This is a genomic window from Priestia aryabhattai (assembly GCF_023715685.1).
In the GTDB taxonomy this organism is placed as follows: domain Bacteria; phylum Bacillota; class Bacilli; order Bacillales; family Bacillaceae_H; genus Priestia; species Priestia aryabhattai_B.
Map to the genome: position 1 here is coordinate 749,727 of NZ_JAMBOQ010000003.1, position 115,343 is coordinate 865,069.

113 protein-coding genes and 7 pseudogenes (2 of these 120 cut by a window edge) are annotated in these 115,343 nt (G+C 37.2%); 91 read left to right on the forward strand and 29 right to left on the reverse strand.

What is annotated here, in order from left to right; genetic code table 11:
• The 8 genes from M3225_RS16905 to M3225_RS16940 all read left to right on the forward strand — a co-directional run.
• On the forward strand, positions 1 to 504 hold the end of the coding sequence (locus M3225_RS16905) for a GntP family permease (RefSeq protein ID WP_116073220.1). It extends 822 nt beyond the left edge of the window; only the last 504 of its 1,326 coding nucleotides appear in the window; the start codon falls outside the window, past its left edge; its stop codon occupies positions 502 to 504.
• A gap of 84 nt (positions 505 to 588) precedes the next feature.
• Entirely contained in the window at positions 589 to 1,401 is an 813-nt protein-coding gene (locus tag M3225_RS16910) for a BtpA/SgcQ family protein (RefSeq protein ID WP_013056219.1), read from the forward strand.
• Between the two features lie 18 nt (positions 1,402 to 1,419).
• On the forward strand, positions 1,420 to 1,647 hold the full coding sequence (locus M3225_RS16915; RefSeq protein WP_251395555.1) for an HAD family phosphatase: 228 nt from the start codon (positions 1,420 to 1,422) through the stop codon (positions 1,645 to 1,647).
• Between the two features lie 299 nt (positions 1,648 to 1,946).
• Positions 1,947 to 2,879: a DUF3231 family protein gene (locus M3225_RS16920; RefSeq protein ID WP_251395557.1), complete on the forward strand. Its 933-nt coding sequence runs from the start codon at positions 1,947 to 1,949 to the stop codon at positions 2,877 to 2,879.
• 140 nt (positions 2,880 to 3,019) lie between these two features.
• Positions 3,020 to 4,276, forward strand: coding sequence for an alkaline phosphatase (locus M3225_RS16925; RefSeq protein WP_251395559.1), 1,257 nt, complete (start codon positions 3,020 to 3,022; stop codon positions 4,274 to 4,276).
• A 142-nt stretch (positions 4,277 to 4,418) separates the two neighbouring features.
• Positions 4,419 to 5,159, forward strand: a complete 741-nt coding sequence (locus M3225_RS16930) for a DsbA family oxidoreductase (RefSeq protein ID WP_251395561.1) — start codon at positions 4,419 to 4,421, stop codon at positions 5,157 to 5,159.
• A 199-nt stretch (positions 5,160 to 5,358) separates the two neighbouring features.
• Positions 5,359 to 6,318: a S8 family peptidase gene (locus M3225_RS16935; protein ID WP_251395564.1), complete on the forward strand. Its 960-nt coding sequence runs from the start codon at positions 5,359 to 5,361 to the stop codon at positions 6,316 to 6,318.
• Positions 6,315 to 7,118: an endonuclease I family protein gene (locus M3225_RS16940; RefSeq protein ID WP_251395566.1), complete on the forward strand. Its 804-nt coding sequence runs from the start codon at positions 6,315 to 6,317 to the stop codon at positions 7,116 to 7,118. Before M3225_RS16935 ends, M3225_RS16940 begins: the two co-directional genes overlap by 4 nt.
• A gap of 49 nt (positions 7,119 to 7,167) precedes the next feature.
• Here the strand turns inward: M3225_RS16940 and M3225_RS16945 are convergent, their stop codons facing one another.
• A complete protein-coding gene (locus M3225_RS16945) occupies positions 7,168 to 7,629 on the reverse strand; it encodes a MarR family winged helix-turn-helix transcriptional regulator (RefSeq protein ID WP_251395568.1) in 462 nt (153 codons plus the stop codon).
• 280 nt (positions 7,630 to 7,909) lie between these two features.
• On the opposite strand from M3225_RS16945, the gene M3225_RS16950 reads away from it, so the two are divergent.
• The 4 genes from M3225_RS16950 (at position 7,910) to M3225_RS16965 (ending at position 10,941) form a co-directional block, all read left to right on the forward strand.
• Complete coding sequence (locus tag M3225_RS16950) at positions 7,910 to 8,548, forward strand: HlyD family efflux transporter periplasmic adaptor subunit (protein ID WP_251395570.1); 639 nt, start codon at positions 7,910 to 7,912, stop codon at positions 8,546 to 8,548.
• A 33-nt stretch (positions 8,549 to 8,581) separates the two neighbouring features.
• Positions 8,582 to 10,207 carry a DHA2 family efflux MFS transporter permease subunit gene (locus M3225_RS16955; protein WP_251395572.1) on the forward strand — a complete coding sequence of 542 codons (1,626 nt, stop codon included), beginning with the start codon at positions 8,582 to 8,584 and terminating at the stop codon, positions 10,205 to 10,207.
• 62 nt (positions 10,208 to 10,269) lie between these two features.
• Positions 10,270 to 10,698, forward strand: coding sequence for a MarR family winged helix-turn-helix transcriptional regulator (locus tag M3225_RS16960; RefSeq protein ID WP_251395574.1), 429 nt, complete (start codon positions 10,270 to 10,272; stop codon positions 10,696 to 10,698).
• A gap of 45 nt (positions 10,699 to 10,743) precedes the next feature.
• Complete coding sequence (locus tag M3225_RS16965) at positions 10,744 to 10,941, forward strand: helix-turn-helix domain-containing protein (protein ID WP_251395576.1); 198 nt, start codon at positions 10,744 to 10,746, stop codon at positions 10,939 to 10,941.
• A 31-nt stretch (positions 10,942 to 10,972) separates the two neighbouring features.
• Here the strand turns inward: M3225_RS16965 and ytzI are convergent, their stop codons facing one another.
• Positions 10,973 to 11,107, reverse strand: coding sequence for a YtzI protein (ytzI, locus tag M3225_RS16970; protein ID WP_251395578.1), 135 nt, complete (start codon positions 11,105 to 11,107; stop codon positions 10,973 to 10,975).
• A gap of 128 nt (positions 11,108 to 11,235) precedes the next feature.
• Here ytzI and M3225_RS16975 point away from each other — a divergent pair, with 128 nt between their 5' ends.
• Complete coding sequence (locus M3225_RS16975; RefSeq protein WP_251395580.1) at positions 11,236 to 11,397, forward strand: YfhD family protein; 162 nt, start codon at positions 11,236 to 11,238, stop codon at positions 11,395 to 11,397.
• 38 nt (positions 11,398 to 11,435) lie between these two features.
• Here the strand turns inward: M3225_RS16975 and M3225_RS16980 are convergent, their stop codons facing one another.
• The 4 genes from M3225_RS16980 to M3225_RS16995 form a co-directional block, all read right to left on the reverse strand.
• Positions 11,436 to 12,443 carry a FecCD family ABC transporter permease gene (locus M3225_RS16980; protein ID WP_251395582.1) on the reverse strand — a complete coding sequence of 336 codons (1,008 nt, stop codon included), beginning with the start codon at positions 12,441 to 12,443 and terminating at the stop codon, positions 11,436 to 11,438.
• Entirely contained in the window at positions 12,440 to 13,450 is a 1,011-nt protein-coding gene (locus M3225_RS16985) for a FecCD family ABC transporter permease (RefSeq protein ID WP_251395584.1), read from the reverse strand. The genes M3225_RS16980 and M3225_RS16985 overlap by 4 nt, the downstream gene beginning before the upstream one ends.
• Before the next feature lie 81 nt (positions 13,451 to 13,531).
• Positions 13,532 to 14,455: an iron-hydroxamate ABC transporter substrate-binding protein gene (locus M3225_RS16990; RefSeq protein ID WP_251395586.1), complete on the reverse strand. Its 924-nt coding sequence runs from the start codon at positions 14,453 to 14,455 to the stop codon at positions 13,532 to 13,534.
• Positions 14,456 to 15,250: an ABC transporter ATP-binding protein gene (locus tag M3225_RS16995; RefSeq protein WP_251395588.1), complete on the reverse strand. Its 795-nt coding sequence runs from the start codon at positions 15,248 to 15,250 to the stop codon at positions 14,456 to 14,458.
• Positions 15,251 to 15,439: 189 nt separating this feature from the next.
• Between M3225_RS16995 and M3225_RS17000 the strand changes: the two genes are divergently transcribed.
• The 6 genes and pseudogenes from M3225_RS17000 to M3225_RS17025 all read left to right on the forward strand — a co-directional run bounded on the left by M3225_RS17000 (position 15,440) and on the right by M3225_RS17025 (position 21,167).
• Positions 15,440 to 16,489: an NAD(P)/FAD-dependent oxidoreductase gene (locus M3225_RS17000; protein ID WP_251395590.1), complete on the forward strand. Its 1,050-nt coding sequence runs from the start codon at positions 15,440 to 15,442 to the stop codon at positions 16,487 to 16,489.
• 150 nt (positions 16,490 to 16,639) lie between these two features.
• Positions 16,640 to 17,827, forward strand: a complete 1,188-nt coding sequence (gene megL, locus M3225_RS17005) for a methionine gamma-lyase (RefSeq protein ID WP_251395592.1) — start codon at positions 16,640 to 16,642, stop codon at positions 17,825 to 17,827.
• A gap of 210 nt (positions 17,828 to 18,037) precedes the next feature.
• Positions 18,038 to 19,282: a Bcr/CflA family efflux MFS transporter gene (locus M3225_RS17010; protein ID WP_251395594.1), complete on the forward strand. Its 1,245-nt coding sequence runs from the start codon at positions 18,038 to 18,040 to the stop codon at positions 19,280 to 19,282.
• Between the two features lie 117 nt (positions 19,283 to 19,399).
• Positions 19,400 to 20,242, forward strand: a pseudogene (locus M3225_RS17015) (aldo/keto reductase).
• Between the two features lie 139 nt (positions 20,243 to 20,381).
• A complete protein-coding gene (locus M3225_RS17020; RefSeq protein WP_116073181.1) occupies positions 20,382 to 20,867 on the forward strand; it encodes a PaaI family thioesterase in 486 nt (161 codons plus the stop codon).
• A 51-nt stretch (positions 20,868 to 20,918) separates the two neighbouring features.
• On the forward strand, positions 20,919 to 21,167 hold the full coding sequence (locus tag M3225_RS17025; RefSeq protein ID WP_251395596.1) for a group-specific protein: 249 nt from the start codon (positions 20,919 to 20,921) through the stop codon (positions 21,165 to 21,167).
• Between the two features lie 119 nt (positions 21,168 to 21,286).
• Here M3225_RS17025 and zwf read toward each other — a convergent pair whose 3' ends face one another.
• Positions 21,287 to 22,801, reverse strand: coding sequence for a glucose-6-phosphate dehydrogenase (zwf, locus tag M3225_RS17030; protein ID WP_251395598.1), 1,515 nt, complete (start codon positions 22,799 to 22,801; stop codon positions 21,287 to 21,289).
• Between the two features lie 164 nt (positions 22,802 to 22,965).
• Between zwf and M3225_RS17035 the strand changes: the two genes are divergently transcribed.
• The 10 genes from M3225_RS17035 (at position 22,966) to M3225_RS17080 (ending at position 36,727) form a co-directional block, all read left to right on the forward strand.
• Entirely contained in the window at positions 22,966 to 23,331 is a 366-nt protein-coding gene (locus M3225_RS17035) for a winged helix-turn-helix transcriptional regulator (protein ID WP_251395600.1), read from the forward strand.
• Positions 23,332 to 23,534: 203 nt separating this feature from the next.
• The gene (hxlA, locus tag M3225_RS17040) at positions 23,535 to 24,176 is read left to right on the forward strand and encodes a 3-hexulose-6-phosphate synthase (protein ID WP_116073173.1); all 642 of its coding nucleotides are present in this window, start codon (positions 23,535 to 23,537) and stop codon (positions 24,174 to 24,176) included.
• Between the two features lie 363 nt (positions 24,177 to 24,539).
• A complete protein-coding gene (locus M3225_RS17045; protein WP_251396125.1) occupies positions 24,540 to 26,963 on the forward strand; it encodes a GcvT family protein in 2,424 nt (807 codons plus the stop codon).
• 30 nt (positions 26,964 to 26,993) lie between these two features.
• Positions 26,994 to 28,154: an N-methyl-L-tryptophan oxidase gene (gene solA, locus M3225_RS17050; protein ID WP_251395602.1), complete on the forward strand. Its 1,161-nt coding sequence runs from the start codon at positions 26,994 to 26,996 to the stop codon at positions 28,152 to 28,154.
• 57 nt (positions 28,155 to 28,211) lie between these two features.
• Positions 28,212 to 29,360, forward strand: a complete 1,149-nt coding sequence (locus M3225_RS17055) for an aromatic ring-hydroxylating oxygenase subunit alpha (RefSeq protein WP_251395604.1) — start codon at positions 28,212 to 28,214, stop codon at positions 29,358 to 29,360.
• An 80-nt stretch (positions 29,361 to 29,440) separates the two neighbouring features.
• On the forward strand, positions 29,441 to 30,694 hold the full coding sequence (locus M3225_RS17060) for a quaternary amine ABC transporter ATP-binding protein (RefSeq protein ID WP_251395606.1): 1,254 nt from the start codon (positions 29,441 to 29,443) through the stop codon (positions 30,692 to 30,694).
• A gap of 2 nt (positions 30,695 to 30,696) precedes the next feature.
• Entirely contained in the window at positions 30,697 to 31,560 is an 864-nt protein-coding gene (locus M3225_RS17065; protein ID WP_251395608.1) for an ABC transporter permease, read from the forward strand.
• Between the two features lie 21 nt (positions 31,561 to 31,581).
• Positions 31,582 to 32,463, forward strand: a complete 882-nt coding sequence (locus tag M3225_RS17070; protein WP_251395610.1) for a glycine betaine ABC transporter substrate-binding protein — start codon at positions 31,582 to 31,584, stop codon at positions 32,461 to 32,463.
• A 625-nt stretch (positions 32,464 to 33,088) separates the two neighbouring features.
• Complete coding sequence (locus M3225_RS17075) at positions 33,089 to 35,854, forward strand: CHASE3 domain-containing protein (RefSeq protein WP_251395612.1); 2,766 nt, start codon at positions 33,089 to 33,091, stop codon at positions 35,852 to 35,854.
• Between the two features lie 18 nt (positions 35,855 to 35,872).
• Entirely contained in the window at positions 35,873 to 36,727 is an 855-nt protein-coding gene (locus tag M3225_RS17080) for a CheR family methyltransferase (RefSeq protein WP_251395614.1), read from the forward strand.
• 27 nt (positions 36,728 to 36,754) lie between these two features.
• Here the strand turns inward: M3225_RS17080 and M3225_RS17085 are convergent, their stop codons facing one another.
• Positions 36,755 to 37,897 carry a SpoIIE family protein phosphatase gene (locus M3225_RS17085; protein WP_251395616.1) on the reverse strand — a complete coding sequence of 381 codons (1,143 nt, stop codon included), beginning with the start codon at positions 37,895 to 37,897 and terminating at the stop codon, positions 36,755 to 36,757.
• Positions 37,898 to 38,082: 185 nt separating this feature from the next.
• A pseudogene (locus M3225_RS17090) lies at positions 38,083 to 38,697 on the reverse strand (LysE family translocator).
• Positions 38,698 to 39,002: 305 nt separating this feature from the next.
• Between M3225_RS17090 and M3225_RS17095 the strand changes: the two are divergent.
• From M3225_RS17095 to M3225_RS17150, 12 genes are all read left to right on the forward strand, one after another.
• On the forward strand, positions 39,003 to 40,376 hold the full coding sequence (locus tag M3225_RS17095; protein ID WP_251395618.1) for an amino acid permease: 1,374 nt from the start codon (positions 39,003 to 39,005) through the stop codon (positions 40,374 to 40,376).
• A gap of 172 nt (positions 40,377 to 40,548) precedes the next feature.
• Positions 40,549 to 41,241 carry a Crp/Fnr family transcriptional regulator gene (locus M3225_RS17100; RefSeq protein ID WP_116073149.1) on the forward strand — a complete coding sequence of 231 codons (693 nt, stop codon included), beginning with the start codon at positions 40,549 to 40,551 and terminating at the stop codon, positions 41,239 to 41,241.
• Positions 41,242 to 41,276: 35 nt separating this feature from the next.
• Positions 41,277 to 41,993 (forward strand): YjjG family noncanonical pyrimidine nucleotidase, encoded by a 717-nt coding sequence (locus M3225_RS17105; RefSeq protein ID WP_251395620.1) that lies wholly within the window; start codon positions 41,277 to 41,279, stop codon positions 41,991 to 41,993.
• A gap of 232 nt (positions 41,994 to 42,225) precedes the next feature.
• Complete coding sequence (gene ggt, locus M3225_RS17110) at positions 42,226 to 43,914, forward strand: gamma-glutamyltransferase (protein ID WP_251395622.1); 1,689 nt, start codon at positions 42,226 to 42,228, stop codon at positions 43,912 to 43,914.
• Positions 43,915 to 44,501: 587 nt separating this feature from the next.
• Positions 44,502 to 45,956, forward strand: a complete 1,455-nt coding sequence (locus M3225_RS17115) for a glycoside hydrolase family 68 protein (protein WP_251395624.1) — start codon at positions 44,502 to 44,504, stop codon at positions 45,954 to 45,956.
• Between the two features lie 97 nt (positions 45,957 to 46,053).
• Positions 46,054 to 47,619 (forward strand): glycoside hydrolase family 32 protein, encoded by a 1,566-nt coding sequence (locus tag M3225_RS17120; RefSeq protein WP_251395626.1) that lies wholly within the window; start codon positions 46,054 to 46,056, stop codon positions 47,617 to 47,619.
• A 107-nt stretch (positions 47,620 to 47,726) separates the two neighbouring features.
• Positions 47,727 to 48,161, forward strand: a complete 435-nt coding sequence (locus tag M3225_RS17125; RefSeq protein ID WP_013056263.1) for a ferritin-like domain-containing protein — start codon at positions 47,727 to 47,729, stop codon at positions 48,159 to 48,161.
• Between the two features lie 302 nt (positions 48,162 to 48,463).
• The gene (locus tag M3225_RS17130; RefSeq protein ID WP_116073139.1) at positions 48,464 to 49,924 is read left to right on the forward strand and encodes an MDR family MFS transporter; all 1,461 of its coding nucleotides are present in this window, start codon (positions 48,464 to 48,466) and stop codon (positions 49,922 to 49,924) included.
• 628 nt (positions 49,925 to 50,552) lie between these two features.
• Entirely contained in the window at positions 50,553 to 51,743 is a 1,191-nt protein-coding gene (locus tag M3225_RS17135) for a glycine C-acetyltransferase (RefSeq protein WP_116073137.1), read from the forward strand.
• A 37-nt stretch (positions 51,744 to 51,780) separates the two neighbouring features.
• The gene (locus tag M3225_RS17140; RefSeq protein WP_251395628.1) at positions 51,781 to 52,740 is read left to right on the forward strand and encodes an L-threonine 3-dehydrogenase; all 960 of its coding nucleotides are present in this window, start codon (positions 51,781 to 51,783) and stop codon (positions 52,738 to 52,740) included.
• Between the two features lie 204 nt (positions 52,741 to 52,944).
• The gene (gene hutP, locus M3225_RS17145) at positions 52,945 to 53,409 is read left to right on the forward strand and encodes a hut operon transcriptional regulator HutP (RefSeq protein WP_116073133.1); all 465 of its coding nucleotides are present in this window, start codon (positions 52,945 to 52,947) and stop codon (positions 53,407 to 53,409) included.
• Positions 53,410 to 53,767: 358 nt separating this feature from the next.
• Entirely contained in the window at positions 53,768 to 54,988 is a 1,221-nt protein-coding gene (locus M3225_RS17150; RefSeq protein WP_251395630.1) for an MFS transporter, read from the forward strand.
• An 88-nt stretch (positions 54,989 to 55,076) separates the two neighbouring features.
• On the opposite strand, the gene M3225_RS17155 is transcribed toward M3225_RS17150, so the two are convergent.
• Together M3225_RS17155 and M3225_RS17160 are read right to left on the reverse strand one after the other, a co-directional pair.
• Complete coding sequence (locus M3225_RS17155; RefSeq protein ID WP_251395632.1) at positions 55,077 to 56,306, reverse strand: MFS transporter; 1,230 nt, start codon at positions 56,304 to 56,306, stop codon at positions 55,077 to 55,079.
• Between the two features lie 11 nt (positions 56,307 to 56,317).
• Positions 56,318 to 56,899: a TetR/AcrR family transcriptional regulator gene (locus M3225_RS17160; RefSeq protein ID WP_161553940.1), complete on the reverse strand. Its 582-nt coding sequence runs from the start codon at positions 56,897 to 56,899 to the stop codon at positions 56,318 to 56,320.
• 223 nt (positions 56,900 to 57,122) lie between these two features.
• On the opposite strand from M3225_RS17160, the gene M3225_RS17165 reads away from it, so the two are divergent.
• From M3225_RS17165 to M3225_RS17175, 3 genes are all read left to right on the forward strand, one after another.
• On the forward strand, positions 57,123 to 57,413 hold the full coding sequence (locus M3225_RS17165; RefSeq protein WP_116073127.1) for a putative quinol monooxygenase: 291 nt from the start codon (positions 57,123 to 57,125) through the stop codon (positions 57,411 to 57,413).
• Positions 57,414 to 57,637: 224 nt separating this feature from the next.
• Positions 57,638 to 59,077, forward strand: a complete 1,440-nt coding sequence (locus M3225_RS17170) for an aldehyde dehydrogenase family protein (protein WP_251395634.1) — start codon at positions 57,638 to 57,640, stop codon at positions 59,075 to 59,077.
• A gap of 153 nt (positions 59,078 to 59,230) precedes the next feature.
• Positions 59,231 to 60,079: an MBL fold metallo-hydrolase gene (locus M3225_RS17175; RefSeq protein ID WP_251395636.1), complete on the forward strand. Its 849-nt coding sequence runs from the start codon at positions 59,231 to 59,233 to the stop codon at positions 60,077 to 60,079.
• Between the two features lie 150 nt (positions 60,080 to 60,229).
• Here M3225_RS17175 and M3225_RS17180 read toward each other — a convergent pair whose 3' ends face one another.
• Complete coding sequence (locus tag M3225_RS17180; protein WP_116073117.1) at positions 60,230 to 60,466, reverse strand: hypothetical protein; 237 nt, start codon at positions 60,464 to 60,466, stop codon at positions 60,230 to 60,232.
• Positions 60,467 to 60,637: 171 nt separating this feature from the next.
• Between M3225_RS17180 and M3225_RS17185 the strand changes: the two genes are divergently transcribed.
• The 3 genes from M3225_RS17185 (at position 60,638) to M3225_RS17195 (ending at position 62,955) form a co-directional block, all read left to right on the forward strand.
• Positions 60,638 to 61,264, forward strand: coding sequence for a LysE family transporter (locus M3225_RS17185; protein WP_057239602.1), 627 nt, complete (start codon positions 60,638 to 60,640; stop codon positions 61,262 to 61,264).
• Positions 61,265 to 61,400: 136 nt separating this feature from the next.
• Positions 61,401 to 62,744: an amino acid permease gene (locus M3225_RS17190; protein WP_192997547.1), complete on the forward strand. Its 1,344-nt coding sequence runs from the start codon at positions 61,401 to 61,403 to the stop codon at positions 62,742 to 62,744.
• A 70-nt stretch (positions 62,745 to 62,814) separates the two neighbouring features.
• Positions 62,815 to 62,955: a hypothetical protein gene (locus tag M3225_RS17195; protein WP_164797559.1), complete on the forward strand. Its 141-nt coding sequence runs from the start codon at positions 62,815 to 62,817 to the stop codon at positions 62,953 to 62,955.
• A gap of 43 nt (positions 62,956 to 62,998) precedes the next feature.
• Here the strand turns inward: M3225_RS17195 and M3225_RS17200 are convergent, their stop codons facing one another.
• Both M3225_RS17200 and M3225_RS17205 read right to left on the reverse strand, forming a co-directional pair.
• Positions 62,999 to 63,151, reverse strand: coding sequence for a YpzG family protein (locus M3225_RS17200; RefSeq protein WP_013056278.1), 153 nt, complete (start codon positions 63,149 to 63,151; stop codon positions 62,999 to 63,001).
• 225 nt (positions 63,152 to 63,376) lie between these two features.
• Positions 63,377 to 65,050, reverse strand: coding sequence for a ribonuclease J (locus M3225_RS17205; protein WP_116073113.1), 1,674 nt, complete (start codon positions 65,048 to 65,050; stop codon positions 63,377 to 63,379).
• A gap of 217 nt (positions 65,051 to 65,267) precedes the next feature.
• Here M3225_RS17205 and M3225_RS17210 point away from each other — a divergent pair, with 217 nt between their 5' ends.
• From M3225_RS17210 to M3225_RS17220, 3 genes are all read left to right on the forward strand, one after another.
• The gene (locus tag M3225_RS17210; protein WP_251395638.1) at positions 65,268 to 65,411 is read left to right on the forward strand and encodes a hypothetical protein; all 144 of its coding nucleotides are present in this window, start codon (positions 65,268 to 65,270) and stop codon (positions 65,409 to 65,411) included.
• Between the two features lie 68 nt (positions 65,412 to 65,479).
• Positions 65,480 to 65,626 (forward strand): hypothetical protein, encoded by a 147-nt coding sequence (locus tag M3225_RS17215; RefSeq protein ID WP_251395640.1) that lies wholly within the window; start codon positions 65,480 to 65,482, stop codon positions 65,624 to 65,626.
• A gap of 233 nt (positions 65,627 to 65,859) precedes the next feature.
• A complete protein-coding gene (locus M3225_RS17220) occupies positions 65,860 to 66,276 on the forward strand; it encodes a hypothetical protein (RefSeq protein WP_251395642.1) in 417 nt (138 codons plus the stop codon).
• Between the two features lie 75 nt (positions 66,277 to 66,351).
• Here the strand turns inward: M3225_RS17220 and M3225_RS17225 are convergent, their stop codons facing one another.
• Positions 66,352 to 66,561 carry a general stress protein gene (locus tag M3225_RS17225; RefSeq protein ID WP_308215749.1) on the reverse strand — a complete coding sequence of 70 codons (210 nt, stop codon included), beginning with the start codon at positions 66,559 to 66,561 and terminating at the stop codon, positions 66,352 to 66,354.
• 220 nt (positions 66,562 to 66,781) lie between these two features.
• On the opposite strand from M3225_RS17225, the gene M3225_RS17230 reads away from it, so the two are divergent.
• On the forward strand, positions 66,782 to 67,006 hold the full coding sequence (locus M3225_RS17230) for a transcriptional regulator (protein WP_251395644.1): 225 nt from the start codon (positions 66,782 to 66,784) through the stop codon (positions 67,004 to 67,006).
• Between the two features lie 96 nt (positions 67,007 to 67,102).
• Here M3225_RS17230 and M3225_RS17235 read toward each other — a convergent pair whose 3' ends face one another.
• Positions 67,103 to 67,834: a ZIP family metal transporter gene (locus M3225_RS17235; RefSeq protein ID WP_251395646.1), complete on the reverse strand. Its 732-nt coding sequence runs from the start codon at positions 67,832 to 67,834 to the stop codon at positions 67,103 to 67,105.
• A gap of 466 nt (positions 67,835 to 68,300) precedes the next feature.
• Between M3225_RS17235 and M3225_RS17240 the strand changes: the two genes are divergently transcribed.
• From M3225_RS17240 to M3225_RS17250, 3 genes are all read left to right on the forward strand, one after another.
• Positions 68,301 to 69,686, forward strand: a complete 1,386-nt coding sequence (locus tag M3225_RS17240) for an amino acid permease (RefSeq protein WP_251395648.1) — start codon at positions 68,301 to 68,303, stop codon at positions 69,684 to 69,686.
• Between the two features lie 154 nt (positions 69,687 to 69,840).
• A complete protein-coding gene (locus tag M3225_RS17245; protein ID WP_214985820.1) occupies positions 69,841 to 70,062 on the forward strand; it encodes a hypothetical protein in 222 nt (73 codons plus the stop codon).
• A 157-nt stretch (positions 70,063 to 70,219) separates the two neighbouring features.
• The gene (locus tag M3225_RS17250) at positions 70,220 to 70,420 is read left to right on the forward strand and encodes a hypothetical protein (RefSeq protein ID WP_214985822.1); all 201 of its coding nucleotides are present in this window, start codon (positions 70,220 to 70,222) and stop codon (positions 70,418 to 70,420) included.
• Between the two features lie 89 nt (positions 70,421 to 70,509).
• On the opposite strand, the gene M3225_RS17255 is transcribed toward M3225_RS17250, so the two are convergent.
• Entirely contained in the window at positions 70,510 to 70,719 is a 210-nt protein-coding gene (locus M3225_RS17255) for an alpha/beta-type small acid-soluble spore protein (protein WP_013058452.1), read from the reverse strand.
• 90 nt (positions 70,720 to 70,809) lie between these two features.
• Positions 70,810 to 71,793, reverse strand: coding sequence for a LacI family DNA-binding transcriptional regulator (locus tag M3225_RS17260; protein ID WP_251395650.1), 984 nt, complete (start codon positions 71,791 to 71,793; stop codon positions 70,810 to 70,812).
• Between the two features lie 308 nt (positions 71,794 to 72,101).
• On the opposite strand from M3225_RS17260, the pseudogene M3225_RS17265 reads away from it, so the two are divergent.
• From M3225_RS17265 to M3225_RS17315, 10 genes and pseudogenes are all read left to right on the forward strand, one after another.
• Positions 72,102 to 72,389, forward strand: a pseudogene (locus tag M3225_RS17265) (MFS transporter); the annotation flags it as partial.
• A gap of 11 nt (positions 72,390 to 72,400) precedes the next feature.
• Positions 72,401 to 72,820: pseudogene (locus M3225_RS17270) on the forward strand (GH32 C-terminal domain-containing protein); the annotation flags it as partial.
• Between the two features lie 275 nt (positions 72,821 to 73,095).
• The gene (locus M3225_RS17275) at positions 73,096 to 74,556 is read left to right on the forward strand and encodes a protein adenylyltransferase SelO (RefSeq protein ID WP_251395652.1); all 1,461 of its coding nucleotides are present in this window, start codon (positions 73,096 to 73,098) and stop codon (positions 74,554 to 74,556) included.
• A 589-nt stretch (positions 74,557 to 75,145) separates the two neighbouring features.
• On the forward strand, positions 75,146 to 76,597 hold the full coding sequence (locus M3225_RS17280; RefSeq protein ID WP_251395654.1) for a glycoside hydrolase family 68 protein: 1,452 nt from the start codon (positions 75,146 to 75,148) through the stop codon (positions 76,595 to 76,597).
• Positions 76,598 to 76,953: 356 nt separating this feature from the next.
• Entirely contained in the window at positions 76,954 to 79,740 is a 2,787-nt protein-coding gene (locus M3225_RS17285) for a sigma 54-interacting transcriptional regulator (protein ID WP_251395657.1), read from the forward strand.
• 254 nt (positions 79,741 to 79,994) lie between these two features.
• The gene (locus M3225_RS17290) at positions 79,995 to 80,435 is read left to right on the forward strand and encodes a mannose/fructose/sorbose PTS transporter subunit IIA (protein WP_114894737.1); all 441 of its coding nucleotides are present in this window, start codon (positions 79,995 to 79,997) and stop codon (positions 80,433 to 80,435) included.
• Positions 80,432 to 80,926 carry a PTS system mannose/fructose/N-acetylgalactosamine-transporter subunit IIB gene (locus tag M3225_RS17295; RefSeq protein ID WP_116073092.1) on the forward strand — a complete coding sequence of 165 codons (495 nt, stop codon included), beginning with the start codon at positions 80,432 to 80,434 and terminating at the stop codon, positions 80,924 to 80,926. The genes M3225_RS17290 and M3225_RS17295 overlap by 4 nt, the downstream gene beginning before the upstream one ends.
• 12 nt (positions 80,927 to 80,938) lie before the next feature.
• The gene (locus M3225_RS17300) at positions 80,939 to 81,742 is read left to right on the forward strand and encodes a PTS mannose/fructose/sorbose transporter subunit IIC (RefSeq protein WP_251395659.1); all 804 of its coding nucleotides are present in this window, start codon (positions 80,939 to 80,941) and stop codon (positions 81,740 to 81,742) included.
• A gap of 26 nt (positions 81,743 to 81,768) precedes the next feature.
• Positions 81,769 to 82,596, forward strand: a complete 828-nt coding sequence (locus M3225_RS17305) for a mannose/fructose/sorbose PTS transporter subunit IID (protein ID WP_116073090.1) — start codon at positions 81,769 to 81,771, stop codon at positions 82,594 to 82,596.
• A gap of 84 nt (positions 82,597 to 82,680) precedes the next feature.
• Complete coding sequence (locus M3225_RS17315; RefSeq protein ID WP_285885700.1) at positions 82,681 to 86,259, forward strand: GH32 C-terminal domain-containing protein; 3,579 nt, start codon at positions 82,681 to 82,683, stop codon at positions 86,257 to 86,259.
• 69 nt (positions 86,260 to 86,328) lie between these two features.
• Here M3225_RS17315 and M3225_RS17320 read toward each other — a convergent pair whose 3' ends face one another.
• The 3 genes from M3225_RS17320 to M3225_RS17330 are packed head-to-tail and all read right to left on the reverse strand — an operon-like array spanning position 86,329 to position 88,666.
• Entirely contained in the window at positions 86,329 to 87,054 is a 726-nt protein-coding gene (locus tag M3225_RS17320; RefSeq protein ID WP_116073086.1) for an amino acid ABC transporter permease, read from the reverse strand.
• 27 nt (positions 87,055 to 87,081) lie between these two features.
• Positions 87,082 to 87,783, reverse strand: coding sequence for an amino acid ABC transporter permease (locus tag M3225_RS17325; protein ID WP_251395661.1), 702 nt, complete (start codon positions 87,781 to 87,783; stop codon positions 87,082 to 87,084).
• Positions 87,784 to 87,820: 37 nt separating this feature from the next.
• On the reverse strand, positions 87,821 to 88,666 hold the full coding sequence (locus tag M3225_RS17330; protein ID WP_116073082.1) for a transporter substrate-binding domain-containing protein: 846 nt from the start codon (positions 88,664 to 88,666) through the stop codon (positions 87,821 to 87,823).
• Between the two features lie 573 nt (positions 88,667 to 89,239).
• Here M3225_RS17330 and M3225_RS17335 point away from each other — a divergent pair.
• The 8 genes from M3225_RS17335 to M3225_RS17370 all read left to right on the forward strand — a co-directional run bounded on the left by M3225_RS17335 (position 89,240) and on the right by M3225_RS17370 (position 96,320).
• Positions 89,240 to 90,070 carry a MetQ/NlpA family ABC transporter substrate-binding protein gene (locus M3225_RS17335; protein ID WP_251395663.1) on the forward strand — a complete coding sequence of 277 codons (831 nt, stop codon included), beginning with the start codon at positions 89,240 to 89,242 and terminating at the stop codon, positions 90,068 to 90,070.
• Between the two features lie 61 nt (positions 90,071 to 90,131).
• Positions 90,132 to 91,214, forward strand: a complete 1,083-nt coding sequence (locus M3225_RS17340; protein WP_251395665.1) for a methionine ABC transporter ATP-binding protein — start codon at positions 90,132 to 90,134, stop codon at positions 91,212 to 91,214.
• On the forward strand, positions 91,153 to 91,806 hold the full coding sequence (locus M3225_RS17345; RefSeq protein WP_116073076.1) for a methionine ABC transporter permease: 654 nt from the start codon (positions 91,153 to 91,155) through the stop codon (positions 91,804 to 91,806). Before M3225_RS17340 ends, M3225_RS17345 begins: the two co-directional genes overlap by 62 nt.
• A 39-nt stretch (positions 91,807 to 91,845) precedes the next feature.
• Positions 91,846 to 92,697, forward strand: a complete 852-nt coding sequence (locus tag M3225_RS17350) for a MetQ/NlpA family ABC transporter substrate-binding protein (RefSeq protein ID WP_251395667.1) — start codon at positions 91,846 to 91,848, stop codon at positions 92,695 to 92,697.
• A 22-nt stretch (positions 92,698 to 92,719) separates the two neighbouring features.
• Positions 92,720 to 94,069, forward strand: coding sequence for an LLM class flavin-dependent oxidoreductase (locus M3225_RS17355; protein ID WP_251395669.1), 1,350 nt, complete (start codon positions 92,720 to 92,722; stop codon positions 94,067 to 94,069).
• A gap of 199 nt (positions 94,070 to 94,268) precedes the next feature.
• Complete coding sequence (gene map, locus M3225_RS17360; protein WP_251395670.1) at positions 94,269 to 95,015, forward strand: type I methionyl aminopeptidase; 747 nt, start codon at positions 94,269 to 94,271, stop codon at positions 95,013 to 95,015.
• 220 nt (positions 95,016 to 95,235) lie between these two features.
• Positions 95,236 to 95,544 (forward strand): DUF5634 family protein, encoded by a 309-nt coding sequence (locus M3225_RS17365; protein WP_251395671.1) that lies wholly within the window; start codon positions 95,236 to 95,238, stop codon positions 95,542 to 95,544.
• A 626-nt stretch (positions 95,545 to 96,170) separates the two neighbouring features.
• Positions 96,171 to 96,320 (forward strand): hypothetical protein, encoded by a 150-nt coding sequence (locus M3225_RS17370; protein ID WP_251395672.1) that lies wholly within the window; start codon positions 96,171 to 96,173, stop codon positions 96,318 to 96,320.
• Between the two features lie 82 nt (positions 96,321 to 96,402).
• Here the strand turns inward: M3225_RS17370 and M3225_RS17375 are convergent, their stop codons facing one another.
• On the reverse strand, positions 96,403 to 96,876 hold the full coding sequence (locus M3225_RS17375; protein WP_251395673.1) for a YbaK/EbsC family protein: 474 nt from the start codon (positions 96,874 to 96,876) through the stop codon (positions 96,403 to 96,405).
• 317 nt (positions 96,877 to 97,193) lie between these two features.
• Here M3225_RS17375 and M3225_RS17380 point away from each other — a divergent pair, with 317 nt between their 5' ends.
• From M3225_RS17380 to M3225_RS17400, 5 genes and pseudogenes are all read left to right on the forward strand, one after another.
• Positions 97,194 to 97,385: a hypothetical protein gene (locus M3225_RS17380; RefSeq protein ID WP_251395674.1), complete on the forward strand. Its 192-nt coding sequence runs from the start codon at positions 97,194 to 97,196 to the stop codon at positions 97,383 to 97,385.
• A 36-nt stretch (positions 97,386 to 97,421) separates the two neighbouring features.
• Positions 97,422 to 98,246: an aldo/keto reductase gene (locus M3225_RS17385; RefSeq protein WP_251395676.1), complete on the forward strand. Its 825-nt coding sequence runs from the start codon at positions 97,422 to 97,424 to the stop codon at positions 98,244 to 98,246.
• 360 nt (positions 98,247 to 98,606) lie between these two features.
• Positions 98,607 to 100,118: a histidine ammonia-lyase gene (gene hutH / locus M3225_RS17390; RefSeq protein WP_251395678.1), complete on the forward strand. Its 1,512-nt coding sequence runs from the start codon at positions 98,607 to 98,609 to the stop codon at positions 100,116 to 100,118.
• Positions 100,119 to 100,167: 49 nt separating this feature from the next.
• Positions 100,168 to 100,320, forward strand: a pseudogene (locus tag M3225_RS17395) (hypothetical protein); the annotation flags it as partial.
• Positions 100,321 to 100,330: 10 nt separating this feature from the next.
• Entirely contained in the window at positions 100,331 to 100,474 is a 144-nt protein-coding gene (locus M3225_RS17400; RefSeq protein ID WP_251395680.1) for a hypothetical protein, read from the forward strand.
• A 292-nt stretch (positions 100,475 to 100,766) separates the two neighbouring features.
• On the opposite strand, the gene M3225_RS17405 is transcribed toward M3225_RS17400, so the two are convergent.
• Positions 100,767 to 101,723, reverse strand: a complete 957-nt coding sequence (locus tag M3225_RS17405; RefSeq protein ID WP_251395682.1) for a nucleoside hydrolase — start codon at positions 101,721 to 101,723, stop codon at positions 100,767 to 100,769.
• Positions 101,724 to 102,346: 623 nt separating this feature from the next.
• Between M3225_RS17405 and M3225_RS17410 the strand changes: the two genes are divergently transcribed.
• A complete protein-coding gene (locus tag M3225_RS17410) occupies positions 102,347 to 103,615 on the forward strand; it encodes an MFS transporter (RefSeq protein WP_251395684.1) in 1,269 nt (422 codons plus the stop codon).
• Between the two features lie 269 nt (positions 103,616 to 103,884).
• Positions 103,885 to 104,100 (forward strand): annotated as a pseudogene (locus tag M3225_RS17415) (SAM-dependent methyltransferase); the annotation flags it as partial.
• 95 nt (positions 104,101 to 104,195) lie between these two features.
• Here the strand turns inward: M3225_RS17415 and M3225_RS17420 are convergent.
• Positions 104,196 to 104,843: a YczE/YyaS/YitT family protein gene (locus M3225_RS17420; RefSeq protein WP_251395686.1), complete on the reverse strand. Its 648-nt coding sequence runs from the start codon at positions 104,841 to 104,843 to the stop codon at positions 104,196 to 104,198.
• 112 nt (positions 104,844 to 104,955) lie between these two features.
• Between M3225_RS17420 and M3225_RS17425 the strand changes: the two genes are divergently transcribed.
• Positions 104,956 to 105,408, forward strand: a complete 453-nt coding sequence (locus tag M3225_RS17425) for a MarR family winged helix-turn-helix transcriptional regulator (protein ID WP_251395688.1) — start codon at positions 104,956 to 104,958, stop codon at positions 105,406 to 105,408.
• Between the two features lie 25 nt (positions 105,409 to 105,433).
• Positions 105,434 to 105,952: a GNAT family N-acetyltransferase gene (locus M3225_RS17430; protein ID WP_251396129.1), complete on the forward strand. Its 519-nt coding sequence runs from the start codon at positions 105,434 to 105,436 to the stop codon at positions 105,950 to 105,952.
• A gap of 81 nt (positions 105,953 to 106,033) precedes the next feature.
• Here M3225_RS17430 and M3225_RS17435 read toward each other — a convergent pair whose 3' ends face one another.
• The 3 genes from M3225_RS17435 to M3225_RS17445 all read right to left on the reverse strand — a co-directional run bounded on the left by M3225_RS17435 (position 106,034) and on the right by M3225_RS17445 (position 107,933).
• The gene (locus tag M3225_RS17435; RefSeq protein ID WP_251395690.1) at positions 106,034 to 107,056 is read right to left on the reverse strand and encodes an MFS transporter; all 1,023 of its coding nucleotides are present in this window, start codon (positions 107,054 to 107,056) and stop codon (positions 106,034 to 106,036) included.
• 3 nt (positions 107,057 to 107,059) lie between these two features.
• Positions 107,060 to 107,260 carry a hypothetical protein gene (locus M3225_RS17440; protein WP_251395692.1) on the reverse strand — a complete coding sequence of 67 codons (201 nt, stop codon included), beginning with the start codon at positions 107,258 to 107,260 and terminating at the stop codon, positions 107,060 to 107,062.
• 91 nt (positions 107,261 to 107,351) lie between these two features.
• A complete protein-coding gene (locus M3225_RS17445; RefSeq protein WP_251395694.1) occupies positions 107,352 to 107,933 on the reverse strand; it encodes a DUF2087 domain-containing protein in 582 nt (193 codons plus the stop codon).
• 297 nt (positions 107,934 to 108,230) lie between these two features.
• Between M3225_RS17445 and M3225_RS17450 the strand changes: the two genes are divergently transcribed.
• Positions 108,231 to 108,899 (forward strand): type 1 glutamine amidotransferase domain-containing protein, encoded by a 669-nt coding sequence (locus M3225_RS17450; protein WP_251395696.1) that lies wholly within the window; start codon positions 108,231 to 108,233, stop codon positions 108,897 to 108,899.
• 122 nt (positions 108,900 to 109,021) lie between these two features.
• Here the strand turns inward: M3225_RS17450 and M3225_RS17455 are convergent, their stop codons facing one another.
• A complete protein-coding gene (locus M3225_RS17455; RefSeq protein ID WP_251395698.1) occupies positions 109,022 to 109,216 on the reverse strand; it encodes a hypothetical protein in 195 nt (64 codons plus the stop codon).
• Positions 109,217 to 109,451: 235 nt separating this feature from the next.
• Between M3225_RS17455 and M3225_RS17460 the strand changes: the two genes are divergently transcribed.
• From M3225_RS17460 to M3225_RS17500, 9 genes and pseudogenes are all read left to right on the forward strand, one after another.
• A complete protein-coding gene (locus tag M3225_RS17460) occupies positions 109,452 to 109,916 on the forward strand; it encodes a hypothetical protein (RefSeq protein WP_251395700.1) in 465 nt (154 codons plus the stop codon).
• A gap of 186 nt (positions 109,917 to 110,102) precedes the next feature.
• On the forward strand, positions 110,103 to 110,297 hold the full coding sequence (locus tag M3225_RS17465) for a DUF6980 family protein (protein ID WP_251395702.1): 195 nt from the start codon (positions 110,103 to 110,105) through the stop codon (positions 110,295 to 110,297).
• Between the two features lie 391 nt (positions 110,298 to 110,688).
• Positions 110,689 to 110,880 (forward strand): hypothetical protein, encoded by a 192-nt coding sequence (locus M3225_RS17470; protein WP_251395704.1) that lies wholly within the window; start codon positions 110,689 to 110,691, stop codon positions 110,878 to 110,880.
• 113 nt (positions 110,881 to 110,993) lie between these two features.
• Positions 110,994 to 111,293 (forward strand): hypothetical protein, encoded by a 300-nt coding sequence (locus M3225_RS17475; RefSeq protein ID WP_251395706.1) that lies wholly within the window; start codon positions 110,994 to 110,996, stop codon positions 111,291 to 111,293.
• Positions 111,294 to 111,376: 83 nt separating this feature from the next.
• Positions 111,377 to 111,658: pseudogene (locus tag M3225_RS17480) on the forward strand (DUF5412 family protein); the annotation flags it as partial.
• A gap of 258 nt (positions 111,659 to 111,916) precedes the next feature.
• Positions 111,917 to 112,513 carry a class I SAM-dependent methyltransferase gene (locus tag M3225_RS17485; protein ID WP_251395708.1) on the forward strand — a complete coding sequence of 199 codons (597 nt, stop codon included), beginning with the start codon at positions 111,917 to 111,919 and terminating at the stop codon, positions 112,511 to 112,513.
• Between the two features lie 319 nt (positions 112,514 to 112,832).
• Complete coding sequence (locus tag M3225_RS17490; protein WP_251395710.1) at positions 112,833 to 113,048, forward strand: DUF6366 family protein; 216 nt, start codon at positions 112,833 to 112,835, stop codon at positions 113,046 to 113,048.
• A 386-nt stretch (positions 113,049 to 113,434) separates the two neighbouring features.
• Positions 113,435 to 114,106 carry an HAD family hydrolase gene (locus M3225_RS17495; protein WP_251395712.1) on the forward strand — a complete coding sequence of 224 codons (672 nt, stop codon included), beginning with the start codon at positions 113,435 to 113,437 and terminating at the stop codon, positions 114,104 to 114,106.
• An 84-nt stretch (positions 114,107 to 114,190) separates the two neighbouring features.
• Entirely contained in the window at positions 114,191 to 114,694 is a 504-nt protein-coding gene (locus M3225_RS17500; RefSeq protein WP_251395714.1) for a GNAT family N-acetyltransferase, read from the forward strand.
• Between the two features lie 94 nt (positions 114,695 to 114,788).
• On the opposite strand, the gene M3225_RS17505 is transcribed toward M3225_RS17500, so the two are convergent.
• A protein-coding gene (locus tag M3225_RS17505) for a DJ-1/PfpI family protein (RefSeq protein ID WP_251395716.1) crosses the window boundary here: on the reverse strand, positions 114,789 to 115,343 show its 3' portion. 24 nt of this gene lie beyond the right edge of the window; the window shows 555 of its 579 coding nt (coding positions 25-579); its start codon lies off the right edge, out of view — the gene reads right to left on this strand; it ends in the stop codon at positions 114,789 to 114,791.

The following is a 115,343-nucleotide window of genomic DNA, read 5'->3' on the forward strand; positions in this document are numbered from 1 at the left end:
GCATTTTATCTTTTGGGCATGCGTCAGGGAATGAAGAAAAATGTGATTAAAAAATTAGTGGAAGAGTCTTTACTTCCGGTCGGATCTATTATTTTAATTATTGGAGCTGGAGGGGGATTTAAACAAATTTTAATTGATAGCGGTGTAGGTACATCAATTGCTCAAATGTCTGAGCAATTATCGCTTTCTCCTATTGTCTTAGCATTTATGGTAGCAGGATTAATTCGTATTGCTACAGGATCAGCAACCGTTGCATTAACAACAGCTGCCGGCATTGTTTCACCAATCATTGTGCATATGTCTGGAGTTAATCTGGAACTGCTGGTTATTGCGACAGGAGCAGGATCACTAATGTTCTCTCATGTAAATGATGCAGGTTTTTGGCTAGTAAAAGAATATCTTGGTTTAACAGTAAAAGAGACGTTTAAAACGTGGACGGTACTAGAAACACTGCTCTCGTTTATTGCTTTTGGAGGCGTTTTATTATTTGATATTTTTATTTAAAAATTGCCTCCTTCTAATTATTTTGGAAGGAGGTTTACTAGTTGACTTGAAATATAGTATTTGTAGAATAAGGGGGCAATGTATATGACGTGGTTAAAAGAAATACTTGGAACAGAAAAAGCTATTATTGCTATGTGTCACTTGTTACCGTTGCCGGGAGATCCATATTTTAATAATGAAAAAGGCATGGACTATGTAGTAGAAATGGCAAGAAAGGATTTGCATGCTCTTCAAGAAGGCGGAGTGGATGCCATTATGTTTTCAAATGAGTTTAGCATGCCCTATTTAACGGATGTTAAAACGGAAACTGTAGCTGCGATGGCCCGAATTATAGGTGAATTGATGTCGGAAATTAAAGTGCCCTTCGGGGTAAATGTATTGTGGGATGCTAAGAAATCTTTGGATTTAGCGGCTGCTACAGGGGCTAAATTTGTTAGAGAAATTTTTACAGGCGTATATGCAAGTGATTTTGGTACTTGGAATACCAACGTTGGAGAAACAATTAGACATCAGCATCGAATTGGGGCACAAAACGTTAAATTATTATATAATGTTGTTCCTGAATCTGCTGCGTATTTGGCTGAGCGGGAAATTGAAAGTATTGCTGCATCTACGGTATTTAACAATAGACCAGATGCACTATGTGTATCTGGCTTAACAGCAGGGGCCAAGACGGACGTGCAGTTATTAATGCGCGTAAAGGAGGCTGTTCCCAATACAATTCTACTTGTTAATACAGGAGTTAATTTCACTAATTTCAAAGAACAGTTATCTATTGCTGATGGGGCAGTTGTAGGTACAACATTTAAATACGACGGTAAATTTGAAAACCATGTGGATGTTGACCGTGTGAAAAAATTTATGGACAAAGTAAAAGTTTTTCGTGACAATCTTTAAACGAAAAAAGGGGTAAAGGTGAATCAGTTAGCTTTTAGTTTTGATACGGATGCTGTAATTGTCCACAGTGTACCTGTATACCTCATCTGTAATAAAGACATATTTAAAGAGCTGGCGATAGAAGTAGATGAGGATATACAGCTTAATTTCATTGGAGTAACAGCTAAAAGAAAATGGACAATATTAAAAGAGAAATTTTCACTGTCCCCACCCAATTTGGAGAATACAAATTCTCTGTTCAATTAATTTTTATTGTAGCGACGATCTACTGAAAAATGAGCCTTTTCGTATTAATTAGGATCTTAACTATATAAATTAAACGTAAGAAACAGTTCTGTAATCAGAGCTGTTTTTTGTGGCCCCAAAAGCCGTTTGATAAAGAGTTAAATAAAAAAAAGAATGTTGGATAGCATAATTATAAGTAAACGTACAATGAGTATGTTCTCTTTTGAGCGATAAAAGCACTCAACAAAGCTGAAGAAGCGGAGGGAAGTAACAGTGCCTGAAAAACCTAGTATTACCTCAAGTGAAATTGGAAGCTGTGGATGACATACCAGCAGAAAACGTTAATCATTTGCTTGTTGGATTATATGATTGAACATGCGGATGATGAGGATGCTAAAACAATTATGACAGACTTGCGTGAGCAGCTTATTATATACATACGAAAGATAAAAACAATATTTGAGAAAGAAGGAGCCGTAGTGCCAACGGGGCTTTCATCTCAAGACGTAAACGTACAAGCTCCAAAGTTATTTACCAACGGATTTGATATCATGTTTCTACGTGTCATTAAAGAAATTAGTATGGGGATGTATACCTTAAGTTTAGGCAAGGCCTACAGAGAAGATGTGGTGAAATTTTATCAAGATTTAACAAAAATCACTCAAGATTGTTACGATTCCTGTACGCAGTACTTACTGAAAAAAGGGATTTTATCACGCCCACCCTATATTCCAATGCCAACCACCGTTGAGTTTGTTTCTGATAGAAAATATTTGAGCGGCTTAAATGTATTTGCGGATAAAAGAGTATTAAATACGATGGAGCTAGCTCAGCTTTATCACGGGGTCGAAACAAACATTGTTGGGATGAAGTTAATGAAGGCTTTTTCTCAAACGGCTAAAGATACTGAAGTCAAAAAGCATTTTTTGAAAGGGAAAGAGCTCAGTAAAAAAATTATTACGCGTCTAGAAGAAATAATTATACAAGACGACATTTCACCTTCTGTTGCCTCAACAGGAAGTATAACGACTTCTGAGACCCCTGCTTTTTCTGATCGTTTGATGCTAACATGCGATATTTTACTAAGTAATTTTAGTATTGGAAGTCAGGCATTCGGAGCAGCATTTAGCTTTAGGAGAGATATTGTGGCTAAAATGATGCTGATAGGAAAAGATGCGTTTCAATATGCAAGCGAAGCAACAGAAATTATGATCAAAAAAGGCTGGCTTGAAGTTCCGCCAAGTATTAATTAGCTAAGAGAAAAGTCTCTTTTGTGAATTGTAAATGGAAGTTTATATATCTTTACACACCTTTAACTTTTTATTTAAGTTGATTTAACAGACTGCGTGTACAGTTAAGTTATGTCAATAATAAACAGTAAAGGGTGTAAAAAATGAAAAAACGTGTAATTGGAGCGGCAGTATTATCAGCGGTAACTGTAGCAGCGCTAGCATTTGGAACAAATTCACCAACGGATGCTAAAGCAGCTAAAGGCGTAAATAACCAAAAAGCCAAAAATGTTATTCTTTTTGTTGGAGACGGCATGGGTACTGATCACCGTGATGCGATTCGACTAGCGTCTGTAGGAGCAAATGGAAAGTTAGCAATGGATGATATGCCTTCAGTAGGCAGAGTCCATACATCTTCAGGAAATTCATTCGTTACGGATTCCGCTGCAGCGGCTACAGCCATGGCTTCAGGAGTTAAAAGCTATAATGGTGCGATTAGCGTAAATATGAAAGGAAAGCCTGTCCAAACAGTTTTAGAAAAAGCAAAATTAGCTGGGAAAACTACGGGGCTTGTGACAACAAGTCAAGTAACAGACGCAACTCCAGCAGCTTTTGGTGCACATGTTAAAGACCGAAGTGCTCAAAGTGACATCGCGAAGCAGTATCTTGAAAACAGTAAAGTAGATGTTATTCTAGGTGGTGGAGAAGATTATTGGTACCCAAAAGGAAATGAAGGTGCACACTCAGATAGCCCGCCAGAAGATAAAACAGAAGGAAGCAAAGGAACGCAAGGAAATTTAGTAAACAAAGCACAAAAACTTGGATATACGTACGTTGATAATAAAAATGAATTAAAATATGCTAAAGGAACGAAACTGCTTGGTCTGTTTGCTAATGAAGAAATGTTTCAACAAGCTCCTGAAAGCCAAGGTGACGTGTACAATCCTCAAGTATCTCTAAAAGACATGACAAAAAAAGCAATCAATACGCTATCACAAAATAAAAAAGGATTCTTTCTTGTAGTAGAAGAGGAAGCCATTGATGAAATGGCTCATAATAATAATGCTGAACTCATGATTAAAGCAGGTAAGCAGCTTGATGATACGGTGAAGATGGCAAAAGCGTATGCTAAAACACACCCGGACACTCTCGTATTAGTAACAGCGGACCATGCAACGGGAGGCTTAGCACTTGAAAAAGTAGATAATAAAGATAACGGTGGAGATCAAGCATCAAAAGAAGACGGGCCATTTGCAATAGCTCATTCAAAAGAGCAGTTCGTTGCGGATTGGACAACTGAAGAGCATACGTCATCAGACGTTCCTTTAAATGCAATGGGTGCCGGCTCAGAAAGATTTACTGGAGTATATGAAAATACTTATTTACATGATGCTCTTATAAAAGCAATGAATTTAAAATAAGTGAGATAAAAACACCGTGTTGATTTAATACACTTAGTATGTAAATCAACGCGGTGTTTTTGCTTTGTTTGAGCAAGTTATGATGGAATTTTCTTAAAGGTATGCTACGATAAGAATTATCTTGAATTGAAGAGGTGTCACGATGAAGATAGAAGTTTGGTCAGATTTTGTCTGTCCTTTTTGTTATATTGGAAAGCGTCGATTAGAGCAAGCGCTCCAGCAATTTGCACACAAAGATGACGTGCAAGTTGAATTTAAAAGCTTCGAGCTAGATCCAAATGCTTCAGTTAATACAGGTAAAACGATTAATGAAGCTCTTGCTGCTAAATATGGAATGACGATTGAACAAGCGAAACAAGCAAATGAAGGAATTGGACAGCAGGCAGCTGGTGTGGGATTATCCTTTAATTTTGACGATATGAAGCCAACTAATACATTCGATGCTCATCGTTTAGCTAAATTTGCAAAAGCTCAAGGAAAAGAAGCAGACATTACAGAAAAGCTTCTTTATGCATACTTTACTGAATCAAAGCATTTGGGTGAAGAAGAGACGTTGATTGCTCTTGCTGAAGATGCAGGTCTTGATAGAGAACAAGCATGTCAAATTCTCGCGGATAAAAATGCATATGCAAATGAAGTGCGCGGTGATGAATCAATGGCTCAGCAATATGGCATTAGCGGTGTTCCGTATTTTGTTATCAATCAAAAATATGCTATTTCAGGTGCACAGCCAGTCGAAACATTTGTAGGAGCTCTCCAACAAGTGTGGGAAGAAGAAAATCCGACTCCGGCTTTGAAGAGGCTGTCTCCAGAAGGTGCAGATGATGCCTTTTGTGCAGATGGTCAATGTGCCGTGCCTGATCCTTCTAAAAACCAACAATAAAAGAAAGCAGAGGTGGAAATTCCGGCTCTGCTTTTTGTTTATTTGTAAAAAATTTATTAAAAAAGCAAACATGTGTTCTGTTTTTGTGTTATAATAGATTTAGAAGCAACAAACCTCGATGAGTAAGCTCCAAAAATAAGCGATTAAAAGTGATCCCACCATGAACTAGCTTCCATTTAATCCTGCAGGGGGAATCTGAATGAAGAACAAAGTGCGCATTATCCCATTTCAAGTAGTTGAACAATTGAATCAATTTAATGAAGTCCCAGAAGGAGTGGCTCTAATTGGAGCAGAGGAAGTATGGAAGCAAACAAAGGGGCAGGGAATAACCGTAGCGGTCTTGGATACTGGCTGTGACGTTACACATCCAGATTTGCAGGAAAGAATTATTGGAGGAAGAAATTTTACACACGATGATCAACAAAATCCAGATATTTATCAAGATTATAATGGTCATGGTACTCACGTAGCAGGTACAATTGCAGCAGCGCATAATGGAACGGGTGTTATAGGAGTGGCTCCGGAAGTGAATTTACTTATCCTGAAAGTACTTGATGGGGATGGTTCAGGTCAATACGAGTGGATTATTCAAGGTATTAACTATGCCATCCAGCAAAAAGTGGATATCATTTCGATGTCGCTTGGAGGTCCGGCGAATGTGCCTGAGCTACATGAAGCTATTCAGGATGCTGTTGATCAGAATATTTTAGTTGTGTGCGCAGCGGGAAATGAAGGAGATGGAGAAGGCTCCACAGATGAGTTTGCGTACCCAGGCTCATATAATGAAGTTATTAGCGTAGGAGCTGTTGATTTAGAGAAACGTTCTTCGGTATTTTCCAACTCGAACAACGAAGTGGACGTAGTGGCCCCCGGCGAAAAGATCGTATCAACTTACTTGAATGGAAAGTATGCCGCACTGAGCGGAACCTCTATGGCAACACCTCACGTAGCAGGAGCCGTAGCATTGATAAAAGTTCTTTCAAATGAAACGTTTGGAAGAGAACTTACAGAACCAGAGCTTTATGCACAGTTAATCAGAAGAACACTTCCATTAAATGAATCACCAAGAGAAGTAGGAAACGGGTTTGTGCACTTGACCATTGTTGAAAAGCTGTTGCGTGAAGTTCAACGTCAAATGACTTCAGAGGTGATGGGATGAGAAGTAGTTTGGATATGTTAATGGTGGAAAAGCAGCAGGCAAAATCCCTTTATCACCAATACGTAAACAATCGAAGCTATTATGATGAAAAGACAGATGAAGAGAGTAAAAATCTTTATTATCAAGGCACTCTCTTTGAAAGAGAAGCCATGCAAACTTTGTTAACGGAAACGCATCAGCATTTGCTAAGTTATTCGCCGCATAAATATGTATATCCATGGGTGGATTTACAGGAGAATGGGGAGCTGAAGAGTCTATATTCAGGGAAAGGTATGGATCCTTTAGAAACCATACAGCAAGATATTGATAAACTTCAGTCGCTTACTAACTCATCTCTTTCAAGCAATGATATACTGCTAAACTGTGAGCACGTTGTCCCACAATCTTGGTTTGGAAAACAAGAGCCTATGAGAGGCGACTTGCATCATTTATTTGCTTGTGAACCTTCTTGTAACAGCCGAAGAGGTAATTCTTCATATGTTGACTTCCCGGATTATAAGCCGGAAGTAAAGCAATCAGACGTGAAAGAAGGGTGCGGAAAAGCAGAAAAAGGTAAGTTTGAACCTGAATATGGAAAGGGAATTGTCGCTCGGGCTACCCTTTATTTTTTAATTCGCTATCATAATAAAATTGACTCTTCACGAGTAGATCTTCCTCTTTTACTAAAATGGCATAAAGAATTTACTGTTTCACTTTATGAAAAGCATCGCAATGCAGCAATTTTTGAATTGCAAGGCAACCGAAATCCATTTATTGATTTTCCAGACAAAGCAGCTACGTTAATGAGTTCTGCTTTCTAAAATAGCAAAGAGCTCCGCTTCAATTCAAAGCGGGGCTCTTTTGGATATTTTAATATGAAAATCCGTACTTATCATTTAAAAAGGCATCCATTTTATTTAACAATCGAAAATATTCTTCTTGTTCTTCTACAGTTAGAGCTGCTAGCATATCTTTTAAAAATCCATTTCGTTTCTCTGTAATCATCGAAACAAGTTTCTTTGATTCATTGGTCAATGAAACCCACACGACTCTCCGGTCTTTTTCGTCTCGCACGCGCTGAATGAGAGATTCTTCTTCCAACTGGTTTAATAAGCTAGTTGTAGCGCCCGAGGTTAAGTGAAGTTTATTTGAAATATCTGCTACCATATACTTTGTGCCGCTGGCAATGTAGTTTAAGATATAAAATTTAGTGGGTGTTAAATGATAAGGCTGTGTTTTTAATGTTTCTTCGACTAAATGTCGTATATATTGAAAAAAAGATGTGTTAATTTGATAAAGGTGTTCAATTTTTGACTCTAAATTGTTATCCATGCTAGCTTCCATCTCCTTGTACACTACGGACATATATAAACTAACTCTAAAATAAAATGAAACAATTGTAAAGGATGGCAATGATTATCTTTAACCACCATTATTATTTTTAAATTAATATCTTTACGAAAAAATATCTTTATGATAAAGTTATTTAGGTGGTTAACCAAATAGATGATCATAAAGATACGTTTCCTCCTAATAGATGGGGATAATATCTTTGTGAAAAAGCTATATAAAAAAGTAGTTTCGTTATTGAAATATTAAGGAGGAGTAATGAATGTCTAGAAGTCGCTTAATGGTAACAAATTTTATTGGAATCATCGTTATTTTAGCTTTATTAATTGGGGGAGGATATTATTACGTTCAAAAATCGAACTATATTACAACTGATAACGCTAAAGTATCTGGAGATGTATACAACGTAGTTGCACCTGCAGCAGGTAAGGTAGCAAGCTGGACAGTGGAAGAAGGAAATGATGTCTCAAAAGATGCTGAAATTGCTAAGATTCAAGCTGAAAAAGGATCTGTAGCTGCAATAGTACCAGCAGACGGAAAGATTATTCAAACAAATGTAAAAGAAAATCAAATGGTTCAAGCTGGACAGCAAATTGCAACCGAAGTAGATATGAAAGATCTATTTATCGTAGCGAATATCAAAGAAGATCAGCTTAAGGATATTAAAGAAGGCGACGATGTAGATGTAACCGTAGACGGAGACAGCAGTACAAAAATTGACGGTAAAGTTGAAGAAGTTGGATATGCAACTAATTCACTTTCATCTTTAACATCGAACTCAAGCTCAGATGGAAACTACACAAAAGTATCTCAAACGGTTCCTGTAAAAATCTCTATTTCTAATTATTCAGAGCATGTGCTACCAGGAATGAACGCTGAAGTAAAAATTTCGAAAGACTAATCGTTACTACAACAGTTCAAGAAGGGAGGAAATATGATGACAGCCAGTATAGAGAACACAAGTGATGGATCCATCAAAAAGCATATTCCGTTATTAATTGTTTTAATGCTTGGTTTGTTTCTTGCGATATTAAACCAAACATTACTAAACGTAGCCATTCCGCATTTGATTACTGAGTTTGGCGTAACGGCAAATACAGCTCAGTGGTTGTTAACGGGATACATGCTTGTGAACGGGGCGTTAATTCCGCTTTCTGCTTTTTTAATTGAACGATTTGGCGTGCGTCGCTTGTTCTTATTTGCAATGTTTTGTTTTACAGTAGGATCATTGATCTGCGGAATTGCACCTACATTTCCAATTATGCTTACCGGCCGTTTAATTCAAGCTATTGGTGGAGGTGTCTTATCGCCTCTTGTTATGACCATTATTGTGTTTATTTTCCCTCCTCACATGCGAGGGAAAGGGATGGGGATTTTTGGTTTAGCCATGATGTTCGCACCGGCTATTGGTCCAACATTATCTGGATGGGTTATTCAAAACTATGACTGGCACATCCTTTTTAACGGCATGGTGCCATTAGGTGCCATTGTATTAATCATTGCTTTCTTTCAATTAAAAGACATTCAGCCTCCAAAAGATGTAAAAGTTCACATGCCTTCTGTTGTGACATCACTTGCAGGTATGGGATTATTGCTTTACGGATTTAGTGAAGCTGGAAATGACGGCTGGACGGATTCAGTTGTTCTTTCCACAATCATTGGCGGGGCAGTGCTTTTAATTATATTTGTTCTTCAGCAAATTAAATCTGAAAAGCCGCTATTGGATATGCGCGTATTTAAATATAATATTTTTTCATTATCAAATATTATTAGTATTGCGATTACGATCAGTATGTACGCAGGTATGTTCTTGCTTCCGATTTACTTGCAAAACATCCGCGGCTATTCTGCTTTTGATTCAGGACTGCTGTTGCTTCCTGGAGCACTTGTTATGCTGGTTATGTCGCCAATTTCAGGTACATTGTTTGATAAAGTAGGACCTCGTCCGCTAGCAATCGTTGGTATGCTCATTACATCTATTTCAACGTTTGAATTTACGAAGCTGACGATGGATACACCGTTTAATCATATTTTAGGCATTTATATTATCCGTTCGTTTGGTATGTCACTTTTAATGATGCCAATTATGACAGCCGGTTTAAATCAGCTTCCACAGCGACTAAGCAGTCACGGGACGTCGATGTCTAATACGCTTCGTCAAGTAAGTGGTTCAATTGGTATTAGTTTAATGACAACTATTTTTACTAACCGTACAACGTATCACGTAAATGAAATCAGCAGCTCCATGAATACGTCAGATCCATTCTTTATGAATAGCTTTCATTTATTTGTCCAAAAAGTGGCCGCTACTTTGCATTTATCACAAGATCAAGCTCAGCAGCAAGCGCTGACGATCTTATCTGGAAAAATGACACAGCAAGGTACGATTCAAGGTATTAACGATGCCTTCTACTGGGCAACAGCGATTTCTGTTAGCGGCTTAATTTTAAGCTTTTTCCTTCGTGACGTACGTAAGGATAAAGTAGTCGAAGAAAAGAAATCAGAAGCTCAGCAGGAAGATATTCGTATGCTTCCAGCTCCAAAAAGTATAAATTCATAAGGAGCTATAGAAATCTAAAGTTTATCATAAAGCATGTTGGAGAGAAAGGGGCGGTAAAGTGGATGGATCCATTGATATTTGGTAAAGAAATTCAAAGAATTTTAGTATCTTTAAACAAAAAAGTAATGACAAATGTAAAATGCCTTTTACAGCATTACGCAATTACCCCTTTTCAATATCATATTTTACTGATTGTTGAACGCTCACATACAATACCTGTCACAAAAGTGGCAGACGAGATGAAGGCGAGTCCAAGCGTTATTACAGCATCGATTACACGTTTGTATGAACTCGACCTTGTGGAGCGCTACCATTCAAAAAGAGATCGGCGTAAAGTTATGATTGAGCTTACAAACAAAGGAAAACAAGTGATTCAAGTTGCTAATAAAGACATGCAGCAAGAGGTTGAAAAACTGTTTGCATGTTATAAAGAAGAAGAACAGCAGCAATTTCTCACGCTCTGTCGGCAGCTAGATGAACATGTGACTTGAACTTGAGTAGAAAAAAGTATATTGAGTTATGCGGAGTGATTGTAAATGGATAAAGAAATGGTAAAAAACATTCGGAAAAACTACAATATGAATCAGCGAAACTTCGCTCAAGCAGTGAACTGCAGTTTTTCTTTAATCGCACTGGTTGAAGTGGGGAAGCGAAGAGTAACAAAAAACTTGGAAGACAAAATTAAGCAAGCATTCCAATTGAATGATCATGATTTAAAAACACTGCAAGGCTAATTCAAAAAGTAGGTGTGTGAAACGGGCGCACCTACTTTTTTTCGTCTTGTTTTTTTGTAAGCGGATCTACCGTATGTTTGTAATCATAAGCTTTCGAAGTGGTAACTACGCACAGCAGTAAAATAACAAATACAATGATAACAGAGAGCGTAATAAGGATGATCATATAAAACATCCTTTCTTTTTCTTATTACGTATGCTTTCGGTCTTATTGGTAAAATTCCTTCTTTCTCCACATAGTGCAGAAACGACAAACGCATACTAGTAACAGTCTAAAATAAAGGAGTGTTTATAATGAATGAAAAAGAGTTTAAAAAACAATTAAAAAAGGTAGCGGATTATCCTGCATCTAAAGCAGATGGAGTAGATGAAGAGTTTTCTCGTGAATTAGCAGACCAAGACGATTTAGAAGCACAGGCTAGAGCGAACGCTGCAGATGAAAGACAAAAAAAATAATAACTAGACGCGCTTCCTAGAAGAAGCGCGTCTGTTTATTATTTTTTTAAAAGCAAATAAACAAAATAAGGAGCACCTATTATGGCGGCAATAATTCCTGCCGGTATACCGTTAGGATCGGCAATGTTATGTCCTATTGTATCTGCAATCAGCAAAAGCCAACCGCCAAGTAAAATAGCAACGGGAATAAAAAGCTGGTTTCTCGGTCCAACTAAGCCTTTGGCAATATGAGGAGCAAGAAGCCCGATAAAGGCTACGCCGCCTGTAACTGAGACTGCGGATGCCGCTAATGCAACCGCGGCTAAAAGCAATGTTACACGCTCTTTCTCCATAGAGATACCGACTCCAATAGCTGCAGCTTCATTTAAGTTAAAAATGTTTAATGAGTTTGCTTTGTACAATATAAAAGGAATCAAGACAAGAAGCCAAGGTAGAAGTGCCCATATAAAAGGCCAGTCTGTCCCCCAAATGTTTCCTCCAATCCATTTAGCAATAAAATCAACTTTAACGCGATCAGCTGATGACATAATCATCACCATCATTCCAGAAAGACCCATCGAAAAACCTACGCCTGTTAAAATAAGCTTCACAGGCTGCAGTCCTTGGCTTTTACTATATGCACAAAGATAGATAAGGCCAGCTGTAAACAAGGCGCCGATGAAGCCTACTAATGGAAGGGCATAGACGAAAGAGCCAGCTTCAATTGGAAAAAATAAAAAAAATACCGCAATTGCGACCCCTGCTCCTGAATTAATTCCTATTATTCCTGGTTCCGCTAAATCATTGCGTGTAACACCTTGTAAGATAGCGCCTGATAAAGCTAGAGCCATTCCTGCTAAAAGAGTAATGATAGTTCGCGGAAGTCGAATTGAAAAAAGGACGAACTCATCTGCAAAATTCCCTTTGCCAAAAAGAGTGGGAAACACTTTATTATAAGGAAGCGGTGCATCACCGAGCCCCATTCCTACCACAACCGTTCCAAGAATCAAAATAGTGAGCAGCGTCATAATTATTCGTTGTTTTCTAATAAGAGCTGGGTGAATCATGAGAATGCTTTTCCTCCTTTACGAACAATGACTAAAAAGAAAGGTAAACCAATCATCGATACAATTGCTGCTATCGGTGTTTCATAAGGTGCGCTTACTGTTCGGGCCAACGTATCAGCCAGCAGCATAAACGCTGCGCCAGTGATAGCGGACATAGGGATAATATAACGATAGTCAGTGCCTATGATTCCTCGTACAATATGAGGAATCATCAAGCCGATAAACACCATGTTTCCGACTAGCGCCACAGAAGCACCGGCAAGAAGAATCATGACGACAAATAAAATGGTTTTGACTTTTGTAGTTTGCTGACCTAACCCCACAGCGACTTCTTCATTTAAGCTTAAAATAGTAAGCTGCCGAGAAAGCAGAAGGGCAATGAATATACCTCCGACAATAAAAGGAACAATGATTTGAAGCTGTTCCCAAGAAGTGCCTACAATTCCGCCAGCTGTCCACATCGATACATTTTTTGAAATTTTAAAATAAATACCGACGCCTTCTCCAATCGCATAAAGAAATGCTGAAACGGCAGCCCCGGCTAGTACAATTCGAAGTGGAGAAAAACCACCTCTTTTGATGGCAGCAATCCCAAACACCAGGATTGCTCCAACCGCAGCTCCGATAAAACAAGCAACGGTAATACCTAAATAATTTGTGGAAGGGATAAAGGCAATTGTTACAGCTAAAGCCGCATTTGCACCAGAAGTTAAGCCTAAAAGTCCTGGATCTGCAAGAGGATTTCTCGTCATCCCTTGCATAATCGCTCCTGATACCGATAGAGCTGCGCCAACAAAAACAGCGGCGACTTCACGAGGTAAACGAATATCTCGGATGATCGAAATCTGTTCGTTTACACTGCTTGATGAAAGTGCTAGCCACACATCTTTTATAGATATGTCAGCAGCGCCAAAAAACATCGAAAGAACAAACATTGTGATAAATACGAGCAGGACACCTATTAATTTATATAAAAAAGGAATGAAACGCTGATTGTCTTTTTTCATAAAACACCCATCCTTTCATGTAAGAATAAATTTATTGAAACAAAACAAGAGGAATTCTAAAAAGAATTCCTCTTGAATGAATTACTTACCAAGAAATTTTTGAGTAAAGAAATCTAGTTGATAATCTAATGTGATTGGATCATTAAAATAAAATTCTTTGGCATTTGCTTCAAATACGTGATTGTTCTTTCCAGCAGAAATATTTTTGTACGTATCTGTTTTCTCAAATGATGTATCTCCATCTTGGTTTTTGCTAAAGATTAAATAATCTCCGGCATATTCAGGAAGAACTTCTGGTGAAATCGCATAGTAACCATCTTTCAAAGCCATTTTCTTTACTTTCTCCGGCATTTTTAATTTCATTTCTTGATAAAGAATTTCAGTTCCGCGTCCCCAGTTATCGCCAAACACATAAAGCTGCTTGTCAAAGTTCTCAATAACTGAAACCGTGGTATCTTCGCCAATTTTAGCTTTGATGTCAGAACCAGCTTTTGCCGCACGCTTTTTAAAATCGTCTACCCATGATTGTGCTTCTTTTTCTTTATTTAATAGCTTTCCAATTTCTACATGCTGAGTAAGGTAATCTACTTTACCGTATGTATACGTGACAGTAGGGGCAATTTTTTTCAATTTATCAATGTTTTTTGTATTAGATAAGCCAATAATTAAGTCAGGCTTTAATTCAATGATCTTTTCTAAATTCTCATCTGATACTTCTTCAACGCCTTTTAATTTCTTTTCAAAGCGAGGATTCATTTTAGACCATGAGTCCACTCCGACAATATTGACGCCTAAAGACATTACGTTACCTGCATAGGAACCTAACACAACAACACGTTTCGGATTAGCAGGAACTTTTACAGGGCCGTCTTCAGATTGATATGTAACCGTCTTGGATTCGCTGTTTCCTTTACTAGACTCGTTTTTGTTTTCAGTTGAACCGTTGCTGCAGGCACTAATAAGTAGTACGAATATGAGCATGAATGGAAGTAGTAGTTTTTTCATTTAGTTATCTCCTCTTAATAAATTGTACGTAATGCACATCGGTTTATTTGTTCTCGGATCTCGTCCGATTTCAGCATCGATATGAAACACTTTTTTTAGAACATCATGTGTAATGACTTCTTCACACTTTCCGGCTTTGACAATTTCACCATCTTTCAAAGCAATAATATAATCCGCAAAGCGAGCGGCTTGATTTAAATCATGAAGCACCATTACAACTGTACGTTCTTGCTCTTTGTTTAGCTTTTGAAGAAGCTCAAGCACTTCTAGCTGATGAGCCATATCCAAGTAGGTAGTTGGCTCATCGAGGAATATAATATCGGTTTCTTGAGCTAAAGCCATCGCAATCCACACTCGCTGACGCTGACCCCCTGAAAGAGAGTCAACGAGACGGAATTTGTAGTCTTTTGTTCCAGTTACCTCAAGCGCCCAGTCAATGGTTTGATAGTCTTCTTTTGATAGACGTCCAAAACCCTTTTGATGGGGGAAGCGCCCATAAGATACAAGTTCTCCCACAGTTAGGCCCCTAGCACTTTCAGGGGTTTGAGGGAGAATGGCCATTTTTTTAGCGAGTGCTTTTGTATGTTCTGTTGAAATGTTTTCGCCATCTAAAATAACGGAACCGGATTGATGAGAAATAATTCGGGTGATGGCTTTTAAAAGCGTTGATTTTCCACATCCGTTTGAACCAATGATCGTTGTAATCTTCTTGTCTGGAATGTTAACGCTTAAATCTTTTACTATTAGACGTTCACCATAACTAATATGTAATTCTTCTGTATATAGGCGAACCATATCTGAACCTCCGTGTATGTTTAATACAACAAATATTTGATAATGATTATCAATATCGTTTTCTTTACATACTATAATTCGAACGTTTTCGGATGTCAATAGTTATTTTTATTGTCAAAACGTTGAAGAAGATGTATATTTAAATGAGAATGATAATCAATAACAATTGATTGCGAGGAGTGAACGTGCATGACACACAATGAACTTTTTGATGTGACAATTATAGGCGGGGGACCGGCTGGCCTTTATTCTGCCTTTTATAGTGGACTAAGAGAAATGAAAACAAAGCTGATTGAATATCAGCCAAAGCTAGGCGGGAAACTTCACGTTTATCCTGAAAAAATGATTTGGGATGTAGGCGGACAAACTCCTATTACTGGTGCGAAGCTTATTGAACAGCTTGTTGAACAAGGGCTGACGTTTGATCCAACTGTTGTTTTAAATGAGAAGGTTGAATCCATTTCCCGCTTGGAAGATGGTATTTTTAAGCTGACGAGTTCTTCAGGCCAACATCATTACTCTAAAACCATTATTCTGGCTGTTGGAGGAGGTATTTTAAATCCGCAAAAGCTCAAAATTGAAGGAGCAGAACGATTTGAAATATCAAACTTAAACTACACGGTTAAATCTTTGCAGCATTTTAAAAATAAAACGGTGATTGTTTCCGGGGGAGGCAATTCAGCCATTGATTGGGCAAATGAGCTAGAGCCCGTTGCTAAAAAAGTATATATTACGTACCGAAACAGTGAACTAAACGGCCATGAAGCACAAGTGAGACAATTAATAAACAGTTCAGCTCAGTGTCTGCTTAACACATCTATTACAAAATTAGTGGCTGATGCTACGCATGAATTTATCGAAAAAGTTGAACTGACTAATCACCAAACCGGTGAGATTTCTTACTTGCCGATTGACGAAGTTATTATTAATCACGGTTATGAAAGAGACACAGAACTGTTAAAAAACAGTGAATTACATATCAAAACGAGTGATGACTGCTATGTTGCAGGCAGTGCAGCAAGCGAGACATCTGTAGAAGGCGTATATGCAGCGGGAGATATTCTCATGCATGAAGGGAAAGTCCATTTAATTACAGGTGCTTTTCAAGACGCTGCTAATGCCGTAAACAAAGCAAAACAATTCATTCAGCCCACTGCTGCTAAGGCAGCTATGGTTTCTTCTCATAATGAAGTATTCAAAAAGCGTAATTCAGCATTAATTAAACAAATGATGACGTAAAGCGAGATGCAGCGTGCATGTCGCTTCTTCTCTACGGTCGAATTATCTAAATAGGAGGCAGGGAACGAAAAAAGAAAAGAGAAATATAATATTAGAAAACGCTTACATTTCGGAATGACACAGTGCTTGTTTGCATAAGGGGGAAGCCGTATGAACGAAAAAGAGAAATATCAGTTTGAAACAAAAGCCATTCACGCAGGGTATGAGTCTAAACATCATTTTGATAGTTTAGCTCCGCCTATTTATCAAACGTCTACATTTACGTTTTCGTCTCTAGAACAAGGTACAAACCGGTTTAGCGGAGCAGAAAATGGTTATGTGTATTCCCGATTATCTAACCCAACAGTCACCATTTTAGAAGAGCGTATGGCCCAGCTTGAAGAAGGAGAAGCCGCTTTGGCCTTTGGATCGGGAATGGCTGCAGTATCGGCTGTGTTAATTGGGCTTACAAAAGCAGGCGATCATATTTTATGTTCTAAAGGAGTGTATGGATGCACGTTTGGTCTCTTAGAAATGCTTGAGGGAAAATATCAAATCCATCATTCATTTTCCAACTTGGAAACTGAGGAAGAAATTCTTGCTGCTATTAGAGAAGATACAGCATGTATTTATATTGAAACACCGATTAATCCAACTATGACTCTAGTGGATTTGGAGCTAGTTACTTCTATCGCTAAACAAAAAGGAATTCCCGTTGTAGTAGACAATACATTTTCAACTCCTTATTTGCAACAACCGCTGAAGCTTGGATGCGACGTAGTTATTCATAGTGCAACTAAATTTATTGGTGGACACGGAGATGTTGTCGCAGGAATTGTAATAGGGAACGAAGAGGTTATTTCCGTACTGCGCAAAACGACGCAAAAAGATATCGGAGGCATTCTTTCACCGTTTGATGCTTGGCTGTTACTCCGAGGTTTAAAAACGCTGGCCGTTCGAATGGATCGTCACTGTGAGAATGCTGAACATATCGCAAAACAATTAAGTCTCCATCCCAAGGTAAAAGCCGTTTATTATCCAGGCGATAAAAAGAGCTCTGCTTATTCTCTCATGCAAAAGCAAATGAAAAAAGGAGGGGGGCTTCTCTCCTTTGAAGTGGAAGGCGGTTATGAAGAAACCGTAAAAGTTGTGAATCAGCTTAAGCTCATTTCCATTGCAGTGAGTCTTGGAGATGCTGAAACACTTATTCAGCATCCTGCCTCTATGACGCATGCAGTTGTGCCAGAAGAAGCTCGGAAAGAAATGGGGATCTCAAACGAACTCCTTCGTTTATCAGTTGGACTGGAGGCCTGGGAAGATATTATGAAAGATTTACAGCAGGCATTAAATAGTATATAAAAAACGTTCAAACAATGCTTGAAGTATCTTAAGGATATTTCAAGCGTTGTTTTTTTGAACATCAACCGTATGTAATCACTCATATATCTTTCTTTGCGAGGGGAACTTTATCTGCATCTCTAGACAAATGTCCTAGACAGAAGAGATGCCTTTCAATAGACTAAAGGTTGTGAAAATACAATATTTAGGTAAGGAAGGTGCTCTGCTATTATGATTCATAATCCAACTGGAAAAAAACGTCTAGGGTTGGCGTTTCTACTCAGCACGCTTGCGATATTAGGTCCGCTTAATATCGATATGTATTTGCCAAGTTTTCCTGCTATCGCTGATCATTTAGATGCGCGAGCTTCCCTTGTGCAGCTTAGCTTAACATCGTGTTTACTAGGACTTGCCATTGGTCAAATAGTGATTGGTCCAATCAGTGATGCGAAGGGACGAAAGCGACCTTTACTCATCTCCATCTCTTTATTTATGTTATCTTCATTGCTCTGTGCTCTGGCGCCTACTATCACGGCTTTAGTCATCGCACGCTTTTTGCAAGGTTTTACGGCTTCTGCAGGAGTTGTTCTTTCTCGCGCGATTGTCAGAGACGTTTTTAGTGGAAGAGAGCTTACGAAGTTTTTTGCTCTGTTAATGGTTATAAATGCCTTTGCGCCAATGATAGCACCGATGGCCGGAGGTGCTATTTTACTTCTTCCTTTTGCAAGCTGGCATACTATTTTCTTGTTTTTAAGCTTAATAGGCCTTTTAATTGTTTTAACAATCTCAATGCGTTTAAAGGAAACCTTGCCAATTGAAAATAGAACGCCAAGTTCAATTGGCCATTCTGTTCGTACAATGGGTAGCTTATTACAAGATCGTTCTTTTATTGGGTATGCCTTAATTGTCGGACTTGTCCACGGAGGAAGTTTTGCTTATGTATCAGGTACTCCATTTGTCTATCAGGGGATATATCATGTTTCTCCACAAGTTTTTAGCATTTTGTTTGGCATTAACGGTTTAGCCATTGTGACAGGGAGCTTTATTATTGGACGCTTTAGCGGAATTCTTCATGAAAGAAGCTTGCTTCGCATTGCTGTGATTACGGCTGTAAGTGCTACTAGCGTACTTCTTATTATGACAATGCTTAAAGGGCCACTTGCTACGCTTGTTATCCCCATTTTTATTTACATGATCTCTATAGGAATGACGATCACAAGCTCTGTGACATTGGCAATGAAAAATCAAGGACATAGAGCAGGAAGTGCGAGTGCCGTGTTAGGTATGCTTCCACTAACTTTAGGGTCAATTGTTTCTCCTTTAGTAGGTATTAACGAAACAACAGCGATTCCGATGGCTGCTATTTTATTTAGTACGGCGCTTTTGGGTTTTGTAGCTTTCTTTACGTTAACTAAAAACAAGAATGAAACAGAAAAGTGCGAAGTTAACGAGTTTAAAACGGAGGTTTCTCCGTAATAACTTTTTTGATTGTTTGAAAGCATCACTCCTTTTTAAAAATGATCGGTGCAAATTTATTCAAGTATTGGATAATATATGCTACCCTTAGGACATGATTGAAAGGAGTGGATAATAATGAGTAAAGTAATTCCTGAAATAACGCTTAATGATGGGGTAACCTTGCCTGCTATAGGTTTTGGTACATACAAGCTTAACGGAAATGAAGGAGTCAACGCTATAACGAGTGCGATTGATGTGGGGTATCGTCTAATTGATACTGCCTATAATTACGAAAATGAAGGCACTGTGGGGCAAGCTCTCCGAAGAACATCGGTTTCTAGATAAGAACTATTCGTTACGTCTAAACTCCCAGGGCGATACCATACGTATGACAAAGCAATTCCTACAATCCAAGAATCTTTATATCGCGCGAATTTAGACTATTACGATTTGTATCTTATTCATTGGCCTAATCCTAAACAAGATCATTATGTAGAAGCTTGGCAAGCATTGATTGATGCGAAGCGCTGGGGCTTGATTCGTTCAATTGGTGTTTGTAATTTTCTTCCCGAGCATATCGAGCGCTTGGAAAAAGAGACCGGCATTTTACCAAGTATCAATCAAATAGAACTGCATCCTTTTTTTAATCAACATCAATATCGAAATTGGTATCAAGAGAAAAACATTCAGATTGAATCTTGGAGTCCACTAGGGCGAGCAAGTGCTGTTTTAGAAAATGAAACAATTAAACAAATTGCCAACCGTCATAATAAGACAGTTTCACAAGTAATTTTGCGATGGCATTATCAGCTAGGGGCGATTTCAATTCCAAAATCGTCATCTCGCAAGCGGCAGCTTGAAAACATATCCATTTTTTCGTTTTCTTTAGATAAAACTGAGATGAATATGATTTCAGAATTGAACTGCGAGGATGGAAGACTTAATAATCAAGACCCTGCTACTTATGAAGAATTTTAACTATAAGGCCTCACTTATTTTCTAAGTGAGGCTATTATTCTATGATTTTTAGTTACTCAAGCTTGAAAATAGTCCGTTTAGTTCTAACAATTGTAGGAGAAATTGTGTTAAAATATTTCCAAAAAAGGAGTGGAGAACCATGGAACAAGTAGTAAAAGCGATTCAAGACGAATATCCGGATGATTTTGCATGGTGTTACGGCTGCGGCCGATTAAATCAAGACGGCTATCATTTTCGGACAGGATGGCTAGGGGAAAAAACAATTACCCTTTATACACCTAAGCCTGAACATAAAGCTATACCAGGATTTGTGTATGGCGGACTTCTTGCATCACTAATTGATTGTCATGGAACAGGCTCTGCATCTCTTGCTCTATACCGTAAAAATGGCTACGAAATAGGAGATTCAGCAGAGCCGCCGCGGTTTGTTACCGGTTCTCTCCACGTAGATTTTAAAAAACCAACGCCGCAGGGTGAAGTACTAAAAGCAATAGGAACAGTTGAAGAAATTCATCCGAAGAAATGGAGAGTTAAAACAGAAGTATACGCTAATGACACCGTTGTTGCGACTGGAGAAGTTGTGGCAGTTGTTATGCCAAATACGTTTACAAGAAAAGAAGAATAAACGAAGGAAAAGTATAATGCAGAACCGTTACATAAAAGGGGAGGAAAAGGTATGAGCAAATGTAATTTAGACCACTCAATAGAAGATGTACAGCAGAAGTTTAATTCGCAGTCAAAATGGCTGCCAGAAGATGTTCGCTTGTTATTTCATGAGTTTATCGTACGAAATCCTTCGCAAACAACATTAAACGAGATGTTTCATTTGTTGAAGAAATATGATTTGGTCGACGAACAAGAAAGAAAAGAGCGAGATCGAAAAATCAAATGGCTGATATTAAATAAAGAAGATACGAAAGCTTAACTTTTTAAAGTGAGATAGATTAAGCGAATTGAAGGGATTTGAAACACTTAAAAAAACAGATTCTAAAAAAGAATCTGTTTTTTTAACGAGATTAGAAGTAATCTAGGATAATTGTAAAACTACCACCACTTAAATCCGTCTTCTTTTAACAGTTGATTTGAAGCTGCTGGTCCCATCGTACCTGCAGGATAAAAATGAAGAGGAAAGTGTTCATCGTTAAAAGCTTCTAAAATAGGTTGAACCCATTTCCAAGATAATTCAACTTCTTCCCAATGAGCAAAAAATGTGGAGTCTCCCTGTAAAGCATCGAATAACAACAGTTCATAAGCTTCGGGTACTTCTCTTTGATTTGTTGAGAAATTGATAAAAATAGGTTCGATTTTATTATCATTCAAAGGATTTTTGCTGTTTAATTGCAGTGAGATACCTTCATTTGGGCTGATTTCGACAACTAAAAGGTTAGGGATGGCTTCTTCGTTTGTATAAAGATCTTTTAAAGGATTTTTAAATTCAATGACGATACGCGTGCATTTTTCACTCATTCTTTTTCCTGTGCGAAGATAGAAGGGCACTCCTTTCCAAAGCTCATGATCAATCCATACCCGGACTGCTATAAATGTGTCATTAACTGAAAAAACATTGATGCCGAGCTCTTCTTTATACCCTATAACTGAACAATCTTGGATTTTCCCCGCTTCGTATTGACCTCTTATGACGTTTGAATGGATAGACTCTTTTTGTAGAGGACGAAGGCTTTCCATAATTTTTATCTTTTCTTGGCGGATTTTTGCAATATTAAGCGTCTTTGGCGGCTGCATGGCAGTCATCATAAGCATTTGAAGCATATGGTTTTGGAACATATCCCTAATCGCACCGGACTGATCATAGTAATGCGATCTTTCTTCTACACCAACTGTTTCGCTAGCTGTAATCTGAACATTTGCAACGTAGTGATGATTCCATAATGCTTGTAAAATAGGGTTTGCAGATGCTAAAGCTTCCAGGTTTTGAATCATCGGTTTTCCAAGATAGTGGTCGATACGATAAATCTCTTCCTCTTTGAACGTTTCAGTAAGCTTTTGATTTAACACTTGGGCAGATTGTAAATCGTGTCCGAAAGGCTTTTCGATAATAAGACGTTTCCAGCCTTTTGTAGACCCTAATTCGCCTCTATTGATATTTGAAGCAATAACATCTACAAATTCAGGAGCCACTGATAAATAGAAAAGACGATTTTCAGGAATATTTAATTCTGCTTCGCCTTCTTGAATGGCATGAAGCAACTGTTCATACCCGTCACTATTGGTAACATCCATTTTATGATAGCGAACTGTCTTAAGAAATTCTTTTACCCTAGACTTGCCTTGTCTAAAGCGCCTTGAAAAGGTCTTTACTGATTCTTCTACGTATGTTTGAAAGGCATCATCAGACCAGTTGCTTCTACCAGTACCAACAATAGAAAAGGAAGGAGGCAGCTTTTTATCTAAAAATAAATTATATAACGCAGGAAAAATTTTTCTTTTAGCCAAATCTCCTGTTGCTCCAAATAAGATAAAGGTCATGGAATCCACTTCTAACGCTTGTGGTGAATGAGACTTGAGACAATTATCACGTGAACGAGCTACACTGCCCAATTGATCTCCTCCTTTATTTTAACGATCTATTGCAGCGAATATAGTCTTTTACCATCTTTACAGATTACAGTATAGCAGGTACAATTTTCCTTTATAAGTAGGCACTTTATTTTCATATAGTGTCTAAAACTATACTATTATGCATAAAAAGGGAGGAAAAAGGATTGAGCAGACTTTTTAGCAAAACGTTTAACTGTGAAAAGGAATTAACATTGACGATTATTGGAGGCAAGTGGAAAATGTTGATTATGTGGCATCTAGGAAAAGAAGGGACGAAACGATTTGGTGAGTTAAAGTCTATGATACCGGGAATTACTCAGCGAATGTTAGTAAGTCAGCTGCGAGAATTAGAAGAAGATCAAATCGTTCACCGAAAAGTCTATCCGGTTGTACCTCCAAAAGTTGAATATTCCTTGACTGAACACGGGAGAAGTTTGATGCCAATTCTTGAGGCCATGGACGAGTGGGGAAAAAATTATATGGAAATCGTCATAGACCCTGAAATGAATAATTCCACACATATGGGATAAAATCTTTCGTTGTGAAGACTATAAAACCGCCTCTGTTATTCAGAATTTTCTGAAATAAACACAGGTGATAAGCTGTGCTGAAACGGCTATAGTATATTTTTAGTGACTATATGTTTTAAAAGTGCCTACTTTTTTTTTGAAAGTGACGGCTTTACAATGAATTCATGCTAGACAACCCCATTTAATGAAGGAGTGAAGTAGGTATGGAACTTCAATTAGCATTGGATCTTGTAAATATTTCAGAGGCAAAAGAAGTAGTGCAGGAGGTTCAAGAGTATATCGATATTGTAGAAATTGGTACTCCAGTTGTGATTAACGAAGGGCTAAAAGCAGTCAAAGAAATCAAGGAAGCATTTCCGTCTTTAAAGGTATTAGCTGATTTGAAAATCATGGATGCAGGTGCTTATGAAGTAATGAAAGCTTCTGAAGCGGGTGCTAGTATTATTACCATCCTTGGCGCTACTGACGATTCGACTATAAAAGGCGCTGTAGAAGAGGCCAAAAAACAAGGAACGCAAATTCTTGTTGATATGATTAATGTAAAAAACCTTGAACAACGTGCAAAAGAAGTAGATGCACTCGGTGTTGACTATATTTGTGTACACACAGGATATGATCTTCAAGCCGAAGGAGAAACACCGTTTGAGCAGCTTCAAACGATTAAACGAGTTGTGAAAAATGCAAAAACAGCAGTGGCAGGAGGCATTAAACTGAATACACTTCCAGAAGTTGTGCAGTCACAGCCTGATCTTGTGATTGTAGGCGGGGGTATTACAAGTGAAAAAGACAAAAGAAACGTTGCAGAGGAAATGAAAAAATTAGTAAAGCAAGCAACTTTGGTCTAAAAAATAAGCAAAAGTATTCAAACGTTCAAAATCAATTGATCGGTAAATGATTTAAAAAGAAGATAGCTAATTTATTTTAGCTATCTTCTTTCCGCAATTTTTATTATAACCATTCATTGATAAGAGCCATTTTGATAGATACCCAGCTTTTTAAACATTCTTTATTTTAAAGAAAGAATGAAGATTTTTCTGGAATTTTAAAGTTAAGAAACCGTTATCCGAACATTGGCGAAAGATAGTGCAAAAAAATCTATGTCACACTTTTTAACAAAATACTTTGAAAATTATGAAAATTAAAAATATAATTAACTATCGACAATATTTAACATCTTTGAATTAAAAAAAGGAGGGAGACATGAAGTGATGGAGCATAAGAGAATAGTAGTGATAGGAGCTGGAATTATCGGGTGCAGCATTGCCTATTATTTAAGTAAAATGGGGCAACGAAACATAACAGTGATTGAGCAAGGCCCTTTGTTTGAAACGGGAGGATCTACTTCTCACGCTCCAGGGCTTGTATTTCAGCTTAGCTTTTCAAAAATCCTGACAACACTGGCTTCTCAAACAGTCGAAACCTTTAAAGAGTTGAGTACAGATGAACAGCGCTCTTTTTACCCTGTTGGCAGTTTAGAAGTAGCCCGTACATCCGAGCGATTAGAAGATCTAAAGAGAAAGGCTGGTGTTGCCAGCTCATGGGGAATTGAAGCTTCTCTTCTTTCACCGCAGGAATGCGCGAAAAAAAATCCGCTGATTTGTCCTGACCGTATTTGCGGAGGTCTCTATGTTCCGTCAGACGGTATTGCCAAACCTTTGCATGCTGTTGATAGAATGACTCGTTTTTCTAAAGAGTGCGGCGTAGAGTTTTACGGTCATACAGAAGTGACAAATATTGAAGTAACAAATGGTCAAGTAAAAGCAGTGTACACGAGCGCTGGAAAGTTTGAAGCAGATATAATCGTGTGCTGTGCCGGATTCTGGGGGCCTCGCATCGGAGAAATGGTAGGTGTAACGATTCCTCTTCAGCCAATGGCTCATCAATATGTGTTTACAAATGATTTACTTGAATTGGATGGAGAAACGGAAGAAGCCGCAACTCCTCTTATTCGAGACCAGGATAATTCAATTTATTTTCGTCAGGTAGAGAAAGGGCTTGGGATTGGATCATATCAGCATGAGCCGTTTCCAGTCGAACTCAGTGACATTACCAAATACGGAGAAACAAAAGAAATGCCGTCTGTCAAACCTTTTACGCCGAAGGATTTTGAAAAGCCATGGGAAGATGCAATGGCATTAATTCCGGCATTAAAACAAGCGGGAATAAAAAAAGGAATGAACGGTATCTTTTCCTTCACGCCCGATGGGATGCCGTTGCTTGGCGAATCACAAACAGTACAGGGATTTTGGGTAGCCGAAGCCATATGGGTAACTCACTCTGCAGGTGTCGCTAAGCAAATGGCTGAATGGATGATGAATGGTGCACCGACTGTGGATTTAGAGCTATGCGATATTAATCGTTTTGATACGTATGCATGCAGCCCTGCTTATTACAAACAGCGGTCTATTGAAGAGTATGAAGAGGTTTATAGCATTCATCATCCATTTATGCAGCGAAAAGTATCGCGAAACATGCGCGTAAGTCCATTTTATATGCGTCAACAAGAACTAAAAGCGTATTTTAACGAAAAAGCAGGGTGGGAGCAGCCGCAGTGGTATGAAGCTAACTCTTCGCTTATATCAACTTATGAAAAGATGATGGTAATAAGAGATGGGTGGTCCGCTGAATATTGGTCACCAATTATTGAAGCTGAACATTTGCATACTCGTCAGCATGCAGCGCTTTACGATACAACAGCAGCAAAGAAAAGGTTAGAAATTAAAGGAGAAGGAGCTCTCCAGTTTTTACAGAAACTAACGACAGGAAATATAGACATTACAGTAAGTCAAAGCATACGTACATGTATGTTGCATGAGCTAGGCGGCATAAAAGATCAAATAATGGTTATTCGCAAAGGTATATCAACTTTTTTGATTGTTTGTACAGGGGCTGTAGAAGCAAGCTGGATTCAAAAACACGTGCCTCAAAACGGTCAAGTTGTTTTTCAAGATGTAACGTCAGGGACATGCAGTGTAGCATTAATCGGCCCTAAAGCTACAGAAGTAATGGAGTCCGTGGTTCAGCGTTCAGACCTTAGTGGCGCTTGGATTCAAGGGCAAGCGAAAACGCTGTTTATCGAAAATGTTTCAGTTCTTGCTCTGCGTGATTCCTACGGGGAAATGGAGAGCTGGGAATTGATTACTACTTTTGATCAAGGCCTGAATTTATGGGATTTATTAATTGAAAAAGGACAGCCTTATCAGCTGATTGCTGGGGGAGACCGAGCTCTTGAAAACCTTCGAATTGAATCTCTTTCGTTAAAAAGCGGGAAAGACTTTTGGAGCGAACATCATCCATATGAAGTCAATCTTCATGAAATGGTTGATTTAACAAAACCAGTTTTTATTGGAAAGGAGGCATTGCTTGATCGTCAGAGAAAAGATTCTGAAACAGTATTGGCAACGCTTATATTAGATGATCCTTCAGCAATAGTAATGGGATATGAGCCGGTCTTTTATGGAGAAACGGCCCTCGGATTTGTGACAAGTGCTGGCTATTCATACAGTTTAGGAAAAGGAATTGTACACACCTTATTATCTCAAGCTGTAAATGAAGAAATGGTCTTAGAAGTTGAATACTTTGGTCAGCGATACAAAGCAAAAATGATGACACACTCCCCAGCGATGGTTTAATCGATAAATCGAAATGTAGGAGGAATGCATATGTCAACACATTATGATGTCATTGTTATCGGGTTAGGAGCTATGGGGAGTACAGCTGCTTATCAACTCGCCAAAAAAGGCCAGCGGGTATTGGGGTTAGAACAGTTCGGTCCCGCCCATGACCTAGGATCGAGTCACGGTGGTTCTAGGATCATTCGGCAGTCGTATTTTGAAGACCCTGCTTACGTTCCATTATTGCTTCGTGCCTACGAATTGTGGGATGAAATTGAAAGAGAAAGCGGTCAAGAAATTCTTACGGTTACCGGTGGACTTATGATGGGACCTCCTGATAGCTTGACGGTCTCTGGAAGTATCGAAAGTTCTAAACAGTGGAATCTTGCGTATGAGATTCTAGAAGCGAAGGATATTTACAAACGGTTTCCGGTGTTTACACCTTCACCTACTACGATTGCTTTATATGAAGAAAAGGCTGGGTTCGTTAGGCCAGAAGCGAGCGTATATACTCACCTTCTTCAAGCAGAAAAATACGGAGCTGAGCTTCATTTTTTTGAAGAGGTGGCGTTGTGGGAAGCCCATCCTTCTGGTGAAGGTGTGCGCGTTGTAACAGCTAATGGAGTATATGAAGCAGGAAAAATTATTATTTCTGCAGGCGCTTGGGCACCTAATTTATTACAAGAGTTGGGTGTCAGCTTACAGGTAGAGCGTCATGTACAAATGTTTTTTGAACCAACACAAGGAATAGATGTTTTTTCAGTTGGAAAACAGCCGATTTATATTTGGGAAGCAGATGATTATGTACAATTGTATGGTTTCCCTTCTTTTGGATTAGGGGCTGAAGGAGCAAAAGTGGCGTTTTTCCGAAAAGGAACAACGTGTACGCCGGAAACGATTGATCGAAATATATATGAAGACGAAGTTAATATGATGCGACACTATCTAGCTCAAGGTCTTCCACAGCTTAACGGTCGATTTTTACAAGGGAAAACGTGCATGTATACCAATACACCAGATGAACATTTTGTCATTTCACTACATCCTGAACATCCTCAAGTAGCGGTTGCAGCAGGGTTTTCTGGACATGGGTTTAAGTTTGCAAGCGTAGTAGGAGAGATTTTAGCAGATTTAGTGATAGAGGGGAAAACCAATCACCCGATTGATTTGTTTACTCCGCAGCGATTTGCGACTAATAAAATAGTATAAATCGTCGCCACCTGATTCTATTTAAATGTTTCTAAAGAAGCGAAGGAGGAATAGTAGATGGTTATGGAACATGGTTTAGTGAATGATAAAGGGAAACTTGAGCCCACATTGAAAGGAGAGCTGTATACATCCTCGGACATTTTTAAGTTAGAAAAAGATCATATATTTTCTAAATCATGGAGTTTAGTTGCATTTGAATATGAAATAGCAGAACCAGGACAATATATTACGACGAGAGTTGAAGGTGAAAATATTCTAATTACTAGAGGGAAAGATCACGTACTGCGTGGGTTCTTGAACGTATGTCGGCATCGAGGAGCTAAGCTGTGCAGCCAAGCATCCGGTAAAGCAGGCGTCATTCGCTGTCCATATCATTCGTGGAGCTATAGCTTAGATGGTGATTTAGTAGGTGTTCCTAATACAAGCCACTGTCGAGAAGAACTCGTGCATAACGAAAATTACGGGCTAACATCCGTCCACATTGAAGTGTGGCACGGCATGGTTTGGGTTAATTTATCAGACAATCCTATATCTGTTGAATATCAGCTAGACACACAAATTTTTGATCGTTTTGGAGAGCTTTATACGTTTGCTAGATATGAAATTCAAAACTTAAAATCCGCTCACCGTGAAGAATATGAAGTCGAGGCAAACTGGAAGCTTATTGTAGAAAACTTTCAAGAGTGTTATCACTGTTCTTCTATTCACCCTGAACTTACGGCAACGCTGCCTGAATTTCGTTCGGGAGTCGGCACTCAAAGTTCAGTGGGAGGCGGAGCTAAGTTTGGCGATGAATTAGAAGCTTTTTCAATCAGCGGGAAAGGAAGCCGTCCTATGTTAAAAGGGCTGCTTCCTGAAGATGACCGCACGTATTTTGGCATTACCGTTCTGCCGCTTGTGTTTATCAATTTAACACCGGATCACGTTATTATTCATCGTATTATTCCAATTAGTGCAGAAAGGTCCAAAGTGATTTGCGAATGGTTATTCGACCCAGAAGAAATGGCTAAGCCGAATTTTGATCCAAAAGATGCCGTGGAATTATTCCACCGCGTTAATTTACAAGACTTTGAAGCGTGTGAGTGGTGTCAAGAAAATATGAGCTCAAAATCTTATAAAGAAGGAGGTATTTTAGTACCTATCGAACAGCATGTTTATCATTTTTACAACTATGTATTAGAAGCAATCGGTATGAAGATCGAATAGTAAATAGAAGCGGTCTGACACGTTATCTCAAGGTGTCAGACCATTTCTAACAATCTACTTTAAAATAAGGGGGAAATAAATTGAGTACAAGCTCTAAACTAACAGAACCCATTATCCGTGTTACCAATGTTTCAAAAGTATTTGGTCGTCAAAAAGAACAGGCTCTTAAGCTACGAGAGTCTGGACAAAGTAAATATGAAGTCGAACAAGCTACTAAGACAACCGTTGCTATCTATAATGCTCATTTCGAAGTGAAAAAGGGAGAAACCTTTGTGTTAATCGGATTATCAGGAAGCGGTAAATCTACTTTACTTCGATGTTTGAACGGGCTTGTAGAACCAACAGAAGGGACGGTATATTTAGAAAATACAGATATTTCTCATATGCCAAAAAGACAGCTTCAGCAAGTCCGGAGAAATAAAGTTGGGATGGTCTTTCAAAATGTGGGCCTCCTTCCAAACCGCACTGTGATTGACAACATTACGTTCGGTCTAGAGATTCAAGGCATATCAGCAAACGAAAGGGAAAAGCGAGGGAAAGAAGCGCTTGAAATGGTGGGCTTAAATGGACAAGCTTATAAAAGAATTTATGAATTATCAGGAGGTATGCAGCAGCGGGTTGGGTTAGCGAGAGCTCTTGCTTCTGAACAGGAGATTCTGCTGATGGATGAGCCTTTTTCAGCTTTAGATCCTCTTATTCGAAGAGATATGCAAAAGCTATTTCTTGATATTCAAGGAGAAGTACAAAAAACAGTGATTTTTGTGACTCATGATTTGGATGAAGCATTAACTTTAGGCCACCGGGCTGCCGTGATGAAAGACGGAGAAATTGTCCAGCTTGGAACCGCCGAAGATATTTTAAGTCAACCGGCAACTGATTATGTAAAACTGCTTGTTCAAGACGTTAATTACGGCAAAATCCGCCTTGCCAAAGACGCGGTGGTTCCGGTAGAAACCGCTGCCTACGAGTATGAATCACCGCAAGTCGTATTAAGAAGAATGAGAACCAATCATTTATCTACTATTTTTGTTCTTGATAGTTCTGACCGCTTATTAGGCATGATGAGCATTTATACAGTGATGGAGCTTATTGAAGCTCATAAGCATGATTTAAAAGGAAAAGCAATGACACAGCCGCATTGCGTTAATCCTGATATGTCTTTACAAGAAATGATTCCTCTATTTGCAGATAGTCAGTCGCCTGTAGTCATTGTTGATAATCATCACCGCCTAAAAGGCATGATTTCCCCAAGCACTCTTATTGCAAATCTCACTGAACGTACTGCAGTGACCGAGCAACAAGAAGTTAAGTCATATCAAATGGAGGTCCGATAAATATGATGGTAAATTCCGCGATGATTCCTCGTATTCCTTTAGATAAATGGGCAAATTCATTTGTTGATTACATGATTGATAGTTTTTCAGGTGTATTTACTGGAATTAACCATATAATGACCAGTTTAATAAGCAGTCTTGAATGGGTGTTGACGGCCTCTCCTCCGCTAGTAACGGTCGTTGTTTTTGTTCTATTAGCGCTATGGTTAACAGATTGGAAGATAGCTGCATTTACGTGTTTTGGTTTACTTCTTATTATTAGCTTGGATTTATGGGAAGCATCTATGCTGACCTTATCTCTCGTTTTAGCTTCTACTATTATCTCACTTCTATTCGGCATTCCTTTAGGTATATTATCGCACCGTTTTAATAAAGTGGGAGCAGTGATAAAGCCCATTCTTGATATTATGCAAACAATGCCTGCTTTTGTTTATTTAATTCCGTCCGTACTTTTATTTGGATTAGGGAATGTTACAGCTCTTATTGCTACGTTTATTTTCGCAATGCCGCCTGCCGTTCGTCTGACGTTACTGGGACTTCAGCAAGTTCCGCAAACCACTTTAGAAGCGGCAGAAGCTTTTGGAGCGACGGAATGGCAAAAATTAATTAAAGTACAGCTGCCGCTGGCTTTGCCTATGATTATGTCAGGTGTAAACCAAGTTATTATGTTATCTCTTTCTATGGTTGTTATTTCTTCAATGGTCGGTGCAGGAGGCTTGGGTGCTGAGGTATTGCGAAGCATCAGTATGTTGGATGTAGGCTTAGGGTTTATCGGTGGGATTGCCGTTGTTATCATTGCTGTTATTTTAGATCGTTTGACGCATCTTTCTACTCAAAAAAGCCAAGGTATTCAATCAAGCAAATAAAATGAATAAAGGTGGGAGTATATGAAACAATCAAAAAAAGTTTCTTTTATTATGCTAACAATCGTCGTTATGCTGCTTGTCTCCGCATGCGGCAATAGCAATACCGCAAGCAGTACGACGACTAAAAAAGAAATTACAATTGGATACATACCATGGGATGAAGCCGTAGCTGTTACGTTTTTATGGAAGGAATTATTAGAAGAAAAAGGTTATAAAGTCAAAGCAGTTCAAAGCGATGTAGCTCCGCTTTTCTCAGGAGTTGCTCAAGGAAACATTGATTTATTTTTGGATGCATGGATGCCTACAACCCATAGTTCTTATATGAAAAGATTCGGAAAACAAGTAGACGTTCTCGGCATTTGGTATGACCAAGCAGATAGCGGATTGGCCGTTCCAGACTACGTAGACGCGCAGTCGATAGCTGATTTAAAAAATAAGAAAGATCAGTTTAACGGAAAGATTATTAGTATTGAACCGGGATCTGGAATCAACGGTCTTACTAAAGATCATGCCATGCCAAGCTATGGCTTAACAGAATGGAATTTAGTAGAAAGCAGCACAGCCGCCATGTTATCGGAATTAGATAAAGCAATTGCTAATAAAGAGCCTATTGTTGTTACATTATGGCGTCCGCACTGGGCTTTTGAAAAGTATAATCTCAGATACTTAAAAGATCCGAAAAATACGATGAATCCGACTGGACCTGAGAAAATACAATCAATCAGTAAAAAGACCTTTAAAGAAGATTATCCAGAAGCGGCAAAATGGTTGAAAGATTTTTCTATTAGTGCCAATCAATTGGCATCCTTGGAATCAGAAATTAACAGTGCAAAAGACGAAACAAAAGGCGTGAAAAACTGGATTTCTAAAAATAAAAAAGTGACTGAAAGCTGGATAAAATAAAGAATAGCAGAAAAATAAAAGAGCTGTCTCATAAGTGAAGTTATTGACTTAGAGACGGCTTTTTTTGAGTAAGTACTTTTTATCTGCAGCTTTTCTAACGGATTAAGGCCATTAAAAGCTCAATAAAAGAAGGCTTTTTAACCTGATATGTAAATTAAAAAAATATATTTAAATTAAAAAAAGTAGCATTGCTTTCTACTATCCAAGTACAATTTAAATAATGAATGCTTTACGTTTCGCATGTAAGTATTTATTTATACCTATGTTGTCATAATTTATGTGATTCCCCAAAGCATAAATTACTTTTCATTACCTTATTGTGTACAAACATATTATGAGATAAGCCCATGCCTTTAAAGGTATGGGCTTATTTTTATAAGGTGTTTTAAAAAGTCGATTTCTAATTGGGAAATTAATCTTCACCTCTTGCACAATAAATATTCTTGTGTACAAAAATAGAGTGTATAATAGAAATGTTGACTTGATAGGAAAAAGAGAGAAGCCCTATCAAACAAAGGAAGATGGAGTGGAGAGTGTATACTGAAAATGAAATTGTCCAGCGGCAAAAATAAACATGTTTTTCGAATGCTTCTAGAAGAATATCTAGAATGAAAGTAGGAACATTATGGAAAAGAAAATGAGGTTTGGCATCAAATCCAAAATTATTATTGGATATTTAATTGTTATTATCTGTTTATTCATTGCATTTATTGTATTGAACAGTCAAATTTCATCTTTGCAAAAAGAGAGAAATTTTATTATCGATCATGATATTGAAGTACATGATTTGACAAATCGAATTGAAAAACACCTGCTCGATATGGAAACGGGACAAAGAGGCTATATTATTACAGGAGAAGCGAGTTACTTAGAGCCTTATAACAGTGCAGCATCAAGTTGGGAAAAAGATTATAATGCGCTGTATCAGCTTCTAAATAATAACCCAAGGCAGCAGGAAAAGTTAGAGGAAATTAAAAAAAGCATTCAAGGCTGGATTGAAGCTGCTGGTGAACCGACGATTGCGTTAAAAAAGGAAAATAACACAAAAGAACTGCAGCAATTTTTTGAGAAAGATCTGGGTCGTCAGTACATGGACGATATGCGCAGCCAGTTTAGCTCTTTTCGAAATGTAGAGAAAAAATCGACCGAAACAAGAGCAACAGAGTTAGACGAGAAGAATCAAAAAATTAAAATTGGACTTTACGGTTTGCTGTTATTTGTTACGCTTATTTCACTTGTTATCGCTATTGTTTTGTCCAATTCCATTGTGAATACGATCAAAGAAGTTACGCAAACTATCAAACGAATTACAGCTTTAAAAGGCGAGTTAAAAGGAAGAATTAAAGTTAGATCTAATGATGAAATTAAAGATTTAGGGCTAGCCACGAACGCGTTGTTAGAAAATATTGAAGAGCGAAATTGGCTTCAAACGAACATTGCGCATGCTGTAACGATGTACCAAGGCATAGCATCGGTAGACAAGCTTGCGGAAAAATTTCTCTTTACGGTTTCAGAAATGACAGGAGCTTCTTTCGGAGTATTTTATGTTCGAGAGGAAAATGATAAAGGAAACCTATTTGTAAAACAAGCTGCTTTTGCAGATAGAAAAGGCGAAGCGGGAAGAGAGAGCTTTTTGATAGGCGAAGGGCTCATTGGACAAGCTGCTTTAGAAAAAAGAACCTTTGTTATAAATGATGTACCTGACACGTATCAGCTCATTACTTCAGGATTAGGAGACGTAAAGCCCAATAGTATTTTTATTGTACCCGTCTTGTTTGAAGATGAAGTAATTGCTGTTATCGAGCTTGCATCGCTGCACGAATTTACAGTTTTAGAGCAAGAACTTATTAGTCAAGTGATTGAAACGTTTGGTCTCACTATTAATGGTGTAATCAGACGTATGGAAATTGCTCGTCTATTAAAAGAATCTCAGGCGATGACAGAAGAGCTTCAGGCTCAGTCTGAAGAACTTCAAACACAATCAGAAGAACTGCAAATGCAGTCTGAAGAGCTGCGTATGATTAATGAACAGCTAGAAGAAAGAACAAAAGATGCAGAAGAAAAGTCGTTTGAATTAGAGGCTGCAAAAGAAGATTTAGAAGAAAAAGCGCATCAGCTGGAACTGAATTCCCAATACAAATCTGAATTCCTTGCTAATATGTCGCACGAGCTTCGAACACCGCTTAACAGCATTCTCATTCTGTCTGAAATGCTTGAGGAAAACGCAGCTAAAACGCTATCTGAAGATGAAGAAGAATACGCTCGTATTATTCATTCTTCAGGAAAAGACTTGTTGGCATTAATCAACGACATTTTGGATTTATCAAAAGTAGAGTCTGGAAAACTAGATGTCTTGCTAGCTGAGATGAATATGAGTGAGCTTCCAGATCAAATTGAACGTAATTTCAGCCACGTTGCTGAACAGAAAAAAGTACAATTGAAAATTAACAAAGCACAAGATGTACCGGACATCATTTACACAGATGAAAAGAGATTCCAACAAATTGTGAAAAATCTTTTATCAAATGCATTTAAATTTACGGAATCGGGATCTGTCACAGTATCCATTCAACGAGTAGCTGACCATCGTCTTACAACAGCTATGCGTACAGTTGATACGGATTGCTGGCTAGAAATATCTGTAGCTGATACAGGGATTGGTATACCAAAAGAAAAGCATCAGCTTATCTTTGAAGCGTTTCAGCAGGCAGATGGAGCTACGGTCCGCAAGTACGGCGGCACGGGGCTTGGCTTATCTATTTGCAGTGAGTTTGCAAAATTATTGGGCGGCTGGATTTCCCTAAGCAGTGAAGTAGGAAAAGGAAGTACGTTTACACTCTATCTTCCTAGTCTTTCTAAGGGTCTTATTGACTATGAAAAAGTGAATTTTGTATACGAAGAAGTAGCAGTATCTGTAGAAGAAGCTGAACCTGAAGCTGAACCTGAAACAGAAGTAACTGAAATTGATCATCCTGTACAACGTGTTGCACCTCCAGTGCAAGATGATGAAAATGTATTTCAGGATAAGCGAGTGCTCATCGTAGACGATGACCAGCGAAACATCTTTGCATTAAAAACAGCGTTGGCTAAACAAGGTATGACTATTATGACAGCTCATAACGGAATAGAGTGTCTTGAAATGATGAAGACAAGTGAACCATTTGATCTCATTTTAATGGATATTATGATGCCGCAAATGGATGGATATGAAGCTATGCAGAAAATCAGAGGAGAGCTAAAGCTTGTTGATTTGCCTATTATTGCATTAACCGCTAAAGCGATGAAAAATGATCGTGAAAAATGCTTGGAAGCTGGAGCATCAGATTATATCAGCAAACCTTTAGATTTAAATCAGCTGTTCTCCGTTATGCGTGTATGGCTAGTAAATTAAGCGGGGTATGAAACATAAATGGATATGAAGCACCTAGATTTAAGTGAAGACTTAGTTATGAATAAAAAAACAGATTTAGAGATTGATTTACTGCTGACGGCTATTTATCGATTAACAGGATTCGATTTCAGACAGTACGCTAAATCTTCTATCTGTCGCCGAGTCTATAATCGAATGAAAATTGAACGTATTCCAACCGTGTCTCAATTGTTAGAAAAAGCGATTCACGAAGAAGAATTTATGAATCAGCTTTTAAATGATTTTTCGATAAATGTAACAGAGATGTTTCGCGATCCCAGCTTTTTTAAAGCATTTCGCACAAAAGTGATTCCAGTATTAAAAGATTATCCGGAAATTCGCATTTGGCACGCTGGTTGTGCAACAGGCGAAGAAGTATTTTCTATGGCGATTCTTTTAGAAGAAGAAGGGTTAATGGACAAGACGGTCATTTACGCAACGGATATGAACGAAGATGTATTAGAAAAAGCAAAACAAGGTGCTTTTTCTTTACGTAAAATGAAGTCATATACAAAAAATTATATCCAAGCCGGTGGAAAGAATGCCTTCTCGGAATATTATCAGACGGATCATCACTATGCATATTTTCATCCATCTCTGTTAAAAAATATTATCTTTGCTCAGCATAATTTAGTCACGGATCAGTCATTTAATGAATTTCACGTCATCATTTGTCGAAACGTCCTTATTTACTTTACAGCTCAGCTGCAAAATCAAGTGTATAATTTATTTTCAGAAAGTCTGTGTGTAAAAGGATTTCTTGGACTTGGTGATAAAGAAACGCTTCGCTTTGCTGAAGGAGCAGCTTCTTATACCGAGTTTGCAGGGAACGAGCGCATCTATCAAAAGCAATAAAAAAAGGACCTGCGTGAGGTCCTTTTTTTATTGTGCTTGTGCTTGAATTATAAGCACGCACATGTCATCAGGCTGATTTAACTTTTGTTCTTCTGAAAAAATTTCATTCATGAATGCCTGCGGATTTGTCCATTTTTGTTCAGTAAGTTTTTGAAGACGAAGAGCAGATTCATTTTCGCAAGGGCCCATTGATTCAAGAGCTCCGTCTGTAAATAGTAAAATTTGCACATCGTTCTCAAAGCTGACAACAGATTTCTGAACGTCCATTTCTTCAAAAAAACCTACAGGGCAGCTTCCTCGTTGAAGAGGAACGAGCGTATGTTCATCCACTAGCATATAACCTTCTGGGTGCCCGGCATTCACATATTCTACTGTCTTAGCTTCCGTATCAATGACTAAATAAATGGCAGTGAAATAGTAAGGGATTTCATCTTTTTCGCTGTGCAATAATTCCATATAGCGATTCAATTCTGTAATAACCTGCTCAGGGTCTACGAGGGACTTGATAGCTTCTCTGAGCACAGAAGATATAAACATACAAACAAGCGAGGCAGAGATGCCGTGCCCCATCATATCAAAAAGAATAATTCCGTACCGATGCTCGTCAATTTTGTGCCAATAGTACATATCACCCGCTAATTTAAAAGAAGGATAATATGAAACTTCCATTTGGATATCTTTCTCTCGTAAAGGGGGACTGAGTAAATTTTGCTGTACGTGTGTAGCTAAATCTAACTCATTTTGAATTTTCTTTTCATGTTCCGTGTGCCAATCAATTTCTGCTTTAAGGCGTAAAGCTACCCGCATACGAGCCAGCAGTTCCACTTTATTAATCGGCTTTGTGACGTAATCTGTTCCGCCGGCGTCTAGAGCTTCTACTAATTTGTTGCTGTCTTCTAGGGCTGTGACAAAGATAATTGGAATATGTTTTAAGTGTTCTACCTCTTGAATTCGCCTGCACGCTTCGATTCCATCAATTTCGGGCATCATAATATCAAGTAAAATCAAATCGACCGAATTCGTTTTTGAGTTCTCATCGTTCAGGTTAAGATAGTCAAAAAGGGCATGGGCAGACGTAAGAGACACACAGTTATCGTAGCCAGCGCCTTTTAAAATTTTTTCAATCACAAATAGATTGACTTGATTGTCATCTACTAGAAGAATGGTCATGCTTTATTTCCCCTTATTATGTTTGAAGACTAATGATTGATTATGTAGTTTTCAAGCATTTTTTATACTTTTTCTGTTTTTCTATTTATCTATTATACAGAAAACACAGCGTTTAGGGTATTTTTAAGATTATTCTTTTCTATTAAAAAAGTCATTAGTCCTCAGAAAAGGAGACAAATGACTTTTTATAGCAACTTGTATAAAGCAAATATCCCGAAAGTCAGTATAACCGCTCCCGAAATACGATTCACCCAAATCAAGCTGTTATTCGTAAACTTCGACCGGGCAAGGCTAATGCCAAAACTGAGCGAAAGCCACCAGCAGGCCGATCCTAAAAATACGCCTGCAACCATTGTCAAAGCAGAAGCAACATCAAATGCTGATTTACTAATTCCTACACCAGAAAACACGCCAATAAAAAATAAGATCGTCATTGGATTTGTAACGGTTAGCAAAAGAACAGATGTATAAGAACAAAGCAAACCTTCTCCTTTAGCAGCGGCAGCGTGCTCTGCAGGTTGAGAACGAAAAGTTTACACACCTAAATAACATAAAAATAATCCCCCAATCAGCTGAAGCCAAATCTTTTGGGTTAGTAAAAAGGTTGTAATGAACGTTAAGCCAAACGCAGCGATACATCCATATACAGCATCTGCTGTAGCTGCTCCCCGCCCGGATACAAATCCGTGTACTCGCCCTTTAGATAACGTGCGATTAATGCATAAAATACCAATGGGACCGACGGGAGCAGCAACGGAAAAACCGATCACTAACCCCTTTAGAAAATAAAATAAGCTTATCTTTTACGTTGCTCCTATGAAGTTTTTCTTTAGTATAGTACAAAAGCAATTATGAATGAAGCTAATTTTGAGAAAGTTGTTAACGAATGTTTTTAGTCTGTTCGGGTACATCATAATGGGGTGATAGAAAATAATGATAAGCACATTTTATTTTAATTATTAAAAAGTTTAAACTATGAAATATTTTACACAGAAAATTAAATGTAGTAAAATAATTCACTGTTACATATACCGAAAGATCTACCGCTAAAAAGTAGACTATAAAAAGTAGTCATTTGTAATGAGATGAAGAGAGGTTAGTCATCATGAGTAATCTGTTTGAAAAAAAAGATGTTAACAAGCTGTTAAATGAAAATGCAGCTAAAGAATCAACTAAGACGCTAGGTTTATTTGATGTTATTTTGATGGGAGTAGGAGCAACTATTGGGACAGGAGTTCTGGTTATAGCAGGGCTAGTTGCCGCCAGGGATGCAGGGCCCTCTGTCTCCATTTCCTTTGTTATTTCTGCAATAGCCTGTATTCTTGTTGCGCTGTGTTATGCAGAATTTGGTTCAGCTATTCCAAGTTCGGGAGGCGCATATACATACATATATGTTTCACTAGGGAAATTTGTAGCGCATTTAATAGGGTGGTCCATCGTAGGCTGCTATACGGTATCTTTAGCTTCCGTAGCGGGCGGATGGTCATCTTATGTGAATAATGTACTTACTGAATTTGGTATTAGGCTTCCTGAATCGTTCACGGCCATACCAAGCGATGGAGGTGTCATTAATCTTCCGGCGGTATTTATTGTACTGTGTATGTCGTTTTTATTAACAAGAGGGGTAAAAGAAAGTAAAAAAATAAATAACTTAATGGTTTTAATCAAGATAGGTATTGTTCTTTTATTTGTAGCCGTCGGCGTCTTTTTTATTAATACAAATAACTGGCACCCATTTACTCCTTTTGGTGTGAAAGGGATCTTTGCAGGCGCAGCTTCCGTCTTTTTTGCTTATAACGGATTTGATGCCATTTCTACTTCGGCAGAAGAAGTGAAAAATCCGCAAAGAAACTTGCCGCTAGGGATTTTGATTGCACTAAGTGTTTGTGCAGTCATTTACGTAGTAATTGCATTAGTATTAACAGGGATGGTTTCTTACAAAGAGCTAAACGTAGGCGATGCGTTGTCATATGCGCTCAATAGTGTAGGACAAGAATGGGTAGCGCTCATTGTATCTATAGGAGCGGTTATTGGTATTATGGCCGTCGTGTTTGCTTATTTGTTTGTTGTGCCTCGCATACTGATGTCAATGAGCCATGATGGATTATTGCCGTCTCTTTTTGCGAAAGTGAACCGAAAAAACAGCGAACCTGTCATATCCACATGGCTTGTCGGGGTGTTAGGCGCGATCGTAGCTGGTTTTGTTGATTTAAAACAGCTGGCGGATTTAGCAAATATGCTAGCGATTGTTACGTTTGCTGCAGTTTCATTTTCGATTTTGGCTCTTCGAAAAACTCAGCCTAACCTAAAGCGCGGTTTCAAAGTACCTTTTGTACCATTTATTCCAATTATTGCCATTCTTTGCTGTATCTTTCTTATGTTTAACTTATCAATGAAAACGTGGATGTATTCAATCGGCTGGATGCTGATTGGCGTCTTTATTTACGTTGGATACGGCAGAAATAAAAAGAGCGTTTAACAAAAAAGACTCTAAGCGAACGAGCTAGAGTCTTTTTTGTGTATATATTTCTCTTGAAAGTAATCCATGAACATAACGTAAAAATTAAAATTTTATTTGGGACATATGTCCTTTTTATTTTAGGAAGTGTTATTGTTTAATAAAAAGAAACCGTTATGATGGAGAGGAAAACATGAGGGGAATTACGAGTGAGAAACAGCTGATGGAGTATATAAATACTTATAAATTAGAGTCGGTTTTCAAGAAAGAGTTAATACCGCATTTGTCACTGTATGATGTCGAGGCCGGAGAACGTCTTTGTTCTCAAGGAGACGCGTCTCATTGTTTGTACATATTGATGAAAGGTAAGGTTAAAGTTTATACAATATCGCCCGAAGGCAAGACGCTTGTTCTTTCCTTTAAACAGCCTCTTGAAGTAATAGGCGATATTGAGTATGTACAAGGCGTTGATATTATGAATACGGTTGAAGCCGTTTCACCTTTAGTTGTTATCGGTATACCATACAAACGATTAAAACAATATGCCAGCAATGATCCACAGCTGCTGACGTTTTTACTGGAAATGCTCACAAAAAAGTTTTGTGCAAAATCGAACTCGCTAAGCTTTAATTTAATGTACCCAGTTGAAGTGCGGCTGGCTAGTTACTTGCTCTCTATTTTTTGTGAAGAATCGCATTTGGTTATGAACCAAAAAACAGAAAGCTTAAAAGATATAGCTAATTTAATCGGAACGACTTACAGGCATTTAAATCGTGTTCTTCAGAAATTTGTAGCGCAAGGAGTTATTGAAAAGAAGAAAGGCTCTATCATTCTCAAAGACAAGGAAAAACTGCGCTGTCTAGCAAACGACAATATATACGAATAGAAAAGTAATAGATTAGTTGAAGGGGAGAGAGAAGAATGAAAACATACCGAACGTTGCTATTTGACATTGATAATACGCTCTTAGATTTTAACGCAGCCGAAGAGCAGGCTTTACAGCTTCTTTTTGCTAACCATGATATTCCGCTGACTGAGGAAAGCAAAAAACGTTATAGTTTGACAAACCAGAGGTTATGGACAGCTTTTGAAGAAAATAAAATAAGCCGTGAGCAAGTTGTAAATACTCGTTTTTCTACTCTATGTAAAGAATATGGAATAGAGAAGGATGGAAAGCTACTTGAAGCAGAGTATCGAACGTATTTGAACAATGGCCATCAGCTAATTGACGGAGCAATTGAGTTAATTAAAAACCTGAGCAGTCACTATGAGTTATATGTTGTTACAAATGGCGTATCGGCTACACAATATAAGCGACTTCAAGATTCAGGTCTATATCCTTATTTTAAAGAAATATTTGTTTCAGAAGATACAGGTTTTCAAAAACCTATGAAGGAATATTTTGATTATGTTTTTTCACGTATAAAAGAGCTGTCCGTGCATGAAACATTGATTGTTGGGGATTCTTTGAGTGCAGACATTCAAGGCGGGCAGCTAGCCGGTATTGATACGTGCTGGTTTAATCCTCAGAAAAAAAAGAATGATACAAATTGGATTTCAACCTATGAAATAGGAAGACTTCAAGAGCTTTATGACCTGCTGAACGTAAATAATGAAGTAGCTTCAGTACAAGTGTAAAAGTGTATAAACGTTAGAAAATGCAAAAAGCGCTCAACCCTTTATTTAAATGAAAAGGGTTGGCGCTTTTTCTATTTTATGGCTTTCAAAGGCTTAACATACTCTAGGGATATCGGTCTACGAATGTGATGGCTTAAAGTAATCAATACAAATTTAAACAGTTTTAACTAAAAAACAATAGGGTATTTTACCAATATCCCAGATAAAGTAAGTAACTAGGAGGTCGTAAAAGATGATTAATGGAAAAAGTTTATCTCGTTCAGGAAAGAGTTCATATAGAAGAGAAACAGCCGTTGGAAAAACAGGAATGGTAGCCAGCGCTCATCCAATTGCAACTGACGCCGGAGAACAGGTACTAAGAGCCGGAGGCAATGCAATTGATGCGGCAATAGCCGTTCAGTTTGGCCTCAATGTTGGAGAACCGATGATGACGGGTATTGGGGGCAGCGGCTTTTTTATGGTATACCACAATGAAAGTAAAACAACTAAAATTTTTGATGGGCATTCTCAGGCTCCTAAAGCAGCTTATCCTGAAATGTTTCTGGATAAAAATAAGGAAGTTATTCCGTTTAGAAAGCGTTCTACGCATGCGACGGCAATCGGAATCCCAGGGATTTTAAAGGCAATGGAAGCAGCTCGTAAAGAGTATGGAACAAAACCTCTTGCTGAATTAATTGAACCGGCTGCCAAGGCAGCAGAAGCAGGGGTCGAAACAAACTGGGTTCTTGGAGATATTTTAAAAACATATGCCTATCGACTAGGAGAACATGCTAAGGAGCTATATTCTCCGAACGGCAAGCCTATACAAGAAGGAGATATGATTAATAAAAAAGATCTTGCTAAAACATTTCGTATTCTTCAAAAAAAAGGTGTTGAGTCTTTTTATGAAGGTGAAATTGCAGAAGCTATTATTTCAACGATAAAAGAGCACGGCGGTTTTATGGAACTGTCAGATTTGAAAGAATACCAGATTAAGATCGATGAGCCCGTGTGGGGAGATTATAAAGGATATCGAATTGCTTCTTCTAACATGCCTAGTGCAGGAGGGACTACCGTGCTGCAAATCTTAAAGCTATTAGAGGACTTCGATGTGGCTCAGTACGACGTAAAATCTTGGGAAAAGTATTATTTGTTTGCAGAAGCTATGCGTATTGCATTTTCAGATAAAATTGCATTCTCTGGAGATCCAGCCTACAGTGACATTCCATTAAAAGGGCTTTTAAATGAAGAATATATAAAGGAACGTCAAAAATTAATTAATTGGAAGCATAAAAATGAGAAAGTTGATTTCGGCAACCCGTGGGATTATGAGAAAGGCCAAAAAGTGAACGTTGTGCGTCAGCCTTATGAACCTGAACGTGAGCTTAGTGAAACAACTCACTTCACGGTAGTTGACCGCTGGGGCAATATTGTCGCTTGTACATCAACTGTGGAACATCCTTTTGGTACAGGAATTATGGTTAAAGACCATGGATTTTTACTCAACAACGAGCTTACTGATTTTGATGCTATTCCTGGAGGGTTAAATCAAGCGGATGCAGGAAAGCGTCCGGTTAGCTGTAAAAGTCCAACCATTGTTTTTAAAGACAACGAACCTGTACTCACTTTAGGGTCTCCAGGTGGACCAACCATTGTAGGGTCTGTGTTTCAAACGCTTATTAATGTCTTAGACTATGGAATGGATATAAAAGAAGCGATTGAAGAACCAAGAATTTTTAATAGTACAGGATCACTTATCGGTTGGGAAGCCGGAGTGGGTATGAATGCCAAAGGAGAACTAGAAGCCATGGGATTTAATTTTGGAGATGAGCCATTCCCAATCGGAAATGTTCAAGGTATTCAAATTGATAAAAGAAACGGCCGTTTATTTGGAGCAGCTGATTCCAGCCGTGAAGGAAAAGCAACTGGCTTAGACTCTTAATATTTAAAAAATGCATCATACGCTCTCCCTTTTGTAAAAAGGGAGAGCGTATGATGCATTAAAAAAGATAAAAATGAGTAGGTAAAAAGAAGGAATATTTTTTTCTGAAAACATACTTTAGACCTTTATTATTATCATCCTAATCTCCAGAAAGAAAAAAGAATAGAACGTTTTCATGTCCGAATAATAAAAAAGAGTACTGGTTTTTCAAGAGATTGATGAAAACAGAATGGTCGGAAAGTATAAAAAAAGGAATAGCGCTTTCAATGCCAGAAAGATAGAGTATTTAATCGTGTAAAAGGTATAAAACGCAACGGCTGGAAATCGTGGTTTGGAATGTAAAGAAAGCCGTACACTTTTTTTGGAAAAACGGTTACATGAAAAAGCCCCTTGTACGTAAACTTTGGTCCTAGTTACAGCTCAATAAAAAAGATAAAAATGAGAAATAGCTACATTTGGCATGTTTGACTTTCGTCATTTATCCAAGTAATCTTTTGGTTGAACGGAACCGGTTCTGTTTTCGAGTTTTTGATAGCTAATTGAATTAATAAATTTATATTCTTTACTAACCCAAAAGGAGAAAACATATGAAAATGAAACGAGTTGCTAAGCATACAACTGCTGCTACATTGGCTGCAGCCCTACTAGTAGGCGGGGGATATCAAACATTTGCTAAAGGAAATGACAGCAAAGACTTTAATAATAGCTATGGAATTTCGCATATTACTCGCGATAATATGGTGAAAATTCCACAGCAGCAAAACAGTGATCAGTTTAAAGTTCCTGCTTTTGATGAATCAACTATTAAAAACATTGCTTCCGCTAAGGGAAAAGATGCATCAGGAAATACAATTGACTTAGATGTATGGGACAGCTGGCCATTACAAAATGCTGACGGAACAGTGGCGACTTATCATGGATATCAAATTGTGTTTGCCCTAGCAGGTGATCCAAAAGATTCGAATGACACGTCTGTTTATCTTTTCTATAAAAAAGCTGGAGACAAATCTATTGACAGCTGGAAAAACGCTGGAAGAGTGTTTAAAGACAGCGATAAATTCGTTCCGAATGATCCGCATCTTAAAAGCCAAACGCAAGAATGGTCTGGTTCTGCCACGTTAACAACAGATGGTAAAGTTCGTTTATTCTACACGGATTATTCAGGTAAACAATACGGAAAACAAACGTTAACGACAGCTCAAGTGAACATGTCTCAGCCAAACGATAATACGTTAAAAGTTGAGGGAGTAGAAGATTACAAGTCAATCTTTGATGGTGACGGAAAGATTTATCAAACGGTTCAGCAGTTTATTGATGAAGGCGGTTATGACACAGGGGATAACCATACGCTAAGAGATCCTCACTACATAGAAGACAACGGACATAAGTACCTTGTTTTCGAAGCTAACACTGGAACAGAAGATGGCTACCAAGGTGAAGACTCTCTATATAACAGAGCATACTACGGAGGAAACAATCCTTTCTTCCAATCTGAAAAGAAAAAGCTTCTTGAAGGATCTAATAAAGAAAAAGCTTCTTTAGCAAACGGGGCTTTGGGCATTATTGAGTTAAATGATGACTATACGCTCAAGAAAGTAATGAAGCCGCTTATTACATCAAACACAGTTACAGACGAAATTGAACGTGCAAACATTTTCAAAAAAGGTGGAAAATGGTACTTGTTCACCGATTCTCGCGGATCTAAAATGACGATTGATGGAATCGGACAAGATGATGTGTATATGCTAGGGTATGTTTCAAATAAGTTAACAGGAAAATATAAGCCTTTAAATGATACGGGATTAGTTCTTCACATGGATTTAGATCCTAATGATAAAACATTTACGTATTCTCACTTTGCCGTACCGCAAACAAAAGGTGATAATGTCGTTATTACAAGCTACATGACAAACAGAGGCTTTTATGAAGACAACCACTCTACATTTGCACCAAGCTTCTTAGTAAATATTGACGGTTCAAAAACATCTGTTGTAAAAGATAGCGTTCTTGAGCAAGGTCAGTTAACAGTAGATGAAGACTAAGCGTTTTGCAATAGCAACAAAAGAAAATGGTGATTGTAATCACCATTTTCTTTTGTTTTATTCGGTGTAGACAAAAAAAGAGAAAGGTGGGGTTTGTTTGAAGAAAAAAGGTGCTTATAAATGGATAACGCTTGTCGTTCTTTTAGTTGTAATAGCTGGACTCATTATAGCAGGCGTATCCAAAAAAGAGGATACACAAGACCAAGGAAAAGAAAAAGGGAATAAAAGTGAATCTACCTATCGTCCAGTGTATCATTTTAGTACGCCTGATAAATGGAAAAATGATCCTCAAAAGCCCATTTATTTTGACGGAAAATATCACTACTATTACTTATACAATCATGATTACCTTAAAGGGAACGGGACGGAATGGCGACATGCAACGTCTAAAGATTTGGTTCATTGGAAAGATGAAGGAGTAGCTATTCCAAAGTATACAAATAAAAATGGCGATATATGGTCCGGCTCCGTTGTAGAAGATAAGGAGAACACAGCAGGCTTTGGTAAAGGCACAATTGTAGCTATTATGACCCAGCCTTCTGCCGATGGACAAAAGCAAGAACAGTATCTATGGTATAGTACCGATAGAGGAAAAACCTTTAAATCATATAGCAAAAATCCTATCATGCCTAATCCAGGCACCAAAGATTTTAGAGATCCCAAAGTCATATGGGATAATGAACATGACAAGTGGGTGCTCGTCATGTCAGAAGGTGAAAAAATCGGATTTTATGAATCTTCTAATCTAAAGGATTGGACGTATACAGGAGGATTTGTAACCAAAGATATTGGCATTACAGAATGTCCAGACCTTTTTCAAATGAAGGCAGATGACGGGACAATCAAGTGGGTTCTCGGGACAAGTGCGAATGGAAAAGAAAGCGGAAAGCCAAACACCTATGCTTATTGGACGGGAAATTACGATGGAACAACATTCACTCCTGATATAGACGAGCCACAATGGCTAGATCATGGCTTCGATTGGTACGGAGGAGTCACTTTTAAGGACGGTAAAAATGAGGATTCCTTAGAAAAACGCTATGCTTTTGCATGGATGAACAACTGGGATTATCCAGATGAGACGCCAACGATGAAAGAAGGGTTTAACGGATTCGATTCAGTAACCCGTAAAATTACGCTTTCGAAACAAGACGACGATCAGTACAGTCTGTTATCACAGCCTGCCGAAGAATTAAATCAGCTAACTGATTCAACAAATTCTCTTAAACAAGTAGAAGTAAATGGGGAGAAAAAGTTGAAAATAAAAGGCGAAGCTTATCAGCTTGATACAGATATTTCGTGGTCGGATGCAGAGAATGTAGGCTTAAGACTGCGAGAGTCTACAGATCAAAAGCGGCATATTGATGTGGGGGTTTTTGCAAAAGATAACGTTTCTTATGTGAATAGAAGCTATAGTAATCAGCCTGATCAAAGCAAAAAGTATGTGGAAAGCCGCAATTTTTTTGATGCAGGCAAGAAAAATGTTCATTTGAAAATATTGGTAGACAAAACGAGTATTGAAGTCTTTGTTGATGATGGAAAAACAGTGCATTCTAGCGAGGTATTTCCGCGTCACAATGACCAAGGAATTACGCTTTTCTCCCAAGGAGGAACGTCTTTCTTTAAAAATATAGAAATCAAACATTTCCGATCCATTCAGTAAATTCCCTATTTTTAAAAAGAAAGAGCAGAATATCACCTTGTTATGGTTTAGGACTAGTTAAAAAGGGTACATGTCTACTAACAGCAAATGAAAGGGTGTTTATTCAAATGGAAGAGAAAATGAGACAACTAATAGAGGGACTTAATACCGATTTAGCGGGTGAATATTCGGCGGTTATTCAGTACACTTACTATGCGTCTACAGTAACCGGCCTAGAATATCAAATTTTAAAACCTTTCTTTGAAGGAGAAATTCCTGATGAGCAAGGACATGCCCTTTATTTATCAGAAAAAATTAAAAACCTTGGCGGTGAGCCAACAACAAAGCCAGCTGAGGTGAAGCATGTCTCAAACGTGACGGAAATGCTTAAAGAAGCGAGCAAGGCCGAAAAAGAAACTATCCAGCGCTACGAAGAGCGAAAAAAGCAAGCGGAAGAGTTAGGATTAACAGAGCTTGTTGTAAAACTTGAAGATATGATTGCAGATGAAACAAATCATATGGAAGAAATGGAACGTTTATTAAAAGATCCCCGACTAAGTTAATCATACAAAATACGTAAAAAGCATCCCGTAACATCTGTGACGGGATGTTTTTTTATGATTTGAAAAAGAGATAAAACATCGTTTACGCATGTTTCTATAATTGAGAGTAAAGTCATATTTTTGAAATTCTCTATCGCTTTGAAAAATTTTATAGTAAAATAATTATTTGGCTGCATATGGCAGTAACTATATGCGGAGCATCACATACATATAAAGGCTAAAAGGGTATAAGTATATTGAAACCGCTTTTATCTTCTGTAAGTAAAACGATGGTGTGCCCGCAGTTGCAAGGAGAGAAAAAGATGAGGAAACGAATCATGACAGCGCTGCTGCTTGTCACTGTTTTAGCTGCAATGGAAGGAACCATTGTCAGTACGGCTGTTCCAAGAATTACAAGTGATTTGTCGGGTATTGAGCTAGTTAGCTGGGTATATGCCATTTATATGCTAACAACCGCTGTATCCACACCTATATACGGAAAGTTAGCCGATCTATTCGGCCGCAAAAAAGTTATGCTTGTTGGAATCATTATTTTCGTAATCGGATCTATACTTTGCGGACTTAGCCTTTCGATGCAACAATTAATTGTCTATAGAGCTATCCAAGGGCTAGGCGCCGGGGTAGTTATGCCGCTTACAATGATTATTATTGGCGACCTGTATGAAGAAGCAAAAGAAAGAGCCAAAGCGCAAGGATGGATTAGCGCAGTTTGGGGAGTTGCTGGAGTTCTCGGGCCTCTTCTTGGAGGATTCTTAGTAGATACGCTGTCTTGGCGCTATATTTTCTTTTTAAATATACCGTTTGGACTAATGGCTTTTGTTGTTCTTCTAGTAAACTATAAAGAAGAAGTGGTGAAAGAAAAACGCTATATCGATTACATTGGAGCGGTGACGTTTTCAGTTGGAACAATTGCATTTTTATACGCGCTTTTAACCGGAAGTCAGCATCAAAACTGGGGAGATCCGATCATTATAGGATTATTTGTTCTAGCTGTTCTTACATTCATTGGCTTTATTTATATCGAAAAGAAATCGCCGGAACCTCTTATTCCGCTTGAGCTGTTTTCTATTCGAAGTGTATCTGTTATAAACTTATTAACACTTCTTGTCGGATCAGTAGTTATTAGTATTACTGTTTACCTTCCAATTTGGAGTCAAGGAGTGATGGGAAAAAGTGCAACCGCTGCCGGTTTTGTGTTAATGCCTATGCCAGTATGCTGGACAATTGGTTCATTGCTTTCAGGGAATTTAGTAGGACGTCTTAAAACGCACTCTATCCTTACGCTAGGCACGGCAATTGTAAGTACGGCATGTTTTATGCTGTTTTTAGTCTCAACCCACTCACCTGTATTTTTAATTTATGTAGCCGTTGGGGTCCTTGGTTTAGGAATGGGGATTATTACGCCTATTTTTATGTTAGTTATTCAATCAGCGGTCCCAGCTAGCAAAAGAGGGGTAGCGGTGGCTCTTAATACGTTTACAAATACATTTAGTCAAACACTAGGTTCCGCAGTGTTTGGTACAATCTTTAACTTAGTGACGCTTTCACAAGCGAAGAAATTAGGGCAAGAAAATTTGAATGCTTCGTTTGAGACAGGCGGGGTACCAGCAGAAGAACTGTCAAAGCTGAATGAAATTCTTGCATCAGGTGTTCACATTATTTACAGTGGAACGTTTTTAGCTGCTTTACTAAGCTTTGCTGTCTCATGCTTATTAGTAAAAAACGGACATAAAAAAATAAAGAACATATCTATGCAAAAGTAACGGAAGAGGCTGGGACAAAAGTATTTTAGTTGAAGGACAATCCGAACGAGTTTGATTAAGAATCAAACTCGTTCGGATTTTTTCATTGGTATGGTGAATGTAGGTTTCATGTATGTAGTTGCTTTTAGCCGTTGATTGGAGGGAAAGGTGAAGACTTCTGCGGGAAAAGCGGAATAGGTGAGACCCCGCAGAAAGCGAAGTCTTGCACGGAAATCAACAGCGGTGGAACAAGCGATCCGTACTAGCTTATTTATCCAATTTGTTCGTCTTTAGATTCGGTTGATTTAGTTATGTCTCAGTCCCTTTTTTTAAAGAACTATCAAAGAGAGAAAAGAAAAAAGATATTGTCTAATAACGTTCCGGAAAACTCGTTAACAGAAGGAAGAATCTTTATCCGTACTGAAACTTTTGTCTTTTTTTTGTTTTTTTAGTATGGACATTTACCTGGTTGTTTATTATTATAAATTCTATAAGTACGGAATTTTAAGCGTTTTCAAAAGAAACATTTGTCTTTCTCAGGAATACACTTTGTTTTTAACTCATATACTATAAGTGCTTAGATTAATCTTTTAATGGGGAAAAGAGAAGTTTATAAGAAGCGTTGAACGATAATGAGGAGGTATGGAAGATGACAAGCAGACGTTTAAAAGAATTCTTGAATAATAATTTAGAAGATTTAAAAGATAAAGGGCTATACAACGTTATTAATCCGGTAGAGGGACCAAACGGACCTGTTATTCAAATTGACGGAAAACAATTAATTAATTTATCTTCGAACAACTATTTGGGGCTTGCTACAGATGAAAGGCTTATTAACGCGTGCAACGAAGCCACTGAAAAATATGGAGTGGGAGCTGGAGCTGTCCGAACGATTAATGGAACTCTAGATATTCATATTAAGCTAGAGGAAAAGCTTGCGGCGTTTAAGCATACAGAAGCAGCTATAGCTTACCAATCTGGCTTTAACTGCAATATGGCAGCCATCTCCGCGGTTATGGATAAACATGACGCGATTTTATCAGATGAGCTGAATCATGCTTCAATTATTGACGGATGTCGGCTATCAAAAGCAAAAATTATTCCTTACAAACATTCGGATATGGAAGATCTTCGTGCAAAAGCAGGCGAAGCACAAAAGGCCGGTGCCTATAATAAAATAATGGTAATTACCGACGGTGTATTCTCAATGGATGGAGACATTGCTAAGCTTCCGGAAATTGTGGAAATCGCAGAGGAATTTGATTTAATCACATACGTAGATGATGCTCACGGGTCGGGCGTATTAGGTAACGGTATGGGCACAGTCAAACATTTTGGCTTATCTGAAAAAGTAGACTTCCAGATTGGAACCTTGTCAAAAGCGATTGGAGCTGTAGGTGGATACGTAGCCGGAAAAAAAGACTTAATTGACTGGCTAAAAGTAAGAAGTCGTCCATTTTTGTTCTCGACTGCTATTACACCAGGTACGGCTGCTGCATGTATTAAAGCAATTGAAATTCTAAGCACAAGTACAGAGTTGCAGCATCAAATGTGGGAAAACAGTCGTTATTTAAAGCAAGGATTAAAAGAGCTAGGCTTTGATATTGGAGAAAGTGAAACACCTATCACTCCGTGCATTATAGGAGATGAAAATCAAACTCAGATTTTTAGTGAGAGGTTAATAGAAGAAGGGGTATACGCTAAATCAATTGTTTTCCCTACCGTTCCAAGAGGAACAGGACGCGTTCGCAATATGCCAACGGCTGCTCATACAAAAGAAATGTTAGATGAAGCACTTCGCATCTATAAAAAAGTAGGCAAGGAAATGAAATTAATCTAAATGTTTGATCTAGGCAGTACACGAGGAGGATATTGAGATGAAAAAAGTATTAATAACGGGTTCTCTAGGACAAATCGGTTCTGAATTAACGACGAAAATGAGAGAGATGTATGGTTCAGAAAATATTATTGCCACTGATATTCGCAAAACGACGAGCGATGTCGTGACTTCAGGCCCATTCGAGATTTTAGATGTAACGGATCAGACTGCGTTATTTACGATCGCCCAAAAACATAAGGTCGATACTATTATTCACTTGGCTGCGCTGTTATCGGCGACAGCCGAGCAAAAGCCGCTTCTAGCGTGGAATCTAAATATGGGTGGATTAGTAAATGCGTTGGAAGTAGCGCGTGAGCTAAAGTGCCAATTTTTTACTCCAAGTTCAATTGGTGCATTTGGTCCAACGACTCCAAAAGACTGGACCCCGCAGGATACGATTCAACGTCCTACCACGATGTATGGTGTTAATAAAGTAGCGGGTGAATTACTTTGCGATTACTACTATCATAAATTCGGAGTAGATACACGAGGGCTACGTTTTCCAGGCTTAATTTCATACGTAACACCTCCAGGTGGAGGAACAACGGACTACGCTGTTGAAATTTATTATGAAGCAGTTAAACATAAGCGCTATACGTCTTATATCGACAAAGGAACATATATGGATATGATGTATATGCCTGATGCATTAAATGCTGTTATCCAACTAATGGAAGCAGACGGTTCTAAGCTGAAGCACCGAAATTCTTTTAACGTTTCTGCAATGAGCTTTGATCCAGAACAAATGGCAGCTGAAATCAAAAAAACGATTCCGGAATTTGTGCTGGCTTACCAAGTAGATCCTGTTCGACAAGCAATTGCTGAAAGCTGGCCTAACCATATAGATTCCAGCTGTGCGAAAGAAGAGTGGGGATTTAAAGCAGAATATAACCTAGAAAAAATGACGAGAGAGATGCTGGGAAAGTTAAAAGTTGAATCACAGCTTGTCTTAACGTAAGTAGAGAAAAATGATTTCTTCTACGAAAATAAAGTAAGCGCTTACTAAAAAAGAATGCTTATTTATGTAAGTTCTGCTTCATAACAGTGACAGTACACATAGACCTCCTTATTCTTTAAGTAAGCGCTCGTTTGTTGAATAATCCGAACCCTTTTAGGGACCGTCTGTTAAAATAATAAGGGGATAGAAGGGAGGGAATGACAGTTGAGCAATAAATTTCAACAAGTTAACGATTTTTCAATGGGGAGATTAACATCTTTACTCGTTCTTTTACATAATACGGAACTAGTTGAAGGTATTGAAAAGGAAATTAATGAAAGAGGATATAGCTACACAGTAGGAAAAGTAGGAGCAATGGAACTTTCTAAAGTCGTGGCGGCAATTGAAACGAGTGCCAAAACAAATAAAATTATTAATGCCCAGTCGTATCGGGAAGTTCATGCTCTTTATCATGCTATACTTGAAGCGATTCAAGGAGTTAGTCGAGGAACGCTGCAGCTAGGTGATATTTTACGGACAGTAGGACTCACATTTTCAATCGTGCGCGGAAAAATTGAGTTCTCAGGAAAAAGCGACGAATGGATTAGCGTTTGTGTGTATGGAACAATAGGTGCGCCTAAAAAAGGCTTTGAGCATGATACATTAGGCTTTGGTTTTAACCATATTTAAAAAGTAATTGACGAAAGATGATGACAGTAAAAAGCGAGTAGTAGATGTACATAGCTGTTTTAAAGAGAATATTTTTCTTATTGAAAGCTTTTTTGCGGCGTGTTAATATAATGATTAATATAATAACTGCCTTTAAGACGGTCCAGAGAGGCCGAAAAGGACGGATAACCTGTTTACTGCTTCTATGCCTATCTGTGCCCTTTTGCCCTCTGCGACAAAAGGGCTTTTATGCGTTACTTACCTCTTTTAAACGAAGTCCAGAGAGGCTTCAAAAGAGAATGGACATATGTTATTTATCCATTCCTTCAAAAAAGAAAGAGCGTTGATACAGAAAGAATACAGTGGAGGGTGGAACAACATGAATTATCGTAACAAGACAGTTGTAGCATCAGTAGCAGGTTTGACGTTAGAAGGGATGGACATTATGTTTATCTCGTTTGCTATGTCAATGATTATTGCTGAATTTCACATTGATTTAGCAACAGGTGGACTTATTTCTTCTATTACAAATATAGGAATGCTCATAGGCGGCGTAATCTTCGGAATTTTAGCAGACAAATTTGGAAGAGTGCGGATTTTCACCTACACGGTTCTTCTATTTGCAGCCGGAACTGCATTAACAGGTTTTGCAACAACTGTGGAACAAGTGTATGCCTCACGATTTATTGCCGGAATTGGCGCCGGAGGAGAGTACGGGATCGGTATGGCTCTTGTAGCAGAAGCGTGGCCGAAACATAAGCAAGGACGAGCTTCATCTTATGTTAGTATTGGCGCTCAGTTTGGAGTTATTCTTGCGGCGCTTTTAAGTTCTCTGATCCTGCCGATTTTCGGATGGAGAGCTCTGTTCTTTGTCGGAATCATACCCGTCATTTTCGCTTTTATCGTACGAAAAAATTTAAACGAATCTCCTGAGTGGCTGAAAGCTCAAAAAGAGAAAACAGCAGTTGTTAAAAACAATGGTAAGCTTCGTCAACTATTTGCTACGCCTAGGACAACGATGACGACTATTTCTCTGGCAGTGATGGCTACCGTTCAAATTGCAGGCTATAACGGACTCATGATATGGCTTCCGTCTATGCTGCAGCAATCACAAGGGCTGTCTGTTTCAAGTTCAGCTCTTTGGACAATCAGTACAGCCGTTGGAATGATTATAGGCATGTTAACATTTGGTCAATTTATGGACCGATTTGGCTCTAAACGTACCTTTGGAATTTTTCTTCTTGCTTCAGCTTGTGCGGTATTTTTATACTCTTATGCAGAAGGAAGTGCAGGGCTACTTATAGGAGGAGCTGTGGTCGGATTTTTTTCAAACGGAATGTTCGCAGGATACGGAGCATTGATAAGCAGCCACTATTCAGTAGAGGTTCGCAGTACTGCAACGAACACCATTTTTAACTTTGGGCGGGCGTTGGGTGGATTATCACCAATTCTTGTCGGATATCTTTTGCAAAGCTATGATATGACGGTAGCGATGACGTACTTGGCAGGGCTGTACTGTATTTCGTTTGTTTTTATGGTGAGTCTTAAAAAAACGGAAGAAAAGAAAGTGAAACAAATGAAAGCTCAATCTGTTCTTTAAAATGAAACATAGATTCTATGTTTTTCTGCAAAAACCGCCCTTACTCAAAAGGGCGGTTTTTTGATTATATAAAAAATAAGACGAGATATTATATGGTTGTTTCTTTTACAGGTGCTTCATTAACTTCTACTGACGTGGCTGCAGGCGTTTTACTTCTTATAAACATCGAAGCACCTAGTCCGATTACTAGCACAAATGCTAATGATTCAAAGGCAAGTCGGAAGTGTCCGGTGCTAATTAAATAAACGGCTAGAACAGGACCCGAGCTTGCGCCTAAAAATAAAATAAAAGCATTAAAGGATACGGCACTTCCTCTAGACGCACCGCCCAATTGATTAATCAGTGAAATCGTAATAGGCGTTACAATCGCAATTCCTGCTACAAAAATGACGCTGCTGATCACCATTAATACTACGCTTGGGCTCAGTCCCAGTCCAATCAGTCCTATGATGGCAATCACGAGCCCGCCTCGAAGAATAAATTCAGTCCCCATTTTCATAGCAAATCGTCCTGTAAACGGTGATAAAAGCATCCCAACAATGCCTACAGCACGGACAAGAAGAATTTGTTGATCTGTTAAGCCCCACTTTGGAGAAGATAAATAGCTTCCTAGAAGTGTATACATGCCAACAAGTGTTAATAAGAGTGTAAATGTAATAAAAAAAATAAAATTTAACTGTTTTTGCTTAAAGAGATTTTGCATTTGTTTAAATTTCAGCCATACGCTTTCCTTTGCCCGAGGAAGGTCATCTTTTGGAAGAAATAGAATGATCAATACGCTAGAAACAAGATAGACCCCGCCAAGCATTGAAAAAATAGCATGCCATCCGAATAATCGGTTGATAACGCCGCTAAATACTTGTCCTGCCACGCTTGCCATTAGCAAGCCAGAGCTGATGAATCCAAGAGCTGTTACTCGTTTATGTGCAGGAAACATCTCAGCGGTATATACAAACGAAATCGGAGCAAAGGCTGCTGCAATAATTCCTTGAAGAGCTCTAAGGAAGATTAATCCGCTAAAATTAGGAACGAGGCTGATAAGAAGCGTCACGATGGTTAGCAAACTAATACTACAGACAAGGAAAATCTTGCGTCCGTGTTTATCAGAAAATGGACCGTAAATTAAGCATCCCAGCGCATAGCATAGAGAAAAGGCGCTGCCAATCCACGTAGCTTGATTTGTTGAGATATTAAAATACGTTGTAAACATTCCGGTAAGTGGAATCGTAACGTACATACTCGATAGGATAGCTAATCCGCACCAAAATAAAATAAGTGTAATAAATGCATAGTTTTTATGATGACTCAGTTTTTCCATGATGTCTTTTCCTACTTTCTTTCATCACTAGAGCATAAAATACTGGTGATGATATGATCGACTAAATTTGTAATAAAACGTTCGTCTGGTTCTTGGTTGTATATCAGAATGCGAAAATAAATAGGGCCAAGAAGCATATCTAAAATAATATCAGTGTTGAGATCCGGTTTGATCTCTTTTCTTTTGATAGCTGCTTCTAAAAATAAGGTTGCATCTCTTCTTCGAAGTGTGAGGAAAGACGTGTAAAAAGATTTGGAAATTTCTTCGTTTTCCACAATGATAGCGAGCATTGAGCGCCCAATCTTTGAACTGAAAACAGAAGCGAGGTTTGTGAGCTGACGCTGAAAATTTGAGCGTACGGAATCTTCTATGTCAAATTGGAAGCGTGAAGCCGTATACATAAGAAAAGCATCAAGAACTAAATGTGCTTTTGTATCCCACCATCTGTATATGGTTGTTTTGCCGGCTCCTGCGTGGGCCGCAATGGCTTCAATTGTAAGAGAAGGATAACTTGTATTTTCTAACACCTGTAGAGTCGACTCTAAAAATTTCTCTTTATTTCTAGGTTGCTTGGAAGGTTTTTTTTCTTTCATTCTTGAACTCCTATCTTTATTTAAAAAACGATACGTATCGTGTCGAATTATATAGAGTATAGTATTCTTTTTCAAGACTTTGTTTCCTTCGAAATTCCTCTTCTTTGCAGAAACCGATCCTTTTGCATGTAATAAAAGAATATATGCACTATCTATAAAAATATTTATCGATAAGCACATATTTTTTTATGGAGAATATTTTTTAAAGAAATGAGGAAAAACGATGTCAGAAATTATTATTAACGCCATTTTGCAAGCTAAGCCAGGAAAAGAAGAAGAACTTCGATCAGAGTTAGTAAAAGTGGTTGAACCGTCAATAGGAGAAAATGGATGTATTCAATACACTCTCCATCAAGACACGGACAAAACTGGCACGTTTGTTTTTTATGAGAAATGGAAAAGCAAAGAAGATGTTGAAGCTCCTTTTGAAACACCTCACTCTAAGCAATACAGACAGCAAACTGAACCATTAATTGAAAGCAGAGTGGTACATCGTTTACAAGAAGTACGTTAATGCATAAACACCGTTCGTATACGAACGGTGTTTTTTTATATACAGAGTTAAAAAGTTGCAGAGGAAAAATAGTTTTAGCTATGAAAGAGTGATTGGAAAAAAGATAAGAGGCAGTGAAAGAAATAAAAATAAAATAAGTGGTGTTTGAGAAGCAGACAGGCGGGTAGACAAAAACTAGATAACATAGTTCAGCAATTAACAAACTAAAAGGAGAGATCAAATCAATGCGTACAAATTTAAAACACTTTATTAACGGAGAATGGGTTGAATCAACAGGAAATGAAACGACAGATGTGATCAATCCTGCTACTGAAAAATCAATCGGTAAAATTAGCTTAGGTACAAAAGAAGATTTAGATAAAGCCGTAGCAGCTGCTAAAGCAGCCCTTCCAACATTTTCAAGAACAACAAAAGAAGAACGAATTAAAATGCTTCGCAATATCGCAAAAGGGTATGAAAAGCGTAAACAAGAGCTTATTGAAGTCATGACTGAAGAGCTTGGCGCTCCTTTAAAGATTTCAGAAGAAGTTCACTATGAAATGGGGCTTAGCCACTTTAAAGAAGCAGCTGATGCACTTGAAGATTATACATTTGAAAAAGATCATGGAAGTTACAAGGTCGTGAAGGAGTCTATTGGAGTAAGCGGACTTATCACACCATGGAACTTCCCAACAAATCAAACGTCTACTAAAATTGCAGGAGCTATTGCAGCAGGAAGTCCAATGGTATTAAAACCATCAGAACTTACACCGTATGCAGCGATGATATTAGCGGAGATCATTGATGAGGCCGGTGTGCCAAAAGGTGCCTTCAACCTTGTAAATGGAACGGGAAGTACAATCGGTGATGGCATTAGTTCTCACCCAGATGTTGATTTTGTATCTTTTACGGGATCAGGTGCCGTAGGCGAAAAAATTATGCAAAATGCTGCTAAAACAATCAAAAAAGTAGCGCTTGAACTAGGTGGGAAATCACCGCTAGTCGTATTAGAGGATGCGGATGTAGGAGAAGCGGCTAAAATAGCAGTTTCACACATCGCAATGAATACAGGACAAGTATGTACGGCAGCAACACGTATTATCATTCCTGCCTCTATGAAAGAAAAATTTGAAGAAGCAGTGAAAAAGATTCTACCATCATTCCCAGTGGGAGATCCGTTAAATAAAGATAACGTAACTGGACCACTCGTAGCAGAAAAGCAGTGGGACCGCGTACAGGATTATATTAAAAAAGGAATAGATGAAGGTGCGACGCTTCTTACTGGCGGAACGGGCAAGCCAGACGGCCTAGAGACAGGTTACTTTGTTAAACCAACAGTCTTTACTGACGTTTCAAATGATATGGTTATTGCACAAGAAGAAATCTTTGGACCTGTAACAACTATTATTACGTATGATGATCTAGAGCAAGCTCTTGAGATTGCAAACGATACAGTTTATGGACTTGCAGGCTATGCGGTCGGAAAAGACCAAGAAACACTTGACTATGTTGCTAAAAATATTAGAGCTGGTCAAATCATCGTCAACGATGCCGAGCAAGACAGAGCTGCACCGTTCGGTGGATTCAAACAATCTGGTATTGGACGCGAGTGGGGAGCATTTGGTATCGAAGAATATTTAGAGCCAAAAGCGATTATGGGCGTCAAAGTTCCAGCAAAAGTATAATTGATGTTAAAAAAGAAAGGAGTTTTTCTCCTTTCTTTTTTTTATGGGTACATAAAATAGAGCCATTTAAAAAAAGAATAACGAAAGCAAAGGTGGATAGCATAAACGTGTATCACGCATATGAAGTGAGATGATAAAGGAGGGGATTATAAAGTGAATAGGGATATGCACGGAAGTTCATCAACAGAAAGTTTTATTCCCATGAGCTCTATAGCCAGTGGAAAAGGAGTCGAAGTGACGCCGGATATCTACAGCTATACTACACAGATTGTTAACGTATGTTTTATAGGAAACCCAGCCAAAGACGATCGCTTTGTCCTTGTTGATGCAGGAATGCCTAACTCGGCTTCTATGATTATTAAAGAGGCAGAGGAAAGGTTTGGAGAAGGGAAAAAACCAAAAGCCATTATTCTTACACATGCACATTTTGATCATATTGGAGCCATTATTGAACTAGTGGAGAAGTGGCAAATACCGGTATATGCACATACACTTGAACTTCCATATGTGACGGGTAAAAAAAATTATCCCACACCAGATGGCACAGTGGAAGGCGGGCTTGTAGCAAAGCTTTCTCCACTATTTCCAACGGAAGCCATTGATTTAGGCTCTCATGTGCAAGCTTTGCCAGCCGACGGCTCTGTACCTTATATGCCAGAGTGGAAATGGATTCATACCCCTGGTCATTCGCCAGGACATATTTCTCTTTTTAGAAAGCAAGACCTTGCGCTTATCGCGGGAGATGCTTTTGTTACCACTAAGCAAGAATATTTGCTGGATGTATTGGAGCAAGAATTGGAAATTAGCGGTCCTCCTCGTTATTTAACTACCGACTGGGCGTCTGCAAAAAAATCCGTTGAACTGCTTCAGTCACTGCATCCATCTGTAGCGGTGACAGGACATGGAAAACCAGTTTCTGGCGAATGGCTTTCAACCAATTTATCACAGCTTGTTAAAAACTTCGATACAATTGCTCGTCCCGATTACGGAAAATATGTATAAGAATATATAAGAATAAAGGAATGATTTTAATCTTTATGCATGATCTTAAAAGCTGCGGGTGAAGATCAAAAGCTCTAAGAACTCAGTGAGTTCTTAGAGCTTTTTTAGTTTTTTCGTATAAAAGTAAAAAAACAGTTGTTATTACCCTCATTAAAAATTTTGTTGAATAGCCTGCTGTGCTTCGCGTAAATGTCTTAAGTGTTCTTCCATTCGCTTTAATTCTTTATCACCAGACGCCTGTTCTTTTTGTTCATTAATTTGTTGCTGAACCATATTCAAATGCATTTGAGCTTTTTGAAAATTGGCTGCATCCAAATTCATCTGCCCTTGATAAACAGCCTGTTCAGCTAATTGTAATGCTTCTTTAATATGAGTGTATGAATTCATGCTTCTCATCCTTCTGTATAGTATTTACAGTTAACATGCGCTGGTTTTTCGTAGCTATACAAAAGGATTTAGAAATAAAATAAAAATTACGTAGTACAAGCTAAGTCGGCTGCATACATTTATCATAGTTAAATTTATGAAATCTCAGAAATAATGGAGGAAGGGATGTATGTGGGGGCTTTTTTTAGCTATGTATTATTAGGACTTTCGTTAGCCGCGCCAATTGGCCCAATTAATGCAGCGCAGCTTGATAAAGGAATTAAAAACGGTTTTTTGCATGCCTGGTTCTTAGGAATAGGAGCAACATCGGTTGACGCTCTTTATATGCTGGTGGTTTATTTTGGCTCTGTTCATTTTTTAAGCAGCGACTTTATGAAAACGTTTCTTTTTTCGTTTGGCTGCTTCGTATTAATTTATACAGGTATTGAAGGGTTAATGAGTGCAGGGAAAATTACACAGCATAGAAACGCAAAAGGAGATTCGGTATTAAAGTGTTTTTTTTCAGGCTTTTTAATTTCATTAACAAACCCGCTTACCATTCTTTTTTGGCTTGGAATTTATGGCTCTGTTTTAGCCAAAACAGCTAATACATACGAAACAGAACAGCTCATCTTATATAGCTGTGCTATTTTTACAGGGATTTTGGCCTGGGACATTGCTATGGCAGCTTTAGCAAGCACTTTTCGAAGGTACTTAGCCGCGACGTTTTTGACTGTCGTGTCCGTTGTATCGGGGTTATCTTTAATAGGATTCGGTATATATTTCGGCTGGCAAGCTGTACAGCAATTAATCATTTAAAAGAATAAAAAGCAGCGCTGAATTTAAAGTGTTTTTTGTATGCTTGGAAATTAAAAAATGATAGAAAAGGTGTGTCTCTTTACGCATAAATTTTTCAAACTATCACACACTACATCGAGGTGTAAGGAGTGATAGTATGAAAAAGAAAATAGGCTGCGGAAGTCAAGTTGAAGGGAAATTAAAATGGTGGCAGCTGTCTTTAATCGGAGTAGGGTGCATAATCGGTACAGGCTATTTTTTAGGGTCAAGTATTGCAATAAAAGCCACGGGGCCCTCTGTATTAATTGCTTTTTTACTAGCAGCATTATGCACATTTATTGTATTTGACGCACTTGCTAAAATGAGTGCTCAAGATCCTCAAAAAGGTTCGTTTCGCTCCTATGCTAAAAAAGCTTATGGAAGATGGGCAGGATTTAGCAGCGGATGGGTGTACTGGAGTTCAGAGATGCTGATCATGGGGAGTCAGCTTACGGCTTTATCTCTTTTTACGCGTTTTTGGTTTGAAGGTATTCCACTGTGGGTGTTTGCATCTATTTATGCTGTTTTAGGCATTGCTGTTGTATTAATTGGGACAAAAGGTTTTGAACGAATGGAAAATGTGTTTGCCGTTACAAAAGTGGCTGCTATTTTAATGTTTATTGTATTAGCTAGTCTCGCTTTATTTGGATTTCTTGACGAAGGTGCCAAACAAGGGGTGCCACGAACGATGAGTGAAGTATTTCCTCACGGATTTTTAGGTTTATGGGGCGCTTTGCTTTATGCCTTTTATGCTTTCGGCGGCATCGAAGTCATGGGGATCATGACCGTTCGTTTAGAAAACAAAGAAGATGCACCAAAAGCGGGAAGAAGCATGCTTATTCTCCTTGGAATTATTTATATCGCTTCACTGAGCTTAGCTATTTCAATTGTACCTTTTCATGATTTTCATGGAAATCAAAGCCCGTTCATAACGGCTTTAGAAACATATCATCTTCCATTTTTTCCTCATGTTTTTAATGGAGCAATGATTGTTGCCGGTTTTTCAACGATGTCAGCGTCTTTTTTTTCCGTAACGACAATGATTGTCACTCTTTCAGAAGATGGAGATGCTCCGGCATTGTTTTCAAAACAAAAAAAGAAAAAGCTACAATTTCCTTTACCGGCTTTGCTTTTAACAACAGCGGGATTGATTGTTTCTATTGTTCTTTCCTTGCTATTGCCCGGGAAAATTTATGAGTACATTACAACAGCAGCTGGACTGATGCTGATTTATAACTGGTTCTTTATTTTAATTTCTTTTCATCGCTTAATCAAACAAACTGTTTGGGATAAAGTAAAACAAGCTATCGGTATCTTGTTAATCCTATTAGCAGTGAGCGGCACACTGTTAGAATCAGCAAGCAGACCAGGTTTCTTTGCAAGTTTATGCTTTTTAATTGTTATAAGTCTTGTTATTTTAAAACTGCGCCATAAGTGGAAAGAAGAAGAAGCGGCTAGCTAACATATATTTAATCTTTATGAGGAACACTATGCACGTTATACAATTATAAAGATAAAAGGTGGTTTTAATCATGCCAAAAAACAAGCAGACTCCTTCTTCACAAGTAGATCAAAAACAAGTAGTAAATGACAAGGCAAAAGCGCTACGAGAAAATAATTATGAAGACGGTCATATTCGTAAGATAACTCAAAGCGGGGCAGACGGCCAATAACAAAAAAAGACGCGTTCGCGTCTTTTTTTGTTGAAGTATATCCTTACCAACGATGAGCTTTTGCATTACTTCGCAAGATGATGTTCGTTTGAGACATCTCTGTATGTCCATTTACTTGGGACTTTGAACGCTTCGGTCTCGTCCAGTTGTGGCGGAATAGTTCTGAATGCTGATCTACTTGATTTTTATCATTCATCATAATCACCTCAAGGATAGGATACTTTCATAAGATATTTACGGTGAAATATCTCTCTTATAGAATGGGGCAAAAAAGAAGAAATACACCTAACACTTTTAACCATACATATAAAAGGAGGGCCTATTCATAAACTATAAAGGGCAATTTCTTACTTTGAGTTAAGCTTCGGATTTATCAAAAAAACTGCCTTAGTGGGGACTAAGGCAGTTTTCGTTTAAGTAATCAAACTTCAATGATGATAGGAAGAATCATAGGTCTTCTTTTCGTTTGATTATATAAAAATTGGCCGAGTGTTGTCTTTATTTCTTTTTTCATAATATTCCATTGGTGAACGTGAGCTTTTTGTAATTGATTTACGACCTTGGTCACTTGCTGATTAATATCTTTTAATAACTGCTCTGAATCTCTTGCATAAACAAAGCCTCGTGAAATTGTGTCTGGACCAGACACAATTCTTCCTTCCGCTTTATTTAGAGTGATAACAATAACTAGCATGCCATCTTCGGAAAGCTGTTTGCGGTCGCGTAAAATCGCGTTGCCAACATCTCCAATGCCAAACCCGTCTACATATACATTGCCTGCAGGGATTTTTCTTGTTTGAAAAGCTGTTCCGCCCTTGATGTCAACAATATCGCCGTTATTTATAATGAAAATGTTCTCTTTTTCCACCCCTACGGATTCTGCTAATAAGCTGTGGTGATGAAGCATTCGAAACTCACCGTGAATTGGGATAAAATACTTCGGTTTCATCAATGTAGCCATTAATTTTAATTCTTCTTGATAGCCATGTCCTGATACGTGCATACCTGTTGCGCTTCCTGAACCATAAATCACATGAGCCCCGAGTGTGAAAAGACTGTCGACAATACGAGAGATATTACGTTCATTGCCCGGAATAGGCCCTGCTGATAAAATGACCGTGTCTTCAGGAAGAATTTCTACTTGTCGATGATTTCCGCTGGCTAATCTAGATAAAGCGGCCATCGGCTCACCTTGACTTCCAGTGCAGAGAATAGCGACTTGCTCAGGGGCAAGTGAATGTACTTCATAAGGCTCAATTAGCATCCCATCAGGAATGGTTAAATACCCTTTCTCTAAGGCGACAGATACGACGTTAACCATACTTCTTCCTAGCAGCGCAAGTTTTCTGTTCGTTTTAATCGCAGCATCTACAATTTGCTGTACTCGGTTAACATTCGAGGCGAAAGTAGAAATAATCACTTTTCGTTTAGCTTTACGAAAAGCCTCTTCTACATGTTTGCCAACTAGCTTTTCCGACGGCGTAAATCCAGGGCGCTCAGCATTTGTGCTTTCTGATATTAAAGCCAGTACACCTTCACTGCCGATTTTCGCCATTTTATGAAGATCTGGATATTGGTCGTTAACAGGAGTTAAGTCGAATTTGAAATCTCCCGTATGCACAACTGCTCCTTCAGGGGTATGAAAAACAATACCCAGACAATCTGGAATGCTGTGGTTGGTCTTAAAAAAGGATAGTGGAATATCGCCTAATGTAATTTCTGAGTCTTCATTAATTTCAATGAGCTCCGTCTCAGCAGATAATCGATGCTCCTGAAGTTTAATATCGATTAATCCGAGCGTAAGGCTTGTTGCGTAAATAGGGAGATTTAATTGTTTTAAAAGATAAGGAATACCTCCAATATGATCTTCATGACCATGAGTAACAACCAATGCACGAACCTTTTCTTTATTTTCTTGCAAGTATGTAATATCAGGTATAATCAAATCAATTCCCAATAAACTTTCGTCAGGAAATTTAGAACCGCAGTCAACAACAATGATGTCGTCATCATATTGAACTGCATACATATTTTTTCCTATTTCATTGATGCCGCCTAAAGCAAAAATGGATAGTGTGTTTCTATTTGTACTCACAGTTATTTCCTCCTATATTGTCAAAATGGATATATACGGTTTCTACTCTTAGTATGAACATTAATCCCTGGTGCATTCTGTTAAATATGGAGAATTTGTTTTTTATTCAATATGAGGTTAAAAGCAAGAAGAAAAATAGGTTATTTTCCTGATACTACCTCTTATTTTCTTTTCATAACTCCATAAAATATAGACGTTACACATGGAGGTGGATGGAATGAGTAAACAGAATAAAAGCACAAACCAAGGAGTCAGCAACAGTGCAGCTGCTACTGTCGATAACGTGAATAAAAATATTTTATCAAACGATATTCATACAGATGAGCTTCAAAAAGCAAATGTAAATCGTCATAACAAATAAAAGAATGACAGACAAAAGAGCAGCTTTGAGCTGCTCTGGATAAAATAGAGATAGGGAAGTGAAAAAACGTGTCAAAAAACAAAAATTCTCAATATAAAGAAGAAAATAGGTCTACTCCTAGTCGTCCTCTTGAATATAAAGAACGCACGAATGAATCACAAAGTACACGTCAAATGCTGCGCAGTATTCTCGAATATTCGAGTCGGTATCGTTAATAAGTTTTACATATAAAACTGTAAGGATAAGTGGGCACAATATAAAAGGTGCAGCACCGGTTTAATACACAAAAAAGCAAGCAGCTATGCTTGCTTTTTTGTGTGTATGGCTGTGTACCTATTGAAAAAAAATCATACATACGTTATTTTAGATAAACGTATGTATAATGGTAAACCTGTACATGTATTTGGGTGAAAAGGTTGAAGTAGGGAGAAAAGAAGTGAGGGATTTTATGAATTTACATGATTTTGTTCATGGAGTAGATCCAACAATAAAGCTATTTATTGAAGATGAGTTTCCTGGAACGCGGTGTGTAGGCGGAAAGTACGTTCCTAGCACGCATTCTATTTTTTTATATGAAAAAGATATTAAAATACAGTGTCAGCACTTGTTTGGTTCAAATGAGTGTTTAGAATCTTATCGATGGATTATTTTAGCTCACGAATTGGGTCATGCGCTAGATGAAGACCTTTTATCTTTGAGTGCAAAGTTTGAACAAACGGAAGATATGTGGCTTTTGTATCAAATTGAATGTAATGCTTGGGAAATGGGAGAGAAATTGATTACTTTTATTGATTCAGAGCTATTTGCATCTATAAAAGATGAATCGTTAGCCCATTACCATAAAGAGATGGAGAAGATTAGTTAGAAGAAGAAAAGTTCCTGTAGCTTGTACTATAAGGAACTTTTCTTCTTCGAGTTGTTTATATACTTCAAATACTAGTTAATTATTACGTTGGTTGCTGCTGGATCTGCCGCCTTTTTTTCCAATTTCCTCGTAAAATTCTTTACCTTGATTTTTGGAAGTAGCTTCTCCGCCTTTTTCACCAATTTCTTGGTAAAATTCTTTGTCATGATTTTTAGAAGTAGCTTTTCCACCTTTTCTTCCCGCTTCTTCACGACTCATTTTTTCATTCTTTTTATTAGTTGCCATCTTGCATCCCTCCTAATAAATTTGAATTCATAGTCTGTCTTCCCGGTCAAAAAAGGATTAAACTGGTTATTTTATATTTTTTCTAAAAATTAGATTTTTCTCAAAACTAGCAGACCACAAAGCCCTGTATAGCAGTATTTATTAGGTTAAAATTAATCTTAAAAAATTTTATATGAAATATGATATGGTTAATAGAAATAAGAAAAAGGAGCTTAGAAACATGTCAAAATATGTGAAAATGGATAACGCTTCGCTGCGACAGAAAATACAGGAATACAAAGAATTAATTTGGAGAGTAGGACCAGGAAGTGAAAGAACTATAGAAGCTGTTCAAGAGATTCAAGGAATGGAGAAAGAGTTAAAAGCACGCAATGCGGAATTTGAAGCTACAGATTGGAAAGCTTTTACTCGGGAAATAAAAGAGAACTACGATTTTACTTATTAAGAAGACGCATTCATGATAATGTGATTAAGATAAATGTCTCCAAGTAGAAGGCTTTCTGTTTTCTACTTGGAAACGATAGAAGTAGTATGAAGACGATTAAGAAAAATGGTCCAGTATCAGCGAAGCAAGTAATCCAAGTGCAGCAATCAATCCTGTAATAGACCCTCCTTCTTCATAGGCCTCTGGCATCATTGTAGAACCCACCATAGCAATAATACCACCGCCAGCAAAAGCAGCAATTCCAGCCATAAGTGTATCAGATGCATGGTCTAAAAAAACAAATCCTGTCCATGAACTAAAAGCTGAAATGAACAAAACAGCTGCCCATAGTAAAAAAATTTTCTTTTTAGAAAATCCGCTTTTCACTAGACCAGTCGTACTCGACAGTCCTTCAGGGATATTACTTATAAAAATAGCGATGACAAGAAGCCAGCTAACGGTTGCATTTTCAATTAAGCTAGCTCCGATCATAATTGACTCTGGGATTGCATCCATTACGGTTCCTATAAATATAGCAATTCCAGAACTATTCGCAGCCATCTGTTTTGTAGACCTCTTTCTTTTATTCGCTCCTTGACGTGAAATCAGATAGTCTAAAAAAGTAAAAACGACAGCTCCGGCAAGAAATCCAAGAGAAGTAGCTTTTAACCCGCCATTATGAACCGATTCTCCAAGCAACTCATAGGTAGATGCTCCAATTAATACACCCGTCCCAAAAGCCATAATATAACCAATTATCTTTTTGCCGATAGGCAAAAAAACTGCTGCCAAAGCACCAAGAAGGACAGCTGATCCCGAAATTCCGCCCCACATCGCAGCTTGCCACATGACCAATCCCTCCTTATCTCTATTTTCTATGGATACTTTCCCTAAGAAGAGAAAGAAAAAACGTAAAAGTAGAAGAAAGGGATTTGTTCGATTAGGTAGTGATTCATTTCGCTTTCCTTGAGAAATAGAGTGTACCAGTATCCGAGCTAAGTTTATGTTTATTTTTAATATTCATAAAATTTAAATTATACTGAAATAAAAAACTATTTTACTAAGATGACTGATTTAACAAAGGTGAAAGGTTTTGTTGAGTGTTTTTCTGAAAAAAACAATTGTATTTCTGAGGAAAATTTATTATTATAAAATAAGTAATTATACAGTCGAATAGCTAAAAATAGAAAACATAGTTTAGTTGTAAAGGTACTGGGTAAAAAAATGGAATGTTTTAAAAACGATAGCTGTTCCATCAGACACAAAAAGTATCTTTCCTAACAGAGCTATAACAAGTTTAGGAGGAGGAAATGGAATGGCAGACAAAGAGCTAAAAAGAGGCTTAGAATCTCGTCACATTCAAATGATCGCGCTAGGTGGAACAATTGGCGTTGGATTGTTTATGGGATCAGCGAGCACAATTCAATGGACAGGTCCATCAGTATTGCTTGCTTACGCAATCTGCGGAATGTTTATTTTCTTTATTATGCGTGCAATGGGCGAAATGTTATACATGGAACCAAGTACAGGTTCATTCGCTACATTTGGCCACAAATATATTCATCCATTAGCAGGTTATATGACTGCATGGAGCAACTGGTTTCAATGGGTAATCGTAGGGATGTCCGAAATTATAGCGGTAGGAGCATATATGCAGTACTGGTTCCCTCATTTACCAGCTTGGGTACCTGGTATTATCGCCATGTTGATTTTAGGCGCAGCAAACTTAATTTCGGTAAAATCATTTGGAGAGTTTGAATTTTGGTTTGCGATGATTAAGATTGTAACGATTATTTTAATGATTATTGCAGGACTCGGATTGATTTTCTTCGGCTTTGGAAATGGCGGAGACGCAATTGGCTTATCAAACCTTTGGTCACACGGCGGCTTCTTTGCAGGCGGATGGTCAGGCTTTTTCTTTGCACTATCTCTTGTTATTGCAGCTTATCAAGGAGTCGAGCTAATTGGTATTACAGCTGGTGAAGCAAAGGATCCTAAAAAAACGTTAACAAGCGCAATTCAAAGTATCATTTGGCGTATTTTGATTTTTTATATTGGAGCTATTTTCGTCATCGTGACGGTATATCCTTGGAATGAGTTAGATTCTTTAGGAAGTCCATTTGTATCTACATTTGCTAAAGTTGGTGTTACGGCAGCTGCAGGTATCATTAACTTTGTAGTCATTACAGCAGCGATGTCAGGCTGTAATAGCGGAATTTTTAGTGCAGGACGCATGCTTTATACACTTGGTGTAAACGGTCAAGCACCTAAATTCTTTACAAAAATTTCTCGCAACGGTGTTCCAATTTACAGTACACTCGCTGTTATGATTGGATTAGTAATTGGTGTTATTTTAAACTACATCGCTCCACCTAATGTATTTGTTTATGTATACAGTGCTAGCGTGCTTCCGGGAATGATTCCTTGGTTCATTATTCTTATCAGCCAAATTCGTTTCCGTAAAGCTAAAGGTGCTGAAATGGATAGTCATCCTTTCAAAATGCCTTTTGCGCCTGTAACGAATTATGTAACCATTGCTTTTTTACTAATGGTGCTTGTAGGCATGTGGTTTAATGATGAAACGCGTATTTCACTTATTGTAGGGATTATTTTCCTCGCTCTCGTTGTCATTAGTTTTTACGCATTCGGAATAAATAAACGTATGATACCTGATACAGAGAACGATCAAATAAAGAAATAAATATGCTTTTTCATCATTGAAAGGCAAAACAAAAAACGGCTGAGAAAAGCCGTTTTTTGTTTTGTTTAAATGAAAGACATAAGAAAAAATGTTATTGTGTGCTGATAGTTTGGATAAACTATATTCGTTCATATAACGTAAAGGAGCGAATGTCATGAGAAGTCACAGATATATTATCAAAGGGTCATTAAAAGCTGATGAAGTTGCTAAAGATTTGGAATTGCAGCTGGACATAAACCGAATGTCGGATGTCAGAATTCTTTCGGTAAATGCACAAAACGAAATACTCGTTCAAATGCAGGAGGAGAACGAGGATGCAGGAGATGTTATTGATGTATTTATGAAAGAGTATAAAACAGGAGAAATTATTGAATAGCACGTAATTGAGAAGAATATTGAGTGGTTTCGTTGAATAAATAAAAAGAAAACACCTTTATTTTTTATTGAAAAAGGAACGCACGTAAGAAAACTTCTTGTTTATCAAGAAGTTTCTTTTGTATCTGAACATTAGTTTGTATATGTAGAAAGAGGTGATGAAGGTGAAAAGAAATAGTGAGGGTCACGTCTTTTTTATTATTCTCGGAGGCCTGTTTATTTTAATAGGTACACTTTTTGCAAATACTTCCGTTTATTTTCTCATCTCCGGATGGATAGCAGCTGTCTGTTGCTTAGGAATCAGCGCTCTACTAAAGAAAGGAAAAACAAAATCAGTCAGTAAAGAGGATGAACAATAATAATTTTTATATAAAGATGGAAATTAAATATATGAAAAGGAAGAATGGATATCCATTCTTCCTTAAGTCATGGTGTGTATGAAATTGTCTTAGAAACGTCCGCCGCCAAGTTGTTGCTCAGCTAATTGCACAAGACGTTTTGTGATTTCGCCGCCTACTGATCCGTTTGCACGTGCAGTAGTGTCAGCTCCTAAGTTTACTCCGAACTCGCTAGCGATTTCATATTTCATTTGATCGATTGCTTGTTCAGCTCCGTATACTAATAATTCATTATTATTGCTGCTTTTGTTGTTTGCCATTGTATTCAACTCCTTTCTGTAACGTTAAGGTGTGAATAAAGGAAGAAGAATATGCAACAAACTGATATTTATTTTGTAAAAAACGTATTTTTACGTTGTTTGTCCTTCTAGAAGCTTAACTGGAAGACAGATTTCATGAGGTACATTGCTAAATTCTCCTTCAATTTCTTTTAGTAAAATATCAATGGCCGTTTGAGCAATCGATTCAATTGGCTGTTGAATTGTAGTTAGACCAGGTAACAAAGCCTGACTGGTTTCCGTTCCGTCATAACCCACGATTTTTAAATCTTTTGGGATGCTTTTTCCTCTTTTTTGTGCTTCCGCAACTACTAAAGCTGCAAGTAAGTCATCGCTTGCAAAAATACCATCTACTTCCGGATGTTCTTCAAAAACCCTCGAGATAGTTTCTTGCTGAATGTTGCGGTCAAAGGTATTTGAAATTTCATACGTGATAGGCTGTTTTCCGTACTTTTTCATCACGTTTTCATAAGCTTTCCTTCTTAAGTTAGCTGGAGTTTCAAGTTTAAGGGGGCCGTTAATATGAATAATATACTTACAATCTTTTGAAATGAGCAATTCCGTGGCTTGTTTTCCTCCAGAATAGTTATCAGAAGATACGGTAGGAATATCTTTTGATAAATAATGATCCACTGCTACCACAGGAAGACTTTGACTTTCGGAATCAAAAATACCTCTATTGTAAGTAACGGCAATAACACCATCTACCTGATTTCTGATGAGCATTTCTACATATTTTTTTTCTTTATCAATTCGATTAAGACTATTACAAAGAAGTACTTTGTAGTTAAGGGAAGCACATATACTTTCAATGTGAAAGGCTAACTCTCCGAAAAAAGGGTTGCTCGTTTGCGGGACAATCATACCGATTAAATTTGTTCGCTTATTAAATAATGAACGCGCAATATCATTTGGGAAATAATTAATTTCTTTCATTGCTGTATAAACATTTTCTCGCGTTTCTTTGCTTATGTAACCACGGTTATTTAATACACGAGAAACTGTAGTCGGTGAAACACCTGCAATTTTTGCTACATCACTAATTTTGGCTTTCATCTAGTTTCCTCCTAATTTTTCCAAACCCTTGCTTTTATAGTATATATCAGACATATAAAAGCCTTAAAATAAATGCAATGAAGCAAGTAGCTTTCCAGTCGTTACGTTTTATTTTGATCGATAAAATCTATGTAAGGATTGTAAACGTTTTATTAAACAATTTAAACATACCACATAGCCCACTTTTACGCCTAATACAATCTTTTTACAATATAAAATATGAAACCGGTTGACATGAAATTAAATTGAAAGCGCTTTCATTTCGTTAGATAAAAGATTTTATATCTTAAGCTAAAGGGGTAACTAAAATGAAAAGTTCAAAAAGTTTATATTGGAAGCTGAGTGCCTATTTTTTCTTTTTTACGTGGTCGTCGAGCTACTCTTTATTTTCTATTTGGTTAGGGCAGGAGATTAAGCTGAACGGATCAGCTACGGGCTTAATCTTTTCTGTAAACGCTATCTTTGCTTTGTGCATGCAGCCTTTGTACGGATATATATCTGACAGGATAGGTTTAAAGAAACACATTTTATTTTTTATTAGCTGTCTTTTAGTATTTGTAGGACCATTTTATATTTTTGTTTACGGGCCTTTGCTTCTATGCTAACAAATAAAACTCTTTCTAACAGCTATGTAGTAGAAGTAAATGAGGACTTGCTAGAGATACAAGCTGCATTTGGTTTAGCGGACTGCCAAGCTTCATCGGTAGGAATAAAAATTCGTGGAATAAACAATGAAGAAACGCTTATGTGTTACAACCTTAATGAGCAAAAGCTATTGCTTGACTGTACTCACTCGGGAAAAGAAGATGGAGTTAGGAAAGTAGCGTTACAAGCAGGTAAGACACTAGCTTTACGAATATTTGTGGACCGTTCTTCTATTGAAGTATTTGCAAACGAAGGACAAGCTACCATGACAAGCCGTATTTATCCAACAGAAAGCAGGCTAGGAATTGAGTTATTTACTGAAGGAGGAGACGTAATAGTAAAAGAGTTAACATATTGGAATTTAAAAGATATTTGGGGGTAAAATACAGAGGAAGAAAAGTATATTAATACTTCTTCTTTTTTGAGCATTTAATAGCTCTTCAACAAACTGGGGATAAATAAATGGATAAGGCACTTTAGATTAAAAGTACGTGCAAATACGATATAATAGTAAAAGAGATAATGAATGAAAGAGAAAATGTCCTGCTTTAAGATGCCCAGAAGAAAGCAGGGTAGAGTAGGACTACTACGCTTATAAAACAACAATCAGTAAAGAAAAGAATTATGTTTTAAGACACAAAAAGAAAAGGAGATACGATGACTAATCAAAAAGAAACAGGATGGAATTTACGTAACAGCTATGCGGAGTTACCAAACATCTTTTTTACGCCTCTTGACCCTAATCCAGTGAGTTCGCCTAAAATAGCCAAACTTAACAACTCTTTAGCCGCGTCTCTAGGGTTACAAAAAGAACAGCTACAAAGCCAAGAAGGAGTTAGCATTTTGGCTGGAAACAGTGTTCCAAAAGGTGCTTTCCCGCTTGCACAAGCTTACGCAGGACATCAATTTGGCCACTTTAACATGCTAGGAGACGGACGGGCTATGCTGATAGGAGAGCAAGTTACGCCTTCGGGTGAACGAGTGGATCTTCAGCTTAAAGGCTCAGGCCGAACTCCGTATTCCCGAGGAGGAGACGGTCGCGCAGCTTTAGGACCTATGCTGCGTGAGTATATTATTAGTGAGGCCATGCATGCTCTTGGTATTCCGACTACTCGGAGCCTAGCAGTCGTAACAACAGGCGAATCCATTATTCGTGAAAAAGAATTGCCGGGGGCGATTTTGACGCGTGTAGCTTCCAGTCACCTTCGTTTTGGCACATTTCAATTCGCTGCAAAATGGGGAACAGTCGAAAACCTTCAAGCTTTAGCTGACTATGCATTAGAACGTCACTTCTCCCACATAGAAAAGAATGAAAAAAAATATTTATCATTGCTTCAAGAAGTGATTAAGCGTCACGCTACCCTAGTTGCTAATTGGCAGCTTATTGGTTTTATTCACGGCGTCATGAATACGGATAATATGACAATTAGTGGAGAAACAATTGATTATGGACCATGTGCGTTCATGGATACCTATGATCCAGAAACTGTATTTAGTTCAATTGATGTACAAGGGCGTTATGCATATCAAAATCAACCAGGCATTACAGGGTGGAATCTTGCGAGGTTTGCTGAGGCTTTATTACCGCTATTGGATCAAGATATAGAAAAAGCAGTTGAAATAGCGCAAAACGCCGTGACGGAATTTCCAAAATTCTATCGAGAAAACTGGCTGGCAGGTATGCAGGCTAAACTTGGGCTTTTTACCGAAGAAAAAGAAGATGAAGCATTATTCCAAGAGCTTCTTACAATGATGAAAACCTATAAAGCTGACTATACAAATACGTTTCGTGCATTAACTTTTGATAAGCTAGGAAATAGTGACCTGTTTGAAAGTGAAGAATTTGCAAAGTGGCATGAGTTATGGCAGAAAAGACTAGGTAGACAAAAACAATCTAAAGCGGAGTCGCAAGAGCTTATGAAAAATAACAATCCGGCTGTCATTCCTCGAAATCACCGGGTAGAAGAAGCACTAGACGCAGCACAAAAAGGAGACTACAGCGTCATGGAAACCCTTCTTGAAGTGCTTTCTATTCCGTATCAATCGCCGGATCAGTCAGAGTATTGTACACCGTCTGCTCCGTCTAATCAGCCTTATCAAACGTACTGCGGAACTTGATTTGTTTAGATAAGAACAGCTATTTAAAGACAGCATAAATGATATCAAAAAGAGCTCTTTACAAAGAGCTCTTTTTGATTTTCTGAAAAATGTATTATTGATTAATTAAAATGATAGCGATTCCTTATGAAAAGCTACATAAAATTTAACAGTATAAAAGAATCAAAATAAAAAGAGATTATCTAATTCTTTTGTCTCACATTATTACCAATAGGAACTATTATATAATAAATTATTCCACTGTTTCACAAAAAGTACATTAACGATATTTTTTGGAAATTGGTTTCTTTAATAGCTGTAGAAGAGCTTATAAAAAAATAGTAGGTTAAATATGATGATGAATTTGCCGATTTAATTAAAAAGTTAAAGATTTAAGGCTTTATAACTAAATTAAAAAAACAAGGGGATAAAAATGGTGTGATCACTCCATTTTACCTATTTGACTTTTCAATATTATGCAAGTAACCTTGGAAAGGTGATGGAACCGGTTCTGTTATTTCGCCAGATTGATATGACTTCTCGATACATAGAAAATGAATCACTTGTGAGTAACACAAGAAAAAGTATTATGCAAAAGGGAGAAAAACAGATGAACATTAAGAAAATCGCAAAGCAAACAACAGCATTATCTTTTGCTACAGCTCTGTTAGTAGGTGCTGGATCTCAAACATGGGCTGCTGAAAGCAATCATAAAGATACAAATAATAATTATGGAGTTTCCCATATTACACGTGATAACATGCTGAAAATTCCTCAGCAGCAAAAAAGCGAACAGTTTAAAGTTCCAGCTTTTGATAAATCAACAATCAAAAATATTGCCTCAGCAAAAGGGTATGATAAATCGGGCAATTTAATTGACTTAGACGTATGGGACAGCTGGCCTCTGCAAAATGCTGACGGAACAGTAGCCAACTATCATGGTTACCAAGTTGTATTTGCACTAGCAGGCGACCCGAAAGATGCTGATGATACATCTATTTATGTGTTTTATCAAAAAATTGGTGAAGAGTCAATTGACAGTTGGAAAAATGCAGGAAGAGTCTTCAAAGACAGTGACAAATTTGTACCGAATGACCCTCATTTGAAAAAGCAAACACAAGAATGGTCAGGATCTGCTACTTTAACATCAGACGGAAAAGTACGCTTATTCTATACCAACTTTTCAGGTACAAACTATGGAAAACAAACCTTAACAACGGCTCAAGTAAATGTATCTCAGCCAAGTGGAGATACGTTAAAAATTGAAGGTGTTGAAGATCATAAATCCATTTTTGATGGTGATGGTAAAAAGTATCAAAATATTCAGCAGTTTATCGACGAAGGTGCATATGGTTCAGGAGATAATCATACGTTGAGAGATCCTCACTATGTAGAAGATAAAGGGCATAAATACCTTGTGTTTGAAGCTAACACAGGAACTGAAGATGGTTATCAAGGTGAAGATTCCCTTTACAATCGAGCTTACTACGGTGGAAACAATCCATTTTTCCAATCAGAAAAAGAGAAATTACTGCAGAGTTCTAATAAAAAGAAAGCCTCTTTAGCAAACGGCGCATTAGGCATTGTAGAACTAAATAACGATTATACCTTGAAAAAAGTAATGGATCCACTGATTACTTCAAACACGGTAACAGATGAAATTGAACGTGCAAATGTATTTAAAAAAGATGGAAAATGGTACTTATTCACAGATTCTCGCGGGTCTAAAATGACCATTGATGGTATCGGCCAAGATGACGTATATATGCTAGGATACGTATCGAATACGCTGACAGGAAAATACAAACCGCTAAATGATACAGGACTTGTTTTACATATGAACCTCGATCCTAATGACAAAACGTTCACTTATTCACATTTTGCAGTTCCACAAGTGAAAGGAGACAATATCGTGATTACAAGTTACATGACAAACAGAGGCTTCTATTCAGAGGAACACTCTACGTTTGCTCCTAGCTTCTTGTTAAATATTAAAGGATCAAAAACATCTGTTGTGAAAAATAGTATTTTACAACAAGGGCAATTAACTACAGATAAATAATTTTTAAAAACGAAAGAAAATGGCGATAACTGCTGCTGTTTTCTTTCGTTTTATTATTTGATCAAAAATGTACTGTAACTGCAGTGCTAATTAAAATAAAAAAGTAGTATATACAGATTTATAGTTATTTAAAGAAAATGAAACATTCAGACAGGCTATAACTTTAAGAATGGAACCGGTTGACATACGGGATTGACTAACTTAATATATTTACATATAATGGATTGAAACGCTTTCATAGATTAGTATGACATGATGGTACTTGTGGATGAAATAACTTGTAGTAGTAGGGAATGTCTCGTTTTTTTGAAAAGAAAAGATACAAATGCTAACTGAAAATAAAGAAGGTGCTTCTAATGAAACGAATTGATAAGGTATACAATCAGCTGTTGAGTAATTTTCAAGAGTTTACAGAAGTGGAACTTTTACATAAACAAGGAAGCTCAGCGATTGAAATTGCTGAACAGTTAGATTTAGAGAGATCTAATGTAAGTCTTGAACTTAACAAACTTGTCCGCATGGAAAAAGTAATCAAAATTAAAATGTTCCCCGTTCGCTACGTTCCGCTGGAGGTTGTCGAAACAATTTGTCGTCAAAAGTGGGATACAAATAAGATGGAAGTGGAAAAACTAGAGCAGCTATCTAATAGGGGAAAAGAAGAAGCTCTTCCTGCTAATCCTTTTGAATTAATGATTGGAGCCACAGGCAGTTTGAAAAAATCGATTTCTCAAGCAAAAGCTGCTGTTCTTTACCCGCCCAATGGGTTACATATGCTTCTATTAGGTCCCACGGGATCAGGCAAATCTCTTTTTGCAAAACGAATCTATCAATTTGCCTTATATTCAGAGAGGTTAAAAACAGGTGCCCCGTTCATTACCTTTAACTGCGCTGATTATTACCACAATCCTCAATTACTTCTTTCTCAGTTATTTGGTCATAAGCAAGGGAGTTTCACTGGAGCAACTGAAAGTAAAGTAGGGTTAGTAGAACAAGCAAATGAAGGCATTCTCTTTATGGATGAAATACACCGGCTTCCTCCTGAAGGCCAAGAAATGCTTTTTTACCTCATTGATCAAGGTACGTACAATCGCCTAGGAGAAACAGATCATAAGCGAACTTCTAAAGTATTAATTATTTGTGCTACAACTGAAAATCCCGGTTCAGCCTTACTGCAAACTTTCTTAAGAAGAATTCCGATGACTATCCATATTCCCTCATTAGAAGAGCGATCTCTAAAAGAAAAGATCCGTCTCACAACGTTTCTTCTAGAGCAAGAAGCTAAACGAATTAATAAAAAGCTAAGTGTCCACATTGATGTATTAAATGCTTTAATCCACACTGAAAAATTCGGGAATGTAGGGCAGTTAAAGTCGAATGTGCAGCTCGTTTGCGCACACGGGTTTTTAAATAACCTTGATAGTAAATATATGGTGGAACTTACAGTGAGAGATCTGCCTGATGATATTAAACGAAATTGGATTTCGAATAGTAAAAATATGGAACGAAGCAAAAAAATTTCTGAATATGTAAACCTTAAAACGATTATTTCTCCGGCTATGGAAAGCCAAGAAATAAAAATGGAGGAAGACGTATCATTTAATTTATATCAGTTAATAGAAGAAAAAGTAGATATTTTAACAAAAGAAGGTTTATCTCAAGAAGACATCAATCAATATATTCTTACCGACATTCATTTGAATGTTCGGAGCTTTTTCAATCAAAAAAATGGCCAGAGTTCTAATTTAATGAAATTCGTAGAAGACGACGTGATTCAACTTACAAAAGAATTAAAACATTTAGCAGAAAAAGAATTGAACTGTAAATTTGATCGCAGATTTATTCATTTTTTAAGTATGCATATGGAATCCTTTTTAAAGCGAAAAAAACAAGTAGACGTATTAAATACAAAGGAGATAGATGAAATTTGCGAAACATATCCAAAAGAATATGCGGTGGCACTGCTTTTTAAAAGTCGAATTGAAAAGTGGTTTAACATTATCGTGCCAGAAATAGAAGTCATTTATCTCACAATGGTTATTCAATCGATTCGAACGTTAGAAGAAAATAAGCGAGTAGGGATTGTAGTTGCTGCGCATGGAAACAGCACGGCAACTTCTATGGTAGAAGTTGCTACGGAGCTTTTAGGAAGCACTCCTATTATAGCTATTGATGTGCCTTTGACGGTATCTCCGGTTGAAATTGTAGACAGGTTAATCCAAGGAATTAAGAAAGTAGATGAAGGAGAAGGCGTATTAATGCTTGTGGACATGGGTTCGCTTGCCATGTTAGAAAGCAAGTTGGAACAAAAAACAGGGACTAAAATTAAAACGATCAGCAATGTGACGACATCTATGGTGTTAGACACCGTTAGAAAAGTAAATTATTTAGATTTAAATTTATATGCCATATTTGATTCGGTGCAAAAAGACTTTATGGAATTTATAGATAAGCAACAGCATGTGTTTGGAAAAAAGAAAGCACTTGTTTCTATTTGTACAACAGGAAGCGGCACAGCAAAACAATTAGAAAAAATCTTAACAATTATTTCACGCAAAGTATCTCAAGAACCTATTAAAATTCTAACCGTTTCTTCTATTAAATTAGCAGCAAACATTCGAGAAATTCAAAAAGAATATGAAATTGTCGCAACAGCAGGTACTAAAAACCCTAAGATTGATGCACCTCATGTATCACTAGAAGTCCTTATTGAAGGGCAGGGAGAGCGAATACTTCAACAGGCAATTACAAAAGAAACGATACGCTATGATGAGGAGCAAACCGAAGGGAATATTGTTGTGCGTGAACTTTGCGAAGAAAACTTGCGAAAGTACCTTCTATTTATTAATCCGTATCTCATAAGTGAAATCCTGTTAGAGTGGTTAGGTCATGTACAAGATGAGTTGGAAATGGAATTAAGCAACACCGTTATGATTCGAATTGTAATGCATACAGCCTTTGCTTTAGAAAGAATGATAAAAAATGAACCTCTTGTTTTTCCGGAGGATGAAGAAATCACTCATCAATTAGAAAATATTTATCAAAAAACGGAAAAAACATTACAAGCCGTCGAAAAAAAGATGAACCTTACCTTAACAAGAGATGAAAAATTATTTATTGCCACTATTTTTGCGGATGAAATGTAAAAATCATATTATAATCCTAAGAAACTAGTTTGATTTATATGCCACTAGTTTCTTTTTTTATCCCACTTTTTAAATAAAAGAAAAACCTGTATTAAAACGTATCGCGTTTTGATACAGGTTTGTTTATTTTAAGGAACCTGTATCAACAACAAAGAAAAAGGTATTGAAAAATAAATGAAAGCGCTTAATACTCTTTATTGGCACGATACTTGCAATAAATAAGTGTAGAACGTAAAAGAGAGGAGCAAGTGTACATGATTTCAGTCATTATTAGTGGACATGGTGATTTCGCGCCAGCATTAGAAGGGTCTTCCAAAATGATATTTGGTGAAGAGAATCACGTAGTAGCCGTACCTTTTCTAAAAGGAGAGGGTATTCAAACCCTTGAAGAAAAATATAAGCAGGCACTAGAGGAAATGCCTTTAGAAAATGAAGTGCTTTTTCTAGTCGATATTTTCGGAGGCACACCCTATAATGCAGCTACTCCATATATCCTTAAAAATAAAACAGCGGATATGGTATCCGGGGTTAACTTGCCCATGTTACTAGAAGTGTTAGCCATGCGGGAACACGTTACGTTAAAAGAGATGTTAGGAAGATTAAAGCAAGTGAATGAAGAAAGTTTTCAAGTGTGCAGTGAACATTTGGAAAAAATTCAGCAAACAAACCAAATCGGAGAGGATGGATTATTATGAAAATCGTTTTAGCAAGAATTGATGATCGCTTTATTCACGGGCAGGTATTAACAAGATGGATTAAAACAAATGCAGCAGATCGAATTATCATTGTTTCAGATGAGGTGGCAGCGGATGAAATGAGAAAAACACTTATTCTTTCTGTAGCTCCTTCGAATGTAAAAGCGAGCGCTGTCTCAATTTCTAAAATGACAAAAGCCTTTCATAGCTCGCGTTATCAGGATACAACAGCCATGCTGCTGTTTGAAAGCCCCGCAGATATTGTTGCTCTTGTTCAAGCAGGAGTGCCTATTGAGACAGTAAACGTAGGAGGCATGCGTTTTGCTAATGACCGAAAACAAATCACTAAATCTGTAAGCGTTACCGAAAAAGATATCGATGCTTTTGAGAAATTACATGAACTGGGTGTGAAGCTTGAGCTACGCCAATTACCTTCGGATTCTAGCGAAAATTTTATTCAACTACTGAGAAACGAAATAAAAATCAAATAAGGAGATGAGTTTATGTCCTCCATACAAATTATTTTATTATTAGTCATTGCAGCGGTAACCGGTATCGCAAGTGTGTTGGACGAAGGGCAATCCCATCGTCCTCTCATAGCCTGCACGTTAGTGGGCTTGGTGCTGGGAGATTTAAAAACGGGCATTATTTTAGGTGGAACGCTGGAATTAATGGCTCTTGGATGGATGAATGTTGGATTAGCGATGGCACCTGATACGGCTATTGCTTCTGTTATTTCAACCATTTTGGTTATCACAGCTGGTCAAGGTATTGGTGAAGGCATTGCGGTAGCAATAGCTTTAGCAGCTGCAGGGCAAGTACTCACCATTTTTGTCCGTACCATCACAGTATTTTTAATTCATCGAGCTGATAAGTACGCGGAAGAAGGAAACTTTAAAGGAATTGAAATTATGCATATTACTGCTATGGGTTTTCAGGCTCTCCGCCTTATGATACCAACTTTAATTGTTACATTAATCAGCGTAAGCGCCGTGCAAACTTTCCTGGGGAATATTCCGGAAGTTATTACAAAAGGCCTGCAAATTGGAGGAGGCATTATCGTGGTCGTAGGATACGCCATGGTTATCAATATGATGAACATTCCTCATTTAAAGCCCTTTTTCTATATCGGTTTCTTATTAGCGGCATTTACAGGGTTTAACCTAGTAGGATTTGGGGCGTTAGGTCTTTGTTTAGCACTTCTTTATCAGCAAGTAATGCAGCAGCGAAATCAAATGCAGCCGGCAGGCGTTCCTGCAGCTACAGGGAGCGAACAAGTATATGATGATGACGATTTAGATGCCTAAACGGCGAACTTAAGGGAGGGATAGAGATGGAAAATGAGAAAAGATTAACGAAAAAAGACATCTTTAGCATGTTCATTCGCTCGAATTTTTTACTCGGTTCATTTAACTTTGAGCGTGTTCAGGCAATGGGCTACTGCTATGTCATGATTCCAGCAATCAAACGTTTATACGGACCAGGAGTTCAGCGAAATGCAGCATTAAAGCGTCATTTAGAATGGTTCAATACACACCCCTGGATTTCCGCACCTATATTCGGCGTCACGGCAGCAATGGAAGAAGAAATGGCAAACAAAAAAGATTTTGATGAAAAAGCCATCAGCGGAATGAAAATTGGATTAATGGGACCACTTGCTGGCGTAGGAGACCCTATTTTCTGGGGAACGCTGCGACCAGTTCTCGCAGCACTAGGCGCATCTCTCGCGTTAGGCGGGAATATTGCTGGGCCACTGCTATTTTTCATCTTAATTAATGCAATTCGATTAAGTACAAAATATTATGGATTAAAATATGGCTATTTAAAAGGAACAGAAATTTTAAAAGATTTAGTAGGCAATCGAATTCAAAAACTGACGGAAGGTGCGTCCATTTTAGGACTCTTTGTAATGGGAGCATTGGTTTCGAAGTGGACCACTATTAATATACCAGTAGTGGTTTCTAGGATCAAAGATGATTCTGGTAAAGTTGTGGTAAAAACCGTGCAAGACGTACTCGATAGTATTTTACCGGGGCTACTTCCTTTAGCGCTAACTCTATTAGTAGCATGGATGCTTCGAAAAGGTACAAATCCGCTGCTTATTATTTTCGGTATTTTCCTAATCGGTATAGGAGGTTATTGGATCGGCTTCTTAGGGTGATAAATAAGGAGTCCTATATGCTTCTAAAAGCTGCTGGTGAAAATGTTTTACATAGCCAGTATGGAAATAAAGGAGGAAAGGAAGATGAAAAGAACCGTCAAAAAGTTATTGATGATTGGAGTCGCTTGTTCCATAAGCTTGTTTTCTGCATACCCTGTATTAGCTGATAATACGGGGTATTATCAAGAAAAATACCGGAATCAATTTCATTTTTCCCCAGAAGCGAACTGGATGAACGATCCAAATGGAATGGTCTATTATAACGGAGAGTACCACCTTTTTTATCAGTATCATCCTTACGGTACCACCTGGGGACCTATGCACTGGGGGCATGCAGTTAGTACAGACTTAGTGAAATGGAAACACCTGCCGGTTGCTCTTTCTCCAGATGAGAATGGAGATATCTTTTCAGGGAGTGCCGTTATTGATTGGAATAATACCGCAGGGTTTGGAAAAGAAGCGATGGTAGCGATCTTTACACACTCGGGTGGTAAAGGGCAATTACAAAGTCTAGCATACAGCACGGACAGTGGAAGAACGTGGACCAAATATGAAGGAAATCCTGTTATGCCAAATCCCCCAGTTCCTGACTGGCGCGATCCAAAAGTGTTTTGGCACGACCAAACCAAGCAGTGGGCGATGTCTTTAGCTGCTAAAGATAAAATCATGTTTTATACATCACCTGACTTAAAAAATTGGAAATATGCAAGTGAGTTTGGATCTGACGGAGGCATTCAAGCAAACGGTCAAAGTGGTGTCTACTCATATACTTTATCCGAACAAAAAGGTCAATCCTTTACTCTAGAGGGAGAAATTACGCTTGTAGAAAAGAATGGACGCGAAGGCGCAGGAGGCCTTGTTTTTCGTTCTAATAAAGATGCAACAAACGCATATACCGTCAATTTAGATGCTGAAAAGAACCTGTTAACACTTAACAAAGTAGAGAAAGGAAGCGTAACGACCGTTGTTTCAAAGCCAATGAGGCTTGATACGTCACAAGTGTATCATGTGAAAGTAGAAGCAAACAGTCACCACTTTAAGATACTGCTAAATGGAACACAGGTTTTAGAAGGCAGTGATGCATCTTTTGAAAACGGTCAGTTTGGACTAACAGCATGGAATTCCACAGCTGTCTTTCGTCATGTTAAATTTACGAATCAATCTAATTTCATAACCAATCTATCTAACTGGAAACCTGTTACGGGAACGTGGAATGATACTACTGCTGGAAAACTCGGTAAATCTGATAGTGATGGATATATCATGAGTGAAGAACAGGGTGACCAGTTCATTTATGAGTCAAATATGACATTTTTAGATGAAAGCAATGGTTCAGGTGCACTACTCTTTCGAGCAGACGCGGAAGCCAAAAACGGATATATAGCTAGCGTGGATGCTTCTAAGGATACAGTCAAACTAGTAAAGCTTCAAAATGGCATTTCAACTGTCCTTGCCGAAACAAACGAAAAAATTGATACGAATAAATCACATCAAGTGAAAGTAACTGCATCGGGAAATGAACTTGATTTGCATATAGACGATAAATTCACTCTTACTGCAAAAGATGAAACTTTTTCAAAAGGATTGTTTGGATTACATGTTAATCAATCTTCAGTCCGGTTCCAAGACGTTAACATGACCAAGTTTATTGATACAGATGAAAAGGAAATTAAAAATAAAAGTTTTGAAACAGGAGATCTCGCAGGCTGGAAAACGATAAAAGGAAATGCATTCACTAACGATCATGTAACGGATGCAACCGCAAATTGGAGCGGTCCGTTTGAACAAAAAGGAAAGTATCATTTATGGGGGTTTTCTGATAAGCAAGATGGCGATAATGCCACGGGAGAATTACATTCGTCTTATTTTAAATTGAGCGGTTCAGGTGAAATCAATTTGTTAATAGGAGGAGGAAATGACCCCACAAACCGCTATGTATCCTTAGTCAGGGCATCCGACGACAAAGAATTGATTCGTCAAGCGAATACAAAGTTTGCAGATGAAAAGTATCAGCGCTACGTGTGGGATGCTTCTAAGTATATAGGAGAAGTGCTGTACATTAAAGCTGTTGATCAAGCTGTAGGTGGATGGGGGCATATTAATCTAGATGATGTTAATGTATTCAATACAGAAAAGATGCCGGAGAAAGTAGATAGTGTAGCAAAAGAACTAGAGGAAGCTAAACAAAGGGAAAGCGGAGAGCTTTCAGATTGGAATACTGTGTCAGGAGAATGGGTGAAATCAACTTATGGAAGCAACGGAGGCATTTGGGAGTGTCCTACTTTACTCGAACTGCCGGTTGATGGAGACAGCACGAAGAAAAAATGGGTGCTGCAGGTCAGCATCAATGATGGAGCGGCAGCTGGAGGTTCAGGTATGCAGTACTTTGTTGGTGATTTTGACGGAAAAACGTTTAAAAATGAAAATCCACCAGAGGAAGTGCTGTGGACAGATTATGGTGCCGACTTTTATGCTGCTGTAGATTGGAGCGGAGTTGAAGGAGATAACGGAGAAAAGTATTGGCTAGGCTGGATGAGTAACTGGCAATATGCAAACAATACCCCAACTACTACTTGGAGAAGTTCTATGTCAATCCCTAGAAAAATAGAACTAACCAACACAGCAGAAGGGCTTCGTTTAAAACAAATACCTGTTTCAATTGATTCAATTCGCAATAAGCAAGAAAAAAAGATATTGAAGAATCTGGTGGTTACTGAAAATAAAAATTTTCTTTCAGGCATACAAGAAAATAAATATGAAATCCTCGCAGAATTCGATGTTTCTAATACAGATGCACAAGAATTTGGTTTTCAAATTCAAAAAGAGGGCAGTGAAAATACGAAAGTCAGCTATAACATAAACAAACAGCGATTATCTGTTGATCGAACAAACTCTGGAAGTTTTGATTTTGGTGAAAATGTGAAAGGCAAACACTCTGCTTCCATGCTTCCAAAAGACGGAAAGGTTAAGCTTCATATATTTGTAGACCAATCATCTGTAGAAGTATTTGGTAATGACGGTACGGAAGTAATAACAGATCAGCTCTTTCCAACGCTTTCAAGCAATAAAATAAGGCTTTATAGCAAAGGAGGAGCTGTAAAATTGAATTCTCTTAAGATGTATCCATTAAAATCTATTTGGAATAAAAGTCCTGTTGATACAAACTTATCAGGATGGAAAAACATTAGTGGACTATGGGCCGATACGATTAACGGAAAACAAGGACGAAGCAAAGAAGATTCCTTTACTTTATCATCAAAAGAAGCAAAAAATTTCACATATGAGGCAAAGATAAAGGTGTTAAAGGAGGCCATTTCAAATTCTACAGGAGCAGGAGCGCTAGTATTCCGTTCGGATGAACAGGCAAATAACGCTTACGCTGCGAATGTAGATGTGCTTAATAATCAAGTAAAACTCATTGCGTTTAGAGACGGAATAGGCAAGGATCTCATTATTTACGACGATGGGGGAAAGCTGGATTTAAAGACAAATACGGATTACCACCTAAAGGTGATGGCTGAAGGAGAACACATTCAAGTTTATCTCGATGGTAAGCTTGTGATTGATGTAGTAGACCATACCTTTTCAGAAGGTTATGCTGGGCTGAATGTGTGGAATTCTACTAGTTTGTTTAATGAAGTGAAATTTGAAATAGTGAAATAACGGATTGTGAAAGCTGCCGCTTACTAAGGCAGCTTTCTTGATCAGTTTATAGTAATTTTTCTAGGGGAATTAAGAAGCTGAACGCACTTCTTCTCTTAATTCATAATGACTAAGTTTTTTCTCAATGACTACAAATAGCCTTTCAAAAAAAAAGCAAAGAATCCAGTAAATAAGTGAAGCGACCAGATACATTTCTAAATATCTATACCCATCATTGGCGATGACTTTAGATATCGCCATAATTTCAACTACTTTTACCGCAAAAGCAAGAGAAGTTGCTTTAATTAAACTAATAAAAATGTTTCCAAGGTTAGGAATAGCGGCTACTAAAGACTGAGGGAAGATAATTCTTTTAATAGCCTGAAAAGTAGTCATTCCTACTGAATATGCAGCTTCAATTTGACCACGGTCAATGGTTTGAATAGAAGAGCGGAATACCTCTGATTGATAAGCAGAGGTATTTAATGTGTACGCAATTAAAGCATAAATTAAAGGTGAAATAGTATCCTCACCTAAGTCCCAGCCTTGAGTCTCGTTTAGAAATTCTAGGAAAATAGGGATTCCGTAGAAAAATACATAGAGCTGTACGAGCAGTGGGGTGCCTCTCATAAATGAGACGTACATAACAGCTATTTGCTTTAGAAGCGGAATTTTATATATTCTGCATAGCGCAATGAAAAGACCAAAAATACTTCCTATCGCCATTGAGACGATCGCTATTGTTAGTGTTAAAGGTACACCTTTTAAGACTTCAGGAGTTTGCTCCAAAGCAAATCGCAAATCAATAATAGGCAATCATGTTCACTCCTTTACTAGTGCAGGTTATTTAGAGATGCTGGCGCTGCCTTTTTTAAAATGTTTCTCTAAGTAACTGACCGTGATTTCAATTACGATACACATGCTCCAATACACGAGTGAGATCGTAACATAAATTTCAAACATTCCTATTCCATAGTTGTTGCCCAAGATAAGGCGAACTTGCCCCATAATATCAATAATCCCAATGGTAAAAGCAAGTGCAGTATCTTTTAATAATGAAATCGTAGCATTGCCTAAATTAGGTAGTGCTGCTACAAACGCTTGAGGAAGGATAATTCTTCTTAAGGTTTGAAAATAGTTCATCCCAATACTATAAGCTGCTTCGAACTGCCCTTTATCAATCGAAAAATATGCTGAACGAATAACTTCTGATAAAGGAGCGGCAGTATGTAATGAAAAAGCAATAACCAAGAAGGTGATGCGACTCCAGCTGTTAATGTCGATATGGACGAGAAGCAGCAGCTGAGGAAGACCAAAGTATACAAGAAACAGCTGAACAAGCAGCGGTGTACAGCGCATAAAAGATAAATAGATGGTTGCCATTTTAGAAAGAACAGGTTTTTTTTGAATGCGTATAAGGGCAATCACGAAACCTAAAAGCAACGAAAAAAGTAGAGAAAGGCCTAACATAAATAGTGTTAAAGGAAGTTTATCTACAACTTGCCACAATAGTTTTAACCAATCATGAAAATCAGTACTGATCATATCTCACCCCGCCTTAATGATGCATTCTTTTACTCATTTAATCTTGAAAATTGAAGTTTTGCTGATTAATATACTTTAAGTCTTTAAAGAAATTTACTTTAAACCATTTTTCAGCCAAGTTTTCTAGCGTTCCGTCATTTTGTAGTTCAAATGTCGCTTTATCAACCTCATCAGCAAGTTTTTGATTATTTTTATTAAAGACTAACCAAGTTGGTTCTTTTGATACAATGCCTCCTACTTTTAAATTTAATTTGAGCTGTTTTTGTACTTCGTTAAATGTTGTTACGTTTAAAAAGATAGCATCCGCTTTACCTTTATCCACCAACTTTAAGTTTTCCGCGGTAGAAGGGTTATCAATGCTTTCTAATGTTAAAGGCTTAGTGGGATGTTCTTTGTTATAAGCATTCAAAATAGCGCGTAATCCACCCGTAGCAGATACAGGCGGGAACTTTTTACCTACCATATCGTCAAGTGTTTTGATATCGTTCCGTGATTTTTGTGTCACTAAGGCCGTTAAAGAATAACCATATTCATGTGAAGGATAAAGAAACTTTTCTTCACGTTCAGGGTTTTTGAAGAACCAGTTGATGGCAAAATCATATTTCCCTGTCGAGACACCTACTAAATTTGTTTCTTCTTCTCCAAGCGTATATTCAAATTTGTATTCCGGAAGCTTTTTTTCAAGCTGTTTTACATAATCCATATCATATCCGATAGGCTCATTCTGTTTGTTCGTAAATAGAAAAGGCGGATTTACTTCATCACTCAAAGCAACTTTGATTACTTTTTTATCGCTATTTTCTGAGCTAGAGCTTTGAGAGCATGCTCCTAAAGCCATAATAAGTCCAATTGCCAAAGTTAAAGTAACGCATAATTTTTTCATTGTTTTATTCCTCCTGATACTAATTTCTGTGTGACAAATAATAAAAAGCATGGAAAAAGCTTTTTCCGTGTCATTGGTGATCCAGTAGGCAAGTGTACTTTAGATTGCAAAATAAAAGAGGCTCTTCAAACGCTATCGATACGTTTGAAGAGCCTCTGGTTGACCAGACGGCCTGATTAATATGAAGTCTATATTAGGTTAATTATTCCTATTTGTAAAGTCGGTTTTTTGGGTAACATAAACATTTTTGTTAGATTTTTTAGACTTTCTATCTAATGCTCAATTGAAGCACCTAATTATAGCTAGTACACATAAAATATGTAATCTCAAGGTTTAAAAATACTAAATTGACAGTCAAAAAGATGTTTGGTATATTTTTCAAAAGGTTTAAAATTCTTATTGGAATTATCGGATTTAAAAATATTTGTTAAACATATAGTGGAAATAGAACAGTCGACCAGACGAATGGAGACAAAAATGACGGGGATTACCTCAGATTTTTTGTCTTTTTTAGTGGCAGCAGATTAACGCTATATGTTTAATACATCACAAATGGTGGAGGTAGAGAGAGAAATGAAGAAATTTGTATGGCTTTTCGCATTATTAGCAGTGCTTACTGTTGTAGGAGGGTGTGGAAATAAAGAAAAAGCATCTGGCCAAAATAGTGACAAGAAAGAAGATGTAGTTCTTAAAGTGGGAGCAGCTTCCACGCCGCATGCAGAAATTTTAAAGTATGTGGAACCTGATTTGAAAAAAGAAGGTATAAAGTTGGACATTGTAAATATTAAAGACGGCATACAGACAAATGAACAAACAGCAAATGGAGAATTAGATGCCAACTATTTTCAACATACGCCATACTTAGAGCAAACGAATAAAGATAGTGGATTAAATCTTGTCAGCGTGACAAATGTTCATATCGAACCGTTTGGAGTGTACTCTAAAAAAATAAAATCAATTGACGATTTATCCAAAGGAGCAAAGGTTGCTGTTCCTAATGATCCGGTGAACTTTTCACGTGCACTAGAGCTTTTCGAGGCTAATGGAATCATTGAATTAAATCACAAGAAACCTAGTGGTAGCTCTTATACGGTTGAAGATATTTCAAAGAATAAAAAGAAACTAGACTTTGTTGCAGTAGATGGTCCGCTTCTTGTCCGCTCTCTTGATGATGTAGAAGTTTCAGCTATCAATACGAATTACGCTCTTGAAGGCGGATTTAAACCAACTAAAGATGCGTTAATTATTGAAAAGAAAGAGTCCCCTTATGTGAATATTTTAGTGACTACGAAAGAGAAAAAAGATGATAAAAATATTCAACGTTTAGCAAAAGCACTTACTACAGATAAGGTTAAAAAGTTTATTAACGACAAATACGATGGCGCAGTCGTTCCAGCTTTCTAAGTATATAAGTAAAATAAAACAGGAATAGGAATCACAGTTTGAAAGAAAAGGAGGATTTCTTTTGATAAAGTTTCAACGTGTTTCAAAAGTATTCGGGAGTGGTTCAAAGAAAGTTGAAGCTCTCAAAGACATTGAATTAACCATACAAAAAGGAGACATATTTGGGATAATTGGATTAAGCGGGGCGGGGAAGAGTACACTGCTTCGAACGATTAACCTGCTGGAGTACCCGACGTCAGGTGAAGTAATAGTAGATGGAGAAAACTTAGCAAAGTTGTCTGAAGCGGAGCTAAGAAAAAACAAAAAAAGAATTGGCATGATCTTTCAACACTTTAATCTATTAAATTCAAAAACGGTGTTTGAAAATATAGCAATGCCGCTTATATTAAGTGGAAAAGCAAAAAAAGACATAAAGCTACGTGTAGAAGAGCTGCTTCATTTTGTAGGTTTAGAAGACAAAGCAGGTGCATATCCCGATCATCTGTCAGGAGGTCAAAAACAGAGAGTGGGCATTGCGCGTGCATTAGCAACAAACCCTTCTATTTTATTATGTGATGAAGCAACTTCGGCATTGGATCCGCATACAACAGAATCTATTTTGAAATTGCTGAAAAGAGTTAATGAAGAATATCAAATTACGATAGTAATAATCACACACGAAATGGAAGTCATTAAGCAAATTTGTAATCGTGTGGCTGTGATGAAGGACGGCAAGATTATTGAAACAGGAAATGTATTTGATATTTTTTCAAATCCACGTACTGAAATTGCTAAAAATTTTGTTCAGTCCGTTGTTCGAGATGACATTCCACAAAACGTGTATGAATTAGTACAAACTACAAATTCAAATCAGAAGATTTTTAAGATTAACTTTCTCGGCAGCAATTCCGGTCAATCTGTGATTTCAATCTTATCAAAGCGTTTTAATGTACAGGTGAATATTTTACTTGGAAACATTACGGAGTTACAGGGCATTCCATTTGGTCATTTAATTATTGAATTAATTGGCACGCAAGAAGAAATAGACAGAGCTGAACTATATGCACTGCAGCAAAATATAAAAATGGAAGAGGTGATTGCAAATGTTAGAAGTAAGCCAAGAGTTGATATTAGCGGCTTTGTGGGAAACACTGTACATGGTTAGTGCTTCCCTGCTTTTCGGGGCTTTAATTGGAATTCCCTTAGGGATTTTACTTGTTGTAACACGCAAGGGTCATATTCTTGAAAATCGAGTTGTTTTTTCAATTCTAAATCCTATTGTAAATGTTTTTCGTTCGATCCCGTTCATTATTTTACTTGTAGCGATTATCCCATTTACAAGGTTCGTCGTCGGAACAACTATTGGTACCACGGCGGCTATTGTCCCACTTGTTTTACATATTGGACCTTATATGGCTAGGCTCGTTGAAAATTCTTTGCTTGAAGTAAATGAAGGCATTATTGAAGCAGCGCAAGCGATGGGTGCTTCTAAAACTCAAATTGTATTCCGTTTTTTAATTCCAGAGGCCTTTCCCTCTCTTATTTTAAGCTTAACAACTGTCACAATTGGGTTAATTGGAGCAACCGCAATGGCCGGTGCTATCGGCGGCGGAGGACTTGGCGATTTAGCTATTACTTACGGCTATCAACGCTTCAGCACGATTACGATTGTAGTCACGGTTGTGCTTCTTATTATTATTGTTCAAGGTATTCAATCTTTAGGAAACGTTATAGAACGCAAGATTAGAAGAGTGTAAGAACATCTTTGAAGTAAGCTTTTTAAAGGAGAGTTATAAATGAAAAAATCGATATTCCTGCTTCTGCTGTTGTTTATCCTCACCATAACAGGATGTTCTAATTCCTCGTCCAGTGCCAATAGTAAAGAAACTAAAATTAAAGTAGGCATTCGAAGCTCCGAACTTCGGACATGGGAATTTATAAAAGAGAAAGCAAAAAAACAAGGGCTGGATATAGAACTTGTGAATTTTTCTTCAGCTTACGATCCTAATCAAGCCTTAGCTGAAGGAGAAATAGATGTAAATGCGTTTCAGCACGTTGCGTATTTGGATTCATTTAATCAAAAGAACGGAACGGATATTGTGCCAATTGGAACAACTATCATTGCACCTTTAGGCCTTTATTCTGAAAAGTATAAATCGGTAAAAGACATTCCAAATGGTGTTCAAATTGCTGTTCCAAATGACCCTTCTAACTGGGGAAGAGCATTAGTTTTGCTACAAGAAGCGGATTTAATTACAGTGGTCGAAGGCTTTGACGGTAACGGAGGAGAGGATAAAATTAAAAGCAATCCTAAACACTTAAAGATTGTTCCCGTCGATTCTGCAAGTACTCCCCGCGTCATGCAAGATACTGCGGCCTCCATTATTAACAATGGTGTAGCTGTGGAAGCGGGTCTCAGCTTAAAGGATGCACTTATTCATGAAAATAAAACAGCGAAGCCCTATATTAATGTCATCGCTGCAAGAAAAAAAGATCAGGATAAAACGTATTTAAAGAAGCTAGTAAAAGTGTATCAATCAAAAGGTACGGCTGCCTTTATTAAAAAAACATACAAAGGAAACTATATTCCGACGTTTATTAGCTTGAAGGAATTGAATACTTATAAAGAGACGTATAAAACAAAATAAAGACTAAATAGGGGATGGGAAAATGGCCAAGGAACGAAAAATGAAACTTGCCGCTTATTTGATTGGCACAGGTATGCACGTAGCTTCATGGCGTCATCCTGATTCAAAGCCTAACGCAAGTATCGACGTTTCTGTGTATCAAAAGCTTGCACAAACCGCCGAAAGAGGGAAATTTGATATCGCGTTTATTGCCGACAGTTTAGCAGTAAATGCAGAGTCACATCCTCAGATTTTGAATCGATTTGATCCTATTGTACTCATTACAGCAATGGCAGAAGCTACTGAAAAAATTGGCATTGTTGCCACATCTTCCACTACTTACAATGAACCTTATACATTAGCACGCCAGTTTGCCTCTGTCGATCATGTAAGTGGAGGAAGGGCAGGCTGGAATGTTGTGACCACAGCAGATGCAACAGGTGAAACGGCGTTAAACTTTAACCGTGATACTCATTGGGAACATGATCACCGATATGAACGTGCAGAAGAATTCATTGATGTTGTTCAAGGGTTATGGGATTCATGGGAAGATGCTGCCTTTTTATATGATAAAGAAAATGGAGATTTTTTTGATGCTAATAAGGTACATGAACTTAACTATAAAGGCAAGTATTTTTCTGTAAAAGGGCCGTTAAATATCGCTCGTTCCATCCAAGGACAGCCAGTTATTGTTCAGGCCGGTTCTTCTGAGCCGGGACAGCGCTTAGCAGCAAGAACGGCAGAAGTGGTATTTGCTCACCGAGATAACATAGAAGAAGCCAAAAGTTTTTATAAATCCCTTAAATCAAGGCTTTCTGAATACAATAGAACGGAAGCGGATTTACATATTCTTCACGGCATTTCCCCTATTGTAGGAGAAACAGAAGAAGAAGCGATTCAAAAATACAACGATTTACAAAAGCTAGTGAATCCGTATGAAGGATTAAAGTTCGTTTCTGGGTATATGGGGAACGTTGATTTTACGAAGTATACCCTTAATACTCCTGCATCAGAGGTGGAGTTTCCATCCGTGAATGGCATCCAAAGTCAGTTTGATGAAATGATAAGAATTATAGCGAAAGAAAAACTAACGGTAGGGGATCTTTATACGCGATTTTTCGGTGCTGCAAGAAGAGATAACTTTGTAGGGACCCCCATTCAAATTGCGGACGAAATGGAAAAATGGTTTCAGGAAAAAGCAGCGGACGGATTTATGCTGCAGTTTCCTTTGCTTCCAGCTGGCTTAGATGATTTTGTGAATTTTGTTGTACCAATCTTACAAGAAAGAGGTTTGTTTCGGATAGACTACGAAGGAAACACTTTAAGAGATCATTTGGAGCTTAAGAAACCTAGAAATAAGTTTGTTGGTGAAAGTGTAAGACCTATAGTGTAGAAAAGAATGCTGCCTTATAGCAGCATTCTTTTCTTTGTGAATTTAATCGGTTAAGAAACGAAAGTTTGGCATATGATAAATATCTTACTAGTCTAATTAATCGTACATTTTAGTTCTTAAAAGGTCTTTTGAAAAATCCTCATAAAAATATGATAAAATCGGATAGGATATATATTTCGAGGAAGGAAAGTGTTTTTTTATGATTATTGGTAACGAACAAGATTTAGAAAGTTTACGTAAAATTGGACGCATCGTTGCACTTGCACGCGAAGAGATGAAAAACCAAGCAAAAGCTGGTATGACAACGAAAGAGCTTGATATGATCGGTAAAAAAATATTGGATGAACACGGTGCTACTTCTGCACCTGAAAAAGAATATAATTTCCCAGGTGTAACGTGCATTAGTGTAAACGAAGAAGTGGCTCACGGTATTCCGGGAGATCGAGTATTACAAGATGGCGATTTAGTAAATGTGGATGTATCTGCCGTACTTGATGGCTATTATTCAGATACGGGCATTTCATTTGTCATTGGGCAAGACGAAGAAAAAGAAAAGCTGTGCCAAGCTGCAGTTGATGCATTTTGGGCAGCCATGAAAAAAGTAAAAGCCGGTTCAAAACAAAACCAGATTGGTCGTGCTGTATCTAACTTTGCACACCAAAACGGATATGCTGTTATTGAAAACTTAACGGGTCATGGTGTTGGCCGCAGCTTGCATGACGCTCCTAACCACATTTTAAACTATTATGATCCAATGGATAAAGCACTTTTGAAAAAAGGCCTTGTTATTGCTGTAGAGCCATTTATCTCTATGAAAGCTGATCATATCATTGAACGCGGAGACGACGGCTGGACATTTGTTACGCCGGATAATAGTCTTGTGGCGCAATGTGAACATACGATCGTTGTAACAAACGGTGAACCGATTATTTTAACGGAACTATAATCAAGTTTCACACATCTTCTTATTTCTATAGATTCCAATAACAAAAAAGCTACTTCACTTAGCAATGTGTTTTCATTGCGTTATAGTGAGGTAGCTTTTTTCTTACTATGCAATGAATTCATATTGATTTGCTTTGTTCATACAACGTTTGAAAGATAGTGTAATTGAATATGTTCAAGGGAATACTAAACATAAATCAAAATGAAAAGGGGTATAAAATGTGGAATATGTAAAAAGAGAAGCGATTATAAGTGAACTGACCCATCATATGGATGATATTTTAAGCAAATATAACCTTCAAGGCGTCTCCGTATATGAAGAAGAAGGAGAAGGTAATCACTATTATCTTGGCTACACAGCAAAAAAGAATGACCATGTGTTTATGATTAACAGACCTTATTTAAAAGATAAAGAGGGGAAACTAGCAGTAGAAAAGCAAGAATGGACCGTTCAAGGTAACGAAGGAGAAACAAATGGATATCCTTCACTTGAAGATGCATTTCAAAAAATTGATGAAATCATACATTAAATAAATGTGATGAATTTCAGTGCGGATGTTCTTCTTTGAATGCGTGAGGATGAGCAGTAGAGACGCTAATAGTTGTGTGCTTCTTTCACCTATACTATCTAAATTTTCTTTGCTTTGAAGTCTTGAAAATTACATGTAATAAAAAATTGTTTTTTAAGGTTTTACTATATAAATACGGGGTATATATATAGTACAGCAGCTATCATGCAAATGGTTGTTGTGAAAGGTTAAATACTTAGCGTATGAAGGGACTGATTAGTTTTGAAAGGCTTAACAGCGACTTCAGCAAATGTATTACCGCAAATTGAAAGTAGATATTCGTATCTCACACAAGGAACTTTGGTTATGAACCGATATACGTAACGAAAGGGCCTCACTGGGCAAACAAATGAAAGACTGAATCAACGAGAAGAAGCCTGCATCTAAAAATGTAGGCTTCTTCTTTTTTACAGCTGAAACTAAGACGCCGAATGAGTACATAACGGGTATAGATTAAGAAGTTTCACATTCAGTCAATTTTCTGTGCACGTTTTTCTTGAAAAAAGGTCATAAGTTGAAGATACTGTATATAACTATGTAAAAGAATTTTTGAGTGCAAAATAATAAATTTGCTTGAGGTGAAAAGGATGAGAAAAGCAAATAAAAGTGAATTTCTTTGGAATACGTTAGACGGCTGGCTTTTTATCCCTAGAAACATTCCTTTACTATTTCTTTTTGTATTTCTCTTAGGGGTTTCTTACTTAGGTTGGGTGAAACTGCTTCATAAGTTCGTTTAGATATACTAATAGGCTGAAACAAGAAATTGTTTCAGCCTATTGGCGTGCTGACTAATTATATCTGCACCGTAATTTACCTAGGTTATTCGTTCCATCCTTTGCACACATCAACCCATTTTAAGCATTTTGAAAATTCTTCTAGTTCGGGTATCGTTAATTCGATCGCACTATTTCCGCTTCCACAGGCAGGGAAAACGGTGATAAAACGTTTCAGAGATTCGTCTAGATACACGTTAACACCTTCATTAACGGCAAACGGACATACTCCGCCTACTGCATGACCAATCAGAGCTTCTACTTCACTTGCTCCAAGCATTTTTGCTTTGGTTCCAAATTCTTCTTTATATTTTCGGTTATCAATTTTCGCATCTCCTGCTGCCACAATCAATAAAACGGTTCCTTCTGCGTTAAAAGAAAGGCTTTTTGCGATTCTTTGCGGCTCACATTTTAAAGCTTGCGCTGCCAGGTCTACAGTAGCACTGGACTCATCCATTTCGATAATTCGATTCTCCATACCATATTGTTTGAAATATGCTTTTACTCTTTCAATCGCCATTTTTTATACCCATTCCTTTCGTTAAGTCTTGCAAATATGTATGATTGCCTTACATAAAATGCACAGTTGCTCTTTGAAGTTAAAAAATTCTATTTATTTTATATATAAAGAAATTATACACAACTTCGTACTTAAAAGCACATATTCGTTTTAATTAAAAAAGTTACATAGGTAAAGTATTTTTAGCTGGTTGAAGCAGGATTACGGAGCCCTTTGACGAATGTAACTATGTCGGCTGCGAAAACATAGGCATTAGAACGAAAGATAAATGATGAAATTGAAAAGACGTAAACGTTCTAGTGAAATGAGGAGAAGTAATGCCAAGCTTACACACTGTCGTCAGTCTTTTTAGCAGTACATGTATGGCAACGATGAGTATGATTTATTTGTTTTCCCTTGTGCCGCGCGCATGGTCTTTTAAATTTCGATTTGGAGCCATGATTGTAGGAATTCCAGTCGGTATTATAATGGGACAGGTTGCTATGCTGATTGGCTGGCACCATCATTAAGTTTCGAAATTTTTAATACAAAAGGAGACATGTAAAATGAATATTGTTACATTAAACAACGGTTTAAAAATGCCTCAGCTTGGATTTGGCGTATGGCAAGTAGAAGATAACCAAGCAGCATCTGCAGTGTCAAAAGCAATTGAAGTTGGGTATACCTCTATTGACACAGCCATGATTTATAAAAACGAAGAAGGAGTAGGTCAAGCAATTAAAGAATCTTCTATTCCTCGAGAAAAACTGTTTATTACGACAAAAGTTTGGAACAGCGACCAAGGCTATGAAAATACGCTACGTGCGTTTGATGAAAGCTTAGAACGATTAGGACTTGATTATGTAGATTTATATTTGATTCACTGGCCTACGCCTCAATATGATGAGTATGTGGAGACGTATAAAGCACTGGAAAAGCTTTACCACGATGGAAAAGTAAAGGCAATTGGCGTCTGCAACTTTGAAATTGAGCATCTGGAGCGCTTGTTAATTGAATGTGATGTAACGCCTGTTTTAAACCAAATTGAGTGCCATCCGTATCTTGCTCAAAATGAATTAAAAGAGTTTTGCGCTAAACATAATATTTTCGTGGAAGCATGGAGTCCTCTTGATCAAGGAGGAGAAGTGTTAAAAGACGAGGTCATTCAAAAAATTGCTGAAGTACATAGCAAAACTCCGGCTCAAGTTGTACTGCGCTGGCACTTACAGAACAACACAATTGTCATTCCTAAGTCTGTAACGCCATCTAGAATAGAAGAAAACTTTAACGTATTTGATTTTGAACTTACTGCTGATGATATGGCAGATATTAATGGATTAAACCGAAATCGCCGCAAAGGTCCGCATCCAAGTGATATGAACGTCCGATAACGTTTAAAGAAATAAGAATGTGCAGCCGTGAATAATCGCTGCTATAAGAAATAATGAGTTTATTTCAGACTATTTAAAATTTTCTTAAAAGACAATTGACAAATGATCAATTCAGCGTAATACTTAGTGTAGGTACCCTAGTTGCTTTAAGTTGTATAGCTTAAAGTGTATAGTGATTTAGTCATTTAGCGATTGTTTGTATGTATAAGTTGAAAGGCTGATTAATAATAAAAGCCCATAGTGTAAGTAGGCTAGTTTATAGGGGGCTATATCAAAAGGAGCTTGTTTCCTCTTTGATATAGTCTCTTTTTGCGTTCAAAAAGAAAAAGTAGTCTACAGTTTAACAAGGGAGCGGGTATGATGTTTATTCAAATCGATGGAAATTCATTAACGTTCGACCAAATTTACAAAGTTATTTACCAAGGATACTCCGTGAAAATTAGCGATTATGCAGTTGAACATATACAAAAAAGCAGAACATTAGTTGAAGAGAGCATGACGAACAACAGCGTAATTTACGGAGTCAATACGGGATTTGGAAAGTTTAGCGATACGGTTATTTCAAAAACAGACTTAGCTGATTTGCAAATTAACCTGATTCGCAGTCATGCCTGCGGACTGGGAGAACCATTCCCTTTAGATATAAGCAGAGTCATGCTGCTTTTACGAGCGAATGCATTAGCGAAAGGGTATTCTGGCATACGTCTGGAAACCTTGCAGCTGCTTATTGATTGCTTAAACCAAAATGTAGTACCGGTTATCCCAAGTCAAGGTTCACTTGGAGCTAGCGGTGACTTAGCTCCATTATCACACCTAGCGCTGCTGTTAGTTGGAGAAGGAGAAGCTGTATATAATGGTCAGCGAATGCAAGGAGAAGAAGCTTTAAAGCTAGCGGGGCTTGAACCAATACAATTACAAGCGAAAGAAGGGCTAGCTTTAATTAACGGCACTCAGGCAATGACCGCTGTAGGAATAGTTTCGTACTTTGAAGCTCAAAAGTTAGCTAATCTTGCTGATAGAATTGCAGCTTTAACATTAGAAGGCCTCCAAGGCATTGTAGAAGCATTCATGCCTGAGTCTCATTCGGTAAGACCTTATCCCGAACAACAGCAGGTAGCTGCACGAATTCTTTCATACTTAGAAGGCAGTCAATTAACTACTTCTCAAGGTCAAATAAGAGTGCAAAATGCTTATTCACTCCGCTGCATTCCTCAAGTTCATGGTGCTATTTATCAAGTTTTAAATTATGTAAAGGAAAAACTGTTAATTGAAATTAATTCAGCAACTGATAACCCACTCATCTTTGCCGATAGCGGAAAAGTGATTTCTGGAGGGAACTTCCACGGACAGCCCATTGCGTTTGCTATGGGTTTTCTAGGAATTGCAATGGCGGAGCTTGGGAACATTTCTGAACGGCGCATCGAACGAATAGTGAACCCTCAGCTTAGTGGGCTGCCAGCATTTTTAAGTGCAGATCCAGGTTTGGAATCCGGGCTTATGATCGCTCAATACGCTGCTGCTTCATTAGTTTCCGAAAGTAAAGTGTTAGCGCATCCATCAAGTGTCGATTTCATCCCATCTTCAGCGAATCAAGAAGATCATGTCAGCATGGGAACGACTGCTGCACGTCACGCTTATCAAATTATCCAAAACACACGAAGAGTTCTATCGATTGAAGCAATTTGTGCATCTCAGGCAGCCGATATTCAAGGGGTGGATAAACTCGGTTCAGAAACGAAAAAAATTTATTCAAGAATTAGAAAAAACGTACCGACCATTACTAAAGATAGAATTTTCTCACGTGATATTGAGGCGTTAGCAGCTGATTTCAAAACTTTTGTGCAAGATACTAATCATGAACTAGCGCTTTAATAAAAAGTTAGCTTAACAGTTTTTCATTTTTATAGAGGAGGAAAATGAAATGGAGACAAAACAAAGTGGAGTCAAAGCACCTCGTGGAACAGAACTAACAACAAAGGGATGGGTACAGGAAGCTGCTCTTCGTATGCTTCTGAACAATTTAGATTCGGAAGTAGCGGAGCATCCGGGAAAATTAGTTATATACGGAGGAATTGTTTGAAGCGGTGTACATCGCCGGGAGTCATCCGCTTGTTCAAGCAATGGATACTGTATGTCTAGACCCGCTGCGTGATGTAAGAGAAATTACCGTGAAAGCAGGCGCACATATATTTTTGGATTTTTTAACGGGCGTTGCAAACAAAAAGTAAGGAAGTATGTTTCCTTACTTTTTTTATATGGCTATTTTTATAGGATTAATAAACAATTGTTGAGAGCGGTATAAAATAACTTTGGAAGTGTGTGTGGATTTTTGCAAATATATTTTTACTAAAATAAACGATTTATATTGTTTTTGTTTGATGACAGGTGTTATTGCCGCTTCAATCATTACTGTAATGCTCAATTAAAAAGCGGAAAAAATAGCTAGATAGTATGAATAAAAGTAAGACAGCACCAGCAAGTCGCGAACTCTGCTATGGTGCTGCCTCACTTTTATAAAGTCTATTTTCTAAATGAACACTGCGAAGCTGAATATGATTTAAGAGCTTCTAGCATTAGATTCCAAAACCCGTCTACATCAAGGGTTAAACCAAATTTCGCATTGGGTTTCCTTCCTGTCACTCCAAGCAAATCAACTAAAGTCGTTCCAGCGGTGTATTCTCCGCGTGTTTCTACTACAATATTAACTTCTTTTAGCGTAAATAGTTCTGGAGCCACACAATAAGCAACGGTCAATACATCGTGAACGGGAGGGCCATCAAAGCCAAATGTTTCTTTATAGGTAGATTTAAAAAATGCTAATAGTTCACCGACCTTTTTTGCTGCGTTATTATCAATGTTCATCACTTGGTTAATAACATCATCTGTTGCAACGGCTTGATGCGTAATATCTAACCCCATTACTACCAGTGGAATGCCGCTATCAAACACTTTTTTAGCCGCTTCTGGATCTGCCCAAATATTAAACTCGGCCGTTGGCGTCCAGTTCCCGAATGTTCCACCGCCCATAAGGATAATCTCTTCAATGTTATCTTTAATTTCTGGAGCTTTTATTAAAGCTAAGGCAATGTTTGTTAAAGGACCGGTAGGCAAAAGCGTAACGGGATCTTCTGACTCTTTTACGATTCTCACAATGGTATCTACTCCATGTTCATTACTCCAGCTGCAAGACAGAGGAGGGAACTCGGGGCCATCTAACCCTGAGTCACCGTGTATGCTAGGCGCGTTTTCACGCTTGCGAATCATTGGTTCGCTTGCTCCTTTTGAGACAATCACGTTATGTAACGATATCAAATCACACACCTTTAAAGCATTCATCGTCGTTTTTTCAATTTCTGCGTTTCCTGAAACAGTTGTAATCGCTAAAATATCTAATTCTGGTCGGGCGGCAGCTAAAATAATCGCAATAGCATCATCATGACCTGGATCACAGTCCATAATAATCTTTCTTTTTTTCATTATGATCACCTCTATACAATGGGGAAATTACCGTTATTTTTGCAGGAAATTTATTCTTTCTAAAATAGTATTTTGTTATATTTATAAATTGAATTTTTTTATCTTTCTTCCCGCTGCCTTTATAAAGAAGATGAAACTAACATTTCGTGATATACATTTTCTGTAAAACAGCTTTATTAATGCTATTTAATCGTTGAAAAAAACCAATTATCACTCGAAATGTAATATGATTATATCATAATTCAGAAAATTAAATGCTTTTACATAGGCACGAAAATGGCTTGTACTGTATATGAAGAACGTAAAATAAAAGAAAGGGGAAGTGTACAATTCTATTTAGGCTGGTTGTTTATAAATAAATACAAGGTAGCCTATTGTGTCTAATAGAGAAGAAAACAGCCAACATCGTTATGGCGTTTACATCACAAAAGACCATACCCCCATTGAAAAGTAAAGTTTAAAAACTTAAAATATGATAAGAAAGGAAAAACAAATATAAAAAGTGCTGCCTGTAATAATCTCTTATTCGTTAAAGACCCTAATTCTATCAATATCATCATCTCTTAAAAAGCTTCTAATAACGTTTCTACGCAGAAAAATTATACATGAGAGGATCTGTCAAAATGAACAAACAGGAAAGTAGTTACAGATGGGTTGTTTTTGGAACCGCTTTACTAGCATATTATTTGATTGTCAGTCAAAGAACAGCCCCTGGACTTATTACCGAGCAGTTAATGAAAGATTTTCACGTTTCAGCATCTGTTATAGGATTAATGACTAGTATACAATTTTTAGCATATGCAGGTCTTCAGATTCCTATTGGCTTACTTTCTGACCGGTATGGTCCGAATCGATTTCTTATCATAGGATCGCTTTTAACTGGAATAGGAAGTCTCATCTACAGCACGGCTCCTAATGAATATGTGTTAATTTTCTCTCGGCTGCTAGTCGGTACGGGAGACTCAATGATTTTTGTTAATTTAGTGTTGATCTTAAGTCAGTGGTTTAAGGGAAATGAATTTGTAAAGCTATTAGGTTTAATTGGGTTAGTAGGAAGTGTAGGTTCATTATCTGCTACCGTGCCTTTATCTATGTGGATTTCATTTTCAGGCTGGAGAATTCCTTTTCTTAGCATAGGTCTAGTTTTAATGGCGGTATCCTACCTGCTTTATTTCGTTTTAGTAATAAAACCTAAACGATTATTTCAAGATAATGCTAAAGCAAATAAGTCCTCTGCTAAGATTCAAGAAAGTGTATGGGCGATCCTAAGGAGGATGATGACAACTCGTCAAGCATGGGCAACATTTCTTTGTCATTTTGGTGTAGTCGGTACATATATCGGTTTTATTGGCTCCTGGGGAGTTCCTTATGGAATGAATGTATTTCATTTATCTCGAGCCGATGCAAGTCAGCTTATTATGTATGGTTTGTTTGGCGCTATGATTGGTGGACCTCTAATCAGCTGGGTGACAAGTAGATTAAGCTCCATTAAAAAAATCTATTCACTTGTTCACCTTATTGTGGTACTTAGCTGGGCTGGATTACTAGTATCGGGCGTGAAACCCTCATTCATTCTCGTAGTTATTTTACTTTTTATCATCGGCTTTGGAAACGGCGCAAGCGCTTTGACATTTGCTGTAGTACGCCAATCTTTTTCAGTAAAAGAAGTAGGGGTTGTATCAGGTTTTGCCAATATGGGAGGCTTTTTAAGCGCTGTATTATTACCTAGTATTTTCGGAAATGTCCTAGATTTATTCCCTGAGCGTTCTCTGCACGTCGGGTATCACTATGCTTTTATAATTCCAATTTTGTTTTCAATGATGGGGTTGTTAGGTGTCTTACTAATTAAAGAAAAGGGAAAAAAGGAGCATAAGGTGCTGAATGCTTCTTAATTCATAATGACTACCATATTTACAGTGCAGAAAAATTCGGTTCTTTATTATGAGGTCCATTTTTATACTTTCAAGCAGGCAGAAGATAATCGCTTTTATAAGTGGTTATCTTTTTTTAGTCTATACCATTTTTTAGATTCATATAGAGCTATACTTCTAAAAACAATATCATAGCTAAGCGTTCTATTCCAAACAGATTTTACTCATATCAGTAATACAAAAGTTTTATAAGACAGCACTATTAGAATTTGCTACTTAAATAAAGAGCTTTTAACATCGTCTTTTGTAAAGAAGAGTTTCCTGTGCAGAGATTTTATGATATTGGGGCGCTAGTTTTTTATCTAAAAACAATTCCTTGGCAAGTTCCTAATTTTGATATAAAAACACATATCATCGGATTGTATAACATACATCAAATTATACAGTCTAAAGGTTTTTTTGACGTAGAACAACATCGTTTTACATTAAAGCAGAGGCAAAAATAAATAGTGTAAGCGAATCACACATGAAAATCGGATCTCTAACTGGAGGTCCGATTTTTATATGTGAATGATGATTGTACATAAAAGCTCCATTTCAGTTATGTAATGGAACGTTTATGATCTTTAGTATGATTTTGTGAGGCACGAGGGTTGGTTAATATGCAGTCTACTGCTTTTTTAGTGATCGGCATAAAGAAATTAAGCAGCACGCCGCCTAAAAACACAGTTAATAACGTTCCAACACCAATTGGTCCGTTTAAAATCATTGCAGCTAGTAAGAATGTGAGGTAAATAAATGTTCTTGAGAGAAATAAATTTGTTTTAGCTAGTTTTTGTATGATTAATGTTAAGCGGTCAATCGGAATGGGTGCAAAATTTGTATGTAAATAGGCTGAGGTTCCGACTCCTATAATAATTAAACCGATTCCAAAACAACATACTTTGCTGTACCACATTTCAAAGGGAGCCCAATTCTGTAATAAAAAAAGCCATATATCGATACCAAGACCCGTTATGAATGCGGTCAACAATCCCAGTACTTCTGGCTTTTGTCTGCTTAAAAGGGAATTACCACAAATTAAAATACAGGCAAGTATGATTTCCCAGCTTCCAACGCTAAGACCTACGTTTAGTGATAGTCCCACTAAAAGTGCATCAAAAGGTGAAGCCCCTAGGTTGGATTGTATCGTTAAAGCAATTCCAAGAGTTAATAGTAAAATTCCTCCTGCATAAACAACATACTTCACTGCCATCATCCCCTTTATTATTTTTTGTTGCAAATGCAACTATTTTAAGGTACATTAAATTTATATTATTTTTATTGTATTTGCAACAAAAATATGTACAAAGGAGTCATTTATGAGTGAAATTCTGCGGGAAATTGGAATGATAGCAAGAGCATTGGATTCAATTAGCAATATAGAATTTAAAGAATATGACCTGACAAAAGGGCAGTATTTGTATTTAGTACGCATATGTGAAAATCCCGGAATCATTCAGGAAAAGTTAGCTGAAATGATAAAAGTAGATCGAACAACAGCGGCTCGTGCTATAAAAAAGCTTGAAATGAATGGTTTTATTGAAAAGAAAGGAGATCTCCATAATAAAAAAAATAAAAACCTTTTTCCAACTGAAAAAGGGAAGAACGTATATCCGTTTATAAGAAGGGAAAATGATTATTCGGATAGAGTGGCATTAGAAGGTTTTACCCAAGAAGAAGTAGATACCATTTTTAAGCTGATTCAAAGAGTAAGAAAAAATATCGAAACAGACTGGGAGTTTGTCAAAAAAGGAAACAAGAGAAATTATTAACGATGTAAAGGAGAGGCGTGTGTCAATGACGATGCATATAAAAAAGTGTACTCTTGAAGATATAGAAGATCTTCAAGAAATAAGTTATAAAACATTTTATGAGACATTTAAAGATCAGAATTCACAAGAAAATATGAATGCTTATTTGGAAAAAGCATTTACAGTCGAACAGTTAGAAGAAGAACTGTCAAATACTTCCTCTCGATTCTTCTTTATTTATTTTAATCATGAAATTGCAGGCTATTTAAAGGTCAATACAGATGACGCACAGTCTGAAGAGATGGGGGAGGAAGCGCTTGAAATTGAAAGAATTTATATAAGTAACAACTTTCAAAAACAGGGGCTTGGTAAACATCTATTCAATAAAGCGTTAGAGATAGCAACGAATCTTAATAAAAAGAGAATTTGGTTAGGTGTATGGGAAAAAAATAAAAATGCGATTGATTTTTATAGGAAACAGGGGTTTGTTCAAACTGGATCTCACTCTTTTTATATGGGAGATGAAGAACAGATAGACTTCATCATGGTTAAAACACTTCTATAATTTTTAAAGGTAAATAAAGCACAATAAGGATTATTCACTAACGTAGCCGGTAAAGAATAATCCTTATTACATACAGAGATTTTATAAATTTTTCAAGGCTGATGCTTTTAGGGTAAGCAGTAAGCTAAATAATACAACTACTGTGCCAGCACCCAGGAGAATGAAATTAACGCCAATATTCATGCTAAGAAGAATGGAAACTAGCCCGTAAGATAGGGGAATAAGCCTGGTAGAAACCATTGTATTTATACTCATTACTCTTCCTATTATAGCTTGAGGTGTCTTTTCTTGTATTAAACTGACTATAGAGATATTGATGCCTGATACACAACATCCAATTACAAACAACATAACAGCAGCTAGCCATAGATTTATTGCCTGGCCCAATGCCGTAAGCAGCATCCCTTCTGAGAAAATAAAAAGAATGGCAAGTTTTCCTCTGTTCCTTTTCACATTTAACCAGGCCATAATGGCAGCTTCTAACAGCATTCCACTAGCAAAAGAACTTTGTAAAGCACTCAAGTAAAAGGCATTTCCTTTAAAACGACTCTCTGCCAGAATAGGAATACTTAATACAAGCGGGCCAATAAAGAAAAAATTCACAACGATAAATGTTCCTATCACAGTAAGAAGAAATGCTGAACTCTTAACATAATGAATTCCTTCACCTAAATCCTTTAAAAGGGATGTTTTTTGAGGATTTAATGTCTTTTGTTCTTTAATAAAATGTAACAAAAATGTACTTAATAGAAGCGTAAAGGCAATGATTAGAAAGATAGTTGAGTATGAAAAAAGTGAAAGAAGAGCAGCAGCTAAAGCTGGTCCAAGCATAACAGAAAGTTGATTCGTTGTTTGTATGACTGAATTTGCTCTAGTTAGCTGGTCTTTGGGAACAATGCTTGGTACAATCGAATCTCTAGCTGACCAAAAAAAGGCGTCAGATGCTCCAAATAATAACGCAAATACAAATAATGCAGAAAAAGATAATGCATGATTTATATAGAACATAGCCATCAAAAGTAGTATCAAAAACCTTGTGAATAAAGATAAAAATATAATTCTAGATCGTCGGTATTTATCTGCGGCTATCCCGCCTATAACCATTAGTCATACTCTTGGAAGTGTAGTAGCTATCAAGATAATTCCTAGTGAGCTCTTTACGTGTAAGTAATTGATTACATACCACTGTTCAACGGTTACATACGTGGAGATAGAAATGCTTGAAAACGTGCTTGCCACCCATAGATAAATAAACTTTCCGTGCCACACACTCGTTGGACCGTTAGCTTCTTTCATTTTGTAAATCACATTCTCACCTCCACTTCATTCGAAATAGCACAGGTTAATTAGATATATATCAAATTAGAAAGCTTAAAAAATGAACGTTTTTACGTCCATTTTAAAAAATAACGGGCCACATCTCTTTCGGATTTAACTCGTATTCTCCATTTTGCCTATACATAAAATGCTGCATAATTAACTCTCTGCGAATAGTTGCAAAATCTTCATGATATCTTTTTATATATTCATTTAAATCTTTTTCTGGATACGTTTTTCCATGCTGTAAATCACGTATTAAATAAGCTAATATCACGTTCTTTTTCTTTCTTTGGCTCGGAATGATTTTTAAAGTGCCATCACTATTTATGAAGTTTTTAACAATCGATAATTTGTCTTTATCCTGTAAATAATTATCTTGATTTTCCATCGATTCATCTCCAATCCTCAAGATAGCTTTTGAGTTATATTCAAGCCTTTCAAGATCTAGATAAAAATAGATGATGTTCCCTTGTCTTCTTTGATAAATGATCCCCACATCTCTTAGCTTTGAAATATGATGAGTAATAGTTGAAGGTTGTAACGCCAGTTTATAAGCAATTGCTTGCCCGTGAAGAGGTCCTTTTTTTAATAGTGAAATAATTCTAATTCTGGTAAGGTCACCAACGGCTTTATGGTAATTCACCAACTTATCTAGTTGCATAGGTTAATACCTTCTTTCTCTAATTCGATATTAATCGAATTAGATGTATATGTCAAAAAAATGAAAATATTTAAAGTGATCACTTGTCACATTGTACATATATAAAAGCTGCTTCGCATGATCTGCAAACTTTTTTAAAAAAGAGACTATTTCTTCGTATAATTCACTCATTACTTATTATAAAGAAAAAGTTAACATTTTTTCAGCAAATGATACCGGGGAAGATATTTAAAGAGATAAATGAATTGTTGAAGATACATGTATGTAAATAATAAATGAAAAAGGAATGAGTAAATCATGACAGGGAATTCAAAAATTTTGATGGTTGTTACAAAAGGACATACGATGGAAAACGGAGAGCTTGCTGGCATTTGGCTTACAGAATTCTCCGAAGCATATTTAGAATTTCAGAAAAAAGGATATGAAGTAGTCGTAGCAAGTCCAAAAGGAGGAACATCACCAGTGGATCCTAACAGCTTAACAGATGACGTGACGGACGAAGACAAAGAAGCAGGAAAGCTTTTAGAGAACACAAAATCATTAGCTGATATAAGCTCAAAAGATTTTGCCGGTATGTTTGTACCTGGAGGACATGGAACGATGCTTGATTTTCCAGACGATACGAACTTACAGCGTTTGCTAACAGAATTTGCTGAAGATGATAAACTGATTGCAGCGGTATGCCACGGACCAGTAGCTCTTGTAGGCGGAAAACTAAAAAATGGTGAGCCAATTGTAAAAGGAAAGCGTATTACAGCGTTTACTGATTCAGAAGAGAAAGATACAACGTTAGATAAATACATGCCGTTTCTTCTCGAAACAAAGCTTCGTGAGTTAGGAGCTGAATTTATTACAAAAGATAATTGGACAGATCATATTGAAGTAGATGGAAAGCTGTTAACAGGACAAAATCCACAGTCTACAATTAGCCTAGCAAAAGAATTTGTGCGTGCTTTAAACGCGTAAAAGTAAGTATAACCTTAATGGGGATGTCTCATGATTGTTTGAGGCATCCCCATTTTCTTTAAGTTGAAATAAAAGGGGGATTAAGGAAAACAAAAAGGGCGGCTATCTATACAGCTACCCTTTTATTTATTAGAAGATTTATTTCTGAAAATGTATGTAGTAATTCCTGTCACAATCATAACAGCTACAATACAAATGATCAGACGCACAATCTGTGTCACAAAGATATTATCTGCAATGCTCATGTTTTTTGTTAGAATTAACGTTCCATAAGCAGCTAAAACAGATAAAAACATATTAACGATACGTTGAGCCATGTTGTCGTTACTCCTTTCGCTTCACTACTTTACACTTTAACATATGTGTTCGCTGTAAAAAATATCGAATTACAAGTATGTCAGAAAATCAGCACCTAGTAAAAGAATCCACTTGTAAGGAAGTAGCTGATATCATATTAGTTATGACGACTAAACGCAGTCCAGAGAAGGAAATGAGATTTCTTTAGTCGAAGTTACTATGCTTATATTATTTTTTTAGATAGGTGGGAAAAGCTTGTTTGATAAATTGAAAAAGCTATTTATGGATAAACAGGATCAGGAAGCAGATGACAAATACATTTTAGTCCTTGAGAGTGAAATAAATGAGAATTTAAAAAGAGATATAGTGAAGTTGGAAGAAGTAGGAGAGGCATACAGCGAAAGTCTTCACCACAAATATAGAAATAAATTTGAACATGATGGTAAGCAGAACTTAAAAATATGGGTGTGTCGAGATATTGATGGCGACCAACTACCAAATCTAAGTTCGGAGCAGTGTCTGGAAAAAGAATATCGTTCCCAAGTGGCAATAAACTTTGATGGGTTTACAGATGAAGAAGATGCATACGTTCATTACATCCAATTGTGGTATTACTTTAGTGGGTATTTTAAAGGGACAGGCACTTTGTATGATTTGTCAAAAAATCATTTAGAAGCTGATATTGAAGAAAAGTTAGAAGAATTACTTAAACGAGTATAAATTTCTACTTAGCACTGAGATTATTTGTTAGTACATAGGGGGAAGGAATATGAGGAGGCGGCCAGAGCTAGAAATAGAAACAGTAGCGGCCCCACCCAACCGGTAAGGAAAATTATCGTACTCCAGATGACCACTGTTCAGCTTACCGAGAAAAGTAACAATGACTATATAGTAAGGAGAAAACAAATGAAAAAGCATTGCTGCGATTATATGGATTACCATGTGAACTTTACGTGTGATATTCATAGCGATCCATTTGAGTGTCCAGATAACCTTATCTTATTTGATAAAACGAACAAGGAATACAGTTTAATTATCCATGATGGTGGTTCATCAATTATCGGAATTTCATTTTGTCCATGGTGTGGTACGAAACTATAAATTAAGATTGAAGAAGTATCTTTCGCTTGATGCTCTTCACTTTTGGAATGGGGGATTAGGCTTGATTTTTCGTTATCTTGCTATGTTATCAGGATTGGGAATAGCTCTATTAAATCTTTTTGATCCTATACATCAAGGGACTACGCGCTGGTTAATGGTTATCTGTGGGTTATTAATATGTATTAGCCATTTAAAATTCATCTTAGATAAGAAGTTAAAAAGAACAGATAATCAAAAGAAGACCTATTAATAAGAGTTTTTTTGATTTCGTACTGTTGATAAACAGTATTATGTAAACAAAAAAACCATAGAATGTGTAGTAGAGAAATAAAAAAGAAAATTATATGTTATAATAATCATTAATATCCAAATAAAGGAACTTAATGTTGTTATGAACCGTAAATTTAACTCTCTATTTATAGTCTATCCTGTTGTTTTATTTGTAGTACGTACTGGTTTTTCTATTTTGAAAAACAGCGCTGCGGAATCTATCTATGAGACGTTAGCTATACTTGCCATGTATTACTTTACAGTAAGTGTTTTCTATTCGATTGACCTGTATATGCAAAAGAAAAATAGTTAATAGATTAGAAAAAGGGATTTTGGTTCAAGTCACTATGAGTTATGATTAATTATTTGTGAAATGGAACTATATTGATTAGTAAATTTGAAATAATAATAGAGAGGAATATACTAATGCTTGGGGAACCATTTACGCTATTAAGGCCTATTTATTATCTGATAGCAGTTTTTTCAGTATGCAACTTTGTATATATAATTTTCCTGAGAAATAAAGTCAAGGCAAGTAGTTATGTAGTCGTAAATCCTTTTTTCTTTCTAATAATTGCAGCAGCCTTATTGTTTCAAGAAGACATCATTGTAGATGAATTTAATCGTTCAGGTGATTCTGTAACCGTTTATTTAACTATATTGTTAGGAGTTTTATTTATAGCTACTTTCATTTTTCAAAGAAAGAAAATGAAAGATAAAAATTGAAAAAAGTATATATAATCATTTTTGCTGCAGTAGCATCGTGTTTAATTATCGGTTTTACTATATGACAACTATTTTTTAACCCGCAGCATTTACCTTCCGGTGACTATATTTCGCAGAGTACTTCCTCCAATGGAAACTACACGGTGAAAATATATCAATCAAACGGAGGAGCGACGACGGGCTTTGCTATAAAAGGAGAAGTTACATACAATAACAAAACCTTTAATAAAACTAAAAACATTTATTGGAATTATCCTCAGGAAAAGGCCTCAGTAAAGTGGGTTAACCATGATACGATCAACATTAGCGGTCACATATTAAATGTCAAAAAAGATACGTTTGATTTTAGATATGAGGATGAATAGAAAAGGGTAAATAACTGATAAAACATAAAAGTCTTTTTTAAAGAACTTTTATGTTTTTTATTTTCGCTAACATGTTTATGATCACCTGCTTTTTTAAAGTTTTTGTTTATTCTCTATCTTTACCACACAGTAAACTATAATTTGATGAGAATTTCATTTTACTATGTGATAAAAAAACAATAGAAGTTTAATCTTGGCTATAATGAGTCCTATATAGCTTTAACGTTTAATAAATAGAACTAAGGAAGTGAGAGAAACATGGAAAATAGTGTTTTTGAAAGAATTGCAAAAAGGTATGATTCGGAAGAACGGATTGAATTAGCTAAAATTATCGTGAAGGAAGTAAGAACAGAATTATCAAAAAGTGAATCAAAATCTTTAATAGACTATGGGAGCGGTACAGGCTTAGTTAGCTTAGAGTTATCGGATTTAGTTGACTCTGTTTTGTTGGTTGATTCATCTCAACAAATGCTGGAGGTAGCGAAAGCTAAAATTTCTCACAAAGGAATCACGAACTCAAAAGTCCTTTGTTCAGATTTCACTGAAGAAACTCCTGAACTCAAGGCAGATATAGTTTTAATGTCATTAGTCCTCCTTCATATCCCAAATACTAAAAAAATCTTACAAGAATTATTTAATATTTTAAATGATAACGGGAAGCTAATTATTGTTGATTTTGATAAAAATCTTAGCATTAGTCATCCGAAAGTTCAGAATGGTTTTTTACATAATGAACTGAAAGAACTATTAGCTGAAGTTGGGTTTAAATCAATAAAAATAAAGACCTTCCATCATGGTCATAAAATCTTTATGAATCAAGATGCTTCTATGTTTATTTCTAGCGGTATAAAGTAATTCTTCAATATAGGAGCCTGTAATTTTATAGAATTTATGATTGGGTGAAAGACTTAACAATTTAGAGAATAAGAGCATTTTGGGAATTATGTTATTGATAATAAAGGTTCCGTTAGAGCTAATGTATGTATTAATTCAATAAACATTAAAAAAGATCTTCCATTGAAGGTTCTTTTTTACGTTTATTTAACATCCAGCATGTTAAATAAACGTTTATATCCTATACAAGAATAGAATTACGATGACCTTTAAGTTTAAATCCTTTAATTACCATCTTAACAATAATATGTTATAATGTTTTAAAAATGGTGGTGTGACAATGAGCGAAAATAAAGAAGCACCTGAAAAAAGAAGAGAGAGGCTGAAACAAGAAGAGTTAAATAAAAATCCAGCGGGGAATATTAATGATGCATTTAACAGAAATGAAGCCGGAAACCTATCTGGTTTAGCAGGCAGCTTAGGATGGAAGGGGCTAGGTATACTTATTGCTATAATAATTATAGGTTTTATCGTTGCGTCATTATTTTTGAAATAATATCAGGTTTATAAATTAAAAGTACTGGAGGCGCTATTTTGAAAAGTTATGTAGTGTTTATTAGTAGTTTTATAGTGTTAATGTTTGCTTTTCAAATTCTTTCCGGGCTATTTCTTACGCTTACATATGTACCTGAGCCTTCACAGCATTTGAGTAGCTCAACGGTCAGTATTTTCTCTTTTAATTATCCATTTTTTAGTTCTACTATAACAGCGACTTTTTCATTTATTATTTCAAAAAAATATGTAAAATTAAAAAGAGCACCTATAAATAAGTAGGTGCTTTTCTGTGCTGAGAACAGTGATTACTGTTTTTAATAGTTTTTTCCTTTTTATGGTAGTATATATAGATGCGTATTCAGTACTTTTGAAAGAGGGAGATAATTAATGTTGCAATCACTGATTTTTGATATGGATGGAACGCTGTTTCAAACAGATAAAATTTTAGAATTATCACTTGATGATACCTTTAACCATTTGCGTACACTCAATCAATGGGACGCTGGCACTCCTATTGATAAGTATCGTGAAATCATGGGTGTACCGTTACCCAAAGTATGGGAAGCTTTATTACCTGATCATTCAGATGAAATAAGAAAGTATGCGGATGACTATTTTTTGAAAAGCTTAGTTGATAATATAAGAAAAGGGAAAGGTGCTTTATATCCTAATGTAAAAGAGGTTTTTAGCTATTTAAAAGAAAATAATTGTTCCATTTACATAGCAAGTAACGGTTTAAAAGAGTATTTAAAAGCGATTGTAGACCATTACGATTTGAATAAGTGGGTGACAGAGACATTTAGTATCCAACAAATTCAAACTCTCGATAAAGGAGATTTAGTCCACACGATTATAAAGAAATACGATATCAAACATGCAGCCGTAGTAGGAGACCGCCTATCTGATATAAATGCTGCAAAAGATAATAGTTTAATGGCAGTGGGGTGCAATTTTGATTTTGCTCAGGAAGCTGAGCTTGCGCAGGCTGATGTGGTAATAGATGATTTAATGGAGCTAAAAAACATTGTATCTAAAAGAAATAATAGTTTGTCAGTCTAATAGATCCTTAAATATCATCCTAAAGCAAAAAATATTTATTGATCTTCACTATTTGTTGAATTCCTAAAAAAGGAGAATAATTTAATGTTGAACATCCGTATAGCTCATCCAGAAGATGCCGAAAAAATTGTTGCCATAAAAAAAGATATAGTTATGAAAAATGATTGTCTTCTTCGATTACCTGAGGATAAACAAGAAACAGCAGATGAATATCGAAAAAAAATGCAAAAGAAAAAAGATAATGGTGGATTAACATTAGTTATAGAATGGAAGGATGAAGTTATTGGATTCCTTTCTTTTTCCAGATCTTCTTATAAGCGTTTGTATCATACTGGTTCGTTTGGTATTAGTGTGAAGCCGGAATGTTCGAACTTGGGTGCTGGAACTAAGTTACTATCTTATTTAATAAAATGGGCAAAGGAGCAAGAGGGGTTAGAAAAGATAAACTTGGATGTATTCTCAAACAATAAACCAGCTATCCACTTATATCAAAAATTAGGGTTTAGAGAAGAAGGGAAACAAGTAAACCAGATTAAATTAAAAGATGGTTCCTACGCTGATATAACCTTTATGTCGTTGTCTTTATAAATTTCTCGATAAAATTCTTCGTATTAACTGATTTTGTACATGATAAGCAAAAGGATGGACCTTTATAAAAGCTTTAAAGGTCTATCCTTTTAATTTACGTTACAATATTATTTTTATAGTAAGGGTAATCCATTTGTTTTTGAATCTTCGCTACAGTTTCTGCTCCCTCGATTAACCCACATATGTATAGACCTAAATCTACTGAAGTGGAAACTCCACCGCCCGTAATAATACCATCATCGTGAACAATCCGTTCTTGCTCTACTTTATTTGTATATTGCTGCAATAAATTGAATGCATTCGGATGAGTGGTAGCTTTTTTGTTTGCTAAAAAACCAGCCGCTCCAAGTAAAAGCGAGCCTGTACATACGGACACTTTGTACGTCACATCTTTTGCAGTTTGTAACCAATCAATAAATTCTGCATTATATTGTAAAGTCCTAGTCCCCATTCCGCCTGGCACGAAAATTAAATCGTATTCTGATAGATGGGGTGAAACTTTATTTACTTTAAACGTAATGCCTCGGTCATCATTTATCTCCTCAGTTAGCGCGCATAAATCCCATGTTACAGCATCTTTGAACCCGAGCGTTTTTAATCTTGTAACTCCATCGTAAAACCCTATAAAATCTAACGCTGTTAATTGATC

Bases quoted from the DNA above. Each gene is read 5' to 3' on its own strand.
- M3225_RS16910 (WP_013056219.1), top strand. From the start codon at position 589: ATGACGTGGTTAAAAGAAATACTTGGAACAGAAAAAGCTATTATTGCT.
- M3225_RS16920 (WP_251395557.1), top strand. From the start codon at position 1,947: ATGACATACCAGCAGAAAACGTTAATCATTTGCTTGTTGGATTATATG.
- M3225_RS16925 (WP_251395559.1), top strand. From the start codon at position 3,020: ATGAAAAAACGTGTAATTGGAGCGGCAGTATTATCAGCGGTAACTGTA.
- M3225_RS16930 (WP_251395561.1), top strand. From the start codon at position 4,419: ATGAAGATAGAAGTTTGGTCAGATTTTGTCTGTCCTTTTTGTTATATT.
- M3225_RS16935 (WP_251395564.1), top strand. From the start codon at position 5,359: ATGAAGAACAAAGTGCGCATTATCCCATTTCAAGTAGTTGAACAATTG.
- M3225_RS16940 (WP_251395566.1), top strand. From the start codon at position 6,315: ATGAGAAGTAGTTTGGATATGTTAATGGTGGAAAAGCAGCAGGCAAAA.
- M3225_RS16945 (WP_251395568.1), bottom strand. From the start codon at position 7,629: ATGGATAACAATTTAGAGTCAAAAATTGAACACCTTTATCAAATTAAC.
- M3225_RS16950 (WP_251395570.1), top strand. From the start codon at position 7,910: ATGTCTAGAAGTCGCTTAATGGTAACAAATTTTATTGGAATCATCGTT.
- M3225_RS16955 (WP_251395572.1), top strand. From the start codon at position 8,582: ATGATGACAGCCAGTATAGAGAACACAAGTGATGGATCCATCAAAAAG.
- M3225_RS16960 (WP_251395574.1), top strand. From the start codon at position 10,270: ATGGATCCATTGATATTTGGTAAAGAAATTCAAAGAATTTTAGTATCT.
- M3225_RS16965 (WP_251395576.1), top strand. From the start codon at position 10,744: ATGGATAAAGAAATGGTAAAAAACATTCGGAAAAACTACAATATGAAT.
- ytzI (WP_251395578.1), bottom strand. From the start codon at position 11,107: ATGATCATCCTTATTACGCTCTCTGTTATCATTGTATTTGTTATTTTA.
- M3225_RS16975 (WP_251395580.1), top strand. From the start codon at position 11,236: ATGAATGAAAAAGAGTTTAAAAAACAATTAAAAAAGGTAGCGGATTAT.
- M3225_RS16980 (WP_251395582.1), bottom strand. From the start codon at position 12,443: ATGATTCACCCAGCTCTTATTAGAAAACAACGAATAATTATGACGCTG.
- M3225_RS16985 (WP_251395584.1), bottom strand. From the start codon at position 13,450: ATGAAAAAAGACAATCAGCGTTTCATTCCTTTTTTATATAAATTAATA.
- M3225_RS16990 (WP_251395586.1), bottom strand. From the start codon at position 14,455: ATGAAAAAACTACTACTTCCATTCATGCTCATATTCGTACTACTTATT.
- M3225_RS16995 (WP_251395588.1), bottom strand. From the start codon at position 15,250: ATGGTTCGCCTATATACAGAAGAATTACATATTAGTTATGGTGAACGT.
- M3225_RS17000 (WP_251395590.1), top strand. From the start codon at position 15,440: ATGACACACAATGAACTTTTTGATGTGACAATTATAGGCGGGGGACCG.
- megL (WP_251395592.1), top strand. From the start codon at position 16,640: ATGAACGAAAAAGAGAAATATCAGTTTGAAACAAAAGCCATTCACGCA.
- M3225_RS17010 (WP_251395594.1), top strand. From the start codon at position 18,038: ATGATTCATAATCCAACTGGAAAAAAACGTCTAGGGTTGGCGTTTCTA.
- M3225_RS17020 (WP_116073181.1), top strand. From the start codon at position 20,382: ATGGAACAAGTAGTAAAAGCGATTCAAGACGAATATCCGGATGATTTT.
- M3225_RS17025 (WP_251395596.1), top strand. From the start codon at position 20,919: ATGAGCAAATGTAATTTAGACCACTCAATAGAAGATGTACAGCAGAAG.
- hxlA (WP_116073173.1), top strand. From the start codon at position 23,535: ATGGAACTTCAATTAGCATTGGATCTTGTAAATATTTCAGAGGCAAAA.
- M3225_RS17045 (WP_251396125.1), top strand. From the start codon at position 24,540: ATGGAGCATAAGAGAATAGTAGTGATAGGAGCTGGAATTATCGGGTGC.
- solA (WP_251395602.1), top strand. From the start codon at position 26,994: ATGTCAACACATTATGATGTCATTGTTATCGGGTTAGGAGCTATGGGG.
- M3225_RS17055 (WP_251395604.1), top strand. From the start codon at position 28,212: ATGGTTATGGAACATGGTTTAGTGAATGATAAAGGGAAACTTGAGCCC.
- M3225_RS17065 (WP_251395608.1), top strand. From the start codon at position 30,697: ATGATGGTAAATTCCGCGATGATTCCTCGTATTCCTTTAGATAAATGG.
- M3225_RS17070 (WP_251395610.1), top strand. From the start codon at position 31,582: ATGAAACAATCAAAAAAAGTTTCTTTTATTATGCTAACAATCGTCGTT.
- M3225_RS17075 (WP_251395612.1), top strand. From the start codon at position 33,089: ATGGAAAAGAAAATGAGGTTTGGCATCAAATCCAAAATTATTATTGGA.
- M3225_RS17080 (WP_251395614.1), top strand. From the start codon at position 35,873: ATGGATATGAAGCACCTAGATTTAAGTGAAGACTTAGTTATGAATAAA.
- M3225_RS17085 (WP_251395616.1), bottom strand. From the start codon at position 37,897: ATGACCATTCTTCTAGTAGATGACAATCAAGTCAATCTATTTGTGATT.
- M3225_RS17095 (WP_251395618.1), top strand. From the start codon at position 39,003: ATGAGTAATCTGTTTGAAAAAAAAGATGTTAACAAGCTGTTAAATGAA.
- M3225_RS17100 (WP_116073149.1), top strand. From the start codon at position 40,549: ATGAGGGGAATTACGAGTGAGAAACAGCTGATGGAGTATATAAATACT.
- M3225_RS17105 (WP_251395620.1), top strand. From the start codon at position 41,277: ATGAAAACATACCGAACGTTGCTATTTGACATTGATAATACGCTCTTA.
- ggt (WP_251395622.1), top strand. From the start codon at position 42,226: ATGATTAATGGAAAAAGTTTATCTCGTTCAGGAAAGAGTTCATATAGA.
- M3225_RS17115 (WP_251395624.1), top strand. From the start codon at position 44,502: ATGAAAATGAAACGAGTTGCTAAGCATACAACTGCTGCTACATTGGCT.
- M3225_RS17125 (WP_013056263.1), top strand. From the start codon at position 47,727: ATGGAAGAGAAAATGAGACAACTAATAGAGGGACTTAATACCGATTTA.
- M3225_RS17130 (WP_116073139.1), top strand. From the start codon at position 48,464: ATGAGGAAACGAATCATGACAGCGCTGCTGCTTGTCACTGTTTTAGCT.
- M3225_RS17135 (WP_116073137.1), top strand. From the start codon at position 50,553: ATGACAAGCAGACGTTTAAAAGAATTCTTGAATAATAATTTAGAAGAT.
- M3225_RS17140 (WP_251395628.1), top strand. From the start codon at position 51,781: ATGAAAAAAGTATTAATAACGGGTTCTCTAGGACAAATCGGTTCTGAA.
- M3225_RS17150 (WP_251395630.1), top strand. From the start codon at position 53,768: ATGAATTATCGTAACAAGACAGTTGTAGCATCAGTAGCAGGTTTGACG.
- M3225_RS17155 (WP_251395632.1), bottom strand. From the start codon at position 56,306: ATGGAAAAACTGAGTCATCATAAAAACTATGCATTTATTACACTTATT.
- M3225_RS17160 (WP_161553940.1), bottom strand. From the start codon at position 56,899: ATGAAAGAAAAAAAACCTTCCAAGCAACCTAGAAATAAAGAGAAATTT.
- M3225_RS17165 (WP_116073127.1), top strand. From the start codon at position 57,123: ATGTCAGAAATTATTATTAACGCCATTTTGCAAGCTAAGCCAGGAAAA.
- M3225_RS17170 (WP_251395634.1), top strand. From the start codon at position 57,638: ATGCGTACAAATTTAAAACACTTTATTAACGGAGAATGGGTTGAATCA.
- M3225_RS17180 (WP_116073117.1), bottom strand. From the start codon at position 60,466: ATGAATTCATACACTCATATTAAAGAAGCATTACAATTAGCTGAACAG.
- M3225_RS17190 (WP_192997547.1), top strand. From the start codon at position 61,401: ATGAAAAAGAAAATAGGCTGCGGAAGTCAAGTTGAAGGGAAATTAAAA.
- M3225_RS17195 (WP_164797559.1), top strand. From the start codon at position 62,815: ATGCCAAAAAACAAGCAGACTCCTTCTTCACAAGTAGATCAAAAACAA.
- M3225_RS17200 (WP_013056278.1), bottom strand. From the start codon at position 63,151: ATGAATGATAAAAATCAAGTAGATCAGCATTCAGAACTATTCCGCCAC.
- M3225_RS17210 (WP_251395638.1), top strand. From the start codon at position 65,268: ATGAGTAAACAGAATAAAAGCACAAACCAAGGAGTCAGCAACAGTGCA.
- M3225_RS17220 (WP_251395642.1), top strand. From the start codon at position 65,860: ATGAATTTACATGATTTTGTTCATGGAGTAGATCCAACAATAAAGCTA.
- M3225_RS17225 (WP_308215749.1), bottom strand. From the start codon at position 66,561: ATGGCAACTAATAAAAAGAATGAAAAAATGAGTCGTGAAGAAGCGGGA.
- M3225_RS17230 (WP_251395644.1), top strand. From the start codon at position 66,782: ATGTCAAAATATGTGAAAATGGATAACGCTTCGCTGCGACAGAAAATA.
- M3225_RS17235 (WP_251395646.1), bottom strand. From the start codon at position 67,834: ATGTGGCAAGCTGCGATGTGGGGCGGAATTTCGGGATCAGCTGTCCTT.
- M3225_RS17240 (WP_251395648.1), top strand. From the start codon at position 68,301: ATGGCAGACAAAGAGCTAAAAAGAGGCTTAGAATCTCGTCACATTCAA.
- M3225_RS17245 (WP_214985820.1), top strand. From the start codon at position 69,841: ATGAGAAGTCACAGATATATTATCAAAGGGTCATTAAAAGCTGATGAA.
- M3225_RS17250 (WP_214985822.1), top strand. From the start codon at position 70,220: ATGAAGGTGAAAAGAAATAGTGAGGGTCACGTCTTTTTTATTATTCTC.
- M3225_RS17255 (WP_013058452.1), bottom strand. From the start codon at position 70,719: ATGGCAAACAACAAAAGCAGCAATAATAATGAATTATTAGTATACGGA.
- M3225_RS17260 (WP_251395650.1), bottom strand. From the start codon at position 71,793: ATGAAAGCCAAAATTAGTGATGTAGCAAAAATTGCAGGTGTTTCACCG.
- M3225_RS17275 (WP_251395652.1), top strand. From the start codon at position 73,096: ATGACTAATCAAAAAGAAACAGGATGGAATTTACGTAACAGCTATGCG.
- M3225_RS17280 (WP_251395654.1), top strand. From the start codon at position 75,146: ATGAACATTAAGAAAATCGCAAAGCAAACAACAGCATTATCTTTTGCT.
- M3225_RS17285 (WP_251395657.1), top strand. From the start codon at position 76,954: ATGAAACGAATTGATAAGGTATACAATCAGCTGTTGAGTAATTTTCAA.
- M3225_RS17290 (WP_114894737.1), top strand. From the start codon at position 79,995: ATGATTTCAGTCATTATTAGTGGACATGGTGATTTCGCGCCAGCATTA.
- M3225_RS17295 (WP_116073092.1), top strand. From the start codon at position 80,432: ATGAAAATCGTTTTAGCAAGAATTGATGATCGCTTTATTCACGGGCAG.
- M3225_RS17300 (WP_251395659.1), top strand. From the start codon at position 80,939: ATGTCCTCCATACAAATTATTTTATTATTAGTCATTGCAGCGGTAACC.
- M3225_RS17305 (WP_116073090.1), top strand. From the start codon at position 81,769: ATGGAAAATGAGAAAAGATTAACGAAAAAAGACATCTTTAGCATGTTC.
- M3225_RS17315 (WP_285885700.1), top strand. From the start codon at position 82,681: ATGAAAAGAACCGTCAAAAAGTTATTGATGATTGGAGTCGCTTGTTCC.
- M3225_RS17325 (WP_251395661.1), bottom strand. From the start codon at position 87,783: ATGATCAGTACTGATTTTCATGATTGGTTAAAACTATTGTGGCAAGTT.
- M3225_RS17330 (WP_116073082.1), bottom strand. From the start codon at position 88,666: ATGAAAAAATTATGCGTTACTTTAACTTTGGCAATTGGACTTATTATG.
- M3225_RS17335 (WP_251395663.1), top strand. From the start codon at position 89,240: ATGAAGAAATTTGTATGGCTTTTCGCATTATTAGCAGTGCTTACTGTT.
- M3225_RS17345 (WP_116073076.1), top strand. From the start codon at position 91,153: ATGTTAGAAGTAAGCCAAGAGTTGATATTAGCGGCTTTGTGGGAAACA.
- M3225_RS17350 (WP_251395667.1), top strand. From the start codon at position 91,846: ATGAAAAAATCGATATTCCTGCTTCTGCTGTTGTTTATCCTCACCATA.
- M3225_RS17355 (WP_251395669.1), top strand. From the start codon at position 92,720: ATGGCCAAGGAACGAAAAATGAAACTTGCCGCTTATTTGATTGGCACA.
- map (WP_251395670.1), top strand. From the start codon at position 94,269: ATGATTATTGGTAACGAACAAGATTTAGAAAGTTTACGTAAAATTGGA.
- M3225_RS17370 (WP_251395672.1), top strand. From the start codon at position 96,171: ATGAGAAAAGCAAATAAAAGTGAATTTCTTTGGAATACGTTAGACGGC.
- M3225_RS17375 (WP_251395673.1), bottom strand. From the start codon at position 96,876: ATGGCGATTGAAAGAGTAAAAGCATATTTCAAACAATATGGTATGGAG.
- M3225_RS17380 (WP_251395674.1), top strand. From the start codon at position 97,194: ATGCCAAGCTTACACACTGTCGTCAGTCTTTTTAGCAGTACATGTATG.
- M3225_RS17385 (WP_251395676.1), top strand. From the start codon at position 97,422: ATGAATATTGTTACATTAAACAACGGTTTAAAAATGCCTCAGCTTGGA.
- hutH (WP_251395678.1), top strand. From the start codon at position 98,607: ATGTTTATTCAAATCGATGGAAATTCATTAACGTTCGACCAAATTTAC.
- M3225_RS17405 (WP_251395682.1), bottom strand. From the start codon at position 101,723: ATGAAAAAAAGAAAGATTATTATGGACTGTGATCCAGGTCATGATGAT.
- M3225_RS17410 (WP_251395684.1), top strand. From the start codon at position 102,347: ATGAACAAACAGGAAAGTAGTTACAGATGGGTTGTTTTTGGAACCGCT.
- M3225_RS17425 (WP_251395688.1), top strand. From the start codon at position 104,956: ATGAGTGAAATTCTGCGGGAAATTGGAATGATAGCAAGAGCATTGGAT.
- M3225_RS17430 (WP_251396129.1), top strand. From the start codon at position 105,434: ATGACGATGCATATAAAAAAGTGTACTCTTGAAGATATAGAAGATCTT.
- M3225_RS17435 (WP_251395690.1), bottom strand. From the start codon at position 107,056: ATGGTTATAGGCGGGATAGCCGCAGATAAATACCGACGATCTAGAATT.
- M3225_RS17445 (WP_251395694.1), bottom strand. From the start codon at position 107,933: ATGCAACTAGATAAGTTGGTGAATTACCATAAAGCCGTTGGTGACCTT.
- M3225_RS17450 (WP_251395696.1), top strand. From the start codon at position 108,231: ATGACAGGGAATTCAAAAATTTTGATGGTTGTTACAAAAGGACATACG.
- M3225_RS17455 (WP_251395698.1), bottom strand. From the start codon at position 109,216: ATGGCTCAACGTATCGTTAATATGTTTTTATCTGTTTTAGCTGCTTAT.
- M3225_RS17465 (WP_251395702.1), top strand. From the start codon at position 110,103: ATGAAAAAGCATTGCTGCGATTATATGGATTACCATGTGAACTTTACG.
- M3225_RS17470 (WP_251395704.1), top strand. From the start codon at position 110,689: ATGAACCGTAAATTTAACTCTCTATTTATAGTCTATCCTGTTGTTTTA.
- M3225_RS17475 (WP_251395706.1), top strand. From the start codon at position 110,994: ATGCTTGGGGAACCATTTACGCTATTAAGGCCTATTTATTATCTGATA.
- M3225_RS17485 (WP_251395708.1), top strand. From the start codon at position 111,917: ATGGAAAATAGTGTTTTTGAAAGAATTGCAAAAAGGTATGATTCGGAA.
- M3225_RS17490 (WP_251395710.1), top strand. From the start codon at position 112,833: ATGAGCGAAAATAAAGAAGCACCTGAAAAAAGAAGAGAGAGGCTGAAA.
- M3225_RS17495 (WP_251395712.1), top strand. From the start codon at position 113,435: ATGTTGCAATCACTGATTTTTGATATGGATGGAACGCTGTTTCAAACA.
- M3225_RS17500 (WP_251395714.1), top strand. From the start codon at position 114,191: ATGTTGAACATCCGTATAGCTCATCCAGAAGATGCCGAAAAAATTGTT.